This window comes from Bacillus cereus group sp. BfR-BA-01309 (assembly GCF_022664315.1).
In the GTDB taxonomy this organism is placed as follows: domain Bacteria; phylum Bacillota; class Bacilli; order Bacillales; family Bacillaceae_G; genus Bacillus_A; species Bacillus_A mobilis.
Genome location: NZ_JAKUHE010000005.1, coordinates 115343 through 230685, shown reverse-complemented (window position 1 = coordinate 230685; position 115343 = coordinate 115343). Strand labels below are relative to the sequence as shown.

Genomic DNA, 115343 nt, shown 5'->3' with positions numbered 1-115343 from the left:
ACCCGAAGAGCTACCGGAAGAAACGTATTGCAACGAAATATCCCCATATTACTTCTAACTATTTTCATGATAAAGGAGAGGATGTAGAAATTATTAAAATAGAAGGTTCTGTAGAAATCGCTCCTATTCTTGGATTGGCAGATGCAATTGTTGATATTGTTGAAACAGGAACAACATTACAAGAAAATGGACTCATTGTATTTGAGGAAATGTGTTCTATATCTGCGCGAATGATTGTAAATAAGGCTGCATTAAAAACTAAAAAAGACGAAATATTCAGTATTGTAAATATGATGGAGCAAGAAATTTTGTCAGGAAAATAGGGGGACTTGAAATGGAGATCGTTTGTGAAGATTTTCAAAAGGCATTATCGAAAATAAAATTGCTACGAGAAAACGCTAATATAATAGAAGAAACTGTTCAAAGAAGTGTAAGAGAGATCGTTCAAAATGTAAGGGAGAATAGGGATGAGGCCCTATCTTTTTATACAAACAAGTTTGATGGTGTAAAGATGAAAGAGTTTCGTGTAAGTGAAGAAGAAATAGAACGAGCGAGTATGTTCGTAGAAAATTCATTTTTAGAAGCGTTACAAAAGGCGAAGAAAAACATTATATCGTATCACGAAAAGCAAAAAAGGCAATCTATATTCGATTGCGAGAGTAAAGGCATCATTAGGGGACAAATCATTCGGCCATTAGAAAATGTAGGAGTATACGTGCCAGGCGGAACTGCTTCGTATCCTTCGTCAGTATTAATGAATGTATTACCAGCGAAACTCGCAGGTGTGAAAAAAATTGTAATGGTAACACCGCCGAGAGAAGGAGGAATTGATCCACATATTTTAGTTGCTGCAAGTCTTGCAGGGGTAGATGAAATTTATATGATAGGTGGTGCGCAAGCAATTGCTGCCTTAGCATACGGGACGGAATCGATTCCGAAAGTGGATAAAATAGTTGGACCAGGAAATTTGTACGTCGCTCTAGCGAAACGAGAAGTATATGGAATAGTAAATATCGATATGATTGCTGGACCGTCAGAAATTGTAGTTATCGCTGATGAAACCGGCAATGCAAAATATATTGCTGCTGATTTACTATCACAGGCAGAACATGATGAGAGAGCGACAGCAATTTGTATTACAACGAATATAGAGTTAGCAAAAGAAGTAGAAAAAGAGATAGAAAGACAGTTAGAAACATTACCAAGAAGCGAAATTGCACGTGAATCGATAAATAGAAATGGAGCCATTTGTATCGTTCCCTCTTTAGATGAGGCACTCCAATTATCGAATGAAATCGCCCCGGAACATTTAGAGTTACATATAAAAGAACCGATGAATGCACTAGCTTACGTGAAACATGCAGGATCTATCTTTCTTGGACCATATGCGCCGGAACCACTTGGCGATTATGTAGCAGGACCGAATCACGTGTTACCGACAAGTGGAACGGCAAGGTTTTTCTCACCGTTATCAGTTGATGATTTCGTGAAAAAATCAAGCTTTCTGTCTTATACAGAGGAAGCGTTAAGAGATGTACAACATCACATTGTAGAACTTGCGAATAAAGAAGGGTTACATGCGCATGCGAGAGCAATTCAAATAAGATTTGAGGAGGCGGAAGAATAATGCGTGAGTCTAGTCAAATACGTGAGACGACAGAAACAAAAATAAAATTAAGTTTGCAGCTTGATGAAGGAAAGGATGTTTCTGTACAAACGGGAGTTGGATTTTTTGATCATATGCTAACTTTATTTGCAAGGCATGGAAGATTCGGTTTGCAAGTGGAGGCGGAAGGCGATGTATTCGTTGATGCACATCATACAGTTGAAGATGTTGGAATTGTGCTCGGAAATTGTTTGAAAGAAGCATTGCAAAATAAAGAGGGGATTAACCGTTATGGCTCTGCTTATGTACCGATGGATGAATCTTTAGGTTTTGTCGCAATTGATATAAGCGGACGCTCGTATATTGTATTTCAAGGAGAATTAACAAATCCGAAGCTAGGGGATTTTGATACAGAACTAACAGAAGAATTCTTTAGAGCAGTTGCTCATGCTGCAAATATTACATTACATGCTCGCGTTTTATATGGAAGTAATACACATCACAAAGTTGAAGCATTATTTAAAGCATTTGGTCGAGCGCTTAGGGAAGCAGTTGATAAAAATACCAACATTACTGGTGTAAATTCAACGAAAGGGATGTTGTAATTGATTGCTATTATAGATTATGGAATGGGAAATATTCGTAGTGTAGAACAAGCATTAAAATATATTGGAGCAGAGTACATCGTAACGAGTGATAAAGAAGAAATTTTTAAAAGTGATGGAGTGATTTTACCAGGAGTAGGTGCATTTCCAAAAGCGATGGATGTATTGAAAGAAAAAGATTTAGTGTGTGTATTAAAAGAAGTCGGGCGTTCAGGAAAACCGCTTCTAGGCATTTGCTTAGGAATGCAGCTTTTATTTGAAAAAAGTGAAGAACTACAAGACTGTAACGGATTAAGTTTATTACCAGGTGTTATTCGAAAGCTAAAAGTCCCTTATAAAATTCCACATATGGGATGGAATGAGCTAAAGAAAGAGGGAGAAATAGCACTTTGGAATGGAGTAGAGGACGGTTCTTTCGTATATTATGTTCACTCTTATTATGCAGATTGTCCAAATGAAATTGTATATGGAATAAGTGAATATGGATTGAAAGTACCTGGTTTTGTAGCGAAAGGAAATATATACGGCGCACAGTTTCATCCTGAAAAAAGTGGTGACATTGGGATGAAAATGTTGAAAAATTTCAAAGGGGTGGTAGAAGCATGGAAATCTTCCCAGCTATCGATTTAAAAGAGGGACGATGCGTTAGACTGTATCAAGGAGAGTTTAGTAAAGAAACAGTAATGAATGAAGACCCGGTTGCGCAAGCGATTATATTCGAAAAATCAGGAGCGAAAACACTGCACATTGTTGATTTAGATGGTGCAATTGCTGGGGAGTCAGTAAATTTGCTCGTTATTGAAAGGATTTGCAAGGCAGTACGTATTCCAGTGCAAGTTGGAGGCGGAATTCGTTCACTTGTAGCGGTAGAAAAGTTATTGTCAGTAGGTGTAGATAAAGTGATTTTAGGAACAACCGCTCTTTATGATAAGGCGTTTTTAGAGGAAGCAGTTCGTCTATATAAAGAAAAAATCATTGTTGGAATCGATGCGAAAAATGGTTTCGTAGCAACGAGGGGCTGGCTTGATGTGTCTGAAATTTCTTACATTGATTTAGCGAAGCAAATGGAGAATGTAGGTGTTCAAACGATTGTGTTTACAGACATTTCGAAAGACGGAACACTTGCAGGGCCAAATGTAGAGCAATTGGAGTTACTACAAAAAAGTGTTGCTATTCGTCTTATTGCTTCTGGAGGAGTGGCATCTATTCAAGATGTGAAAAAATTAAATGATATGAATATATATGGCGTCATAATTGGTAAGGCTCTTTACGAGAAAACGATTAATTTAGAAGAAGTGTTAGAGGTAACAAAGTTATGTTAGCGAAACGTATTATTCCATGTCTAGATGTGAAAGAAGGGCGAGTCGTAAAAGGTGTAAATTTTATAGGATTACAAGACGTCGGTGACCCGGTTGAAATAGCTGCTTTATATAATGATGCGGGAGCAGATGAAATTGTATTTTTAGATATTACGGCAACGCATGAAGGACGAAAAACAATTATCGATGTTGTAGAACAAACAGCTTCGAAAGTATTTATTCCTCTTACAGTTGGCGGGGGGATTTCAAGTGTTAAAGATATGTACAATTTACTAAGAGCGGGAGCAGATAAAGTTTCAATTAACTCAGCGGCAGTGCGAAATCCAAAGCTAATCAAAGAAGGGGCAGAACACTTTGGTTCACAATGTATTGTCGTCGCAATTGATGCTAGAAAAATAGCGGAAGATAAGTGGAATGTATATGTGAACGGCGGAAGAGTTGATACGGGAATGGATGCAATCGGGTGGGCAAAGCGCGTTACCGAGCTAGGGGCAGGCGAAATTTTGTTAACGAGTATGGATGCAGATGGAACGAAAAATGGATATGACCTTCGTTTAACAGAAGAAATTTCAAAAAGCGTTTCCGTACCAGTCATCGCGTCAGGCGGGTGCGGTCATGTTGATCACATTATAGAAGTTTTTCAAAAGACAACAGTTGATGCAGCGTTAGCGGCATCCATCTTTCATTACGGTGAGGCGACAATGCAAGATGTAAAGAGAAAATTAAGAAATGCAAACGTTGAGGTGCGGTTATGAAACCAAACTTTGCAAAAGGATTACTACCAGCAGTTGTAATGGAAGAGGGTACAAACGAGGTTTTAATGCTAGCTTATATGAATGAAGAAGCATATGAAAAAACGCTAGAAACGAAAAGAACATGGTTTTATTCTCGTTCAAGAAGGTCGTTATGGAATAAAGGAGAAACATCAGGAAATGTCCAATATGTGCAATCTCTGTATCTAGATTGTGATCAAGATTCAATCGTTGTTGTCGTAAAGCAAGTGGGACCTGCTTGTCATACGGGAGAGAAAACGTGTTTTCATTACAAAATTATATAGGGGGATACATATGGGAAACGCCTTTACATTACTATTTGAAACAATTGAAGAACGAAAGAGAAATTCACTTCCTGAATCGTATACAAATTACTTGTTTTCAAAAGGAGAAGATAAAATTTTAAAGAAAATTGGTGAAGAATGCACGGAAGTAATTATCGCATCTAAAAATAATGATAAAGAAGAATTGGTGAAGGAAATGGTGGATGTATTGTATCACTGCTTCGTTTTATTAGCCGAAAAAAATATATCATTAGAAGATGTTATGGAGGAAGTGACAGAAAGAAATGGGAAGCTTTCGCGAGTAGGGGACAGAAGAGACATAGATACATTATAAGGGGGAATATAGATGAAGGTGGATTATCACATTCATTTAGAAGAAGGGCCATATTCAATAGGGTGGCTAGCTAAAATAAACGAATCATTGCAACAGTATGAACCGCTTAAAGAAGAAAAACATTCCATGGAATGGCTTGTGAAAACACAAGAACGCCTGCAAAAACGTGTGAAAGAAGGGCCATTTACAACGAAATGGATTGATTTATATTTAGAAGAAGCTTTGCGAAAAGGTATAAAGGAAGTTGGTATTGTCGATCATTTATACCGTTTTTATGAAGCGGAAGAATACTATGAAAGATATGTCGATATTAGCGATTCTAAGCTTGGTCATTTACAGAAGGAATGGCTAGACCAAGTAAGGGTAGTGTCACTACATGATTTTACAAAGGCAATAGAAGAAGCGAAAGAACGATGGAGTAAACGAGGCGTGATGCTTAAAGTTGGAATTGAAGCGGATTATTTTATTGGTGGTGAACAAGAATTACAATCTTTACTAGCATTAGGAGACTTTGATTATGTAATTGGTTCTGTCCATTTTTTAAATGGCTGGGGATTTGATAATCCAGATACGAAAGAATATTTTAAGGAGCATGACTTATATGCTTTATATGATACGTTTTTCAAAACGGTTGAGTGTGCAGTTCGCTCTCAGTTATTTGATATAATAGCTCATCTTGATAACATTAAGGTATTTAATTATCGGTTAGATGAGAATGAACAACTTTCGTATTATAAGGACATTGCGCGTGCATTAGTAGAAACAAATACGGCAACGGAAATAAATGCAGGATTGTACTATCGATATCCTGTGCGCGAAATGTGTCCGAGTCCGCTATATTTACAAGTACTAGCTAAGCATGGGGTTCCGATTACTCTCTCCTCAGATGCTCATTATCCGCATGACTTAGGAAAATATGTGGAAGAGAATATAAAGACGTTACGCAGTCATGATATTTCACACTTAGCTACCTTTACGAAACGAGTAAGAACGATGAGATTACTGGAAGAAGAAGTATCCATTTCAAAATAATCATGATTTTTTGATGAAAACCCTCCTTTTTGTTCAAAATAAGAAAGAATAAAAAGGAGGGTAAGAAATGGCGAAACAACAAAATAAACAAAATGTACAAAGTGCACAGCAACAAGCGTATACTTCTGAAACGAATGATACATCTCAATCCGTTATCGAGGAACAAATTAGTGATACAGTTGCAGAAGGAACGATCGATGTGAAGCTTGGAAAAGAATCGCAAGAAAAAGCGTAAGAAGAGGGGAGACGTGCATCTCCTCTTTTTTTATGGAAAAGTGTCGATTTTCAAAACTATAATCAAATTCCTTGGTTTTTATATGTGGATTTCTTACAATGAAAGATAAGAGGTATCTTATTTTCTATAGAAGAGGTGTTAGTAGTGGCGAAAATATTAGTAGCAGGAAAAATTCCAGCAATCGGATTAGAACTATTAAAGGATCATGATGTAGAAATGTACGATAAAGAGGCTTTAATTTCTTTAGATGAATTAACAGAGCGTGCAAAAGATAAAGATGCATTGTTAAGCCTACTTTCTACAAAGGTGACAAAAGAAGTGATCGATGCAGCACCTAATTTGAAAATTATTGCAAACTACGGTGCTGGTTACGATAATATTGATTACTCGTATGCCGGAGAAAAAGGGATTGCGGTAACGAATACACCGAAAGTATCAACTGAAGCGACAGCAGAATTAACATTTGCACTTCTTTTAGCAGCTGCACGTAGAATTCCGGAAGGTGATACGCTATGTCGTACAACTGGATTTAACGGATGGGCACCATTATTTTTCTTAGGCCGTGAAGTACATGGGAAAACAATTGGAATTATTGGCCTTGGAGAAATCGGAAAGGCAGTTGCAAAGCGTGCGAAAGCGTTTGGAATGAATGTTTTATATACAGGGCCAAATCGAAAACCTGAAGCTGAAAGTGAACCGGAAGCAACATATGTACCATTGGAAGAATTATTACAAACAGCAGACTTTATTACAATTAACTGTGCGTATAATCCGAAATTGCATCATATGATTGATGAAGAACAGTTTAAAATGATGAAGAAAACAGCGTATATTGTAAATGCTTCACGTGGACCAATTATGCATGAAGCGGCACTTGCTCATGCATTAAAAACGAATGAAATTGAAGGGGCGGCTCTTGACGTATTTGAATTTGAACCGAAAATTACTGAAGAGCTAAAAGGATTAAAGAATGTAGTACTTGCTCCTCACGTAGGAAATGCAACATTCGAAACGCGTGATGCGATGGCTGAAATGGCAGTAAGAAATATTTTAGCCGTATTAAAAGGTGAAGAGCCTGTAACACCTGTAAATCAAAAAGCAGTAGTTACAAAATAAAAAGAAACCTTCCGAAATCGGAAGGTTTCTTATTTTTCTTTATTTGCTCTTTTAGATGGTCTTTGTCTAAGAAATTGAGATAGCATATACAAAATATATAGTGGAATAGCAATGAATAAGAAAACAGAAAAGTTACCGATCCCTGTTTGGTACATTGTGATAATGCTTCCAACTAAAAATAGTGTAATAATGATGCTATATCGTGGAAGTGGTACATCTTTTAAACTTGGGATACGAATGCGGCTCACCATTAAAAATGCGAACGTTACAAAGACTGTAATAAGAACGATTTTTGGAATGATATGTGAAAATAATGTTAAGAAAGCAACAAGCCCTCCCGCTGCTGTAATCGGTACCCCAGTGAAATATTTCATTGAAGTAGAAGATGGTGTTACATTAAATCGTGCTAAACGATATGCTCCGAAAAGAGGGAATAGTCCCGCTATGTATAGTCCGATGATTCCGTAATTGGAGAAAGATGTGTAATACATAAGAACAGCAGGTGCTGCACCAAATGTCACGACATCCGCAAGTGAGTCAAGCTCTTTTCCCATTTGTGAATCAACGCGTAATAAACGAGCAACACGCCCATCAAGACTATCTAACATCATCCCGATAAGTACTAAAATAGCAGCTGATTTATAATATCCTAAAGATGCATAGCCGATTGACAAGAATCCACTATATAAATTTCCGAGCGTAAATAAGTTTGGAATAGCTGCTCTATACAAAATCTGATCCCTTGCTTTCTGTAATAAATTCTTAATTAGTGTATGAAATTTTACTTATTTTATCATACCATAAATTTCTTCCTCATACGAAAGAAATTCCCAATTTGTGAAAGATTTCATAGAAGAATGATTTGAAAAATAAGTAAAAAAAGAAGCAACTTTTATAAAGTTGCTTCTAGTACTACTCAAATTTCGTTGTCATTGTTCCAGTTTTATAACGATTGTTAGGATCGAAACGTAATAAATCTCCATAAATGAGTTTATCGGAGAGTTTCAATTCAGTTTTTGCTTTTTCAATATTTGGTTGGCATAATGAAATGTCAGCTTCTTCACCTGTATTTCGTTTATAGCACATGTTTTTTGTATACACATACTCTTCCGAAACGAAGCTACCATCACGCATTACCATAAGTGGATCTTTTTCTTTAATAAATAAGTCAGTTCCAAATTCAACGGATTGATTTGTTTTAATACCAAGTAAATGAAGTAGCGTTGGTTTAATATCAATTTGACCAGATACTTTAGAAATGACTTTTCCTTCTTGACCAGGTACATGAATAATGAGAGGGACGCGTTGTAATTGCATAGAATCAAACGGTGTAATAGCGTCTTTCCCAAGGAATTGGGCCATAGCTGCATTATGGTTTTCTGAAATGCCATAATGATCTCCATAAATGACAATAACAGAATTATCATACAGTCCTTCTTCTTTTAACTGTTTAATAAATAATTTAAGAGCTTCATCCGTGTAACGAACGGTTGGGAAGTAGCGGTTTACAACACCACTTTCCGAATTAAACTCATCAACATATTGATCTTCTGGATTTAGAAGAAATGGAAAATGGTTTGTTAAAGTAATAAATTTTGTATAGAACGGTTGTGGTAAAGATTTTAGCTTTGGAATCGATTGTTCAAAGAACTCTTTATCTTTTAATCCCCAGCCGACAGACATTTGTTCTGTGCCTGCGTAATCATTTAAATTAAAGTAACGATCATATCCAAGTGCAGGATACATTACATCACGATTCCAAAACGTTTTATCGTTTGAATGGAAGACAGCAGAAGAATATCCGTATTTCTTTAATTGCTCTGGTGTAGCTGTATATTCATTTGTTGCGTGAGTAAAGAATACAGAACCGCGGTCTAACGGATAAAGTGAATTTTCAACGATAAATTCAGCATCAGAAGTTTTACCTTGTCCCGTTTGATGATAGAAGTTATCGAAATAAAAACTATCTTTAATAAATTCATTTAAAAATGGAGTAATTTCTTTTCCATTTATTTTTTTATTAATAACAAAACTTTGTGTAGATTCCATGGAAATCAAAATAACATTTTTACCTTTTGCAGCTCCAAATAAGTTTTTATCAACTTGCTTATCTTTTGAGTCTGTATAGTTTTTAATTTCAGAGAACCCATCTCCACTTGCAAATACACGTTCAGCTGAAGATTTAGATTGAAGTGTAATATCAAATAGATGATATGTGTATAAACCTAAATTTTTCACGACTGTTTGACGATCAAATGAGCGTGAGAACATTTGTGGTTTATAAATAACGGAAACAACAATTTGTAGTGCTAATAAAGCTGTTACACCGCTAAAGAAAGTTCGCTTCTCAGAGCGTGAAAGCGGCGTCTTGTCACAAAATGCCGGGAATTTACGTGAAAGAAACATTAAAATAATCGCATCTGCAAATAAAAGTAATGTTTTGTACGTAAAGAGTTCTTTTATACTCGTCCCTAAATCAGCCATATTATTTGTTTGGAATAAAACTGGGAATGTAACGAAATCGTTATAAAACCCATAAAACATTGCATTTCCAAATAAAATAAAGGACAGTATAAAACTGATTCCAACTATAATGCGGTTTCGGTGTTTAGATGCAAATAAAGCAAAACCGAAAAATAAAAGTAATGCAGCTAGTGGATTAATAAAAAGCATAAATTCTTCAAAGAAATTATCGATTTTAATATCAAATGCTAGCTTGTACACAATATATGTTTTTATCCATAATAAAACGACTGCAACGAGTGCAAATCGCAGTTTTGGAAACAGACGTTGTAGCATAATATACTCCTCTCCTAAAAAGCATGACCGTTCTTGTGAGCTGGTTTGATTAGCACCTCATTTTATATATACGAACAGTCCTTTATTATTATGTTTATTATACTATGAGTATCATTATACGAAAATAAAAGAGAGTTGTGGGCTTTTTTATAATAATTGAGTAGAAAAAGGGCAGTAGGAGACAATAAAACGGAGTTTCTATGTATGATTATTATCGTGTGCAGAAAGAATCGTGTAACAATACGGAGGTTATCATGCGAAAATTATTATATTTTATAGTATGCAGTAGTGTTATACTTTTTGCTTCACCAAGTGTGTCGGTAGCCCAATATGATGCACCTCTTATGGAAGATGCCCTTTATTCTGTTTTGTTTCCGAAAATAAATAAAGCAATTGAAAAACAATATGGGAGCTTAAAGCCATATCAATGTCCTAAAATTATTAGTTTAAAAAAAGTGTATAGCGGTACATATTTATTTCAAGCGGTTATTGAAGTGACGAAATATGAACAGGTTGGTGGGAAAATTGTCCCGCCATTTGAAAAAGTAACAATTACTTTTAATAACGAAGAAGGCGAATGGGAAGTGACAAAGATTTTAGTAAAGCGCTTACCAAATGATACGAAATTAAACTGTAAAAAAACAATATAAAAAATTGTTTGACAAATAAAATGGTCCTTTGGTATTGTTAATAGCAACAATTAGATGTTTGAAAATTAAATAGACTTACCTCATCTACTCTCAAAGGTAGAGGCCGCAATAGGAAAGAGTAAGCTATGGGAGATTTAATGGAATCTGTGATCATAGGTTGAAAGGGACTATTGCCGAAATATAAGAATAACCATCTTATTCATATATTGGGACTACATTGAATAAATGTAGTACTGTCATAAGATTTCTTTTATGGAGAGCTATTTGGAGATGTTGATGCGGTTTCTTATTTTGAGAAGATAACAACTCGTTTATTTTTTCAATATATATTTTTCCTAATAAGAAACGCGTGTGAACATTGTTCCGCGCGTTTTTTGTCTATCTAAAAGCGTGCTGCAATGAATAGAAGATTGGGGTTATGAGTTTTAGAGGAAATAAGGGAGGAATTCAAATGTATTTACACGGCACAAGCCGAATCAATGGGCAAGGACACTTAGAAATTGGAGGGTGCGATACGACGCAGCTAGCAAAACAATACGGAACACCACTTTATGTATACGATGAAGAGTCTATTCGAGGAAAGTGCCGCGCGTTTCATCGTGCTTTTAAAGAAAGTGGGTTCTCTTATCAAGTAGCATATGCAAGCAAGGCGTTCTTGTGCATGGAGATGTGCCGAGTAGCTCGTGAAGAGAATATGTCATTAGATGTTGTTTCTGGGGGGGAATTATATACTGCGCTTCAAGCGGGATTCCCAGCATCGCGTATTCATTTTCACGGCAATAATAAAACAGAAGAAGAGATTGTGATGGCACTTCAGGCGAATATTGGTTGTTTTGTTGTCGATAATTTCTTAGAGTTAGAAATTTTGCATGATTTAGCAGTGCGACATGGGAAATTTGTGAACATATTAATCCGTGTAACGCCTGGAGTAGAGGCGCACACACATGAATATATTACAACAGGTCAAGATGATTCGAAATTTGGGTTTGGAGTTTCAAATGGTCAAGCGATGCAAGCAATTGAGCTTGCTTTACAAAAATCAAATTATGATGTGTTAGGAATTCATTCACATATCGGATCGCAAATATTTGAAACGGCTGGATTTGTTCGAGCGATTGAAGTTCTTCATCAATTTTTAGAAGAAGTGAGAGAGAGCGCGAACTATGTAGTAAAAGTATTAAATGTGGGCGGAGGATTCGGAATACGCTACACAGAGTCAGATACACCATTAACTCTTGAGACATATGTGCGAGCTGTAACAAGTGCAGTGAGGGAACAGTTTACAGTATGTAATTATCCCTTGCCGGAAATATGGGTTGAACCAGGCCGTAGTATTGTAGGTGATGCTGGAACGACAATTTATACAGTTGGATCTGTGAAAGATATTCCTGGTATTCGGAAATATGTATCAGTGGATGGTGGAATGACTGATAATTTAAGACCTGCTTTATATAACGCTCGTTATGAAGCGATGTTAGCGAATCGAGGAAATGATGAGAATGAGGAAGTCGTTTCGATTGCTGGGAAGTGTTGTGAGAGTGGAGATATGTTAATTTGGGATATTACTCTACCGAAAGTTGCTTCTGCCGATTTATTAGCAATTTCTTGTACAGGGGCATACGGGTACTCGATGGCGAATAATTATAATCGGATTCGTAGACCAGCTGTCGTCTTCGCGAAAGGCGGTACATCACAAATTGTTGTAGAGCGCGAAACATATGAAAATATTATTGGGAACGATCGCATACGTATTAAAGAACTTGTGTAAATGGGGAAAAGGAGTTGTTCGGATGGGCAATTCCTTTTTTATAAAAATAAAATAAATAAAATATATCGGAAAACTAGGATTGAAAAAAATCAGAATTGTGATAAAATACAAATACAAAGCTTATCAAGAGAAGCGGAGGGAACTGGCCCGAAGAAGCTCGGCAACCTGCTTATAGAAAGCAAGGTGCTAAATCCAGCAAAATGGAATCCATTTTGAAAGATAAGGTAAAATATATTACCGAACAGTCTTTTCGAAATGGGAAAGATTTTTTTTATGAATAAAAAGGGGGGCTGTTCGCGTGAGCGTACGGGAACATTTTGAGGAAGTGTCTGAGAAAATTGAAGCGATGCTTGCTGATATGAAATATGGTTCAATTACAATTGTTGTGCAAGATGGAAAAGTCATTCAATTAGAGAAAAGTGAAAAGGTACGTTTAAAGTAAAAAGCGCTGACTAGAAAAACTAGAGGCGGTTTTAACCTATTTTGATTAGGTTAAAACCGTCTTTTTGCTTTTACAGGGGGAAAAAACATGTTGACGTATGAAACGTGGGAAGAAAATAATGTTTCATTTTCAGAAGAAGATGAAACAAAAGGCGCGCTATCTGTTTTAAGTTGGGCTTATAAAGAATATGAAAGTGAAATTGTATACGCATGTAGCTTTGGAGTAGAAGGGATGGTATTACTGCATCTTATAAACCAAGTAAATCCATCTGCTAAAGTTGTATTTTTAGATACAAATGTTCATTTTCGAGAAACGTATGAATTAATTCAAAAAGTGCGGGAACGATTTCCTTTATTAAATATTATAGAAAAACAACCGGAACTTACACTTGATGAACAAGCGAAGTTGCATGGTGAGAAATTATGGGAAAGTAATCCGAACCTTTGTTGTAAGATTAGGAAAATTTTACCGTTAGAAAAATCGTTAGCAGCGGAAAAAGCGTGGATATCGGGCTTAAGGAGGGAACAATCAGAAACACGTAAGCATACAAAGTTTATAAATCAAGATCATCGTTTTCAATCGATTAAAGTTTGTCCACTCATTCATTGGACGTGGAAAGAAGTATGGCGATATGTATACAAACATAGCTTGCCGTATAACCCGCTGCATGATATTGGGTATCCAAGTATTGGGTGTGAGAAGTGTACGTTACCTGTAGGTGAGGGTGGCGACTCGAGAGATGGTAGATGGTCTGGGAAAGTGAAAACAGAATGTGGTCTTCATTACCAATAAGATGAATTCGAAAATAAAGCTAAGAGAGGGTATAGAAAATGAGTACAAGAAACGAATTAATAAATCGTATAGACGAGACTTACGACGTATCACAAATCGAAAAAGAAATTCAACTAGACAACATTGCGTTAAGTGATTTAGAGCTATTAGCGACAGGGGGATATAGCCCACTTACTGGTTTTTTAGGAAAGAAAGACTATGATGCGGTCGTAGAAACGCTTCGCTTAGCAAACGGAAGCGTATGGAGTATACCAATTACATTACCGGTAACGGAAGAAGTGGCAGAAAGTCTAAAGGCTGGAGAAGAAGTAAAGCTTGTTAATAGCGGAAATGTATATGGTGTCATTCAAATAGAAGATATTTTTGTACCTGATAAAGAGAAAGAAGCATTACTTGTATATAAAACGACGGATGAGGCTCATCCAGGAGTGAAAAAATTATATGAACGACCGAACGTTTATGTCGGTGGAGCGATTATTCTTACGAAACGATTTGAAAATAATCAGTTTCCTTCTTATCATTTAGATCCAATTGAAACGAGAGAAGAATTTAAAAAACGTGGTTGGAAAACAGTAGTCGGATTTCAAACGAGAAACCCAGTACATCGTGCTCATGAGTATATTCAAAAATCTGCTCTTGAAATTGTAGACGGTCTCTTTTTGAATCCGCTCGTTGGGGAAACGAAGTCGGACGATATTCCTGCTGATGTAAGGATGGAAAGCTATGAAGTATTACTTCAAAACTATTATCCGAAAAATCGTGTCTTTTTAGGTGTATTTCCTGCAGCAATGCGTTACGCAGGACCGAGGGAAGCGATATTCCATGCATTAGTTAGAAAGAATTTTGGATGTACCCACTTTATCGTAGGGCGCGACCACGCTGGGGTAGGAGATTATTACGGGACTTATGAAGCACAAGAAATTTTTACAAACTTTACAGTGGAAGAGTTAGGAATTACACCGCTATTTTTTGAACATAGTTTTTACTGTACGAAATGTGAAGCGATGGCATCGACGAAAACATGTCCGCACGGAAAAGAGGATCATGTCATTTTATCAGGTACAAAAGTAAGAGAACTATTAAGAAACGGTGAGGTTCCGCCGAGTACATTTAGTCGTAAAGAAGTAGTGGAAGTGCTAATTAAAGGTTTGAAAAAAGAAGTAGTAACAGAATAGGGAGAGAATGAGATGGATACAAATATTACTTGGCATACAGCATCTGTTTCAAAAGATGAGAGAAGAGTAAAAAATGGGCATCATAGTTTTGTAATTTGGTTTACTGGTCTATCAGCTTCAGGTAAATCTACGGTGGCGAACGCGGTTGCTCGTAAACTATTTGAAAAGAATATTGGAAACTATGTACTAGATGGTGATAATATACGCCACGGTTTAAATAAAGACTTAGGTTTTTCTGAAAGTGATCGTATGGAAAATATAAGAAGGATTGGCGAAGTGGCGAAGCTATTTGTAGATCAAGGTACGGTTGTTCTTACAGCGTTTATTTCACCATTTCGAGTAGACCGAAAACAAGTGAGGGATTTATTAGCTGCAGATGAGTTTATAGAAGTGTTTGTAAAGTGCCCAATTGAAGAGTGTGAGAAGCGTGATCCGAAAGGGCTTTATAAAAAAGCAAGACAAGGTGATATTAAAGAGTTTACTGGTGTTGATTCACCGTATGAGGAACCAGAGCAAGCAGAATTAATTGTAGAAACACACAAGTATTCTATTGAAGAATGTGCAGAGCAAATTGTGAAGTACTTACAAGAGCGTAGTTTTATATAGGGGGATTAAAAAATGAGTTATGAAAAAGTATGGGCTAACAATGAAAAATTAAATCAGACTGAGAAAAATAAATTAAAAAAAGATGGATTGGAAATCTTTAATGATATTCCTTACTATGCAGAGAATGGCTTCGAATCTATTCCGAAAGAAGAGTGGGACGCATTCAAATGGGCAGGGTTGTATTTACAAAGACCGAAAGAAGCTGGTTATTTTATGATGCGTGTAAATATTCCTTCAGGGATTATTACGAATGCACAGGCAGAAGTGCTTGCTTCTATCGCTGAGGATTATGGGCGTGACGTAATAGATATTACGACAAGACAGGCGATTCAGTTTCATTGGCTAGAAATCCATCAAATGCCAGATATTTTTAAAAGATTAGCAAGAGTTGGGTTATCTTCAGCTGGGGCTTGTGGTGATATAACGCGTAATATTACAGGGAATCCACTTGCTGGCATTGATGCAAATGAGCTGTTTGATACAACTGGTATTGTGAAAGAGGTATATGACTATTTCCAACATAATGAGGAGTTTTCTAACTTACCACGTAAATTTAAAATGTCTATTAGTTCTAATATTTATAATTCAGCGAACGCAGAGATTAACTGTGTTGCATTTACACCTGCTACGAAAGAAATAGATGGTGAGAAAAAAGTTGGTTTTCATATAAAAGTAGGCGGTGGATTATCAGCTCGTCCATATTTAGCTGATGAATTAGATGTATTTGTTTTACCAGAAGAAGTGAAGGCGGTAGCAATTACGATTGCTACGATATTCCGTGATTTTGGATACCGTGAAAAACGTCATTTAGCTCGTTTGAAATTTCTTGTTGCAGACTGGGGAGCAGAGAAATTTAAAGAGAAACTAATAGAGTATACAGGACCATTGCAAAGTAAAGGGGAAAGTGCTCTAAAAGGCTGGAATGCGGGATACTTTTATGGAGTTCAAGATCAAAAACAAGATGGCCTTAAATATGTAGGTTTTAATGTACCGGTAGGACGTCTACATGCAGAAGAAATGTTTGAGATTGCGAGAATTGCTAAGCAGTATGGAAATGGACAAATTCGCACATGTAACTCGCAAAACTTTATTATTCCGAATGTTCCGCCAGAAAATGTAACGGGTTTATTAAATGAACCATTGTTTGAAGCAATATCAGCAAGTCCGAAATCGTTTATTGGTCATGCGGTTTCTTGTACTGGTATTGAATATTGCAATCTTGCATTAGTAGAAACGAAAGAAAGATTACGCAAAATCGCCGAATACTTAGATACACAAATTGCACTCGATGTTCCGGTTCGTATTCATATGGTAGGATGCCCGAATTCATGTGGTCAACGTCAAATTGCTGACATTGGATTACAAGGGGTGAAAATGAAAACGAAGGAAAAAGGGATTGTTGAAGCATTTGAAATATACGTAGGTGGAACGTTGTTAGATGGCGGTGCTTACAATCAAAAGTTAAAAGGGAAAATAGATGGCGAGGATCTACCTGATGTACTTGCATCATTTATAAGTTATTTCAAAGAGAATAAATTACCAGCTGAAACGTTTTATGATTTTGTTGGTCGTATCGGTGTAGACACACTACAAATAGCGCTAAATACCGTGTTAGAAGAAGTACTAGCGTCTTAGGAGGGACAATATGGATTTATATCGATTTGAAGCCGTGTTAGTGAATAGTATTGTTCCGATTGTTGTTGTTGCTCAAAGTGAAGAACAGGCATTTAAGCTCGCGGAGATGGAGCTTGAAAAGCATTTTTTACCGCTGCCAGAAGTAAAGGAAATTTCTCTATTTGAAAAAAAGAAGATTCGAAAAGGTGCGGCATTTGTTATTCATGAGTAGGGAACAGGTAATAGGAAATGATGAAAACTTCCATTCGTATATAAGGATGGAAGTTTCACTTTAATAGTAGAAATGAGGAGAGATGATGGGAAAGGTTTATATCGTTGGAGCAGGTCCTGGTGATCCAGATTTAATTACTGTGAAAGGATTGAAATGTATTGAGAAAGCAGACGTTATTTTATACGACCGTCTCGTAAATAAAGAGTTGCTTTCATACGCAAAGCCTGAAGCGGATTTAATTTATTGCGGAAAACTGCCAAATTATCACACGATGAAGCAAGAGACAATTAACACGTTTCTTATTAAATACGCGAAAAAAGGAAAAGTTGTAACGAGGCTAAAGGGCGGGGATCCATTTGTATTTGGTAGAGGGGGAGAAGAAGCTGAAGCATTAGCGAAGCAAGGTGTACCGTTTGAAATTGTTCCTGGTATTTCAGCTGGAATAGCTGCTCCTGCTTATGCTGGTATTCCAGTGACGCATCGTGATGCGAGTGCAAGTTTTGCTATTGTGACGGGGCATAGGAAAGAAGATGCTGAAGAGGAAGTGAAGTGGGAACATTTAGCGAAAGGTGTAGAGACGTTAGCTGTATATATGGGGGTTAGTAATTTACCCTACATATGTGAACAACTGATGAAGCATGGAAAAGATACAAGTACGCCTGCTGCTATTATTGAGCGGGGAACAACATCTATGCAGCGCACAGTTGTCGGGACGTTAGGGACAATTGTAGATGTTGCGAAAAAAGAACAAATTCAAAATCCGAGCATGATTGTAATTGGAGAAGTGGTCCGTTTTAGAGAAAAGATCCATTGGTTTGAGAAACAGACTGAAAGTACGTATCAAGTAAGCGGAGTGTTATAAAATGAAAGCCATCTTATATATATGTCATGGAAGTCGTTTGAAAGCAGCTAAAGAAGAAGCGGTTGCATTTATTACGTCATGTATGAACCGTGTAGAGGCAAGTATTCAAGAAGTTTGTTTTTTAGAGTTAGCGAGTCCAACTATTGATGAAGGGTTCCGTACATGTGTGAACCGTGGTGCTACAGAGATTATTGTTATTCCGGTTTTTCTATTAGCGGCAGGTCACGTGAAAAAAGATATCCCGTTTGAATTAGAAAAGTTAAATAATCAATTTTCAAGTGTTAAAGTGACCTACGGTAATCCGTTTGGTGTATCAGAAACACTCGTTAAATCAGTGTATAACGGAAGTGGTATCGAACAGGAAGAGACGAATGAAGTGACGTTACTTCTCGTTGCAAGAGGGAGTAGCGATCCTGAAGTATTAAAGGATATAAACTGGATCGCTTCTTTATTTCAAACGGAAGAGAAAATTAAAAAAGTAGAGGTTTGCTATTTAGCAGCTGCCGAGCCGAAATTTGAGGAGAAGTTAAAGGAAGTTGTAGAACGAAAAGAAAAGAACATTATTGTGCTGCCTTACTTGTTATTTACCGGTTTACTTATGAAACATATTGAAAAAGAAGTGCGCCAATATGAGTCGGATGAGATAAAAATAAGTCCGTATTTAGGAAAGAATGAAGCGTTTCAATATATGTTAATTCAGAAAACGAAGAAATTATTGAAGGGAGATCAATATGTATCCACTTACAGTGCGAGTTGAGAAGAAACGTGTTGTTGTCATTGGAGGAGGAAAAGTCGCGGGATTCAAAATTATTCCTTTACTAAAACAAGGTGCGGATATAATTGTGATAAGTCCTGAATTGGATGCGAATTTAGTGAAACTTGTGGAAGAAAAGCAAATTCGTTGGTATCAAAGGAAGTATGAAAAAAGTGATATTCAAGGTGCTTTTTTAGTTGTTGCAGCGAGTGGTGATGCTGTATTAAATGAACAAGTTGCTGAAGATAGTGCAGAGAATCAATTAGTAAATGTTATTACGAACCCGGAAAGTGGGAATGTTCATTTTCCGGCGGCGATTCATCGTGGATTACTGAATGTGGCTGTTTCTACTGGAGGAGCGAGTCCGAAACTTGCAAAAAAAATTCGTGATGATATCGCAAATAAATATGATGAGGCGTATGAATCATATCTTGATTTTTTATACGAAGTTAGAATTAAAGTGAAAGAATTACAAATAGAGAAACAGCAGAGAAATATATTGTTGCAAGAAGTATTAAAGTCGGTATATGTTCAAAATGAACAAAAAAGAGAATTGTTTTTACAAGAATTAGAGAGAAGAGTTCATATAGGATAATGAATAAATTGTACTTTACAACTATAAAAATATAATTTATAATCACAAGTAACTTCAATAGATGAAATCGATGAGCAAGAAGAGTACGTATATTTGATACGGTCAGAGAGCTGGGGTAAGGTGTGAGCCCGGTACGATAAAATATACAGAATGGGCTTGCGAGAGGTATGTTGAACATTGTAGTAGGCAACCCGGGTTCCGCCGTTAAAAGGATAGAGTATCGGAATGTTTCCTGTACTTGAACAAGTGGGATTTATCAATCCAATTGAGGTGGTACCACGGTATTTACATTACATATATCGTCCTCTACATGCATATTTGCGTGTAGGGGACTTTTTTATTTTCTAAAGGAGGTGTGCGAGTATGAAATGAAAGTGTATAATTGATAAAAGTTTAAATATTCAGAAAAGGAGAAATTATGATGAAAGAAACACAGCAATGGACGTCGAAAATAGGCTTTGTACTCGCAGCAGCCGGAGCCGCAGTAGGTCTTGGTGCCATATGGAAATTTCCATATGTTGCAGGTAATGGTGGGGGAGGCGCATTCTTCCTTGTATTTTTACTATTAACTTTATTTATAGGTATGCCGCTTCTTTTAGCTGAATTTGTTATTGGACGTAGTACGCAAAAAGAGGCAGTTACAGCATATAAAGTATTGGTGCCAAATAGTAAGTTATATCCTTGGATTGGTCGTATGGGAGTTGTTACTTGTTTTAGTGTACTATCTTTTTATAGTGTTGTAGGTGGATGGATTTTACTGTACTTATATTATAGTGTTACAGGAAGCTTCTGGAATGGTGTTGTTGATTACGGGAAATTATTTGGTGAAACGATTTCAAATCCAGTAAGCGCGATTGGAGCGCAATTTATCTTTATGCTTTGCACTATTTTTGTTGTAAGTAAAGGTGTAGAGAAAGGGATAGAAAAAGCAAGTAAGTATATGATGCCGCTATTATTTATTTTGTTTATTGCGATTATAGTTCGTGCTTTAACACTTGATGGTGCTTTTGCTGGGGTAGAGTTCTTCTTAAAACCAGATTTTTCAAAGCTGACAGCAGATACGATTTTATACGCGATGGGACAATCGTTCTTCTCGCTAACAGTAGGTGCTTCAGTAATGGTCACGTATAGTTCATATTTGAAGAAAGAAGAACATTTAGCTAAATCGGCAACATCTATTGTAAGTTTAACTGTTTTTATTACAGTGCTTGCAGGATTAGCAATTTTCCCGGCGATTTTCGCATTAGGCGTTAAGCCGACTGAAGGACCAGGACTACTGTTTATCGTCCTTCCAGCAGTATTTGCGAAAATACCATTTGGACAATTTTTCTTTGTTATGTTTTTAATTTTATTCTTCTTTGCAACGTTAACATCAGCAATTTCAATGCTTGAAATTGTAGTAGCATCTGTTGCGAAAGGTAATGAGAAGAAGCGTCCGTCAGCATCATTATTAATTGGTATTCTTATTTTTGCAGTTGGAATCCCGTCAGCATTATCGTTTGGAATTATGAGTGATGTGAAAATATTTGGTAAGACATTCTTTGATTTCGTCGATTTTTCGGTAAGTAATGTATTACTGCCGCTTGGTGTGCTAGCCATCTCGCTATTCGTACCAAATAAAATGAGTAAAGAAATGTTAATGAAAGAATTAGAAGTTACGGAAACGAAAGGGAAAACATTATTTAATATTTGGTTCTTCTTGCTTCGTTATGTTATTCCGGTAACTGTAATTATTGTATTTTTAAATGCGATAGGCGTATTTAAAATGTTTGCATAAAAAAAGACGGAGAATTCTCCGTCTTTTTATTATGTTGGAGGTGTATTTAATAAACGATGGTATGCTTTATAGGCTGTGACGACTGCGATGAATGATCCGATTAAAAATAATGCGGAGCCGCCAAATGTAAATATCCGGCCGATATACGTCTCTCTAGCTTCTTCTATTTCTTGTAGTAATTGTGTATTCATAGTTGATCACCCCGTAAACTATAGGCATTTAGTTATAGTCTATGTGGAAAGCCTATATTGTGTGAAGTATAAATAAAAAACTCGGTATGCACCGAGTTTTTTTCTATAATCCGATATAAGGAGATGGATCAACTGCATTTGTTTTGCCGACATTCCATTCTCCAAGGTGAAGCTCGAAGTGTAAATGTTGTCCGTATGATTGGCCAGTGTTCCCCATAAATCCGAGTTGAGTACCTTGTTTTACAGTTTGTCCATTTGATACAGAACGGCTACTCATATGAGCATATACTGTTGTGTATGTTTTTCCGTTTATACGGTGAGATAAGTACACAACATTTCCATAACTAGATGATAATTCTGAGCGAATAACAACGCCATCAGCAGCGGCAATAATTGGAACAGTTCCTGAAGCTGCGATATCGATTCCTTTATGGTTATCTATAGAGCGCACGCCAAATCCAGAAGTTTTTGATCCAGCTGCGGGCTTAATAAAGCCGCCGATGTTTGTATCGTGCGGTACCGGAGCTGCTTGAGCTGTTTGAGCAGCTGTAGTAGCTTTTTTGCGAGATTCCTCTGCCTTACGTGCCTCTTCAGCCTTACGAGCTTCTTCCGCACGTTTTTCTTCTTCAATTGCTTTTTGAACGGCTTGACGCTGATTTTCTAAAATACCTTTAGATTCTTCTAATCCTTCAATCTCTGAATCTACTTTTGCTACTTTCGTATGTAGATCGCTAATAAATGTTTGCTGTTGTTGTTGATTCGTTTGCAACTCTTGTTGTTTTTGAACTAATTTCTGTTCAGCTTCTTTTAGTTGCTGCTCTTTTTTCTCAACAGCCTCTTTTTCTTTCGTCACAGCATTTTGATCAGTTGTTTGTTTTTTCACAATATCAGTATCGTTGTTTAAAATTAAGCTTACAGAGTACATATTATCAACAAGATCAGCGATGTTTGTAGAAGTTGTTATTACCTCTGTAATAATATTTGTACGAGGTTTTTCTTGCATAGATTGTAAACGTTGCTTAATAACTTCCTGACGCGTATCTATGTTTGTTTGTAATTGCTCTATATGTTTCTTTTTTTCAGCAATTACTTGTTGCGTTTTACTAATTTCTTTTTTTGTATCGTTTAATTCAGCTTCGTTTTTATTAATAGAAGTAGTTAAATCGTCAATTTTCTTTTGTAATTCTTGAATTTCTTTTTCTATTTGGTCTTTCTCAGCTGATTTATTTTGTAAGTCATTTTGTTTTCCTTCTAATTCAGATTGAATATTAGATAATTTATCTTGATTCGTTTCAGCGTATACGGGTGAAAGTAGCGGAGAAACAAAAATCGTTCCTGCTGCTAAAACACTAAACGCTGCAAATTTCTTTTTCATGGTTGTCTGGCTCCTTTCCCTATGAATGTTATATATCATAAGAAGAAGAGTGTCTATCGTTGTAATCATAATGTAAAGAAAATTTTATAAAATTGCTAAGTTTTGTCGGAATTTATCATTTTTTAATGATAATTGTCATGTTGGATGCGTTTTTTTATTCGTGCAATAAGGATGTAATTCCTGGATTTATTTGTAAAATGAAGGAAAAATATTTGTTTTATATAGTAAAATAGTAGATAGGAATCCAATAAAACACTGATAAGGAATCGTTCTCATGTGAGGTTTTCTGACATGGGTTTTATTTTTGTCAAGAAAATTATTTGCGTTCGGGCAAACTTATTTTGTTGTCAGATTTTAAATTTTGATTTATGATTTTTAACAGGGACAAAATGTAGTGAATTGTCGAATAATATGTAATACTCTTAATTTCAAGTTTTATAGAGATAGAATGAGAGATAGAGTGACACATCGAAGAGGGGGTTACAACAAATATGAAAAGAATAGGACTTGCATGGCAAATATTAATAGGACTTGCGCTAGGTATTGCAGTTGGGGCGATTTTCTTTGGCAATCCGGCAGTAGTGAGTTACTTACAACCAATTGGTGATATTTTCATCCGATTAATTAAAATGATCGTTGTACCGATTGTTGTAGCAAGTATTGTTGTTGGGGTTGCTGGTGTTGGCGATGTTAAAAAATTAGGCCGACTAGGCGGAAAAACAATTATTTACTTTGAAATTATTACAACAATTGCAATTATTGTCGGTCTATTGATTGCGAATATTTTCCAACCAGGAAAAGGCGTAAATATGGAGCAGTTAACAAAGACAGATATTTCAAAATATACACATACGACAGAGCAAGTACAAAGTCATTCATTTGCAGATACATTTGTAAATATTGTTCCAACGAACATTATGAAGTCATTAGCTGACGGAGATATGCTTGCTATTATCTTCTTCTCTGTATTATTTGGTTTAGGTGTAGCAGCAATTGGTGAAAGAGGAAGACCGGTTCTTCAATTTTTCCAAGGTGTAGCTGATGCAATGTTTTACGTAACAAACCAAGTTATGAAATTTGCACCATTTGGTGTGTTTGCACTAATTGGAGTTACAGTTTCTACATTTGGTCTTTCTTCATTAATTCCATTAGGGAAATTATTAATTGTAGTATACGGAGCAATGATTTTCTTCGTTGTAGTCGTATTAGGACTTACAGCGAAAATATTTGGAATTAACATTTTCCAATTCTTTAAGATTTTAAAAGACGAATTGATCTTAGCATACTCTACAGCAAGTTCAGAAACAGTTTTACCGAAAATCATGGAGAAAATGGAGAAGTTCGGTTGTCCGAAGGCAATTACATCTTTCGTTATTCCGACAGGTTATTCATTTAACTTAGATGGATCAACTTTATATCAAGCAATTGCAGCTATTTTCTTAGCGCAAATGTACGGTATTGATTTATCCATTACACAACAAATTACATTATTACTTGTATTAATGCTTACATCAAAAGGTATCGCAGGTGTACCGGGCGTATCGTTCGTTGTATTATTAGCGACACTTGGTACAGTAGGTATTCCAGCTGAAGGTTTAGCCTTCATCGCTGGTATTGACCGTATTTTAGATATGGCTCGTACAGCAGTTAACGTTGTAGGTAACTCTTTAGCAGCTGTAGTTATGTCTAAGTGGGAAGGTCAGTATGACGCGGAAAAAGGACAGGCCTATTTGAAAGAAATTTCTAATAAGCAAGCAGCTTAATTATAATTTGAAAAAGCTCTCACATAATATGTGGGAGCTTTTCTATATAGAAGGGAAGCGAACGTAATGAAACGTAAATATGGTGACGGTTCTTCGTGGAAGCGACTAATAGAGAAAGATTATACGGTTAAGCACATAGAAGAGGGAATGCTAGGAATACTGGAAATAAAAAAGGTGAAAGAACCTAGTTGTAAAGAATATGATGGTAAAGAACTTTGTATTGCAGGGAATCAGTTTACGTGGATTCAATATTTCATAGACGGGAAAAACTTTGCGATTACAGCTATGTTAGATGATCAGAAAAAATTAGTGCAATATTATATTGACGTGGCGAAAGAATATGACATAGACGATCGTGGTTTACCTTATTTTGATGATTTATATTTAGATGTAGTGTTATTACCAAACGGTAAAATGTATATATTGGATGAAGATGAGCTAGAGGATGCTTATAAAAGTGGCGATGTTACAAAAGAAGAGTATGAGTTAGCGTGGTACACTACGAAATGGATCATAGATGCAATAAAAAATAGTGAATTTTATTGGATCTCAATATTGGAAGAGGAAATCAAAAAGTTAAAATGATTATTGTATTCAAATTTTTGCATAATTACCAAAAAAATCTATACAAAAAATAATTGACTTTTGTTTTGTAAGCGAGTAAAGTTAGGGAAGAAATTATTATTAAAAAATAAATATGAAACCTTCTTATAAAGAGAGGCGGAGGGACTGGCCCTACGATGCCTCGGCAGCGGACTCGATTTCAGAGTGCTGTGCCAAATCCAGCAAGCGTGTGCTTGAAAGATGAGAAGAGCGTTTCTTATAGATGTATAAGACCTCTTCTCATTGGAAGAGGTCTTTTGTTATTCATTAGAAAAAGGTTGAAACTAGGGAGAGATGGTACTTTGAAAGAAACGAGAGGAAATGGTTTGGCTTTATTACCACTTGGGATATTTTTGGCGCTATTTATTGGTTCTGGAATTATTACAGGTGATTTCTATAAATTGCCGATACTTGTAGCAATTTCAATTGCTGTAGGGGTCGCTTTAGCAATGAATCGTAAAGAAAGCTTTAATGTAAAAGTAGAACGATTTGCTAAAGGTGCAGGGAACCCAGATATAATGATTATGGTTCTAATTTTTGTGCTTGCAGGAGCATTTTCTGAAACAGCAAAAGGGATGGGTGGCGTTGATTCTACAGTTAACTTGGCGTTATCCGTTTTACCGCAAGGATTTATCGTAGCTGGAATTTTTGTTATAGGGGCATTTATTTCATTAGCGATGGGAACTTCAATGGGAACAATAGCTGCATTAGCACCAATTGCTGTAGGTATTAGTGGGCAAACTGATATCTCCATTGCACTTACGATGGCTACTGTTGTTGGTGGAGCGATGTTTGGTGATAATTTATCATTTATTTCAGATACAACAATCGCAGCTGTACGTTCGCAAGGAACAGAAATGAAAGATAAGTTTAAAACGAACTTTTTAATTGTATTACCAGCGGCTATTATTACAATTGTACTTTTAGTAATCGTTACTTTAGGAAGCGATACGCAGATTAAAGCGCATAGCTTTGACTGGATAAAGATTTTACCGTATGCAGGAGTACTTATTACAGCGCTACTTGGTTGGAATGTACTTATTGTGTTAACAGGTGGAACTGTACTATCCGGCGTTATTGGTCTTTTAGATGGAAGTTACACGTTAGAGAGTTTCTTTAAAAGTGTAACAACTGGAATGGGCGGTATGATGGAATTAGTATTACTTGCTATTTTAATTGGCGGTATGGTCGAACTGATTCAATATAATGGTGGCATTCAATATTTAATGAATATTTTAACGCGTAACATTCGTTCGAAAAAAGGAGCGGAGTTCGGTATCGCTGGCTTAGTGGGTATGACGAATATGTGTACAGCGAATAATACGATTTCTATTATCTTTACAGGCCCGCTTGCGAAAAACATTGCAGATCAATATGAAATTGATCCTCGTAAATCAGCGAGTGTATTAGATCTTTTCTCATGTTGTGTGCAAGGATTAATTCCGTATGGTGCCCAAATGTTAACAGCAGCAGGATTTGCGGCGTTATCTCCGGTTGAGTTGTTACCATATGCGTTTTATCCAATTTTAGTTGGAGTATGTGGAATCATTTCTATATTAATTGGTTTCCCGAGGTTTTCTAAAGTGACGGGAAAGAAAGAGTATCATAAAACAGCATAATGAAAAATGAAGTTTATGCATAGTAACGAAAGCCGTACAGAGAGTATTCTCTGTACGGCTTTTTATGTGCGATAAAAAAGTGAATCAGCTTATCCAATCGTAGTTTTTACAAAAGGCTGAACGCGACTCGGTCTTAAGTCTGAGTTAAAAACGGTTCTTAAGCTCGTTATGGAAAGATGAAAAAATAGTTAAGATAAGAGTATCAAATCGAAGGGAGGCAAGCACAAGATGAAACAATTTCTAGCGTTTATCGCGGCTGGTATTTTAGCTTTAATTGCTCTTGGCAGTCTTGCTGGTATTATAGGGTTCGCAATTGGAGCAGGAGTTGTGTACTGGAGCTATAAATCATTTGTGCGAGCACAATCATTTTTTGGAAAGTTAGCTTGGGGTATTGTTGGTTTGATCGGCTTGTCCATCGCCCTTTCTCATTCCCCAGCACTAATCGGTATCGCAGCATTAGTAGTTTTATACTACGGATACCGCGAGTGGAAAAAAGAAAAAAATGTAGTTGTTGATTCTGCACCAGAAAGTTCTAAACCATATAGCAACTTTGAAGATGAGTGGAACAAGTTAATGAAAAACTAATAAAAAATTAATAAAAATCAAATCAAATTTATAAAGTAGAAGAGAGGAAGATTATAATGAAACAATCTTTATTCGGACGTGTACGCGATGCAATTTTAGCAGATTTTCATAATGTGTTAGATGAGAAAGAAAGAAAAAATCCAATCGCTATGTTAAACCAATATTTACGCGATAGTGAGCGTGAAACAACAAAAATTGAGAAGTTAATTCAGCGTCATAAAACATTAAAATCTAATTTCGCTCGTGAGCTTGAGCAAGCACGTTATTTCGTTAATAAAAGATCAAAACAGGCTATCATCGCTCAAGAAGCAGGCGAATTACAGTTACACGAACGTGCATTAGAAGAAGTAGCTTATTATGAAGGGCAAGTAACTCGATTAGAAGAAATGTATGCAGGTGTTGTAGAGCAAATCGATGAATTAGAGCGTCGTCTTTCTGAAATGAAAAACAAATTAAAAGAAATGCACGCAAAGCGCATGGAACTAATGGCACGTGAAAATATGGCACATGCAAATCGTCGTATGAATACAGCGATGCATAAAATGGATGAAAACAATCCGTTCTTACGCTTTGAAGAAATTGAAGATCATATTCGTGACTTAGAAACTCGTATGAATGAGGAGCATGAACGTGACACATTTGATATGAAGATTGCAAAGCTTGAGCGTGAAATGAAAGAAAAGAATGATGTATCGTTAACGAAAGAGTTAACAAAATAATAGTAGTATATTATAAAACAGGCTTATGATATAGTGATAGGAGAAAAGGTGTTGGAAAGCAATGCCTTTTCTTCTATGTATATGTGAAAAGAAGGGGGGAGCTGAAATGAAGAAGCATTTTTCAAAAACACAATTAATGGGGATGCTCCTCATCATATTTGGATTCGGTCTTTTTCTTGATATGATACTTGGACATTTTGAACCAGGTGGTCTCATTTTTGCATTTATTATGCTTATGTTTGGAAGGCATTATCGTAAAAAGAATCGTTACGTACGGGGAAATGTATTTTTATTTGTTGGTGGTATCGTATTTTTATTCTTCTTATTTTCTTCAGCAGCATTTGTTCTTGTCGTATTTGCATGTTTAGCTTTAATTGGTTATCAACTGATTCAACAGGGACATCAGCAAAAAGCAATGAAGGTTGAAATTAAAGAAAAAGGGATTATAGACGAAGAGAAGCAAATATATCGTACAGAACCGTATTTAAAAAATATGTTTGTAGGGAATATACGAATGATGGATCATATTTATGAACTTGAGGATATTAATGTTCAATATGGTGCTTGTGATGTGGAAATAGATTTAACAACTGCTATGATTCCAGAAGGGGAGACGGTAATTGTTATTCGCGGTGTCGTTGGTAATATCCGTTTATATGTGCCATATGATATTGAACTGTCTTTAAATCATTCTGTTATTGTCGGACGAGTGCTTCTGCCAGGTCATGAAGAAACAGGATTTAACCGCAATGTTACATTTAGAACAGAGCAGTATAAAGAGGCTCCTCGTCGTATTAAAATTATTTCTTCGCTTGTCGTAGGCGATACGGAAGTGAGGAAAGTATAATGAAAAAACAAAAAAATATTTCGTGGATGTATATTCGTTATTCTATGTTGTCCTCTGTGAGTATCGCACTTATTTGTACAATTGTATATGTATGGAAAAGCGAGCAACAAGTGTATGATTTATTATGGAAGGAATCCATCGCTTCTGTTCCAATTGGCTTGTTTATTATGACTACAAGTTTACTTATTGGGGGAATTGTAGGATATGCAATCGGTTACTATATAGAGCAGCGTATACAAGGATTAAATACGTTTCTATTTGAAGTAGAGCGAGGGAATTTTCCGAGCGATGTTTCGTTTACGGCAGATGATGAATTTCATGAAGTGGAACGAAAAGTAATCGTTTTGGCTCGTCGATTAGAGGAGCAAGCTGGACTCTTTCAAAAAGTAACGAATGAACGAGCTCATTGGAATGAAGAGATGAGACAAGAAGCGATTTCCCAGGAAAGGCATCGATTAGCGAGGGAGCTGCATGATTCTGTAAGTCAGCAGCTTTTTGCAATGTCAATGATGATGTCGGCTATTAATGAACAAGTAGCTGAAATTCCAGAAATGACGAAAAAACAGTTGCAGCTTGTTGAAAATATGGTTGTAAATGCACAGTCAGAAATGAGAGCATTGCTTCTTCATCTACGCCCAGTGCAGTTAGAAGGCAAGAAACTAACAGAGGGTATAGAAGAATTATTAACAGAACTGTCTAGAAAGCAACATATGAAAATTGAATGGTTAATTGAACCAATTCAATTAAAAAAGGGTGTAGAAGATCATTTATTCCGTATTGTACAAGAGGCGCTGTCTAATACTTTAAGGCATGCGAAAGCAAAGAAAACGGAAGTACGTCTACGCAAAATTGAGCAATATGCAATATTGAAAATTATTGATGATGGTGTCGGTTTTAAAGTAGGGGTTAATAAAGCTGGTTCGTATGGTTTAAGATCAATGCAAGAGCGAGTTCATGAAATTGGTGGTACATTAAAAGTACTTAGTTTTCCAAATAAAGGTACACAAATAGAAGTGAAAGTACCGATTATGATTGAGAGAGGGGGAGAGTCATGATAAAAGTATTATTAGTTGATGATCATGAAATGGTTCGAATGGGTGTATCAGCATATTTATCAACGCAACCAGATATTGAAGTAGTTGGAGAAGCTGAAAATGGAAGAAAAGGTTCAGAGCTAGCTTTGCAATTAAGACCAGATATTATTTTGATGGACCTTGTCATGGACGAGATGGATGGGGTTGAAGCAACACGTGCTATTATTCAGGAATGGCCAGAAGCGAAAATTGTAGTTGTAACGAGCTTTTTAGATGATGAGAAATTGTATCCTGTTATTGAGGCGGGAGCGACTAGTTATTTATTAAAAACATCAAGAGCGAGTGATATAGCAGACGCTGTACGAGCTACTTATGATGGAGAAACGGTATTAGAGCCAAAAGTTACTGGTAAAATGATGTCTCGTATGCGTCAGAAGAAAGAACAACCTTTGCATGAGGAGTTAACAGAAAGAGAGTCTGAAATTTTGTTATTAATTGCAGAGGGGAAAAGTAATCAAGAGATTGCGGATGAGCTATTTATTGCACTTAAAACGGTAAAGACACATGTAAGTAATATATTAAATAAATTAAATGTAAGTGATCGTACGCAGGCGGTTATTTATGCGTTTAGACATCAATTGACGAAATGATAAAGTGAAACTTTAGGCAGTGGGGGTTATCCCCACTGCTTATTAGTTTGCGCCAAATCTTTTTATTGACGTTAATTAATGTAAGCGTTATCATTAAGTTGTTAACAGTACATACAAAGGGGAGAATGTATATGTTAGTTCAAACTATATTTGGCATGGATAAGTCTAAAAAATTAGGGGATTATGTGAACGCATTGCAAGCGCTTTGTGAAAAATATAATGTGGAAACAGATAAAATTGCAATTGTTGAGGCGACAGAAGAGTACTATTTATTTTTAGTGAAACAAGAAGAATGCTACGATGTTGTCAAAGTAGAAACAGTGGATACAAATATCGACTATTATACGAAAGCTTATAAAATAAGCAGTTTTAACCATACTGCTTTTCAAATGTAAAAAAACTCCCGAAAGGGAGTTTTTTAGGATGCTTTTATTTCATGAGATTCGTTTAGTAAGGGCACTTTTTTCGCACCGCTTAACTTAGCGATTATAAGGCCGATAAGAGTTCCGGCTACTGCTGGTATGAGCCAGCCGATCCCTTCATTATATAAAGGGATAAACTCAAAATATGGAGTGATAAATGAAACTGAAATACCACCTTGTTTTAATCCATCAAATACGCTTACGAATGCTGCTCCAATTAAAGCACCTACATAAACAGAGCGATATCCACCGAAATATTTATGAAGTAATGATAGTAGAACAAGAACAATTGCAATTGGATATACAACAAGTAGAATTGGAACAGAGATGGCGATAATTTTTGTTAATCCTAAGTTGGCAACTAATAATCCTAAAACACAAATGATGCTCGCGAACATTTTGTATGAAAATGTAGTTAGTAAGGTTGAGAAATACTGACTACATGCAGATACAAGTCCAACACATGTCGTTAAGCAAGCGAGTGTAACGATAAGAGATAATAGCAGTAAACCGTATGGACCGAATAATTGTTGTACGATAACAGTAAGTAATTGTCCTCCGTTTTTTGCATATCCGAGAGAGACGCTAGTTGCACCGAGCCAGCCAAGTGCACCATATACAAGTACGAGACCAGTAGCGGCAATAAGTCCTGCTTTCGCTGTTGCGATGGCAATGGATTTACGATCTTTTACACCTTTAGAGCGAATGGCATTTACAACGATAATTCCAAATGCAAGTGCAGAAATGGTATCCATCGTTAAGTAACCTTCCATAAAGCCTTTGAAGATTGGAGAAGTTTGATACTCTTGCATTGCAGGTCCGGATTGCCCGAGTGGTGTAAATACACTTTTAACAAATAATAAGAAAATAGAAAGTAATAAAATAGGTGTTAATATATTTCCGATGCGATCGACAAGTTTGGATGGATTTAAACTAAGCCAAAATACGATAGCGAAGAAGACGACCGTGTATAAAAATAGTGCTAGGTTACTAGAGCGAATTGTTTCTGGTAAGAAGGAACTAACGCCCATTTCATAAGCGACATTCGCAACACGTGGAATTCCCATAGAAGGACCGATTGCGATGTATACAACTACAGTAAAGAAAATTCCGAATAATGGGTGAACATGACTTGCGAGTTGTTGCATACCGTTTCCTGATAAAGAAATTGCAATAACAGTTAATAAGGGTAAACCAACTCCTGTTAGTAAAAATCCAATCATTGCCGGCCAAAAATTTTCACCTGCATTTTGTCCAAGCATGGGAGGGAAAATTAAATTACCTGCTCCAAAAAATAAAGAAAATAGCATAAGACCCGTGAAAAAAATGTGTTTTTTTGATACAGTGTTCATTGTTTTTCCTCCTTTTTTAAATTCATTTGTAAGAACACAAAAAACTCGTCCCTAAAGAAAGGGACGAGTTATATTTACCCGCGATACCACCCTAATTTATACATGTAGAAATGAGTCTATATGTATACGGCTTTACAACGTACAACATGATACGTGTTCCTTGTAACGGGGGACAGCCGGTAAGAACTTACTGTAACATTCGGTTCTACTTCTCGGAGATGATTTTCGGCTACGCACTGAACGTTGGCTTTCAGCAATTCGCCAACTCTCTGGGGGACAGTCCTATAACGTACTCGTTCTCGTCAATGAATTTTTATTCAAGTATTCTGACAGTATTGTTGCATGTTTTTTTTTGAAAGTCAATATATTTTTTGAAAGGCATATTTACATAAGGAAATATTCAATGTGATATTCGTTGATGTGAAGGGAATGTTGGATTGTAAAACGGGAGTAAAAATTTGTAGAGAATTGTAAAAATTGTAGAGAAAGTTGATATTTATAGGAGTAAAGAAGGTATTGTTTAAATTTACAGAGAATAATACAACAATCCACTTGCTGGAAAGAACAAACCAAAAGAGGTGACTGAAATGCTTGCGATGGGAGTATTATTTGGCATTATTGCTATAATTGGTTTTATGTGGTTATATTATTCGCGTTCGTTTAAACAAGCAGAAGTTTTACTCTTTCAAAAAGGTAGTTTGTTGACAAATCAGTCTAGATATTTAGTATGTCCGAAGTGTGGAAGTGCACAGGCCAGAAGTGGAGGATATCAAGAGTGTTGCAAAATTAGATTATGAAGGAAGGAAGCCTCACATTATTTTGTGAGGCTTCCTTCCTTACAATTTCATGGCACTCCAAATTGTCCACCGATCTCTTTCAATGATAGGAGAGGTGTTTTGTAAGGCGGTCTGGATCTGTTGTAGAAGTTGAGAAAGTTCATGATCTGTTAATTCGTATAGAATGGATCGACCTGTTCGAGGTGATAAATCTTGTAACAATGCTTCTACAGAATCATGTATTTTGCGTACTTCCCATTGTGTTTGAGTAGGGAACACGTGAAGGAAATATTTTTGTAATTCTTGTTGTATCGTGGTGGTTTTTGGTCTCCTTTTTGCTTCTATTTCAATAAGTTTTGGAAAGATGGAGAAAAAATACCCACGAATGTGTTCGGGGCTTCCTGGAATTGTACAATCTTCAATGGTGCGGTCTTGTACAATGAGTACACCGTTTTTCTTTAATATACGAGAAGCTTCACGTAGAAATGTAGGAATGTCTTGTAAATGATGAATCACTGCGCGCGAAATTACAATGTCGAATGTTTCATTAGGATATGGGACGCTATGTGCATCACCGTGAATGAAAGAAATGTTCGGGAAACCGCTACAATTTTCTTTTGCTGCCTGTAATATTTCTTTTGAAAAATCAAGCCCAACAATACTTGTTGCTCCCATAAGGGCGAGTTCTTTCGTATAAATACCGCCACCACAGCCGATATCGATTATTTGCTTGTTTTGTATATTTGTAATACTTTTGATCATTTCACCCCAAGAAATATGGGCGTTTCGCTGTGCGTATGTGTATTTATTATTTGCATCGTGAAAATTAATGGACATGAAAAAGACCTCCTTTCAATGTTTAGTATAGCGTATTTTATAGTGTGTCACGTTTTTGTTTTTTGTATGAAGAGTATAAGGATTTCTTATTGTAAAGGGAGGATTAAGTTGAAAAGGAAATATGTATTATTATTGTTGTTTGCTATGTTACTAGCATCTTGTAGTCAAGTTGAGCAAAAAAAAGAAACAAAAAAAGTAGAAGAGACGGTGAATGAAGTGAAAGAAACAATAGGGGTAACCGTTATACAAAAAAAACATAAAGAGAAAAAGTTACAGGAATCAGAAGCTAAGTTAGTAATAGACATTATAGATAAAGCGGAAAAACAAGACGTAACAGGTAGTTTTGGTGAGCCGGAATATGAAATACAAATTAGTAGAGATGGAAAAAAAGAAACCTATTATGCGTGGCTAAGAGGAGAAGATAGACGAGGGTGGTTACAATATAAGAACGCTATGTACATGCTAGATAAAAAAGATACGGAAAAGCTGTTAGCTATATTTCCAAATGTTTCAGAACAAAAAGAAGATGAGATGCAGGCCGGTCCTTTAACGGAAGTAACAAAAAAAGATTTGCAGATTACCGCGTTTCATATTAAAGCAGGTGATCAAAAAGTGAATTATACGGTACGGTATACGATTTCACAATCACTATACAACAAGTTAGAGAAGGAACAAGAATATTATTTGCAAGTCATTTTCCCAGAAAAAGTTCAAAAATTAATTGGAGCAAAAGAGAGTGAAAAAATTTTAGGAGAAAAGGTAAAGGAAGGGTATAAACAGTATGAATTGCATGCTACTGTGCAGGTAAAAGATGATTCAGAATCACAATTAAAGGCATTAGAAACATATTATGAAAATTACGATTTGAAAATATTAAATAGTAAAAAAGAGAAAATAGGTGTTTTTCAAAATATCATTCAAATTGTTAAAGAGTATGGTGAAAAAATGAATTTACAAAGATAAAGTGAAAGTTTAATTACGGGATGAATGTAAAGTCTATATGGCCTTTCCTAGGAAATGATAATAGAGAGGGGGAGTCCCCTCTCTATTACTTTGCTTTTGCAGATGGCTCATTCATTGATTTTCGTGTAATAAGAAAAGAAATCATAAGAGCGGAGAGGATGATTAAAGCAATAAATACGTGATTTGGCAACAAATCTAATAATAATACGTAGCTAACGGTATAAAAAATAAGAGTTGAAGCTAAAAACGATAGAGCGCCTATTATGAGAGATTGTAAATTCATTCGTATACACCTCCTTTTATTTATATTTTTGGCTAAAAATGGATTAAATAAACATTATTTCTAACGATAGAAAAAAATATGTCATAATAGAGAAAGAACCAGCTTTAATGAATAAATATGATTCATTAATGAGAGATAAAGGAGAGGAATATGAAAAATAATAAAAAAGGATTATGGGGAATTATTGTTGCCATAGGTTTATTTTTACTTTCTAAGTTAAAGTGGGTATTTGCAATTTTTAAATTAGCAAAGTTTTCAACAGTATTTAGTATGTTTCTATCACTTGGTGCATACGCAGTTATATATGGTTGGAAATTTGGAGTAGCGCTCATTTATTTGTTGTTTATCCATGAAATGGGCCATTTATGGGCTGCGAAAAGAAAAGGTATACCAACATCACCAGCAATATTTATTCCATTTATGGGTGCTCTTATTGGGATGAAAGAGATGCCGAAAAATGCGAAAGATGAAGCTTACATCGCCTATATGGGGCCCCTTTTCGGATTGTTGTCATTTTTACCTGCAATTCCACTTTATATAATAACGAAAGAGCCATTTTGGGCATTAATTATTTTGCTTGGAAGTATGATTAACTTTTTTAACTTGATCCCAGTTTCTCCATTAGATGGTGGACGAATTATCTCAGTTGTAAGTACAAAGATTTGGGGAGCAGGTCTTATTGTATTGCTCGGTTATTCCATTTACTTTAAAAGTATTTTGGGAGGATTTATTGTTATTATCGGCTGTATGGAATTATATAGAGTAATAAAGCGAGATGAGCCGATTAAGGAATTAGGATATAGAATTGATGGAATGAAAGAATATGTTGCAAGGCTTGAAGAGGAGTTAAAAGAAACGGGTGCAGTGCATCGGAATATATATATGATGCAACATGAAATAAATGTATTAAGACAAAAAGAAAGAGAGAAAGAATTAAAAACAGGAGAACTTCAAAAAATTGAAGTGTTAGAGTACCTTTTACCAAAGTTTGAGCCACTTGATTATGTTCCATATGAAGAGGAAAAAGAAACACATACAATTCGTATAAGAGAAGCATTTGAAATGTCAGAAAGAAAATTACAGGAATGGAATACAGAAAAGAGTCAACAGGAAAACTATTATAAAGTGGATATGAAAACGAAATGGACGGTATTTGCTTGTTATATCGGATTAATGGCTATACTCGGTTACGCAGCTTATGAAGGGTATATGGTTTTACAAGAACATTTGCCAACGAGGAATGTCTAGAAAAATATTGTCGAAATGATAGGAAGAATTTATACAGGAATTATATTTCTACGAGAGAATGCTACAAGTATAGTACTACATTGTAATATCTCTAGTAGAGAAGGGGTTCTGTATATGAAAAAATTGTTAAGTATTTTGGGGATTATTATCGTGATGATCATTGCGAGTTATAGTCTTATGAAAGTTCTGTTACATTATGCGAATAAGCCTGCTGAGGTAAAGACGATAGCTCAAATAGAAGATGTACAAGAAGAGACAAAAGTACTGGATTTTATTCGTATGACACATGAAAGTTATAATAATTTCTTAAATTATGGTAAAGCAGAGAATTATACAGAAGGGGACTGGAACCAATTTAAACAATGGTTTCAACAACAAGAACCATCTTTAAAAAATATACATACGGAAATAAAGAATGGAAAATTAAAACGCGATGTAAATAGAAGTTATGAAATTGTAAAAAAAGGTGTGGAACTTCAAAATATTGAGTATGTAGTTTATGCACATCGTGTATACCATGACTTAGATATTATCGTAAATAAATATAGAGGTGAAACGAATATCTGGGGGTATACAGAATTTGGAGATGGGAAAGATATAAGGGTAATTGAACAAGCTATTCAGTCTAAATAATAAGCTAGCTAGCATTCTAGTTGGCTTATTTTCTTTTGTAAGTGCAATGTTCATATATTTTTCACAAAAACACCGTGTTAATAGTGATTAAAATCACAATCTGCATTTTACAATTCAGTTAAACTAAAAACAGTTAAGGAAATAGAGGAGTGGAATACAATGTTAAGTGAAAAAACAATTGAAATCGTAAAGTCAACAGTACCATTATTACAAGAAAAAGGCGTTGAAATTACAACGAGATTTTATGAAATTTTATTTTCGGAACATCCGGAGTTATTGAATATTTTCAATCATACAAATCAGAAAAAAGGAAGACAACAACAAGCGCTAGCAAATGCTGTTTATGCAGCTGCAACGTACATTGATAATTTAGAAGTTATTATTCCAGTTGTAAAACAAATTGGTCATAAGCATAGAAGTTTAGGTATTAAAGCGGAGCATTACCCGATTGTAGGTACATGTTTACTACGTGCAATTAAAGAGGTCGCAGGCGCACCTGATGAAGTGTTAAACGCATGGGGAGAAGCTTATGGTGTCATTGCTGATGCATTCATTAGCATTGAAGCAGAGATGTATGAAGAAGCGGCACATAAAGAAGGTGGATGGAAAGATTTCCGTAACTTTGTAGTTGTTAAAAAAGTAAAGGAAAGCGATGTTATTACGTCATTTTATTTAAAACCTGAAGATGGCGGGAAAGTTTCTGAATTCATCCCAGGACAATATGTAACGATTCAAATAAATATCGAAGGTGAAACATATACACATAATCGTCAATATAGCTTATCAGATGCTCCTGGAAAAGAATATTATCGTATTAGTGTAAAGAAAGAAAAAGGTGTAGATACACCGGACGGTAAAGTATCTAACTACTTACATGATCATGTAAAAGAAGGCGATATGTTACCGGTAAGTGCACCAGCAGGAGATTTCGTATTAAATATGGATTCAACTTTACCAGTTGTACTAATTAGTGGTGGAGTAGGTATTACTCCGATGATGAGTATGCTAAATACGTTAATTGAACAAGACTCAACACGTAATGTATGTTTTGTTCATGCAGCGATAAATAGTAATACACATGCAATGAAAGAACACGTTGAGGCAGTAGATAATGAATATGAACAAGTTAAAGCATACAATTGCTATTCTGCACCAACTGAAAAAGATTTGGAAATGAAGAACTTTGATAAAGAAGGCTTCATTGAAGCTGAATGGTTAAAAACTATTATCCCGACAACGGAAGCAGAATTTTATTTCTGTGGTCCCGTACCATTTATGAAACATATAAATGCTGCACTAACTGATTTAGGTGTGAAACAAGAGCATATTCATTATGAATTTTTCGGTCCAGCAGCAAGCTTACAATAAGGTGGATTTGAATAAGCGAAAAACGAGGTATTATTTTACCTCGTTTTTTATTTGTTCTCGTAATAGTCGATTTACCGTTTCACGGCGTATACCAATCAGTTGGCCGATTTCAGTTTGCGTTAAGATTTCATATATAGGAATGTCACCTAAATATAGTGTGAACCATTCTTGTAAACGATGAAGACGTTCTTTCGGAGAGACGGTTGTCAATTGATCGATACGCTGCTGCATCATTCTTAATTTTGATTGTAATTGCATAGCAATATTTGCGTATGATGCGGGATTTGCCTGAAGTTGATCGTACCATTCACTACTAATGATAGGTTCAACTTCTGTTTTCATTAAAGCGATTGCTGTACCGTGATACTCCTTCGGTGAAATTAAAGAATGGTGAGGTATCGTTTCACCTGGAACAATAATGTTGAATAAAAATGGTGTTCCATCTTCTTCGATCCTTACTACTTTTAATAAGCCTGTTTTTATAAAATATAAAGGACCGTCCTCGCCTTGACGGAATAGTACATCTCCTTTGTGTAGAATCAATGTTAGCCCCCCATTTAAACATTTCTATTTCTTTTATTGTAGCGTATATGTATAAAGACAATATGCTATTTAAACAGCAATTTCATTGACGAAATGTATGCTATTACAGTAGTATACTATTTAGTGTGTAATAGTACTAGCAATGAATACGCTGTAGGGGGTTTAGTATATTGTTAGATGCGATAAAAATGACGGATATGAGAATTCCGGCGAATGCTACCATTCATGTAGAAGAGATGAAAGGTGGAGTCGTATTATCCGTTGAAGTAGATGGCCAAATTATTTATACGATGGCTTATGATGAAGAAACAGATAGTTATGCTGAATTATATGATCGAAACGATAAGAGGGCGTGCCAAGTACATGAGGATTTTATGGGATGGTCACTTCTTCATTAAAAAAGATGTCAATATGACATCTTTTTTTATTAAACCGATAGAATATACAAAGAAATGAAATATAAGGATAAAATTTGTAATAAATGATTTTGCATTGTTAGCACTTTGTAACTGCAAGTAAACTATTTTTTCGCTATCATAAAGATAACAGTCGCAGTTATAGGAGTGGTCAACTTGAAGAAAGTACATATTTCAAATTATATGCTATTATGTGTTTGTTTAATTTTATTTGTTCTCTTAGGAGGATTTTTATATTCATGTGTATAAAAAAAAACGTATTCTAAAAAGAACACGTTATAAAAAAGAAGTAATAATTAATCTAGTCCCGAGAATAATTAATGTGATACGTAATAAATTAATTACGGCTTTACCACTTAATTTTGTATTGATATAAGCCCCGATTTTTCCGCCAATCCATGCACCAGGAATAAGAATTAATGCATAAATCCAGCTGACATTTCCAAGGGAGATGTGAGTTGCAGAACTTACAATGGCTGATAGAAATACGATAAACATCGAAGTTGCTACAGCGATATGTGCTGGGAATGCAAAAAGCAGCATCATTGCTGGAACAAGTAAGGCACCGCCACCAATTCCAAATAACCCAGATATAAAACCAACTATAAAGGCGATAAAGATAGCGAGAAGCGGTGGAAATTGATAGTGTACAGTGTTTCCTTCGTTATCGGTAAAAGAACGTTTAATTACCGTCATATTTGATAAAGAAAGAGGGTTTAATTTGTCTCGTAACATAAGAAGAATGGAGACAAAGATAAGGAAAATCCCAAAATATAAAGAAAATGTATCTTGGTTTAAAAATTTGTTTGCCCACGAGCCGATGATACCACCAGGGCCACTCCCGATAAATAAAATAAGTCCACTTTTGTAATCTACTCGTTTATGCTTCATATAAGTAAGGGTGGAAGATAGTCCTGTGAAAACGACTGTTACCATTGAAGTTCCTACTGCAAGTTGTGGTGATAGACTGTGTAATCCGATTAATAACGGAACAATAATAATTCCGCCACCAAGCCCGACTAGACTCCCGACTGTCCCGGCGATTAGCCCGATGAAAAGTAACATGATGTATTCCAAAATTGCCAACTCCTCTATATAACTTATCCACCAATTATTATACACGCTTTTTCATAAGAAAAAGGTTTGTTCACAAAAAAGTCGTCTTCCTAGAAAAATAAGGAAGACGACTTTTGATTAAAAGATCAAGTGTAATAAAGAGTAGAATAAAGCAGCTAAAGAAGCTGAAATAGGAAGTGTGATAACCCAAGTAATTAACATGCGTTTTGCAGTTCCCCATTTTACACCTTTTACACGATGAGAAGCACCAACCCCTAAAATAGAAGAAGAGATAACGTGCGTCGTACTAACTGGTAAGTGAATGAATGTTGCACCGAAAATAACAAGTGATGATGATAAATCGGCAGCTACACCATTTACCGGACGAATTTTCATAATTTGTCCACCGACAGTTTTAATAATTTTCCATCCACCGACAGAAGTACCAAGACCCATTGCAATCGCACAAGATAATTGTACCCAGAACGGGATGTCGCTAGAAGTATGATAGCTATTAGCCATAAGAGCCATCGTAATGATTCCCATTGCTTTTTGCGCATCATTTGTACCATGTGTATAAGCTTGTAATGCAGCAGTGAAAATCTGGAATATACGGAAGTTTTTGTTCGTCTTCGTTAAATTAAAGTTTTTAAAGACTACTTTAAATATACTGTATACGATATAACCAATAACAAAAGCGATAATTGGCGAAATGATTAAAGCTTCAAGAATTTTTATGAATCCTTTAAGATTTAATGAGCTAATACCGGCCGCAGCGATAGCTGCACCTGCGATTGAGCCAATGATTGCATGCGAAGAACTACTTGGAATACCGTAGTACCAAGTGATCAAATTCCATGCTATTGCCGCAAGTAAAGCAGCTAAAATTACAAGAGAACCATTTTGCAAGGCAAATGGATCAACGATATCTTTTGTAATCGTTTTTGCTACACCTGTAAATGTCATCGCACCTAAAAAATTCATAATAGCTGCCATAATAATTGCATGTCTAGGCTTTAGAGCTTTCGTTGAAACAGCCGTTGCAATAGCATTTGCTGTATCGTGAAATCCATTAATAAAGTCAAAAGCTAAAGCGCAAATGACTACTAAAACGGTCAGTAACAAGAGTGTATCCATGATCAAACTCCTTACGCGTTCTTCATAATAATTGTTTCTAATACGTTTGCAACGCTTTGGCAGCTATCCGCTACTTCTTCAAGCTCTTCGTAAATCTCTTTGTATTGAATAATTTTAATCGGATCTTTCTCACGAGAGAATAAGTGCTTAATCGCATGACGGCGAATATCATCACATTGTGATTCGTAATCCTTAATCTTAATCGCGTTCGTACGAATGTCGACTAACTTCTTTTTAGACAGTAGTTCAACAGAGTTTGCAATCTCAATCGCACATTGATTAATTGCTTCAACGAATTTAATCATGTATTCATCAGCTTCTGTAATAGAATACATTTCGAATAGACCAGCACTATGATCTAATCCGTCTAATACATCATCCATACTCATTGCAAGTTGTAGGATGTCCTCACGTTCAATTGGAGTAATAAACGCTTTGTTTAGCTCCATAATGATTTCGTGAATAAATGAGTCACCTTTTGACTCATACTCTTTCATGCGCATAGAAAACTCTTTTAAATCGCTAGCATTTTTAATTTTATACTCCACGAAAAACTGCGCGCCTTCTTTTAAATTTTCTGAAACATTCATTAACATTTCAGAAAATTTATCTTTTTTTGATTTAAATACCATTATTAGTTACCCCCACAAAAGTAATATATGTAAAATATATTGGCTAGTCAATTCTAACAAAAAACTGTCGTTTTTTAAAACATTTTATCGAAAAGTTTACAAAAACTTAACATAACTCTCATTGTTGTATTAATAATATTAATAATCAATATTGAATATCTTACTTGTAGAATGTCCTTTTCTTGCAAAAAGTATGAATGTGAAAGAAAAGCTTTACACTACAGGAAAGACTACGTTATTATAATAAATTTAAAAGGAGGTATATTCTTCCTTTTGAAAAGAAGAGTGTAAACAAACGAAGGAAGTGAACGAATGAAATTGAAGAACACTCACTTAAAAAAAATGCAGGAGTGGTTCAATAAGAGGAAGAAACTTCGTAATTCATTAATTGTATTAGGAAGTTTACTTGCTACTCTATTTATTGCTATAAATATAATAATTTCCATTCAAGACATATCTGAATTAAAACAAGCTGTTCCGCAACCGACCTTAATTTATGATGCAAATAATGAAGTTGCGACTAAATTAGCTTCATCTAAAACAGAAGGTGTTAAAAGGAAAGATATTCCTGACATTATGGTTCAGGCAATTGTTGCAGTAGAAGATAAGGAATTTTTTAACCATCACGGTATTTACTATAGTGGAATTATAAGTGCAGTTTTTAAAAATATTACAGCAGGAGAAGTTGTAGCAGGGGGCAGTACGATTACACAACAACTTGCGAAAAACGTATTTCTGACACAAGACCGCACATACTCTCGAAAAATAAAGGAATATTTTTTAACAAAAAAAATAGAGCGTACGTATACGAAAGATGAAATTATTGAAATGTATATGAATCAAATTTATTTTGGTGAAGGAGCTTGGGGGATAAAAAGGGCAGCTAAATCTTATTTTGATAAAGATGTAAAAGATTTAACAGCTTCAGAAGCTGCAACGATTGCTGGATTGATTAAAGCACCGTCTGCCTATTCGCCTTATAAAAACTTTAACAAGTCAATCGAACGACGTAATGTTGTATTAAGTTTAATGAAAGAGCAAGGGTATATTTCTGACGAACAGTATAATAAAGAAAAAGAGAGCGGTCTTGTGTTAAAACGTGGTGTGGATGATAAATACAAGGGGAAATACTCTCAATATGTAGATTATATTGTTAGAGAAGCGATGGACAAGTACGAATTAACACAAAATGAAATTTTAGCGGGTGGTTATCGTATTTATACAGAGCTTGATCCGAAAAAACAACAGGCTGTGGAAGATGTTGTGAATAATGATAGTTATTTCAAAGATAGTGGCTCAGATCAGCTTATGCAAACGGGTGTAGTTCTTATGAATCCAAAAACAGGTGGTGTACCAGCTTTAGTTGGAGGCAGAGGGCCGTATCAGTTTTTACAGTTTAACCATGCAACCCAATTGAAAAGACAACCGGGCTCAACGCTAAAGCCTTTGGCTGTATATGTACCAGCGTTAGAGCAAGGGTATGAAGTATACGATATATTAAAAGATGAACCATTTAATATTAAAGAATATAAACCACAAAATAGCGATCATACTTTTCACGGTGATGTGACGATGTATGAAGCTGTGGCAAAGTCGTACAATGTTTCCGCTGTTTGGTTATTAGAGCAAATTGGATTGGATAAAGGTTTGAAATCTTTAGAGCGTTTTGGTATTCCATTAGTGCCAGAAGATCGTACATATCCGATTGCTTTGGGCGGGATGCATGTTGGGACCTCGCCATTTGTAATGGCCCAAGCGTATAGTACATTTGCAAATGACGGTGTTCAAGTGGAAGCTCATGCGATTAGGGAGATACAAAATGCTGAAGGTGAAACGATTGGAAAGTGGTATAAGAAAGAGACACGGGTGACGAGCGAGAAAATTGCTCAAAAGATGACATATTTATTAAAAGGTGTTGTCGAAAAGGGCACGGGCGAAAAGGCGAAAGTTAATAATGTTGATACGGCAGGTAAGACAGGAACGACTCAAATTGTAAATGGACCAAGCACCGGTGCAAAGGATTCATGGTTTGTTGGATACACACCAGATTTAGTAGGTGCGATTTGGGTAGGGTATGATAAAACAGATAGTGATCATTATGTTCCGGGGGGAAGTCAAATTACGACGACAATGTTCCGGGATATTATGAAAAAAGCGAATACCAATCCAGCTCAAAAAGCATTCCAGTTATCACTCATATCTGAGGCTGATTATAAAAAACAATTGACTACAATAGAAGAGGAAAAACGAAGGAAAGAAGAAGAGAAGAGAAGGAAAGAAGAGGAACAACAAAGAAAAAAAGAGCAACAAGAGTGGATTGATAAAGTGAAAGAATGGATCCCTTCATTTTGGTAAAAGAAAGAGGCGAATAACGAAATTCGCCTCTTTTTCGTATGAAAAACAAAATGAAACTTTAAACGGTTGAAATTCTTCTTTCTCCTTACTAGTTACTATTCGTTAAGTATAATGTTCGTACTGCCAAAGGATTCGGAATCGTATGTGACGGTTATTTTTCCTTTACTAATAGGTTCGTAAGGTAATTCTTCTTCGTAATTACCATTATTTTCATTGTGGATAGAAAGTGTAATTTCATCGATTTTTTTATTTGTATATTGATCTTTAATCGTTTCAGCAATTTGAAGTAATGCTTCGGAACTAGAAGCTTTCGTAATAAGCATTCCTGTTATAACTTTTTTTTCATTATGTGTTGCATTGGAATAAGGGATGTTGCTTTGTTTTGTATACAAAAGTTTGTATGGAACGGTTTTTCTCTCTGCTTTTGATATAGTGGAATATTTTAGAGTTAAAAAAAATCCTACACATAAAATAATGCATACCATAAGAGCAAACCAAATGCGTATTAGTGACATAACTCTCATTTTCATCCCTCTTTCATATCTTTGACTTCACTATTTATCATACAAAATGAGGATTAAGGTAGAGTAAATTTGAGGTAAAGAAACGTAAAGAAGGAGCACTTATCCTCCCAAATAAGTGCTCCTTTTTATTAAAAGAGAGATTTAATAGACAGTCAAAAACCTATTACTTATAAATGTGCTTGGTCATTCCAAAATATTATTGAAAATTGTGGTTAGTAAATTCGGAAGACCGAAAGTATAGCAGTTGTTTCGCCTGTGTTAGGAATAGAAATAGTATTTGCTGTAGGTTGTACAGAAATTGTTGTACCAGCTTGTAAAGTAATGATTGTAGAGAAAGAAACTGCACTACCGATAACGTTAGTTGAAAAATTACGACTAGGTGGTTGGCCGTTAAATGAAAGACCAAAGCCAAATGGTGAAGAACCTGGGAAAGTTGTAGATGCAGAGAAACTAATATCATATACACCAGTTTCTAAAACCGTTAGAGTATCAGAACCATTAAAGGAGATGTTTGTTAATTCAAATGTTTCATTGAATTGTACATTGCTTCCCGGTGAGACTGTTTGTGCAATTGTGTTTCCTAATACAGCTGTAGTTACAGGAACTGGAGTACCCGATGCACCTGTCGCGCCAGTAGCACCCTGAGCACCAGTAGCACCAGTAGCACCCGCTGGTCCTTGAGCACCAGTAGCACCTTGAGCGCCAGCCGGTCCTTGAGCACCAGTAGCACCTGTTGCGCCAGCTGATCCTTGAGCACCAGTAGCACCTGTTGCGCCAGCTGGTCCTTGAGCACCAGTAGCACCTTGAGCGCCAGCCGGTCCTTGAGCACCAGTAGCACCTTGAGGGCCAGCTGGTCCTTGAATACCTTGAGGTCCTTGAGCACCAGTAGCACCTTGAGCACCCGCTGGCCCTTGAATACCTTGAGGTCCTTGAGCACCAGTAGCACCTTGAGCGCCGGCTGGTCCTTGAGCACCAGTAGCACCTTGAGCGCCAGCCGGTCCTTGAGCACCAGTAGCACCTTGAGCGCCAGCCGGTCCTTGAGCACCAGTAGCACCTTGAGCGCCAGCTGGTCCTTGAGCACCAGTAGCACCTTGAGCGCCCGCTGGTCCTTGAGCACCAGTAGCACCTTGAGCACCCGCTGGTCCTTGAATACCTTGAGGTCCTTGAGGTCCAGTAGCACCTTGAGGCCCGGTAGCTCCCGTAGCTCCCGTAGCACCTGTTGCTCCTCCACCACCAAGGCAACCTGATCCGTATTGAACTAGGATAGCTTGGATTTCTGTAATGAGTTTAACAAGTTTGTCGATCGTACAGCAATCTACTTTGAATAATTTAGTGATATACAATAAATAATTAAGCAGGCTTTGTAACTCAACATACAATGCTCCGCATGAAAAAGGTTTTGTCGTTAAAATAGTTAATAGATTAGCGATAATAGAATTTCCAATTTGTTTTTGTGCGGGAGATAAATCTAAGCAATTGAGGAATTTTTGTAGGTTATTTAGGGCAACAATCAAGTTATCGATATTATGTTGCGAAGGGTTTTGAAAGACAGCTTGAATAGCTTGGCCAAGAGCTTGAAGAAGTCTAACGAATTCTGTAAGTTCGGACTTAGAGATGTTAATATAACTACAAGCTCTGATTTCGCAACAATCATTACCATAAAATACTTTTCCTTTATTTTTATTGTTCATCTTTTCATTCCTTTCTTTCATAGAATCAATAGTCGTTACTATATATTAAAATGAAATTTACACTAAATTCGTGATGGACAAACTACTATTTCTAAAAAAATAAGAAGTTTGCCTACTAAGCGAAAACAATTAAGTTATAGAGAAAGATTTATAGAACTTAAAAAAGATTAGTTCAACATAAAAAAGCATGCCAATTGCTAGGAGTATATAACAATTGGCATGCTTTTTGTGGAGGAGTACCTCATTTGTATTCATTTAATCTTTCAAGGGTCGTTTTAGGTAGAATTGGAATTGAAATAGTGAAAGTTGTACCATCTTGATTACTGGTCATTTTTAATGTACCGTTATGATTTTGAATAATTTTCTTCGTTACTGACAAGCCTAGTCCTGTGCCTGAATCTTTTGTTGAGAAGAATGGATCAAAGATATATTCTTGAATGGCTGGTGGAATACCAATTCCATTATCAGTGAAAGTAATACGAACAAAATTATCTAGGCGATAACTAGTAATTTGGATAGAAAGTTTTTCTTCGCCTTGAGCATCGACAGCATTCTGAAATAGGTTTAAAAAAACTTGCACAAGTTCATGACGATCAATATTGACTAATACATCATCCAACTCGGTAGAAAAATTATAATCAATTGAAATGTTATGTAAAAAGACTTCACTAGCTAGTAACTGTTGAATATATTCACGTAAAAATGTGTTAATAGGAAACGGTTCTCTTGTAAATTCGCGTGTTTTTGAAATAGCTAAAAATTTTGTAATAATACTATTTGCGCGGTCTAATTCAGGAATGAGTAAGTTTTCAAATAATTCTTTATTAGATGGAGAAACACTTTCTTGTAAAAATTGTAAGTAACCCCGTACGGTTGTAAGAGGATTACGTACTTCATGTGCAATCCCAGCTGCAATTCGCCCTGCTAACGAAAATTTCTCTGCATCACGTTCTGTGTTTAAATAATGAAAGACACTAATAACTCTAAATATTTCTCCGTTATAATCACGAATAATTCGGTTATTTAATATGCCATAGTTTTTGTCTAAAACTTCTTCATTATATAATTCTGTTCCCGTTCTTAATGTTTCAAGAGCTTTAATTTTTTCTTCTGGCAATTTTAATAATTGTTGAATTGGTTTTCCGATTATATCATTTCGTACTACACCAAAATCATCTGCTGCAGCTTGATTACATAAAGTTATATTTCCTTTACTATCAACAAAGGTGACATGATGTGAAAAAGCATCGAAAATATGAACAAAGTATGTTTCAAGTTGCTCAAATAAAAATAATGAATCGCAGGTAAGCTGAAACTCAGCTTCTTTATTCTCTTTTTGTATGTTTTGTATAGAATGAGTCGTTCTCGTTTTCTTTATTTGTAAACCAATATGTGGATTTTTGTATGTGAAATGATGTGGTAATTGATTCACAAGTTCTTCATAAAAACGTACTTTATTTTCTAATTTTTCTATTCGTTTTTCATGAGATACAATATCATCGTTTGGAAGCATAAATAAATAACCCCTCAATTTAAAAATTCTTCCATCTAGTATATCATATTTTTATACGGATACTCTTAAAGAAAGAGCTACTTAATGAAATTGATTAGTCGAGGTGTTCGGGAATTGAGTAAAATGGATAGAAGGTGAAGTTAAAAAGGGAGGGATATATTTGCTTTTTATTGGAGTGACAGGGTGGGGAGATCATGATTCTTTATATATAGATCCCTATGAAAATAGAAATAAATTACGAACATATAGTGAGCATTTTCCTATTGTGGAAGTGGATAGTTCATTTTATGCGATGCAACCTGCGCGAAACTATACAAAATGGGCAACGGAGACACCGAAAGATTTTTCTTTTGTCGTAAAAGCATATCAAGGGATGACGGGACATATGAAAGGTGAAATTCCGTTTTCTACGTTCGACGAGATGTTTGATGTGTATAAACAATCTATTCTTCCTTTAATAGAAGCTAATAAATTAAAAACGATTTTATTTCAATATCCACCATGGTTTGATTGTAAAAAGAAAAATGTAGATTTTCTTCGATATACGAAAGAGAAAATGGAAGGTTTGCCGTGTGCCATAGAATTTCGAAATCAAACATGGTTTTATCCAGAAATGAGAGATAAGACTTTACGGTTTTTGGAACAGGAGAAATGGATTCATACAATTTGTGACGAGCCACAGGCGGGGATAGGTTCGGTACCGCTCGTTTTAGAAGTAACGAATGCAGAGATGGTGTTAATACGTTTTCATGGTCGAAATGTTCATGGCTGGCTGGATAAAGGGGAAAATTGGAGAGCGGTTCGTTGCTTATATCGTTACAACAATAAAGAATTAGAAGAATGGGTAGAAAGACTAGAGCAATTGAAAAAGAAGGCAAAGGGCATATATGTACTATTTAACAATAATTCGGGCGGAGATGCAGCGGATAATGCGAAACAGCTTATGAAAATGATGAACATTACATATGGTGAGCCGAAGCCCGAGCAATTAAATTTGTTTGAATGATAATAAACAAGAAAGGCACTGTACAAACAGGGGGAATGTACAGTGCCTTTCTATATGAAAAAGAGGGGTAACAATGTTACTGAGCGTTTGGTTGATTCATCAATTGTTGGCTTCGTAATAAATGATAATGGTTATCATTATCATTGTCAATAGTTTTCCGAAAAATAAATAAAAAACTTTTATGAGACAGTAACGGGTAGGAAGATTCCTGATAAAAAGTTAGGCTGAGGCAAAGAAGTTTTTGGGGGTAGAATGCTAGCAAACTCCTGATAAAGTATCAAAAAAAGAACAGCAATTAATGCTGTTCTTTTCCAGTAACGAATTGTTGTAAATCAAAAGGAGTTATCGCTTGGATAAACTCTTTTGAGATAAGTGTTTGAACAAGGGTACTCTCAGAAATGGAAGCACCTGTTTTCTTTTCATAAGCTTGTTTTAATAAATCAAGTTTTTCAGCCGTTTCTTTCGGTAATTCAATTGTTAATGTGTTCATAATTTCTCCCCCTTATTATTAGAGTACCACTACAATATAGGAGAGACAAGAAAAGAGAGTGTGAAACATAAAAAAGGTTACCATTTATAAAATGGTAACCTTTTTTATGTATAAGAGTTATTAAGCAATACCGATATACTTTAAAGTTTTTGATGGAGTACTATGATCAAAGAAGTGTTGTAAAAATGCGATATCAACACCTGATTTGTATGCACAATATCCCCAAGTTTTTCGAAGTGTATGTGAGCTAATCCCTTCTAATCCAACTTCTTTTGCAGCTTTGTTTAAAATGTACCATGCATGTTGTCTCGTAATAGATTTTGTTCCTTTTTGAGACTTTAATAATGGTTCATTACGTTTCCAAGTTTTACGTTCTTTCATGTAGTCTTCGATCGCGTGCTGTAAGTCTTCATTTACAGCAAACCATTTATGTTTCTTTACTTTTTCATTGTAAAATAAAATGGAATGGCGAACATTTTCATTTTCATCGATTACATCACTAACTTTTAATTGTAAGATTTCACTTACTTTTAAGCCAGAATTTACAGCTAATACGAATAATAAGCCATCACGTTTCGAAGATTGTAAAAGTATATTTTTGATAGTTTCTAATTGTTTTTCATTTTGAATAGGTTGTCCTGCTTGTTTCATTTCACGCACTCTCCTCTTTTATGTGTGTAAAGGAAAGGATTAACTTGTTTCTTACTATAAAGGGAGAGTGTGAATTTCATGTGAACTCCTAGTGAAATTAAGACAAATTATTTGACTTCTTTTACTTTTTGTAAATTAAAGTAGAATACAACACTATTAGTCGTGTTATATACACCGTATTCGGCATGGTGGAGGTCTAAAATGTTTTTTACAATAGATAATCCGAGACCAGTACCACCAGTATGACGGCTACGAGATGCATCTAAACGGTAGAAACGATCCCAAATTTTTTCAAGACTGTCTTCTGGGATAGGGTTTCCTGTGTTTTCGATTTCGACTTTTACTGTATCTTCCATTGCTATAACAGAGACTTGTATTTTTTCTCCATCTGGCGTATAGCGAATTGCGTTGCTAAGTAAGTTCACGACCACTTGCTCAATACGACTACGATTCGCTTTCACAAATATAGAAGAATCTACATCTATGTTCACTTGTAAATGCTTTTCTTCCATGCTAAATAATAACTTTGTATAGACTTGTTGAATTAATTCACCGATTGAGAATGTCGTCATATCTAGTTTGTACGTACCTGATTCTAATTTTGCTAATTCTAACATTTCAACAATAAGTCTGTTCATGTTTTCTGTTTCTTCTAAAATAACATCTGTGTAATACGTCGTATCTTTACTAACGCCATCTTTAATTCCTTCCGCGAAACTTCTAATTACACTGAGTGGTGTTTTTAATTCGTGTGATACACCAGAAATGAATTCTTTTCGCGTTTTCTCTAATTGACGTTCACGTTCAATATCTTGTTGTAATTTTGTATTGGCAACATTTAATCGATCGATTCGGTCTTTTAAGTTTACAGATAACGTATTAATACTGCCGGAAAGCCCACCAATTTCATCGTCTGCTGTCACAGGTAATTTCTCGCTAAAATCAAAATTGGCCATTTTTTTTGTAACACGATTCATTTTAATTAATGGTTTCACAATGATTTTTGAGTAGTAGAAGGATAACAAAATAATTACGAGAAATACGATGATTAAGGCATAGACATAATAATCCTTTAAAACAAGCATTGCTTCATTAACAGGTTGCAATGATGCTACGGCAAAAGCGTATTCTGTAATCTTTCCATTTTCCATAATAGGTTTTACAAAGATACTATTCTTTATATTTTCTCCGCTATCTAGTAGGAAATGGCTCAATTGCTGTGGGTTAGTAGTGCCATCTCTAATAATTTCTGCAAAATATTGAACGGCTTGTAATGTTTCAAGATCATTTGCAAGACGAACATCAGCTTTGGATGGAAGCTGTAACTTAGATACAATACCAGTAAACTCAATTTGAGTTACAGTTTTGGATCGACTTGTAAGTCTATTTTTAGCAGGGTTGCCATTAATGGATTGAAAATCTGAGTTGATATATTCGTTTTGCCATCGATTATAGTTTGTCGTCAATTCTATTGGTGTTATGGCGGAATCTTGTACAAAACCGACGACGTTTATCACCCCATCTTTTTTCAGTCCTAAGTTTTCGAATTTATTATATTCTTCAGGCGTTAAAAGGTTATTGAGTGGAATGGAATATGCTTTATTATTTTTAGGGTTAATTACATCAATGTAAAAATTATTGTCGCTTTTAATAATACCGTTCGTATTTAAAAACTGCATTTCGGCATTTGTTTTATCATGAAATTCTTGTTTTAGTTTTCGAATTTCTTCATAACTTTTACCACTTTTTTCGTAATTATCTACGAACTTCTCGAAAGAATTTTGAACGGTTTTTACCTTTTTATTAATATAAAATTTCTCTAAAAATAGAGATTGTCCTAGGAAAAAAAGGAGGAATATGATTGTAAATAATGTTGATGTTAATAAAAATAGTTTAAAGACGATACTTCTGTTTTTCACTGCGTCACCTCTTGTGAGAAATACTGTAAATGATTTCTTTATTATAACAAACGTTGCCAAAAAGTAGAGGGGAAAATCTGTCTCTTCCGAAAGTAGTTTTTTATAAAAGGTCACATAAAAAGAACTCGACAGACGTATGACGAGTTCTTTAATGTATTATTGTTGAATTGCTGCATCTAAAGCGATTTCAATCATTTCGTTAAATGTAGTTTGACGCTCTTCAGATGTTGTTTCTTCACCAGTGAAGATGTGGTCACTTACTGTTAATACAGATAACGCATTTACACCGTATTTCGCTGCTAATGTGTAAAGAGCAGTTGTTTCCATTTCTACTGCTAGTACACCGTAATCTCCAAGTTTTTTAACCATGTCCATGCTTTCGCGGTAAAATACATCTGCTGTTAAAACGTTACCAACACGAACGTGTAAGCCTTTTTCAGTTCCAGCATCGTAAGCTTTCTTTAAAAGGTCAAAGTTTGCAGCCGGTGCAAAATCAAAACCTGGGAATGTTAAACGGTTCATATTAGAATCCGTACAAGCTGTCATTGCAATAATAACGTCACGTACTTTTACGTCTTTTTGAATCGCACCGCAAGTTCCAACGCGAATTAAATTTTTAACTCCGTAGCTTTGGATTAATTCGTTTACATAAATAGAAATAGAAGGAACACCCATACCTGTACCTTGAACAGATACGCGTTTTCCTTTATAAGTTCCAGTGAAACCTAACATACCACGCACGTTATTATAGCAAGTAACGTCCTCTAGAAATGTTTCAGCGATATATTTTGCACGTAATGGATCACCAGGTAATAGAATAGATTCAGCAATTTCGCCTTGTTTTGCTTCAATATGTACACTCATGAAAAGTCCTCCTTATAATGTATTGATAGAAATCAATATCATTTGCATTATACACTATCAATCCTTTCAATTAAAATCTTTTAATTATTTGTAATATGTGTAAAGCAGGAGGATTTCATAAATCATAATCTAGAATATATATGTAAGAAGTTTTGTGTGAACAGAGACAATAAAAATGGTAGGTGATGTTTTGAAAAATCTTGTCATTGGACTTGTTGCTTTGCTTTTTATTGTAGTAGGAGGATTTTACATAAAGAAGTATCAGGAAACTACAGAGACTGTAGGTGATGTTCAGGAAGTAAAATGGGATGTGTCAAATGGAAAAGGAAATGAGAAAGTAGATATTTCGTTTCAATTACTAAATAATAAAAATAACGAAGTTCGTGGTGTGAATGATCAAATTCGGGCAGTTATTGTAGACGGACAATTAAAACATGTACAACAAATGAAACCTACATTTGCAGGGAATGGATCATATAAGGTTTCTTCCAAAATAGTGAAAGATGAAGGATATACAATATTTTTATATGAAGACAAAAATAAGTCTGTGGAATCATTTGCGAAGAAAGATTTTGGGAGAGAAATAGAGGAGAAAAATAAGAAAAAAGTAAAATTTTCAATCGATAGTGTGCTTACAAAAAAAATAGGGGAGTATGAAGTTTCTTTATTATTTGGTGCCTTGCATCCGAATGAACCAGCGACGTTAACATTTCAATTCCAAGCGAAAAAGGGTGAGAAATTGAAATTACATTCCGAGAGAGGAGAAGTAGAGGCACTCTATATCGTGGACGAAACGAGAGAAAACTTTTTATATGCAATACCTGTTGATACAGATGAGCAATTACAATATCGTATTACATTCCCTGTAGAAGGAACGTATAAAATATGGGGAGATTTCTATATAAATGGTAAGAAATATGAAAAAGAATTTATTGTACAAGTTCAAAAACGAAAAAACAGCTAAATATTTAGCTGTTTTTTCGTTTTCCTATTAATTTTGTAACAGAGAGCATTGTAATTGGTAAAGAATGATTCTTTCTAAATGCTAAATATTTACCGCTCCATGCTGGTTTATATTTTTCTTTAAAATGACGTAGTCCGCTGAAACTATACGTATAACGAACATTATTAAAGATGGCGGCAGCAACTCGTTCAGACCAGAAAGATTGTGTCGATAAACCTACATTTGAAAGTGGTGCCATACCAATATTAAAGGAATGGTATTCATTTTCTTTGGCCCACTGGAATAGGTGAATGAAAATTGCATCCATAATACCGCTAGGTGCATCTGGATAATAGCGCATTAAATCAACAGACAATGATCCGTCTTGATATACCGGCATAAAGGTTGTAAATGCGATGATTTTTCCATCCGCATCAGATAATGTAGCGATAGGTGCTCGGCTAATATATTCACGATCAAAGTATCCGAGTGAAAAGCCTTTCTCTTTTTTACCGCCGAGCCATGCCTCTGAAACTTTTTTTAACTCTTCATAAAGTTCATCTGAGAATGGTGGCTGGTGAATAGAGAATGTATAGCCTTCTCTTTCAAAACGGTTGAAAGTCGCGCGCATACCGGCGCGTTTTTTTCCTGTTATTGTAAATGTATTTAAATCAACGACAGCTTCTTCACCAAGCTTAAAGAAGTTATAACCAAAATCATGATATAAACTCATCCATTTACTTTCAATTTGGTAGAATACACAAATGTATCCAAATCGATCAGCCTCAGCTAAAAACTCTTGTAACACAGTACGATAGGAGGAAGGATCCCCAATTGGATCACCTAGCACAACAAGGCGCTTTCCCGTTATAGAGAAGAGAAGGAGCGCTTTCCCATCACTACTGAAGAAGAATTGTTTATCTCCTAAAAATCCTAAATGACTAAGTACATTTCCATTATGTTCATCTAAGAAGTTTTTCAATCTTTTATCATTCGCTGGTTGCCCGGGAAATTCATTTCGATAACGGTTGGCAATGAGTGAGCCAATCAGTAAAAAAGTAGGAACGAAAAAGGCAGCTGCTAATGCACTTCGTTTCACTTGCGTAATATTACGAACGACAAAATCAGGTTTAAAGGCTTCTTTTGCACCTGCAAATAAAATACCTAAGTTTTTATATAAATATAAAGTTATAAGTAGGAATATAAAAACTTTTACCATATCAGAAAGTGAGACTTCCATTTTCTCGCGTACAAATCTTTTACGAAGCATATATAATACAGCGAGTACGATTAATAAAATAAACGTTTCTTCAATATCAATTCCTTTTAGCGTATTAAAGATTGCTGCTCCGATTAAAGAAATAATCGTCATATAGTAAGAACGTTTTGTTCCATAATATATGCCTCGTGAAAGGATTAGCAGGAGAATACCAAATGTTAGTGATAAGCTAAAAGAAAATTGAATAAGAGGTTTTGGAGCTAGAATATGTAAGGCGTGTGCTCTGTTTATACTTGTTGGTAGAATGGTCGATAAAATAACCATTAGTCCAGCAAATACTGTTAAGGCAGCAGATGCCCATGAACCTAATTTTCCTAGAAAATCACGCTGCAAAGTCCATATAACACCAGTTGTTTCTAATGCAGGCGCAATAAAAGGTTTATCTTCAAACTTTTTAATGGCCACGCCTGTCATTTCAAAAGCTGCAAAAATAAGACCAAGGCAGAAAGGTAAAATGTAATAGACGAGGCGATACAATAACATAGCAGGTAGTAATACGCCTGTATCAATGCCATACTGTCCGAGTCCAGTTAAAAAGACAAGATCAAATGAACCAAGGCCACCAGGCACAAGACTCACAACGCCAGCTAAAGCAGCAATGACATACACACCTAAGAACTTTTGAAATTCGATATCGATGCCAAATAATATTAATATGACGTACATAACAATACCAGCAGATACCCACTCGACTAATGAAACTAATGAGTATAAAACAGTTGGATTTTTCTCTTCTGCTTCTTCTTGTCCTTCGGTTTGGCTTGTTTTTCTATTTTTAAGTTTAGAAAAGCCAATATATATAGGGACGAAAAGAGCGAAAAAGATAAGAACAGGCCATAGCCACGGTTTTTCATGCAAAATAAAACTTGTGTCTAATATTCCAATAAGACCGAGGAATGAAAGAATGGCTAATCCGTTAATAAAAGCAGTTGTCATCCAGGCAATGCTTTTAATAAGTTTGCCATTTTCTTTTATGTACGGACGATAAAGCATTGTGCGTACACCAGCTCCAACGAGACCACCAAATCCAATAAATCCATTTAAAGTATTAGCAATCCATGAGATACGGAAAATCTTTTGGACTGGTATATCAGCTTTTAAATAACGAAGCATAACATAGTCATAAAAGAACATTGTTGATACAGCAAATGCACCAAGTGTAATTGCTAAAAAGACTCCGCCGGTTGGAATGTTTTTAATTGAATTGATTGCTTCTAAAAAAGAAATGCCTGCTAATTCTTTTTTTGCTTGAAAGAATACAATTGTTAATACAACAAATGGGAAGATAAATTTCCCGATTTGTAAGAAACGTTTCCATGAAAACGACATAAATACAACTCTCCTTGTATAAGAAAACTGAGACAATAATATTATTATGACAAACTTCAAGAAAAATAAAAAGGTAAATTCCTGTATAGGGAAGCTATTTTTTATAAGGGTTATATTTAAAAGAGTATTTCGTTTGTCAGAAAATTAAGTTAAAATAAATTGAAAGAAGGAAGAGAGGGGAAGTAGATGATTATAATAGGTTATGCGGGATATGAGTTAGAGAAAGCAAAACCAAATACATCGGAAGATTTCTTTAATAGATCTGAAGTGACATATATATTAAATAATAAAGAGAGAACTTTTTCCGTTTTATACGTTCGATATTTTGAAGAAGTTTTACAAGAAATTACTCCTTTTGAAGGAAATCCAGTATGTAAAGTAGAAGAACAAGAAATATATTTACGGGATATTGTAGCGATATGTTGTTTACTGAAAGAGAAGGAGCTTCGTATGCAAAAACGTTTATATTTAAATAATATAGAAGAATTTCAACAATATTTTGATGAGGGAACAGTGGTGAAAGTACAAGAAATATTGGCTGAATTACATAAAAATAAAAGAGTAGAAATAGCGTGAAATGGCAAAGGAGAGGGAAAAATGTCTAATCTGATGGTTGAAAATCAAACAGAACAAGTTTCTATGTTTTTAGAAGATGTTACTACACTGATAACCAATTATGTAAATTATCATACGTTACCTTCTTTATTAGAAGAAACACCAGCAGGGAACGAACAATATTACAAGGGGTTATTAGCGTCAATGAGACGTCTTCTCGTTTTTTGTGAAGAAGGACATGATGCATGTTTTGTTTTGTTAAATAGCCAGCCATTTCGAAAAACAGCAGCTGAAAAAATTTTATATAAAATTTATCATCAAGTAATTGCAGAGTTTTTCTCACCAAAGAGTGATCATTGGTATGAAAATAGTCGGTCTGCCTATACAGGGAAAAACTCCATCGTTTTTCAACAAACGCCACCAGCGTCTGTAGAGCAAGTGATGAAGAGTTTAGAAGGTAAATTTCAATTGATGCGTGAAGAACTAGAATATTATGAGACGGATTACCAAACAAAGATGTTACACAAATATTAATTGCGAAAAAGAAGCTAAGGGGACTTAGCTTCTTTTCCTTTTGTAAAGTTATATAAGGGATTTCCTTTGAATATATTTATGGGGATAGCATTAAGGAGGTGTAACATGAGTCAGCAAGGTGTATTTACAGATTACTTTCATGAAGTAGAGAGCTGGTGTGAAAGTGTTCTTCACGTATTAGATAGCCGTGCAATGGAAGTGTATGATGTCCATATGCTTGCTTATAAAATTCAAACGTTATTAGATCGTATGAAAGAGCATGAGTATGATACAGATGCAGAGTTTATGTATGAGATAAGTGATGATGTAGAACATATTCAGCATCATTTGCAGGAAGTATTCGTGCAAGGAGAAGAGGAATATGAACTATATGAAAGAGGGGATAGTGAACGAGCTGTTCCAATTGGAGGGCATACACTTCCACCATTACCTTATCCGTATAATGCGTTAGAACCTTATATTTCTAGAGAAATTATGATGTTACACCATGATAAACATCATCGCAGTTACGTGGAAGGATTAAATAAGGCAGAGAAGATGATGGAAGAAGCGAGAAAAACAAATCAATTTGATTTAATTAAGCATTGGGAAAGAGAAGCGGCTTTTCATGGATCAGGTCATTACTTACACACGATATTTTGGAATAACATGAAAAAAGATGGTGGCGGAAGTCCAAGGGGGGCTCTTTCACAACAGATTGAACAAGATTTTGGAAGTTTTTTACGTTTTCAAAAACATTTCACAGAAGCAGCTTCTAAAGTGGAAGGATCAGGATGGGCGATTCTCGTCTGGGTGCCACGATCTGGAAGATTAGAAATTTTGCAGAGTACACTTCATCAATTATTTACACAATGGGATACCATACCGCTCCTCGTACTAGACGTGTGGGAACATGCGTATTATTTACAATACCAAAATCGAAAAGATGAATATATTAAAAACTGGTGGAATGTTGTAAATTGGCCTGATGTCGAAAAAAGATTTGAAAGTGCGAAACAAATTGAATGGACACCTTATTAGACGCAGGTTTTCTGCGTCTTTTTTATTGGAAGGGGCCAGAGATTTCGTTCATATTTTAAAAGGCCAAGCATACACTTGTACAAAAAGTGCCAAAAGGACGTGGGGGGAAATATGAGACGAATTTGTGTAATAATCACGCTTTTTATTATGTACGCAAGCGTTATGCCAATTCCTACATATGCAAAGATGAACAGTAATGTCAGTGCTCGAAATGCTGTATTAATGGAACAACAGTCAGGTCGTGTATTATATGGGAAAGCAGAACACGAGTCACAAAAAATTGCTAGTATAACAAAAATTATGACAGCGTTGTTAGCTGCTGAATCAGGAAAAATGAAAGAAATGGTACCAGTTAGTAATGAAGCGGTGAGAGTAGAAGGCTCAGCAATTTATTTAAAACCTGGACAGAAAGTGAAGTTAGAGGATTTAGTATACGGACTCATGCTTAGATCTGGTAATGATGCAGCACAAGTAATTGCTGAAAATGTAGGAGGGAGTATAGAAGGGTTCGTATATTTAATGAATGAAAAGGCGAAACAAATTGGAATGAAAGATACTCACTTTTCAAACCCACATGGTTTGGATGGAGATGGCTCCCATTATTCGTCAGCCTATGATATGGCACTTTTAACGAAGTATGCAATGGGGAATGAAACCTTTAAGAAGATTTTTGGGACAAAAACGTATAAATCAGATTCGTGGGATTATCCATGGAAAAACAAACATAAACTCGTGACATCTTATTATGAATTTGCGACAGGAGGAAAAACCGGTTTTACGAAGAAAGCAGGACGGACACTTGTTACAACAGCATCAAAAGATGGACTAGATCTAATTGTCGTAACTTTGAGCGCTTCTAGCGATTGGGATGATCATATGAATTTATTTGATAAAGGTTTTGAACGTTTCAAGCAAACGAACGTTGTAGGACAAGGAGCTCTTGCTGAAATAACTGAAAAGAAATATGCCAATCATGTTTATACGAAAAATAGTTTTGCGGTGCCATTAACAGAGCAAGAAAGAAAGGATGTCGTATTAAAAGTTGAACTCGATAAAAGTGCAAAACTTAAGGATGGCGTAAAGGTTGGGAAGACAGAAATTTATGTTGGCAATGAGAAAGTTGGAGAACGGAATTTATTTTATAGTAAACGAAAGTTAGTAGCTACAACGGGAATGTACTGGAATAATGTGAAAGAAATTTTTTCTCATATGATAGGTGTTGGGAGCGATGGTTAATCTCGTATGGGTAGCGATGGCAGTCATAGGGATTGTATATGCCATGATAAATGGAACGATGGAAGCGATAAATAAAGCTGTATTTGACGGAGCAAAAGACGCAGTAACAATTTGTATAGGACTCATTAGTGTTTTAGTATTTTGGCTTGGTTTAATGAAAATTGCAGAGGAAGCAGGGTTGTTAAAAAAGTTAGTGTCACTTTTTATGCCGATCGTAAAAAGATTATTTCCAGAAATACCGAAAGATCATCCGTCAATGGGATTTATTTTATCGAATATGATGGCAAACTTTTTTGGATTAGGGAATGCAGCGACCCCTCTTGGTATTAAAGCGATGGAACAATTGAAAGAATTAAATGGAGGGAAGGATTCGGCGAGCCGTTCTATGGTAACGTTTCTCGCGTTAAATACATCAGCGATTACTTTAATTCCTACTACTGTCATTTCGATTCGAATGACGTATGAATCAGCGAATCCTACTGAAATTGTAGGGGTAACATTCATTGCACAAGTACTCTCTATGATCGGAGCGATTTGGATTGACCGCTATTTTTACCGAAGAAGGAGTAGGAAGGGGCGGAAGAAATGAGTATTGTCAATACGATATCATTATGGGTAATCCCTTGTGTAATTGGTTTTATCCTTTTATATGGCACGATAAAGAAAGTGCCAACCTATGAATCGTTCGTTGAGGGAGGAAAAGAAGGAATTCAAATTGCAATCTCCATTTTACCATTTATGGTTGGGATGCTTGTATCTATTTCAATATTTCGAGCTTCAGGTGCATTAGATGCAATGATATCAGTAATGAAGCCGATGTTAGATTTAATTCATGTCCCAGCAGAAATTGTTCCACTAGCACTTATACGCCCTATTTCAGGCTCTGCTGGTTTAAGTATTACGACCGATTTAATTGCCACATATGGGCCAGACTCATTTATTGGAAGATTGGCTTCTACGATGCAAGGGAGTACAGATACGACTTTTTATATTTTAACAGTATACTTCGGAGCTGTTGGAATTAGAAAAATGGGCGATGCATTAAAAGTAGGACTTTTTGCCGATTTGATCGGAATTATTTGTTCAATTGTGTTTGTTTCTTTAATGTTTAAGTAAGGCTATTCATTTTTTATGCTATTTCGCTTATAATACGTATACGACCACTATTAAGGTGTTGCTTAATAGTGGTTTTTTTATGCGGTATTTTTGACAAAATGATGAACTTTTATTGTGAGCAATATGAAGAATATGGACAATAATAAAAGGTAAAAACATGATTTGCCCTTTATATGTTTATTATCATCGCTATGTTGTTTAAGTAAGATGAAGCGAAAAGCCGTCAAGTGTATGCGGTTGCCAAGTCTTTCTAATGTAAGGTAAGATAAATTCGAGGTGAAAAAAAGAAATGGAACGATTACAAAAAGTGATTGCGCAAGCAGGTATTGCATCGAGAAGAAAGGCTGAGGAATTAATTCAGCAAGGAAAAGTGAAAGTTAACGGAAAAATAGTGAAGGAGTTAGGAACGAAAGTCACTCCTCAAGATAAAGTAGAAGTAAATAACATCCCTCTTGAAAAAGAAGAACCTGTTTATTTTTTACTATATAAACCAACTGGCGTAATTTCAAGTGTATCAGATGATAAAGGAAGAAGTGTTGTAACAGACTTTTTCCCTGAAATTAGACAACGTTTATTCCCAATCGGCCGCTTAGATTATGATACGTCTGGCGTATTATTAATGACAAATGATGGGGAATTTGCAAATGTATTAATGCATCCGAGATATAAAGTTGAAAAAACGTATGTTGCAAAAATTAAAGGGCCATTAACAGGTGAGAAAATTCGCATGTTAGAACGAGGTGTTGCATTAGAAGATGGAAAAACAGCACCAGCACAAGTGAAAATTATTTCTTGGGACAAGCGTAAAGAGACTGCGATTGTACAATTAACGATTCATGAAGGACGTAATCGTCAAGTACGCCGCATGTTTGAAGCGTTAGATTGTAAAGTAGTGAAACTAAAGCGTGAACGCTACGCCTTTTTAGAAGTGGGTAGCTTGCGCCCTGGTGATGCTAGAGAATTGTCACCACATGAGGTGAAACAATTACGTGCATTGGCTTCTACAAAGCCGCGCTAATCGATAGTGTGAAACTTTCACCAGTGGAATGCTCCGCTGGTGATTTATTAAAAAATACATATATTCATCACTCGTCGAAGAGAGGGGAGACAATATGAAAAAAAATCGCTTATTATTTCGTGTTATTATTCTACTCATTTTATGCGGTGCTGTAGGATTTACACTTTATCAAGGGTATTTCACTAAAGAAGAGAAAATGCAAATCGGAAAAGAAGCACCTAATTTTGTTGTGACAGATTTAGAAGGAAAGAAAATTGAATTAAAAGATTTAAAGGGAAAAGGTGTATTTTTAAACTTTTGGGGCACTTGGTGTAAACCGTGTGAGAAAGAAATGCCTTATATGAACGAATTATATCCAAAGTATAAAGAAAAAGGCGTTGAAATTATTGCGTTAGATGCAGATGAAACGGATATTGCTGTTAAGAATTTTGTGAAACAATACGATCTTAAGTTCCCAGTCGCAATTGATAAAGGTGGAGAAATTATAAAAACGTATGGAGTAATACCGTTACCAACAAGCTTCTTGATTGATAAGGATGGTAAGGTGATTCAAGAGATTAAAGGTGAACAAACGATAGAGCAATTGGAAGAGTATTTAAAGAAAATTACTCCGTAATAAAGAAAGCCTTTACATACGAGGCGCTTACCTATAGCGCCTTCGGTTTAAAAATTCTGAGTATTGCGGTAACTTGAGGTTAGAATATACAATAGTACATATAGATACAGGGGCGGTGAGAGTGTTGAAAGAAATTAAGTGTGAATGTGGACATGTTAATCCAATAGGAACTGTTTTTTGTGAGGCTTGTGGGAAACCATTTGAAAGCAATGAAAATATAAAACTATTGGATATGCGCTATGAGGGGAGTGCTCGGAGATCTCTCACGCAAACAAAAACGATAGTCGATAAAATTTGGAGCTTTTTCTCTTCTGTAAAAGTGGGTGTATGGCTCATTGTAATCACTTTAGCTGCATCGGCGATAGGAACTATTTTTCCACAAGAAATGTACATAACTCCAGGGATTGCACCAGCTGAATATTATAAACAAGAATACGGATTTTTAGGGCAATTATACTACCAATTAGGATTTAATAATTTATACGGTTCATGGTGGTATATGATTTTAATTGCTTCAATTGGTATTTCACTTGTGATATGTAGCTTAGACCGCGTTATTCCGCTTTATAAAGCCTTAAAGAAGCAAGGGGTGAAAAGACACCCTAGTTTTTTAAAGAGACAAAGATTATACGGTACTGGTACACCGCAAGATGGTGATTTGGAAAAAATTCAAATGAATTTAAAGAAAACGAACTATAATGTGAAAGTGGAAGACGGAAACATTTTAGCTGAAAAGGGACGGTTTTCACGCTGGGGTCCATATGTGAATCATATTGGTCTTATTATCTTTTTATTCGGTGCAATGCTCCGTTTTTTACCGAGTATGTACGTAGATGAAGCACTTTGGTTACGTGATGGTGAAACGAAAGAAATACCTGGAACGGACGGGCAATACTATTTAAAAAACGAGAAGTTTATAAAGGAAGTTTATGATAAAAGTAAGGACAAGGAAGTTTTTGATGAGGCGATTGATCGTGTAGGCGATAAGATGATTGCGAAAAACTTCCAAACGAATGCTGTATTGTATAAAGTGGTCGGCGAAAATATAGCTGGACAAAAACCAAAATTAGAAAAAGTAAAAGAAGCAGAAATTCGAGTAAATGAGCCAATGAAATTTGATCAATTTGCTGTTTATCAAGTGGATTACAAAGAAAGTGAATTTAAAAGCATGTCCTTCCATTTGCAAAACAAAGAAAATAATCAAAAGTGGGGACCGATTAAAGTTGATTTAACGAATCCTACAGAGAAATATGATTTAGGAAACGGTTATTCTTTAGAACTATTAAGCTATTTCCCTGATTTTTATTTTGATGAGAGTGGAAGACCAAATACAAAAACGAAATTACCAAATAACCCTGCATTTGTGTTTAAAATGTTTACGCCTGAAACACCAGATGGTGAAGTGAGTTTTGTTGGTATTCAGCAAAATATAGAACCAGATGGGAATAATAAATATAAAATGTCGTTTGCAGGTGTGGAAATGCAAAATGCAACAGCACTTACTGTAAGGAAAGATTTAACGCTTTGGATTCTCGGTATTGGAGGATTTATATTTATGGTTGGTGTCATTCAAGGGATGTATTGGAATCATCGCCGTATTTGGATACAACGCGTTAATGATGAATGGTGGGTTGCAGGACATACGAATAAAAATTGGTTCGGTTTAAAGAAAGATATTGAAAGAGTACTAGAAGGTACAGCAATTCCGCAGCCAAGCGATAAAGTAGTAGATAAAAAAATTAGTTAAGGTGGGGAAACGATATGGTGCAAATAAGTAGTAACTTTCTCTTTACCGCATTTATTTTATATTTAATTGCAACTTTATTTTTCGGGGGAGCAATTAAAGAAAAAGGTCATAAATGGGCAAATATAGGAATAACGATTACGATTTTAGGGTTTATTGCACAAACAGTATATTTTGTTACGAGATGGATTGCATCAGGACATGCACCGGTTAGTAACTTTTTTGAATTCGGTACGTTTTTCGGCATGATGCTTGTCGGAGCATTTATTGTCATGTATTTTATGTATCGCGTAAGTATAATCGGACTCTTTGCATTACCAGTTGCACTTTTATTAATTGCCTATGCAAGTATGTTTCCGAGGGAAATATCTCCGCTTATTCCTTCTTTAAAAAGTAATTGGTTACATATTCACGTGACGACTGCAGCAGCAGGACAAGCAATCTTAGCGATTAGTTTTATTACAGGCGTAATGTATTTATTGAAAAATGTAGATCAATCAAAAAGAACGAAACGTACATTTTGGTTAGAAGCGGTCGTGTTCACACTTGTTTGTACAGTTGGATTTATTGGAGTAACAACGGTATTTTCTAGTATGAAATATGAAGCGAAATTTCAATGGATTGATAAAAATGAACAACAAGTGGAGATGAAGTACAACCTTCCTGCTTTAGTTGGACCGCATGAAGGAAAGTTATTGACAGAAAATAAATTCGAGCCGACAGTTGAAGTTCCAGCGATTGTAAATGCGAAAAAATTAAATACTGTAATTTGGTCTGTGTTAGTCGGAACGTTACTTTATATCGTATTAAGACTTGTTTTACGGAAACGAGTATCAGCGGCGCTTCAGCCGTTAGTAAAGAATACGAATAGTGATTTACTAGATGAAATCGGATATCGATCTATTGCAATTGGATTCCCAGTTTTCACATTAGGTGCATTAATTTTTGCGATGATTTGGGCACAAATAGCGTGGACACGCTTTTGGGGCTGGGATCCAAAAGAAGTTTGGGCGCTTATTACTTGGCTCTTTTATGCGGCGGTATTACATTTACGTTTATCAAAAGGGTGGCATGGAGAGAAGTCAGCGTGGTTAGCGGTAATTGGTTTTGCGATCATTATGTTTAACTTTATTGTAGTAAACTTAATTATCGCGGGTTTACATTCATACGCATAGAGAAATAAAATAGGAGAGTGAATGTCACTTTCCTATTTTATTTTTGTCAACTTTTCTTCTTTTTTGAGAAAAACATGACAAAGTAGCGGTTGATTTTGTAAAATGATGTCGAGGACATTATATACTGTTCAAAAAAAATACATAGTTTTGGAAAAAAATTGAACAAACTTTATTATTCTTGTGAAGCATAATATGGGAAGTGAAACATTTAGAAGATTGCTTAAATAAACGAGAATAGCGCAACATACTAGTGAAGAAGGGTAGGTGTAAACCGTTGTGGTAAAATACGCAACGGGTAGAAATGGAAAATGAATCAAGAATTTTAATCGTAGACGATGAGGATCGTATTCGTCGTTTGTTGAAAATGTATTTAGAAAGAGAACAATACACAATTGAAGAAGCAGACAATGGCGATACAGCTTTAGAAATGGCGTTACAAAATGATTACGATTTGATCCTGTTAGATCTTATGATGCCTGGTAAAGATGGTATTGAAGTGTGTAAAGGGGTTCGTGAGAAGAAAGCGACGCCAATTATTATGTTGACAGCAAAGGGTGAAGAGGTAAATCGAGTACAAGGGTTTGAGGTAGGAACTGATGATTATATTGTGAAACCATTTAGCCCACGTGAAGTAGTGCTTCGTGTGAAAGCGGTCTTACGACGTTCTGTACCAACAACATTCTTTACACAAGATACAACGACAAAAGATGTTACTGTGTTCCCTCATTTAACAATTGATAATGATGCACACCGTGTTACAGCAGATGGTAATGAAGTGAACTTAACACCGAAAGAGTATGAATTACTATTATTCTTAGCGAAAGCGCCTGATAAGGTATTTGATCGTGAGCAATTGCTAAAAGAAGTATGGCAATATGAATTCTTCGGAGATTTACGTACAGTTGATACGCATGTAAAGCGTTTACGTGAGAAGTTAAGCAAAAAATCACCAGATGCTGCGAAGATGATTGTTACTGTTTGGGGCGTAGGTTACAAGTTTGAGGTTGTGAACGACTGATGCTTTGGAGAAGTGTAGTAGGGAAGTTATGGATGACCATATTACTTCTCGTTTCGTTTGTGCTTGGATTTGTTGCGATTTTACTTTCACAGTTTTTTAGAACATATTATGTTGATATGAGTGAAGCTAGGCTTCAAAAGGTTGCAACAAGTGTTTCAGAGTTAATTGAAGAAGGCGCCGATGTAAAAACGATTGAGAATATCGCGTACAAATTCTCTGATCCTCTTTCAAGGATTATTATTGTAGAAGATGGTAAAGAAATCTCTTCTTCGCCGAAACAAGAAGGGTTAGTTACTCTTACAATGGATGATTTGAAAGAAGATAAAGAATTAGCGGCTGTTTTTACAGACAAAAAAGAAATTAAGAATAACATTAGAAAAGCCTCTAATAGTAGAAAGAATAAAAACACTGAAAATGATATTATGATTGTCGGAAAACCAGTGCAGTCGAAAAATCAAAGTGCAGTGTTCGTATACGAATCTTTAAAAGTTCCGATACAAGGTATGGAGAGAACGACTGATTTTATATTCTTATCAGCAGGGATTGCGATTATATTAACAACTTTCTTTGCATTCTTCTTATCTACTCGAATTACAGCACCACTCCGTAAAATGCGTGAGGTTGCTTTTGAGGTGGCGCGCGGGAAGTTTGATGCGAAAGCTCCTATGGTATCTCAGGACGAGATTGGTGAGCTTGCAACAGCCTTAAATCAAATGGGAAAACAGCTGAAGTTTAATATGAATGCTCTGCAGCAAGAAAAAGAACAGTTAGCTAGTATTTTAAGTAGTATGGCAGATGGGGTTATTACGTTAAATCAAGAAGGTGAAGTCGTTGTAATCAATCCACCGGCTGAACATTTCTTACAAGTTTGGCAAGAAGAAAAAGAAATAGAGCTAAGTAAAAAGCTACCTTCTGAACTTGTTGAACTATTCCATCTCGTTGTAGAAAGTGAACAACAACAAGTAGTTGAAATTAACTTACAAAAAGGGAACTATGTAGTTCTTATGACGCCGCTTTACAACCAGACGAAAATTCGCGGGGCGGTAGCTGTATTGCGTGATATGACGGAAGAACGTCGTCTTGAGAAAATGCGTCAAGACTTTATTGCGAACGTATCACATGAACTCCGTACACCGATGGTAATGCTTCAAGGATATAGTGAAGCAATTTTAGATGATATTGTGCAAACGAAAGAAGAAATTAATGAGTTTGTTCAAATCATTTATGATGAATCCGTTCGTTTAGGTAAACTTGTAAATGAATTATTAGATTTAGCGCGTATGGAAAGTGGTAATGTAGAGTTACATATAGGTGAAGTTGATATTCATCCTTTCGTTGAAAAAATAGGTCGTAAATTCCAAGGAATTGCCAAGGATAAAGAAGTCGCATTAACGGTTGATTTCCAAAATCCAATTGAGCAATACCCGTTTGATGCAGATCGTATGGAACAAGTATTGACGAATTTAATTGATAACGCAATTCGTCATACGAATGCAGGTGGACATGTAACGCTTGTAATTGATATGAAAAATAATGGTCTTATTTTTGAAGTACAAGATTCGGGTGCTGGCATTCCAGAAGAAGATATTCCATTTTTATTCGATCGTTTCTACAAAGCTGATAAAGCAAGAACACGTGGGAAAAAAGTTGGAACCGGACTCGGGCTTGCGATTGCAAAAAATATTGTACAAGGCCATGATGGTAAAATTGCTGTTTCAAGTGTTGTTGGAGAGGGAACTACATTCTCTGTATATTTACCGAATCGTATAATTTAGATATACGTTTTTAAAGTTGATAATGAATAAAGTTCTACTGTTTTTTATTTTTTTGTAAAATCAATTAAATAAATAATAGTAGAACTTTTTTCTATCTTAGTCGAATGAAGAATAATAAGAGGGGTGTCGTGAAGTGATGAAATTATATACGAAAACAGGAGATAAAGGGACAACAAGTGTAATAGGCGGCAGAGTGGATAAAGATAATATCAGAGTTGAAGCATATGGCACGATAGATGAGGCGAATTCTCATATTGGATATGCAATGACGAAACTACAAGGCGGGTCTTTCGGAGAAATTTACAATGAACTTGAAAACATTCAACATGAACTATTTGATTGTGGGGGAGATTTGGCGGTAGTAGAGAGGAAAATTCCTTATAAAGTAACGATTGAAATGGTCGAAAGCTTAGAAAGAAGGATTGATTTGTATATAGAAGAAGCACCGCCGTTAGAGCGTTTTATTTTACCAGGTGGAAGCGAAGCGGCAGCTGCTATTCATATGGCACGTACAGTTGTAAGGCGAGCAGAACGATGTGTAGTGTCCTTGCAAAAAGAAGGGGAAACAAATGAAGTTGTTCTAAAGTATGTAAATAGACTATCTGATTATTTGTTTGCGGTAGCTAGAGTAATAAATGCTCGATTACAAGTCAAAGACGTGGAGTATAATCGCAGTGCAATCGTTTTTCGTGATAAAAAAGAGAAGGGAGTGGAGTGATTCACTTTCTTTTTTTGTATACTTTTTTCTGTAATATACCAAAATAGAGAAGGTATGGTGTTGATTAGAAAACGGAGGATGTATATGAAAGTGTTAAAATGTGGCGTCATGTTATTGACAGTACTGTTTTTATCTCAATTACATGTGTACGCAGAGGGAAACCAATGGACATGGCCTGTTGAAGGGCAGATAAGTGATTATTTTGGGACAAGGCACGGAAAACACTACGGTATAGATATAGCGGCACCGATTGGCGCGCCTGTGGCAGCTATTCAAGATGGTAAGGTAACAAAGTCTTATTATTCAAGTAGTTATGGAAACGTTGTATTTATTAAACATGGAGAATATGAGGCTGTATATGCACATTTAAATAAGAGATATGTAGTTCAAGGGGATTATATTTCAAAAGGAGAAATAATTGGAGAAGTAGGAAATACAGGAGAATCGAGAGGTGCACACTTACATTTAGAAGTTCATCAAGGAAGATGGACGATGGCGAAAAAGAATGCGATGAATCCATTGCTTGTTTTACATGAACAGAGAAATGAAGTCGCTTCCTCATCCTTATATGTCGTTCAAAAAGGGGACACTTTAGTTAGTATTGCACGGAAATTTAGTATGTCAGTTAAGGAAGTTAAAGAAAAAAATGGACTGCAGCAAGATCGGATTTATCCAAATCAACAATTATACGTAAAGTAAAGAAGAGCTAGTTTAACTAGCTCTTCTTTTACCAAAAAATAAAGACACATATAAATCCAGAAATAGCTAAGTAGCTATATAAGTAAAATACTTTTGTTCTTGTTTTTTCGTTTGTCCGAAACAGTACAATTGTCGGTTCAATTAAACCGATTGTCAAACAAAGTAGACCAAGAAGCATACAACCGATTGAAATGGAGTACAGGGCAATTTGTGGTGCTTGAAATGGAATCATCCATTTTAATAAAAATGCAATAAGTGCAGTGTAGCAAATGCTGCCGATGTATTTATTCAACGGTGCATTAGAACGGAACCCTGGAAGTTTTTTCAAGAAAGAGCGGGAAACAACTTCAGTTTGTAAAGATGTATGCTCTTCAATTATTTTTTGAGCTTCTTTTCCTTTTTGGAAAAGGGATAATATCCAGTTTCGCTCCCCTTGAAAAATAAATTGTGAAGTTGTCAAGTAGTGATCAATCTTCACTTTATTCCAACTCTTCCACGGATGACGCTCACACAATTTTAATTTACTCTCTGTTTTTTTATCATACTGATAAATACTGATGCCATCTTCATCGAAAGCAGCATAGTATGTCTCGCTTGAGAATGTGCCTAAATCAATTGGACAGTGGAAAAGTAATTCTTTTTTTAAGTAAAAGTATTCTTTTCTTAAGTTTTTTTTCATTGCTTCTCGAATAGAGTGTCTCTTTTCTTTCTTCATGACATTTCCTCCATAATCCAGAAAATGTTCTTATCTTAACAATTCAACATCTTATCACTTTTAACTATATATGACTAGTGGATTCATAGGAGAAATGCCTAATACTAAAAAATATGGGGTGTATTGTAAAGTATAGTGATTGGTTTCGGTTATATAAAATTAATAACTTATTTTTAATAAGTTACACTTTTTTTGTTCACAACACGATCATGTTGTTGTATAATGAAGTGGAAAATAGAATATCGGTCTATCTTCGGGGCAGGGTGAAAATCCCGACCGGCGGTGATGAACTATATGTGATTTTGTTCTAAGCCCGCGAGCCGTTAAGGCAGGATTTGGTGTGATTCCAAAGCCGACAGTATAGTCTGGATGGGAGAAGATGGAGGTTCAAGCGTTCAAAAAAGATATGGATTTGAACGTCTGTTTGATGTGCCTTAAATTCTCCCTTTGTGTAAAACACAAAGGGTTTTTTCGTTCTATGAAAAAGTAGGCATAGCAGAACCTTTCCACTTTCCATGAGAAGATCGATGGAAAAGGAGAGAGAAAGATGAAACAAAAAAACAGTGTAGTGCAGATGGTGAGTGTAGCGATGCTAAGTAGTATTGCATATTTACTGATGATGTTGGATTTCCCGTTTCCAGGGCTTCCGCCATTTTTAAAAATTGATTTTAGTGATGTACCAGCTTTAATTGCTGCGATTATTTTTGGACCAGTTGCAGGGATAATTGTAGAGGCGATAAAGAATATTTTACATTACGGGATTCAAGGGAGTTTAACGGGAGTACCAGTTGGAGAAATTGCCAACTTTATTGCAGGATGTTTATTTATTGGACCGGCAGCTTTCTTATTTAGAAAGTATCGTACTGTTAAGAGTTTAACGACAGGATTAATGCTAGGGACAATTACAATGGCGCTCATCATGAGTGTATTAAATTACATCATTATATTCCCAGCTTACACTTGGTTTTTAAATTCACCAGCTATGTCTAGCGAGGCTATAAGAACAACGGTTGTAACGGCAATCTTACCATTTAATTTGATTAAAGGAATTGTTGTGACAATTGTATTTGTAGCGTTATTCTCACGCCTGAAAGTATGGGTGTTTGCAAAAATGAAAAATGCATAAAATATAAAATAAAACCATTAGTAGTATGGAACTACTAATGGTTTTTTATTAAGTAGAATGAAAATAGAAAACAAAAAATATCCCTCATATTAATGAGGGATATTTTTTGAAGTTAATAAAAAACTATTCGAATTTTAAAGAGTCGCCGTCGAATGATTCGTCAGCAACTTTAATTGAGTCAGTTGGACAACCTTCGAATGCATCCATCATATCTTCAATTAATACATCTGGAATTTCAACGATACCTTGGTTATCGTCTAACGTTACAAATGCAATACCTTCATCATCATAATCATAAATGTCTGGTGCAGCAGCGCCGCAAGCGCCACATGCGATACAAGTATCTTTATCAACGATTGTATATTTTGCCATCTTTTTTCCCTCCTGATAATATGTATGTGAAAAGCTCGCCATAAAAATTATAACCTTATTGTAAAACGGTTTTTAAAACTTTTCAACATAAAATTATAATGATAATCCTTATCAATTAGAGTGTCAACTAATTTTTGCATTATGTCACAAGATTTTCAAAATACGTAAATGTTATTTCGTTTGGTACAATATACTATATACAAGTACATAGTGCCGATATGATAAGTTTAATCGTGCAATCATATTAAAAAGTAACTAAGTTAGATTGAAAGGTGGAAGCGGTAATGCAACTACAATATACTGTATTGTATTGTTTAAAACAATTGAATGGTGAAAGGACCGTTTCTTCTATTTATTATTTATTAAAAGGAAAACGATCTTCACAAACGTTACAAGATGGAAATATGTTCCGAATTTCTTTTTTGTTTGGAATGTATAAATCGTTAAATAGAACAGATTATGATTGTGAAGTTGCAAAGTTGTTGCAAGCAGATTTAATTCAAGAAATACATGGAAATACATATTTGTTAACATCTAAAGGTAAAATGCAGTTGCAAACATGGGAGGAAGTGTATGCTTTTCCCGCGCATTTACATGGTTTGCACTATGGAGAATTAGGTGAAACATTTTGGAAAAGAGTATCATTAATTATTCAAACTATATCTAATTTACAACAGAATAATACGAAATTTATTCCCATTCAACAAGATACAGAAATAACGGTGTGGGTGAAACGTTTTTTAACAGGTATACCGTATAGGAGAAGTGAATTGGCGAAAAGATTATGGAAAGAAATACATAATCTTTTAGGAAAAGGTGATGTGGTAGAAGCGACAATTGTAACATATCGATTAACAGGATATGAACGTATCGGTTGTACATTGCAGCAATTAGCGGAAATTACGAAACAAGATATATTTCGGGTGTATTTTTTATTTTGGGGTACAATTCACTTCTTTATACAAGAAGTTCGCGATAAAGAAAATAAATTTCCGCTATTAGCGGAAATTATATCTTACCCAAATGAGAGAGCTGAATTATTTAGTTTATCAACGAAAAAAACATATAATTTTTGGAGACAAGGACGTTCTTTAGAAGAAATAGCGACAATTAGAAATTTAAAGGTTGCAACGATAGAAGACCATTTTGTTGAAATTGCTTTACGAGAAAAAGAGTTTTCAATCGAGATGTTTATGGAAAAAGATAAAATAGATAAAGTAACAAAAGTAATTGAAGCATTACAAACACGTAAGTTGCGTGAGTTGAAACAAGCGGTTGGAGAGGGGATTTCTTATTTTGAGGTCCGTCTTGTATTGGCGCGGATGGAGGGTATAAATGAAGCTTGAGGAATATTTATATAGATGGTTTGGATATTCTGAATTTCGACCAGGGCAAAAAGGGGTAATTACAGATTTATTAGAAGGAAAAGATGTTATAGCAATGCTCCCGACTGGAAGAGGGAAGTCTATGTGCTATCAACTTCCAGGGCTAATGCAAGAAGGAACAGTACTTGTTGTATCACCATTATTATCTTTGATGGAAGATCAGGTGACACAATTAAAATATGTTGTGAAAAACCGAGTAATAGCATTTAATAGTTTTCGGACATTACATGAAAAAAGAGAAGCGATGAAAAAATTAGCTTCATATAAATTTATTTTTGTTTCACCAGAGATGTTGCAGTCGGAAGTGTTAATAAGAGAATTGAAGAAAGTTCATATTTCATTATTTGTTGTGGATGAGGCTCATTGTATTTCACAATGGGGTTATGATTTTAGACCGGACTATAAAAAACTAAATGTGGTCATTGAAAATATCGGGTCTCCTACAGTGCTAGCATTAACGGCAACAGCGACGAAAGATGTGCTACGAGATATAGTGGAGAGTTTAGATTTGAAGAAAGTGACGCAGCATGTATACTCTATTGATCGTCCAAATATTGCAATGGAAGTACAATTTGTGGAGACGATAGAGGAGAAGAAAGAAGCGCTTTTGGACCAGGTGATGTATTTACAAGGGCCAGGAATTGTATATTGTTCAAGTAGAGCGTGGACAGAACGTTTAACGGAATATTTAAGAGGAAAAGGCGTGACTGGTGTCGCTTTTTATCATGGTGGTATGGAACATGAAGAGCGTATGTTAATTCAACAACAGTTTATGAATGACCAGTTGCAGCTTGTAATATGTACAAGTGCTTTTGGTATGGGGGTAAATAAGTCGAATACGAGCTATATTATTCATTTCCATTATCCGACTAATATAGCTTCTTATTTACAAGAAATCGGAAGAGCTGGAAGAGATGGTGAACCGAGTATAGCTATCTTACTATGTAGTCCGTTAGATCACGATTTGCCAATTTCAATAATTGAAGATGAATTGCCAAGTCAGTCGCAAATACAATTTTTATTTTCTTTACTACAAGAAAGAATGTTTCAAACGAAAGAATTACCAATAGAAGAGGTAGAAGAAATTTGTTATAATGCAGCAAGATTTAATGAACAATATTGGCGTTTCATCCGCTATCATCTTGAGAAGCTTGGAATCATACAACAGCGAAAATTAAAATTAGAGAGCTTGTCAGATGAAATTATGAACAGATTAATAGCTGAAGTAGAAATAAGGCTGCGTAATAAATATAGTGAGCTAGAAAACATGAAATCATGGATACAAGTGAAAGGATGTAGACGTGAATATTTGCTGCAACAGTTCGGTTATAGAAAAGAGAACGAGTTAAAAAATTGCTGTGACTATTGTGGTATTACAAAAACAGATTATAAAAAAAGACAAGCGCAACAATCGGATTTCGACTATAATTGGGAAACAGAGTTACAAAAGCTTTTCGGTCTAGAAAAGATGGGGGAATGATGAACATTCAAAGGCATAATATTGAAGATATGAGTCCGAAAGAAATAAGGCTGAACCTGTATATCACACAGTTCATTATTATCGGTATCGGTTGTTTACTAGCATATATATTATTCCGAGATATAAAATCGGTGTATAGTCTATGGAAATGGGAACCGGTGTCTATACTTATAATAGGTGGCTTATTAGCAATTGGTATTGTGTTATTAGATTATGTTGCAATGCGAGTATTTCCAGAGTCTTGGTTTGATGATGGTGGTATTAACGATAGAATGTTTCAAGGAATGTCAGTTATGCATCTACTTGTTATTACGTTCATTATCGGTTTTGCAGAAGAATTTCTATTTAGAGGTGTAGTGCAGACGCACTTTGGAATTGTAATAGCGAGTTTAGTATTTGCAGTATTACATATTCGGTATATAAAAAAGCCATTTTTGTTTTGTTTCGTCTGTTTCATTAGTTTTGTCTTTGGTTATGTATTTCAATGGACAGGAAATTTGTTTATAACAATCTTTGCACACTTTCTTGTTGATTTTATAATGGGACTCCAATTAAGAAAATAAATGGAAGGTGGTGGTGAACAACATGAGAAAACGAATTCCTGATTTTGAAGAGGAATTAGAAGTTGAGCGAGTGGAAGAAAAAGAAAGTTTACCGCCGCGTAGTGAAATTCATAGAAATAAAGAGAAAAAAGAAAAGTTTAAAATGAATCATATTTTCGTCCGAGTTTTAACATTTCTATTCATATTACTACCAATTAGTATCTTATGGTATACAGATAAATATATTCAGGTGAAAAGTGATGGTAATAACGCTGGGAAAAGTGCGTTTGAGGTCATTTTCTTTGATTCAGCTAAATCTGAATCCGGGGCACCATCTGAGAAAGTAGTAACGCATACGGTGAAAGAGGGAGAAACTTTAGAAAGTATAGCGAAGCAATATTTTTCAGATGAAACTGGGATCGAAGTGATTAAAAAGTATAATGATTTAAAAGAAGATGAAGTGAATATAGGTCAAGAATTAAAAATTCCGATAAAAGGTAATTCCGCAAAGCAGGATAGCTAGTAACATATCTACTATAAAAACTGAGGATTATCTTTATGAGGAGGGGAGTAAAAAATATATGATATGGATTATCTTATTAAGTACTCTCATATGTATTGGTATTATATTTCTTCTTGTAATGTATACAGAAGCGATGCGTAATACTGTGTTAGAACATACTTTAATATTTGAAGAATTTCCGAAAAGTTTTCAAGAAGTAAAGGTGTTTTTTATTTCTGATATTCATAGAAGGGTCATTTCAAGTTCGTTAATTGAACAAGTAAAAGGAAAGGTAGACCTTGTAATTATTGGCGGTGATTTAGCGGAAAGAGGTGTCCCTTTATCGAAAATCTCTGCGAATATACAAAAGTTAAGAGCGATAGCTCCTGTATATTTTGTATGGGGAAATAATGATTATGAGATTGAATATCATGAATTAGATGCTTTGTTATTAGAAAATAATGTGAAAGTTTTAGATAATACAAGAGTTGTATTGGAGTCTGAACGAGGAGAAAAAATTTGTTTACTTGGTGTAGATGATGTTGGTTTGAAACGTGATCGTTTAGATTTGGCGTTGGCTGATTGCAAAGAAGATGGTTTTCGCATATTAATTAGCCATAACCCTGATATCATAAGTAAAATGTCTGGAGGAGAACAAATTTCACTTGTTTTAAGTGGACATACACATGGGGGACAGATTCGATTATTCCCATCTAAAAAACATTTAAAAGGTGGCGTATATAAGCATTCAAATATGACTCTTTTTGTTAGTAATGGGTATGGAACAACGTTGATTCCACTTCGCTTCCGAGCACCTGCTCAAACACATATTATTACGTTATGCGGAGGGAAATGATGCCAACTCTAAACGGGAAATATAACATAAAAGCTGTTTCGAATATAATTGGAATCCAGCCGAGTACGCTTCGTGCATGGGAGAGACGATATCAAATTATTGCCCCAAAGCGGAATCATGCGGGACATCGATTATATACAGAAGAGCATATTGAAATTTTGAAATGGTTAATGGACAAGGTTTCTTCCGGCATGATGATTGGACAAGCAGTTCAATTATTAGAGGGGAATCGTTTGCAGCGTAGTGTTCAAAAAGAAATACATTCCGATAGAGAAGTTGTTTTAGTGGACGACTTACTACAAGCTTTGTTAAAATTTGATGAAATTACAACTTCTGCATTGTTAAACGAGGCTTTTAGTATTTATGCAACAGAAAAAGTTATAGCAAGTATTGTTCTTCAAGTGTCAAATAAATTGTTAACGTTAAAAAATAATAATGAAGTTACATGGGTGCAATTCCAATATGTCGTATCATTTTTACAAACTCGACTAGGAATGGTGTATCATAATGCATCAGCATTTTCTTCTATACACAAAGTTGTCGTGTTAGAAAATAATATGTTGAAAGGGTTTGTTTTCTCAACGTATTTACGTTTAAAGGGATATGAGGTGATATATATTAGGTCAAGCTTAGCGGAAGATGGTATTTTGTTAGCTGTTGAGCAAATACAACCTACATATGTAGTAGTCTCTTTTGATGACGGACGAGAACTTAAGAACGTGATGGACGACATGAATTTGTTGCAAGAAAAAAATGAGAACCTTTCGGTTGGGTTTATAGGAGAAATGGGTGCTCGAGATCTGTTGAACATTCAAACATGCCTAATTGGTGATACGAAAGAAGAATGGGATGATTGGTTAAAAATGTTAGAATAGTTGTTCGAAAAGAACCATCTATTTTCTATTTCATATAATAAAAATTATATTCATTGGTTACGTAGGGAGGGTATGAGATGAGGCTGGAACGATTAAATTACAATAAGATAAAAATTTTCTTAACATTTGATGATTTATCTGAACGAGGATTAACGAAAGAAGATTTGTGGAGAAATGCACCGAAAGTACAGCAATTATTTCGTGATATGATGCAGGAAGCAAATAAGGAACTAGGATTTGAAGCGGATGGTCCGATTGCAGTTGAAGTATTTTCTCTACAAGCGCAAGGAATGGTCGTAATTGTAACGAAAGAACATCAAGATGTGGATACAGATGATGAGTTCCGTGACGAGTTTATTGAAATGCAAGTGACTCTAGATGAAAGCGAGCATATACTTTATGAGTTTGCTACACTAGATGATGTAATTAACCTGTCGAATCGTTTATATAACCTTGATGTAACTGGCGGAAAACTATATACGTGGGATGGTCGTTTCTATCTTTGGATGGAAGAAGAGGAGCAAGTTCAATTACTGAAGGCAGATTTTATAGCTATTTTAGCGGAATATGGTAATCCGTCTACAGCAACTATTTATCGTCTAATGGAGTATGGTAAAGAATTAATGGCTTCTCAAGCAATTGAACAAATACACAATTACTTTGTGAAAAAACAAAACCTTAGCTAATATAACAAAGCTAAGGTTTTGTTTTTTATTTGGAAAAATCTAAAATATTGGTCTGAAAATGTCAAAACGATCAATGGTAAAGTGGGAATCATAAATACTGGGGCATTTTTGCTTAAAAGTATCTTCTTAAGGTGTTGTATATAAGTAAAATAAAAAATATTTAAATATTTAAGTATTTTACTTTTCTAAAAGTGATAAAAGGACTATAATGATAGTGAAAACGCTTGCAACAGAAAATAGTTTGTATATATTTGTTAGCGTTTTCTATTGCATTCCAAATTTAACGGTGTATACTAGGCAATGAAGGTTTACTAAACAAGTGAAATTACAGGGGGTTTACTTACTATGGTAGCCGAAAAGGGAACTCAAACAAAAACACAACAACAAAGGGAACAACATTTTGAATTATTGAATTCGACACAAATTGTTATTAGTGAAGCATTAGAAAAATTGGGTTATCCAAACGAAGTATATGAATTATTAAAAGAACCAATTCGTATGATGACAGTGAAAATACCAGTTCGTATGGATGACGGGACTGTTAAAATATTTACAGGATATCGTGCACAACATAATGATGCTGTTGGTCCAACGAAAGGTGGAATTCGCTTCCATCCGAATGTAACAGAAAATGAAGTGAAAGCACTTTCAATCTGGATGAGTTTAAAGTGTGGTATTGTTGATTTACCATACGGTGGAGGTAAAGGTGGAATTATTTGTGACCCACGTGAAATGTCATTCCGTGAGTTAGAAAGATTAAGCCGCGGTTATGTACGAGCAATTAGCCAAATCGTAGGACCGACAAAAGACATTCCAGCTCCAGATGTATTCACAAACTCTCAGATTATGGCATGGATGATGGATGAGTATAGCCGTATCGATGAATTTAATTCACCAGGATTTATTACAGGTAAGCCACTTGTATTAGGTGGATCACATGGACGTGAAACAGCAACAGCGAAAGGTGTAACAATTTGTATTCGCGAAGCTGCAAAAAAACGCGACATTGATATTAAAGGTGCACGCGTTGTTGTTCAAGGATTCGGTAATGCTGGAAGCTTCTTAGCTAAATTTATGCATGATGCAGGAGCGAAAGTTATTGCAATCTCGGATGCTTACGGTGCATTGCATGATCCAAACGGATTAGATATTGATTATTTATTAGACCGTCGTGATAGCTTCGGTACAGTAACAAAACTATTTAATAATACAATTTCAAACAAAGAATTGTTAGAACTTGATTGCGACATTTTAGTTCCAGCTGCAATTGAGAACCAAATTACAGAAGAAAATGCTAACAATATTAAAGCGAAAATCGTTGTTGAAGCTGCAAATGGTCCAACAACATTAGAAGCAACTAAAATTTTAACAGATCGTGGCATTTTACTTGTTCCAGACGTATTAGCAAGTGCTGGTGGTGTAACAGTATCTTACTTTGAGTGGGTACAAAATAACCAAGGTTACTACTGGACTGAAGAAGAAGTAGAACAACGTTTAGAAAAAGTAATGGTAAGATCATTTGATTCTATTTATGAAACAGCACAAGTTCGTAAAGTGAACATGCGCTTAGCGGCGTATATGGTTGGTGTTCGTAAAATGGCTGAAGCAAGTCGCTTCAGAGGTTGGGTATAATATTATATTATGAGAAAACGTGATTCCTTTCGAGGGAATCACGTTTTTTTGTTGAAGTATAAGAATGAGGTGGTGTATATGGAAAATGAAATGATGGAACGAGTAGAACAATTAGAAGAAAAAGTTAAGAGGTTAGAGGGAGAACTCGCGAGAAAGACGAAATCCGAAAAAACAAGTATCGTTCGGGTGTTCGGGGAAGGACTCCTGTTTTTAATATTTGGTGCGGTTATAGTAGGGCCAATTATCGCTGTTATATTGGTAATTATTAATTGGTTTGTTGAAAAATAAAATAAAAATAAAAAAGAACGCTTGTTCTGCACGAACAGACGTGCTATACTTTCTTTAGATAAACAAAACGGAAATGATTTTAAGGAGAGATAAATGATGAAAATGACAGTAGACCAAAGATTTATGATGCCAGCAGATGTTGTAGAACGAGTGGAAGTATTAAGAAACAAACAAAGTAAGCGTGGCACATTATTACAATCAGTAAATAAATTTTTCGGTTTAGATACGAAAGAAGATTGTGTTTGGTTTTACGGTTTTTATGGAGTTGCTGTAAGTATTTTATTATTTATGGTATTCACATCAAATATTTTCGATTTTCTCTTCGCGTAAGAAATATGCGATAAGGACATTGCTACCGAATACATATATAAAGAAGTAAGGTAATCTTCTGAAGTGGGAGTTGGTAGTAATGGCGATGTTTCCTATAGAGCGTAACTATATTGGGTATGGAAGTTCACGACCGGGAATTCCTCTTTCTAAAGTAAGATTTATTGTAAGTCATGATACGGGGAACCCTGGTAGCAATGCGATAGGGAATCGGGATTACTTTAATGAAATACAACCGAAAGCTTCGGCACATACATTTATAGATGATAAAACAATATTGGAAATTGTTCCTATAAATGAAGTTGCCTATCATGTTCGATATGGTGTGCCGACAGATAATGACTTATATGGTTATGATGCCAATAAGGCTGCCATTGGAGTGGAACTTTGTTATGGCGGTGATGTTAACTTTTGGGAAGCGTATACCCGTTTTACGTGGTATCATGCGTATTTATGTCAAAACTTCGGCTTGAATCCGAAAAAAGATATCGTATCACATAAAACACTTGACCCAGCTAGAAAGATTGATCCTGAAAATGTATTAGGGAAACAAGGTATTAAATTTCAGCAGTTTTTAGCAGATGTCTATCGGATGTACGTTTCGTTTAGATGACAAATATATGAAAAATGAATACAATAAAGATAGGTGCCTACTGCTGTAAGTAGGTTTTTTCTTGTTTTTATAAATAGCGTATTGGTAGAAGACTAGGAGTGAGTTGAGTATGCAGAAAGAAACAGCTATCATAATTGGAGGCGGTCCGTGCGGATTAGCAGCAGCAATTTCGTTGCAAAAGGTAGGGATAAATCCGTTAGTAATTGAAAAAGGAAACATTGTAAATGCGATTTATAATTATCCAACTCATCAAACATTTTTCTCTTCTAGTGAAAAATTAGAAATTGGTGATGTAGCTTTTATTACAGAAAATCGTAAGCCTGTTCGAAATCAAGCGCTTGCGTATTATCGTGAAGTAGTAAAGCGTAAATCTGTACGTGTAAATGCTTTTGAACGAGTGGAGAAAGTTCAAAAAGATGGAGAGGTTTTTCAAGTTGAAACGACAAAGCGTGACGGAAGTAAAGAAATATATATAGCGAAATATATTGTTGTAGCAACTGGATATTATGACAATCCAAATTATATGAATGTTCCAGGTGAGGAATTGAAGAAAGTAGCTCACTATTTTAAAGAGGGACATCCTTATTTTGATCGAGATGTAGTAGTTATAGGTGGGAAAAACTCGAGTGTAGATGCCGCGTTAGAACTTGTTAAAGCCGGTGCACGTGTAACAGTTTTATATCGCGGAAGTGAGTACTCTCCGAGCATTAAGCCGTGGATTTTGCCGGAGTTTGAGGCATTAGTACGAAGCGGAACAATTCAAATGCATTTCGGGGCTCACGTGAAAGAAGTTACTGAACATACATTAACGTTTACAGTTGATGATGAGGCATATACAATCCAAAATGATTTTGTATTTGCGATGACTGGTTACCATCCTGATCATAGTTTCTTAACGAAGATGGGTGTTCGGATTGATGAGGAAACAGGACGCCCGATTTATACAGAGGATACAATGGAAACGAACGCTGAAAATATTTTCATTGCAGGTGTAATTGCTGCTGGAAATAATGCAAATGAAATATTTATTGAGAACGGTCGATTTCATGGGGATGCGATTGCGCAAACCATTGCAACGAGAGAAATGTAAGAAGAAGCTGTCGAAATAAATTTCGACAGCTTCTTTTTTAATCGTGCATAAACATATTTTGGATTGATTCATGAGAAGTTGTATTCTCTAATGCAACTAATAATTTAATGCGTGCTTTTTGAGCATTTAAACCGTATGTGAATACAATACCCATATCTTTTAATTGCTTGCCGCCACCTTCATATGAATATACATCTTGAACGATGCCGTTGAAACAACGAGAAACTAATACGACAGGAATTCCTTTGTTTATTAATCGTTCTAGACTAGGAAGTGTTCTTGGAGGTAAATTACCTTGTCCAAGTGCTTCAATAACAATCCCGTCTACTGGAAGGTTTTCAATTGCTGCTAACAATGTATCGTCCATACCAGCATATGCTTTTAGAACAACTACGTTTTTAGAAACTTTATTTACTGAATATGTTTCGTGATGTACTAAAGCGTGATGGAATACAACGCCGCGCTTTGTTACCATACCAATTGGTCCATACTGTGGACTCTGGAATGTTGCCACGTTACTTGTATGTGTTTTCGTTACATTTGTAGCGCAATGAATTTCGTCGTTTAATACGACTAGAACACCTTTTTCAGCTGCTTCACTACAGCTAGCGACTTTTACAGCCGATAAGAAGTTATATAGACCATCAGCGCCTAATTCATTACTAGAACGCATTGCGCCTGTTACAACGATTGGAATAGTTGCCTGCACTGTTAAATCTAAGAAATAGGCTGTTTCTTCTAATGTATCCGTACCATGCGTAATGACTACGCCATGAATGTTGTCTTGTTTTACTCTTTCATCGATGATGACTTGTAATTGTAACATTTCGCTCGGTGTCATATGAGGAGATGGTAGATGGAACACGTCTTCAACGATTAAATCAACATCGCCTTCTAAATCAGGAATAAATTTTAAAAGAGGATTTTTTTCACCTGGTTGTACGACCCCAGTTTCTTTATCTTCCTCCATTGCAATTGTTCCACCTGTGTGTAAAACTAGGATTCTTTTCAATGCTTATACCCCTTTCAAGTAAAAAAATACATTTAGAACATAACATGTTTTGAGTAAATTCGACAATGGAAATGTATAAAAGTATGCCTCGAAAATGACAATAAAGTTAGCTGCTATACGTACGATGTGTAAAACCACGAAACGGAAAGTGTAAATATAGGATAGGAGGGAGCAATTACGTTGAAAAAGGTGGAGAAAATTATTATTCGTATATTAGTAATACAATTCATTTGTCTTTCTGTTGTGCAATTGTTATTTATACATAAATCATCAGTGAAATATTTATCTAAAATTGTTTATTATGAAGGCGTCATGGTAAAAAACAAAGTAGAAACCTTACAGGTGAATAGGTAGTTTTCATTTTCTTCTATGAAGGATTATGCTACAATAATTGAGGATTTAATGACGTGAAGCAAATGAGAAGAAGCAGGAGAATACCTGCTTTTCGTTTTGTTTTATAAGTGAAAAAATGAGGTGTTACAATGGATAAACGAATTTCAATTGCTATAGATGGTCCAGCAGCTGCTGGAAAAAGTACAGTTGCGAAAGTAGTAGCGAAGAAACTTTCTTACGTTTATATTGATACAGGCGCAATGTATCGTGCGATTACATATGCAGCCCTTGAGCAAAAAGTGGACATTGAAAATGAAGAGCAGTTAATGGAAGTTGTAAAAAATGTGAATATTGAGTTTCAGCAAGGAGAAAATACACAACTTGTATTTTTAAATGGACAAGATGTTTCTGAAGTAATTCGTACACCTGATGTGACGAATCGAGTATCTATTGTGGCGAAACATCGCCTTGTTCGTGAAGAAATGGTACGTCGTCAACAAGAGTTAGCGGAAAAAGGCGGCGTTGTAATGGATGGCCGTGATATTGGTACACATGTGTTACCAGATGCTGAAGTGAAGATCTTTATGCTTGCTTCTGTTGAAGAAAGAGCAGAAAGAAGACATTTAGAAAATATGAATAAAGGTTTCGATTCTAATTTAGAGCAGTTAAAAGAAGAAATTTCTCAGCGTGATAAATTAGATTCAGAACGCGAAGTTTCTCCTCTAAAAAAAGCTGATGATGCATTGGAATTAGATACAACTTCTTTATCAATTGAAGAAGTTGTCCAAAAAATTATGAGTATTGTTTCAGGAGTGTTTGCGAAATAAAGAAAGGGGATAGCCTCTTTCTTTTTTTTGTTTGTATAGAAATGTAAAGGATACGTGAATTGTGAACCTCTTTCCTTGACAAATGATCGGATTTGTAAGAAGTTAGTAAAAGAGGGATAAAACTTTCAGAATATATTCGCTATTATATTTCAAAACATACTTTCTTCAAGATGATTTTGCTGTATACTATTTATATAGGTTTAATATATTTTCTAGTGAAATGTATGAAAACTGAGTATGTGATGATAAATTCTTAAACATGCAAATGAAAACCTTTGTTTTCATTTCGTATATACATAAAAAATGCTTTGTCAATTCTGTAGGGAGGTATTTCCATGGTAGAGAAAATGAATGAAGAAGTTATGGATTCAAAAGAATTACAAGTTGGTGACGTTGTTACAGGTTCTGTAACGAAGGTTGAAGAGAAACAAGTGCTTGTAAATGTTGGATACAAAACAGATGGCGTAATTCCAATTAGTGAATTAGCTAACGTTCATATTGAAAAAGCAAGCGATGTAGTAGAATTAGATCAAACACTAGAATTAAAGGTTATTAAGTTAGAAGAGAATGATCTTGTCTTATCTAAACGTGCTGTTGATGCAGAAAAAGCGTGGGTAGAATTACAAGAGAAATTTACTTCTGGTCATGTATTTGATGTGAATGTAAAAGATATCGTGAATGGTGGATTAGTTGTGGACCTTGGTGTTCGTGGTTTTATTCCAGCTTCACTTGTAGAAGTACATTATGTAGAAGATTTTACTGACTATAAAGGCAAAACATTAGCCGTGAAAATTGTTGAATTAGACCGCGAAAAAAATCGTGTAATCCTTTCGCATAAAGCAGTGGTAGAATTAGAACTAGATTCTAAGAAAAAAGAAGCAATCTCTTCATTAAAAGAAGGAGACGTTGTTGAAGGAACAGTACAACGATTAACTGATTTTGGTGCTTTCGTAAATGTTGGTGGTGTGGACGGTTTAGTTCATATTTCACAAATTTCACACGAACGTGTAGAGCAACCTTCTGAAGTATTAGAGCAAGGGCAAAAGGTAAAGGTAAAGGTGTTATCTGTTGATGCGGATACACAACGTATTTCTTTATCAATTAAAGCAGCTCAACCAGGACCTTGGGAAAATGTGGCTGGCGAACTAAAAGCTGGAGATATTCGTGAGGGCGTAGTAAAACGTCTTGTTACATTCGGTGCATTCGTTGAGGTTTTACCTGGCGTTGAAGGTCTTGTGCACGTATCTCAAATTGCAAATCGTCACGTGAAAAATCCAAGTGAAGTATTGGAAATGGGACAAGAAGTAAAAGTGAAAGTGCTTGAAGTCCATGTAGCAGAGAAACGTATTTCTTTAAGTATAAAAGAAGCGCTTGAGGAAAATAATGTAATTGAAGATTACAGTCAGTATGAGCCAAATGCTGATTCTGCTACTTTCCAATTAAGTGATATTATTGGTGAACAACTGAAAAAATTAAAGAAATAAAGAGGGGTACAAGTGGTAAGGGCAAAACGTAAATTAGATCATATTGAATACGCTCTTTCTACTGGTCAGTCTCGTACGCATGGCTTTCATGATATTGATTTTGTGCATCAAGGTTTGCCAAATTCAAGTTATGACACAATAACATGTGAAACAAAAATCGGCGAACTTTCACTAAGTTCGCCGATTTTTATCAATGCGATGACTGGTGGTGGAGGAGAGAAAACGTTACATATTAATGAGCAATTAGCATATGTAGCGAAACATCATAACCTTGCTATGGCTGTAGGTTCGCAAATGGCGGCGTTAAAAGATGAAAGTGAGGCTGCTTCTTATAAGATTATTAGAAAAGTAAACCCAAATGGTATTTTCTTTGCTAATTTAGGTAGTGAGGCAACTATCGAACAGGCAGAGCGTGCAGTTGATATGATTGAAGCGAATGCATTGCAAATTCATTTAAATGTCATACAAGAGTTAACAATGCCAGAAGGAGACCGTGACTTTACTGGTGTACTTCAGCGCATTGAGAAAATTGTTTTAAATAGTAAAGTTCCTGTCATTGTAAAAGAAGTTGGATTTGGGATGAGTAAGGAAACGGTACAACAGTTAGCGAGCGTAGGTGTAACGGCAATTGATATTGGCGGACAAGGTGGTACGAATTTTGCTGCTGTTGAAAATGAAAGAAGACAGCGAATGCTTTCTTATTTTAATAACTGGGGCATACAAACAGCAACCTCGATTATTGAAGCAACCTCTACAAATAATAACCTCTCTTTTATTGCATCTGGGGGTATACAAACAGCGCTTGACGTAGCGAAAGCAATCGCATTAGGGGCGAATACAACTGCGTTTGCTGGTTACTTTTTACGTATTTTAATGCAAGATGGTATTGAGAAGTTAGTGGATGAAATTGATCTTTTACATACAGATTTGAAATTTATTATGACAGCTCTTGGTGCGAAGACGATAGAAGAGTTACAGGCTGTACCTCTTGTTGTAAAGGGTGAAACATATCATTGGTTAACGCAGCGTGGTATTGATACGACGCATTATAGTAGAAGATAAAAAATCAACCGTTTGGTTGATTTTTTTGTTTTCTGCTCTTTTTTAGTAATATAAAGTGAGGAATGAATTAATATTCTATCAAAATAAAAAATAAAATTATTATTATTATGTATATAAACATTGGTTTGTGAAAATTGCGACTGAAATAGAGGTTGGAAAATGTAGGTATTGTACGTCTGAATGATGGGGGATGGTTTGATTTTGTCAAAGGAAATAGATGGAGGTAAAAATAAATCCTAGAAAGGTTTATATATAAAATATTATTTCGATATAAGTAAAATGTAAAAGACGGTTTCGTACAATATCGAAACCGTCTTTTTGTATTCATTAGTGCTGATTCTGCTTGCGAGCTTGCTCTGGTGTATCTAGTCCAGTTGCACCTGGATATTGTAGTGATTGGTCACGATCAGATTCAACGCGGCGTGATTCTCTTAGTTTTCGTTCTTGACGATCTTTACCCATAATGAATAGCACCTCCTTATTAAAAGTGTTGCTGTTATATGAAAAAACTATGCGCGAAGAAAGTGGATTAACTTTCATAAAAAGTTCCCATAATGGAAAACATAGGAGGTGAAATGATGGAAGGGAGTACTTTTTATTTTATAGCTTGGATAGGGTGGATTGTCGTAACTTTTTTTATGAAAAAGGATTCTATTCGGTGGAAGCTAAGCGCCTGTATATTGATTTTTATTATTTGCTCTCCGTTACATGTAACGATTGCTTCATTCACAGTATCAGTAAATGCACTTTTGCTTTGTATTGTTGCTTTTATAGGAATCACGCTCTATTCTATTTGGAAAAAATTATATACCTTACTTTCGGCACTTATTATTGCAATGTTATATACAAGTTTTCATTTGTTAGAAGTATATGATCCAATTTGGATTGTAGTGGATAGGCTGTTTTTGTTAAGTAGTGCTCTTGTGTATGCATCGGTTTTATTACACGAAGATCGCATATTACGATTATGTTCTCTTTATGTAGGAATGTTACAGGGAGAATTGTTTGTGACACTTATTTTTCGGAAACTACACTTCCCTTACGATTACGGTAGCTTAGCGTTTTTTGATATCGTCGCCGTTTCTACATTGTTTATGGCAATTTTGTTTTGGATTGCAAAAGCATCAGTATATATGGAACAGTTCAAAGGGAAAACACGTAAAAGAAAGGCGAGGGTAATACATGACTGAATATACACCGGCCATTTTATGCGGAGTAATAGCAGGGACAGTAACGAGAGTGCTAATGCTTCGGACAGATACGCGTCAATATCCGACGAGACTCCACGGGAAAATTATTCACGTTGCGATGGGGTTAATTGCAGCGGCTTTAGGAGCAATTGCGATTCCGTCAATTTTGAAAAAAGATTTTTCTGCTATTACGTTTCTTACATTGGCAGCAACACAGTTTCGTGATGTGCGTAATATGGAAAGAAATACACTTCAACAATTAGATGGATATGAGCTCGTACCGCGTGGAAATACATATATTGAAGGGATTGCATTAGTTTTTGAAAGTCGGAACTATTTGGCGATGTTAACGTCGTTTGCAACGACGTTTGCATATATAGGGTTCCGTTCATGGATTGCTGGAGTAATTATGGCTATCATCGCATTTATTATCGCGAAAAAATTAATGTCGGGCAAAAGGTTACATGATCTTGTTGATATCGAGCATGTTCCACTTCGTTTTGAAGGAGCGGGGCTGTATATTGATAATATTTACATTATGAATATTGGATTGCCAGCAAGGCAAGAGGAAATTATGAAATATGGAATGGGCTTTATTTTAAGGCCGAAATCAATTGATGCGATGGTGACAATCTCAAACTTAGGACAACGACAGGCTATTTTACATGATGTTTCTGTCGCTTTAGGGATTTATAGAGATTCTGGCACGCCGGCGCTTGTGCCGTTAGCAAAGCGTGATTTAGAAGATGGTAGGGTTGGGATTTTTGTCTTGCCACAAGATCAAGATGCAGAGAAAGCGATAGGTGTCATAGGGAATGTGCCGACGTTAGAAAGTGCTGTTCATATGTCATCGGAAGCCCCAAAAGGAAGGGGAGATAAGGGATGATGTTAGAAAGTGTAATTTTAGCGGTTATTACAACAGCGCCGGAGAAATTTGCTGGTGGTGCCCCTTTGTTTACTTGTGAATCGACAGAGGAATTAGAATTTGTTGCAAATAATTTAGAGGCAATTTTAGATGGTATTGCGCATCGCTTACAAGAGAATGTATATATTATTGTGAAACATTAGCAACGTGTGGTATAATGTGAGGTGTTTTGATACGCTGAGAAATATTCTGGAATGCAAATCCCTTCTTGCACAAAGAAGGGTTTTTTACATAATAAACAGAAGCAAGTTGAAAGGATGAAAGTATATGCCGAAACCAGTAATAGCAATAGTAGGCCGCCCGAACGTAGGAAAATCTACTATTTTCAATAGAATTGTTGGAGAAAGAGTTTCAATCGTAGAAGATATACCAGGTATAACGCGAGACCGTATTTATAGTGCGGGAGAATGGTTAAATCATGAGTTTAACATCATTGACACAGGTGGAATTGATATTGGAGACGAGCCGTTCTTGACACAAATTCGTCAACAAGCGGAAGTAGCGATTGATGAAGCAGATGTTATCATTTTTATGACGAATGGTCGCGATGGTGTAACTGCAGCAGATGAAGAAGTTGCTAAAATTTTATATCGTTCTAAAAAACCAATTGTACTTGCGGTAAATAAGGTTGATAATCCAGAAATGCGTAGCGATATTTATGATTTTTATGCATTAGGATTTGGCGAGCCATTCCCGATTTCAGGTACACACGGCTTAGGACTTGGTGATTTGTTAGATGAAGCTGCAAATCATTTTCCGAAGATTGAAGAAGAAGCATACGATGATGAAACAATCCGTTTCTCTTTAATTGGACGTCCAAATGTAGGGAAATCATCACTTGTAAATGCACTTCTTGGTCAAGAACGTGTAATTGTAAGTAATATAGCGGGAACGACACGTGATGCTGTTGATACGCCATATAGTAAAGATGGTCAAGATTATGTAATCATTGATACAGCTGGTATGCGTAAAAAAGGGAAAGTATACGAAAGCACAGAAAAGTATAGTGTACTTCGTGCACTTAGAGCGATTGAACGTTCTGACGTTGTTTTAGTCGTTTTAGACGGAGAAGAAGGAATTATTGAACAGGATAAAAAAATTGCTGGATATGCTCATGATTCAGGACGTGCTGTTATTATCGTCGTAAACAAATGGGATGCAGTGAAAAAAGATGAAAAAACAATGAAAGCATTTGAAGAAAACATCCGTGCTCATTTCCAATTTTTAGAGTACGCACCAATTGTATTCTTATCTGCGAAAACGAAAAAACGTACACAAACATTATTACCAGTTATTAATGAAGTAAATGAAAGCCATAGCATTCGTATTCAAACGAACGTATTAAATGATGTAATTATGGATGCGGTAGCGATGAATCCAACGCCAACTCATAATGGAAGCCGTCTGAAAATCTTCTATGCGACACAGGTTGCGGTAAAACCACCAACATTTGTTATATTTGTAAACGATACAGAGTTAATGCACTTCTCATATGAGCGCTTCTTAAAGAATCGTTTACGTGAAGCATTCGGTTTTGTAGGAACGCCGATTCACATTATCGCTAGAGCAAGAGACTAATGGAGAGGATGTGATTTTATGACAAAAATCACAGTAGTAGGAGCAGGTAGCTGGGGAACAGCGTTAGCGATGGTATTGGCTGACAATGGGCATGATGTACGAATTTGGGGAAATCGATCTGAACTTATGGATGAGATTAATACGAAACATGAGAATAGTCGATACCTTCCAGGAATTACATTGCCAAGCACAATCGTAGCCTACTCTTCTTTAGAAGAAGCATTAGTAGATGTAAATGTAGTACTTCTTGTAGTGCCAACGAAAGCGTATAGAGAAGTATTGCAAGATATGAAGAAATATGTAGTGGGTCCGATTACTTGGGTTCATGCAAGTAAAGGAATTGAACCTGGTACGTCGAAACGTATTTCGGAAGTGATTGAGGAAGAAATTCCAGAGAACTTGATTAAAGACGTTGTTGTGCTGTCTGGACCGAGTCATGCTGAAGAAGTCGGTTTACGTCAAGAGACGACGGTTACGTCTGCAGCAAAGCGTATGGAAGCGGCTGAGGAAGTACAAGACTTGTTTATGAATAGCTACTTCCGTGTATACACAAATCCAGATATCGTTGGAGTTGAGCTTGGTGGTGCGTTAAAAAATATTATCGCATTAGCTGCTGGAATAACTGATGGTCTTGGATTAGGTGATAATGCGAAAGCAGCATTAATGACACGTGGTTTAACAGAGATTGCTCGTTTAGGTAGAAAAATGGGCGGAAATCCGTTAACGTTTGCTGGTCTAACTGGAATGGGAGACTTAATCGTAACTTGTACAAGCGTTCATAGCCGAAATTGGCGCGCTGGAAATATGCTTGGAAAAGGGCACTCTTTAGAAGAAGTGTTAGAAAGTATGGGTATGGTTGTAGAAGGTGTGAGAACAACGAAGGCTGCTCACGAATTAGCTGAGAAAATGGAAGTTGAAATGCCGATTACAGCTGCTTTATATGATGTGCTATTCAATGGGAATAATGTGAAAGATGCAGTAGGCTCATTGATGGGGCGTGTTCGAAAACATGAAGTGGAAGCTATACCAGACTTACTTTAAAGAAAAGCGACAGAAGTACATTTGTACTTCTGTCGCTTTTTATTTTTTTGGGTATTTTCACCATTTTTTTATTTTTGCATAGGATGAAGAGTAACTTGAGGAGAGGGTGAAAAGAATGGATAATAACATTTTTAATAACATTGAAAAAGAAGCGAAAGTGAATAAAGAAGATATTTTTAAATTAGCATCATCTGTGCAAAACGCGAATTTACGTGATGAGACTGTGCTTCGTCAATTGATTCATCAAGTGGCTCTTATGGCAGGACGTGAAGTGCCGAAAGAACAAGAGGATCAAATTGTAAAAGCGATCATTAACAATAATATGCCCGCTGATTTTGGTTCGTTAAGCAAAATGTTTAAAAAATAAAATATATGAGAAACAAAGAGTTTGTAGATTGCATATGATAGCCATGAAAGTATGGGAATGGAGCTGTTTTGGGCATATTTGGTCAACCGAAGCGAGAGATACACTCGCTTCGGTTTTATTTTTATCTAGATTAGTGGAAGATGCGAAAAAAACTGTTGATTAAAGTTATATATTCGTAATTTGTAGTAAAATATTCTTTTTGTATTTGTTTAAAGATTTTAATTTGTTAAAATAGTATAAAAATAGATTAATAAAAAGGGGTGTGTATATGTCAGAAGGGCTTTTAAAAATGTGGTTTGCTTTAGGGGCAATTGGATTTATGTTTTTTGCAGTAAGTTTTATTTTATTAAGTAGATACAAAATAAAGAATAAAATTTTGAAAGGGATTACAGCATTAGTAGCGTACACCCTTATGATTGTGTCAGGAATTGTTATTTTTCTTGTTGTATTTAGTGGACCTGTACAGCAGTAAAGGGGATGGTCTCGAAAATGCTACATACGGAGCAAGTTATTTTAGTATGAAAAGGTGATTGCTAGTGAAAAAAGTCCATATTATTTTAATATTTTGTTGTATGAGCCTTTTAACAGGGTGTTTGTATCCGAAAGAAAATATGAGACAAAATGCTGTTCCTTATGAAGATCAGCTACAGGTTGTTCAAAAAGCTATAGCGACATTTAAGGAGCAAAATGATGGGATATTACCAATTAAGACTCGGGATATGAATACGCCTATTTATCAAAAGTATCCAATCGATTTTCAAAAGATTGCTCCGCGTTACATACAAGAAGCGCCAGGAAATGCGTATGAAAGCGGAGGAGTGTACCAATACGTATTAATAGACGTTGAAACAAACCCGACAGTAAAGTTAATTGATGTTAGGATGGCTGAACAAATCCAGCAATTATCATTAAAGCTTAGGATGTATCGGGATGAACATCAATATCCACCTTTTAAAAAGGTAATTTCAGATGGTGTGTATGAATTAGATTTCAAAAAACTAGGATATAAAGATGTGCCTCAAGTGACAAGTCCGTATTCTGGTAAAGGGCTTCCTTTTGTAATCAATGAAAAGGGAGAAATTTATGTTGATTATCGAATCGACTTATATGAAGCGTTGAAAAAAAATGAAGGTCAATTTAAGGAGGGGGAAGATATTCGGAATATACTTTCGAACGATTCTCCATTTGTACCTGCGTATTCTTTACCGTATACGGTAAAGAATGGAGAACCAATTTTTTTAAAATCATAAGTCATGAACCTTTCTTTTAGTGAATAAGTTCTAGAAGAAAGGTTTTTTATGTTACACAACTTGCGATGCAAACAAAAGGTATTTTTTAATAGTCATATGAAATTGGACAAAATTATATGATATATTGTCCGAACTTCTAGAATACCATTATATTATATCAGATATTATAGGCAACGTTAGAGAAGGTATTAGTTGACTATAAATGTGGAATTATTCCCAAAAATATTGAGGGAGGGAATCACTTGGAAAAGGTAGATATTTTTAAAGATATTGCGGAACGCACAGGCGGTGATATTTATTTTGGAGTTGTAGGAGCTGTTCGAACAGGGAAATCAACATTCATTAAAAAATTTATGGAACTTGTAGTTATTCCTAATATTGAGAATGAGTCTGACCGTCAAAGGGCGCAAGATGAACTGCCCCAAAGTGCTGCTGGTCGTACAATCATGACGACGGAACCGAAGTTTGTTCCAAACCAAGCGGTTTCTATCGAAGTAGATGAAGGTCTTGAAGTGAATATTCGATTAGTAGATTGCGTTGGATATACGGTTCCAGGAGCAAAAGGCTATGAAGATGAGAATGGCCCACGCATGATTAATACTCCTTGGTATGAAGAACCTATTCCATTCCATGAAGCTGCAGAAATCGGAACACGTAAAGTAATTCAAGAGCATTCAACGATTGGTGTTGTAATTACAACAGATGGAACGATTGGTGAAATTCCAAGAAGAGATTATATAGAGGCAGAAGAACGCGTAGTAAATGAGTTAAAAGAAGTCGGAAAACCTTTCATTATGATCATCAACACTGTACAGCCGTATCATCCGGATACAGAGCAATTGCGCCAAAGTTTATCTGAAGAATATGATATCCCAGTCATTGCGATGAGTGTAGAGAGTTTAAGGGAAACAGATGTGTATAATGTGCTTCGAGAAGCGTTATTTGAGTTCCCAGTTTTAGAAGTGAATGTTAACCTTCCGAGCTGGGTGATGGTGCTAAATGAAGGGCATTGGTTACGCCAAAGCTATCAAGAAGCTGTTCAAGAGACTGTAAAGGATATAAAACGTCTTCGTGATGTGGACCGCGTCGTTTGGCAGTTTAGTCAGTATGAATTTATTGATCGAGCGAGCCTCGCTGGCATTGATATGGGGCAAGGCGTAGCAGAGATTGATTTATATGCACCGGATGAATTATATGATCAAATTTTAAAAGAAGTAGTAGGAGTGGAAATTAGAGGGAAAGATCATTTATTGAAGCTTATGCTCGATTTATCTCATGCGAAAGTAGAATACGATCAAGTAGCGGATGCCCTGCGTATGGTAAAGCAAACAGGATATGGTGTAGCAGCGCCTGCGTTAGCTGACATGAGCTTAGATGAGCCAGAAATTATTCGTCACGGTTCAAGGTTTGGTGTGAAATTAAAAGCTGTAGCGCCATCTATTCATATGATTAAAGTAGATGTGGAGTCAACGTTTGAGCCAATCATTGGTACTGAAAAGCAAAGTGAAGAATTAGTTCGTTATTTAATGCAGGATTTTGAAGATGACCCATTATCAATTTGGAATTCTGATATATTCGGACGTTCGCTTAGCTCTATTGTTCGAGAAGGCATTCAAGCGAAACTATCTTTAATGCCAGAAAATGCGAGATATAAATTAAAAGAAACGCTAGAAAGAATTATTAATGAAGGATCTGGCGGATTAATTGCGATTATATTATAAGAAAAAATCCCTCTCATCGTAGAGGGATTTTTTTGATTTTCACGTATAGAAATAGAAAAATAAACAGTCATTATCTAATATATTGTTGTAAATTGTCAAGTTTCATCAGATTTTCACATTTTAAGAGTAACAATTTCCTTAAAAATATTGAATTATAAAGGAGAATCGTATAATATAGGCGTTGATAATGATTTATCTACATCTTTGTAGTATAGAATTTGCAAAAATTGCCTACAAATGAAAGTAAGACTCATTTTATGATCATTATACAGTCTTATCTTTGGGAGGAGGTGAATGGCATGAACAAGACAGATTTAATCAATGCTGTTGCAGAAGCAAGTTCCCTTTCTAAAAAGGACGCAACAAAAGCAGTAGACGCTGTTTTTGATTCTATCTTAGAAGCTTTAAAACAAGGTGATAAAGTACAACTGATCGGATTCGGTAACTTCGAAGTTCGTGAGCGTGCGGCTCGTAAAGGTCGTAACCCACAAACAGGTGAGGAGATTGAAATCGCTGCAAGTAAAGTACCTGCATTCAAACCTGGTAAAGCGTTAAAAGATGCGGTTAAATAATCCTTACATATTAACAGGGAAGAAGAGTTTCCTTTTTGGGAACTCTTCTTTTTGCTTTTAAAAACATAAATATGCTAGAATGTGTTCGTATCACTTTTAGGTTTTCGGGAGGGCTAGCGGATGGCAAAAGTTAATTTAGAACAAATTGAACATGCAGTACGCCTTATTTTAGAGGCAATCGGAGATGACCCAAATCGTGAGGGAGTGCTTGATACACCAAAGCGTGTTGCAAAAATGTACGCAGAAGTGTTCGCAGGAATGCATGAAGATCCGAAAGAACATTTGCATAAAGTGTTCGGAGAAGATCACGAGGAGCTTGTACTAGTAAAAGATATACCGTTTTATTCGATGTGTGAGCACCATTTAGTTCCATTCTATGGAGTTGCTCACGTTGCATATATTCCGCAAGGCGGAAAAGTGACAGGGTTAAGTAAATTAGCTCGTACTGTAGATACAATTGCACGTCGTCCACAACTGCAAGAACGTATTACATCAACAGTAGCGAATTCTATTATGGAAGTACTAGAGCCGCATGGTGTAATGGTAGTAGTAGAAGCGGAACATATGTGCATGACGATGCGCGGTGTGAAAAAGCCAGGCGCGAAAACAGTAACAACAGCAGTACGTGGTGTGCTAGAAAATGATGCTGCAGCGCGTAGTGAAATTTTATCTTTTATTAAATCGAAGTAAAGAAAAGTAGGAAACTGCTTTTCTTTTTTTTTTATGCAAATAAATGATATAGTTTTAGCAAGGCAGAGTGAGAATAGAAAGACTACTAAAAAGAATGGAAGATGTTATTTCGTTCGGTGGAAGTTTGGAAAGAGTAGCCAAGTTTTGGTTATAGAAAATAGTATGTATGTGTTATAATAAGTTTTATGAATTAGAAAACAAGGGTGATTTTTGTGTGTGACATCTACGGAGGGTATGCGGGTATAAGAGAGAAATTGATGGAGAAATTACGCCATCCTTATTTTATAAACTATATTGAAGAACCATTTATTGATGAAGAGAAAATAGCATTGTTATATGGTGCTTTAAAAAGTGCAAATTTACATATAGAACAAATTGAGCATTATGTAGTAACGATTATGCTTGTGCAAATTGCGCTTGATACACATGAAAGAGTATCAAATAAAGCAGGGGAAGAAGCAAATGAATCGCATAAACGTCGTCAGCTAACAGTACTTGCTGGTGATTACTATAGCGGGTTATATTATTACTTATTGTCTATGAATCGTGATATTGTTTTAATTCGTGCGCTTGCTGAAGGAATTAAAGAAATTAATGAACACAAAATAATGTTATATCAAAAAGCGCATGAAACGATGGATGACATAATGGAAAGTGTAGTTACGATTGAGTCTGCACTTTTGCAAAGAACATGTGATCATTTTCATTTATCGCATTGGAAGCCATTTATAACGTATGTACTAGGAAAAAACCGTCTTCAAAAAGAATGTGAACTGCATGCTGAAAAACAACATTCACCTGTTTTTCAAGCTGTTCAAGGGATTATGAAGGATCAAGCAGAGATAGAAACAGTTATTAATGGATGGATGATGGAACTCAGAAAGAAAGAAAATCAATTTTTGGAAAACCACACAGATATAAGCGAAATAAACTCTGTGTTAAGAGATAAATCGAAGACATAAGCAATTTTACATTGGAAGAAGGTACGAGCATGCAACAATCAAAAGAAGAAAGAGTACATGATGTATTTGAGAAAATCTCTGATAAATACGATGTGATGAATTCTGTAATTAGTTTTCAAAGACATAAAGCGTGGCGTAAAGAGACGATGCGCATTATGGATGTAAAACCAGGTAGTAAAGCACTTGATGTTTGCTGCGGGACAGCGGACTGGACAATTGCGCTAGCTGGAGCAGTAGGTGAACAGGGCAAGGTTGTTGGTCTAGACTTCAGTGAAAATATGTTATCTGTCGGTAAACAAAAGGTAGAGGCGTTACAATTAAAACAAGTAGAGCTTCTACACGGGAATGCAATGGAACTTCCATTTGAAGATAACACATTTGATTATGTAACGATTGGATTTGGTTTGCGTAACGTACCGGATTATTTGCACGTATTACAAGAAATGACGCGTGTAGTAAAACCAGGTGGAAAAGTAATTTGTTTAGAAACATCTCAACCAACAATGATTGGTTTTCGACAAGGATATATTTTATACTTTAAATATATCATGCCGTTATTTGGAAAGTTATTTGCGAAAAGTTATAAAGAATATTCATGGCTGCAAGAATCTGCTAGTACATTCCCAGGTATGAAAGAGTTGGCTAATATGTTTGAAAAAGCTGGACTTGAACGTGTACAAGTGAAGCCGTTTACTTTTGGGGTAGCAGCGATGCATTTAGGTATGAAACCAGAATCAAAATAGAAAAAAGAAGTTTTAGGTTAAGGTGAACAATATGAAGTTACAACTTATGTACTCTTTTTTACGATCGGATATTAATGTAATAGAAAAAGAATTAAAAAAGACAGTTGCTTCTGAACAGCCATTAGTAGAAGAGGCGGCATTACAACTTATTGAAGCTGGTGGGAAGCGAATTCGTCCTGTATTTGTGTTGCTTGCGGGAAAGTTCGGAGATTATAAGTTAGATGCAATTAAGCATGTAGCTGTTGCATTAGAACTTATTCATATGGCTTCTCTTGTTCATGATGATGTTATTGATGCTGCTTTTTTACGACGTGGTAGTGCGACTGTGAATGCGAAATGGGGAGATCGTATTGCAATGTATACAGGGGACTATTTATTCGCTAAGTCTCTTGAATGTATAACAAATATCGAAATTCCAGAGGCCCATCAGGCGCTATCGCATACCATTTTAGAAGTGTGTAAAGGCGAAATAGAACAAATTAAAGATAAATACAATTATGACCAAAACTTACGAACGTATTTAAGAAGAATAAAGCGAAAAACAGCATTATTAATTGCTGCAAGTTGCCAACTAGGAGCAATTGCTGCTGGCGCTAATCGTGATACGGTAAATCGACTATTTTGGTATGGGTATTTTGTAGGCATGTCGTATCAAATTATTGATGACATTTTAGATTTCGTTTCCACAGAAGAGAAACTGGGCAAACCTGCTGGTGGTGATTTGTTACAAGGAAATATTACGCTTCCTGCTCTATACGCTATGGAAGATCCGATACTTCGCAAAAAAATCACATCTGTACATGAAAATACAACAGCGGATGAAATGAAAGAAATTATTGAGGCTGTAAAGAATAGTGCCGCTATTGATAAAGCATTTGCATTTAGTGAACGTTATTTACATAAAGCATTAGAAATTATAAAACCACTTCCACGTGGACAAGCGAAGTATGCATTACAAAATGTAGCAAAGTATATTGGAAAACGAAAATTTTAGTGTTTTTTCTAAAAAATAAAATAATCTCTCTATTTCAAAACTATTGCACAATTGTGATAAGGGTGTTAATATGTGTGTGGGGATATACAATTACATACATAATTCAGAAGTGGAGAGATTTTTTATGGAAAAAACATTTCTAATGGTAAAACCAGACGGTGTACAACGTGCCTTCATTGGGGAAATCGTAGCTCGTTTTGAGAAGAAGGGCTTTCAATTAGTTGGTGCAAAATTAATGCAAGTAACTCCGGAAATTGCTGGACAACACTATGCTGAGCACACAGAAAAACCTTTCTTTGGTGAATTAGTAGACTTTATTACATCTGGACCTGTGTTCGCAATGGTATGGCAAGGTGAAGGTGTAGTAGATACAGCTCGTAACATGATGGGTAAAACAAGACCACATGAAGCAGCTCCTGGAACAATTCGTGGAGATTTCGGTGTAACTGTTGCGAAAAACATTATCCATGGTTCTGATTCGTTAGAAAGTGCAGAGCGCGAGATTGCTATTTTCTTTAAAGAAGAAGAATTAGTTGACTACTCAAAATTAATGAATGAATGGATTTACTAATTATTTTGAAATAATTTGTAAACGCTTTAATTACTGTGATAATAGTAGAAAGTGCAAGGAGAATAGGGGTATTCTTCTTGCACTTTTTTTATTTCATTTAGTTACGAAGTTAGAGCGGTTATGATATATTGATATGTAAAGTAAAAGGCCTATCGGAGAATAAACGAATGGCTGATGTATTATATAATTTCTTTCATATTTTTAGAGTAATGAAGGATAATATTATTGCTTAATATAGCGAGATAAATACATATACGAAAAGAGGAATAACGTATGCGATATATTACAGCTGGTGAATCTCATGGTCCACAACTTACAACGATTATAGAAGGTGTACCAGCAGGTCTACCTTTAGTAGCAGATGATATAAATGAAGAACTAGCTAGAAGGCAAAAGGGTTATGGGCGTGGTAGACGCATGCAAATTGAAACAGATCAAGTGCAAATTGTAAGTGGTGTTAGACATGGAGAGACATTAGGTTCTCCAATTGCACTGGTTGTTGAAAATCGTGATTTTGCACATTGGACAAAAATTATGGGCGCAGAGCCTTTAACGGAACAAGAAGAAAAAGAAATGAAAAGAAAAGTAACAAAGCCAAGACCTGGACATGCTGATTTAAATGGTGCGATTAAATATGGACATAGAGACATGAGAAATGTACTAGAACGTTCTTCAGCACGCGAAACGACAGTGCGTGTTGCTGCTGGTGCGGTTGCTAAAAAAGTGTTAGCAGAACTTGGTATTACAGTGGCTGGTCATGTAATTGAAATTGGCGGTGTACAGGCTAAGGAAATTACGTATCGGTCAATTGAAGAATTAAAAAGTATTACAGAAGCATCACCTGTACGTTGCTTAGATGAAGATGCAGGTAACAAAATGATGAAAGCAATTGATGATGCGAAAGCAAATGGTGATTCAATCGGTGGAATCGTTGAAGTGATTGTGGAGGGAATGCCAATTGGGGTTGGTAGCTATGTGCATTATGACCGAAAACTGGATGCAAAATTAGCAGCCGCAATTATGAGCATTAATGCCTTCAAAGGTGTTGAGATTGGAATTGGTTTTGAAGCAGCGCATAGACCGGGAAGTGAAGTTCATGATGAAATTCTGTGGAATGAGGAGCATGGATATACACGAAGAACAAATAATGCAGGTGGATTAGAAGGCGGTATGACGACTGGAATGCCAATTGTTGTGCGCGGTGTGATGAAACCGATACCTACACTATATAAACCTCTTCAAAGTGTAGATATTGATACGAAAGAGCCTTTTACAGCGAGCATTGAGCGTTCTGATAGTTGCGCTGTTCCAGCAGCTAGTGTCGTTGCAGAAGCGGTTGTAGCTTGGGAATTAGCGACAGCTTTAATAGAACAATTCGGATTAGATCGTATGGACCTTATTCGTGAAAATATTGAGAAACATAATGAATATGCGAGGGGATTTTAATGGGAAACATACATATTCAAACGAAATCAAAAGAATATGATGTACACGTAGGAAAAGAATCATTGTCACATTTGAAAACAATCGTTCAAAATATGCAGCCATCTGTATCAAACGTTATGATCATTTCAGATGAAGTTGTTGCATCTTTCCATTTACAGAAAGTTATAGATGCATTGCAAATAGAGCAAAATGTATTTTCATTCGTTGTACCAAGTGGCGAGAAAGAGAAGTCTTTTGAAAACTTCTATGCGGCTCATACGTCAGCTCTTGAAAATAAATTAGATAGAAATTCTTTAATTATTGCACTTGGAGGCGGGATGATTGGAGATTTAGCTGGTTTTGTTGCCGCGTCGTTTATGCGTGGAATTCGCTTTATTCAAGTTCCAACCACTTTATTAGCTCACGATAGTGCAGTAGGTGGGAAAGTAGCGATCAATCATCCGTTAGGTAAAAATATGATCGGTGCATTCCATCAACCAGAAGCAGTTGTATATCATACGCCGTTTTTACAGTCTCTTCCTGAAAAAGAGTGGCGTTCAGGTTATGCAGAAGTGATAAAACATGCCCTTATTGGTGATGTAAAGCTGTATCATTGGTTAAAAGAAGAAGTGCAAACATTAGCGGATCTTCGTGATGAGAAGTTAATCCATATATTAACGAAGGCAATTCCTGTAAAAGCAAATATTGTATCACAAGATGAAACAGAAAAAGGTGTACGCGCTCATTTGAACTTTGGACATACGTTAGGTCATGCTCTTGAAAAAGAACTAGGATATGGAAATATTACTCACGGTGACGGAGTAGCGGTTGGTATGTTATTTGCCTTGTTTTTAAGTGAACAAGTGTACAAGGTTGATCTTTCTTATGAAGAGATGAAACAGTGGTTCTTGAAGTACGGCTATCCAAAAATGCCAAGTGATTTGAATGTAGAGCGCCTTGTTCAATTGATGAAGCAGGATAAGAAAGCGAATGCTGGAGCAATTCATATGGTGCTAATGCAGGAATATGGGGTAGTGAATGTCGTATCTATTTCAGATGAGACTGTTCATATTGCGTTAGAGGCATTTCAAAAGGATATGGCTTAAGAAGTGTGAAGTGCTTGTTTAGAGGTGTTTTCGTAATAGTGGCGGTTAAGATAAACGATTACAGTGCGGGAATACAACCGTATTGTAATCGAATTGAATAAAATGACTGGGGGAAGAAAAATGAGAGTGAAAGAGCAATTGTTAACTTTGAGAGCATATGTACCTGGGAAAAACATTGAAGAAGTAAAAAGGGAATATGGATTATCAAAAATTGTGAAATTAGCATCGAACGAAAATCCATTCGGTTGCTCAGCACGCGTAACAGAAGCGTTAACTTCTTTAGCGAGTCAATATGCTCTTTATCCAGATGGATATGCATTTGAACTTCGGACAAAAGTAGCAGAGCAGTTAGGTGTCAAAGCAGAACAACTGTTATTTGGTAGTGGATTAGATGAAGTCATTCAAATGATTAGCCGTGCATTACTACAAGAAGGAACAAATGTTGTAATGGCCAACCCAACATTCTCGCAATACCATCACCATGCTGTTATTGAAGGAGCAGAAGTTCGTGAAGTACCACTAAAAGATGGCGTTCATGATTTAGATGCGATGTTACAGCAAGTAGATGATAAAACAAAGATTGTATGGATTTGTAACCCGAATAATCCGACAGGTACATATGTAGAGAAACAAAACTTACTTTCATTTCTAGAATCAGTTCCTAAGTCAGCGCTCGTTATTATGGACGAAGCATACTATGAATATGCGGGAGCAGAAGACTATCCGCAAACATTACCACTTCTTGAAAAATATGAAAATCTTATGGTTTTACGTACGTTTTCAAAAGCATATGGTTTAGCTGCTTTTCGTATCGGGTATGCGGTTGGTAATGCGAAGTTAATCGGGCAGCTAGAAGTAGCAAGGTTACCATTTAATACATCGACTGTAGCGCAGGCTGTAGCACTCGCTGCATTAGAAGATCAAGCGTTTTTACAAGAATGCGTGAAAAAGAATGAAGAAGGATTAAATCAATATTACGCATTTTGTAAGGAATATAATGTATTCTATTATCCATCTCAAACAAATTTCATTTTCTTAAAGCTCGGTATTCCTGGTAATGAGGCTTTCGAACGATTAATGAAGAAAGGCTACATTGTTCGTTCTGGTGCTGCATTTGGTATACATGATGGTATTCGTATTACTGTCGGTTTGAAAGAAGAAAATGATGAAATTATAGAATTATTGACAGAGCTTGTAAAAGAGCAAGTAAAGAAAGAAGAAACATACTCTTAAGAGTGTGTGAAGGCTCCTATTATAGGAGTCTTTTTTATTTAAATGACTCGATCCGTGCGTGTTAATAATTAATAAGGGAAGTTATTTGCACGGTAATGAAAGAAAACGGTACAATAGAAAGTAGTAATGCGGTATCGGTGTCATATTCGAATCGTTATCAGTGAAAGTACAAGAAGAAGTATGCTCATTCTAAAGGTTGCGTTCTTACACCTAGTTGCTTATGATAAAGTGAAACTTTAATCAGTGGGATGTTCATCTCCACTGATTATTAGCCCGCATAAATCGGGGGAAATGACCAGAAAATAATATTTGTTAGAATTAAAGGAGACATTTATGCAAAATTTTGAACAAGCTGTTTCATATATTGAAAATGGTGAAGCGGAAAAAGGATTACAATTATTAAAAGAACAATTAAAAATTGCGAATGATGAAGAGAAGTATGATATCGCTCGCTATTATCATACACTTGGATTTATGGATGAAGCGTTAGCAATTACAGAAGATTTGCGTTTATTGTACCCGGAAGAAAGTGAATTCACTGTATTTTTAGCAGAATTATATATTGATCTAGACAAAGAGGATGAAGCAATTGAAGTGCTTCATGATATTCCAGAAAATGATGATTTATATGTTCAATCGTTATTACTTGTTGCGGATTTATTCCAAATGCAAGGTTTCGATGATGTAGCAGAACAAAAACTATTAAAGGCGAAAGAAATGATGCCTGACGAGCCTGTTATTACGTTTGGATTAGCAGAGTTATATAGTAGTAAAGGGGAAGAACAAAAGGCAATCACTTATTATGAGGCGCTATTAGCGGAACATAAAGTAATGGGTGGTGTTGTCATTGCACTTCGCCTCGCAGAAACGTTAAGTGCGATTGGAAATTGGGAAGAAGCGATTTCTTATTATGAAGCAGGTTTAGAGGAACAAAAAGATATCCACTCATTATTTGGATATGCCTTCACATTATATCAAGGTGAAGAATACCAAAGAGCCATTGGTGCTTGGCAAGAATTAAAAGAATTAGATCCGGAGTATGCATCGCTTTACATGTATTTAGCGAAAAGCTATGAAAAAGAAGGAATGCTTCAAGAAAGCTATGAAACACTTCAAGAAGGAATCAAAGTAGATGAGCTTTCTGTACCATTTTATGTAGAATTAGCGAACATTGCGGCGAAATTAGGGAAAATAGCGGAAGCAGAGGAAGTGCTTCAAAAAGCACTTGAGTTAGATCCAGGACATTTAGGTGCAATATTAAAATATGCTTATATCTTAAAGGAACAAGAAAAGTATGAAGAGTTAATTGCAGTTGTAGAGCGTGCGATTGATAGCGGAGAACCAGATACACAACTACTTTGGGATCTTGCGTTTGCAAAAAAACAATTAGAAATGTATTCGGATGCATTAAAACACTATGAAAGTGCATATACTTCTTTTAAGAATCATCCAGACTTCTTGGAAGAGTACGGTTATTTCTTATTGGAAGAAGGTATGCGAAAAGAGGCGAAAGAAGTATTTACTCAGTTAATACAACTAGACCCGACACAAATTCATATTGAAGAATTGTTATATAATTTAGAGGATTTTTCATAAGTTGGAAGGAAACTGAATGCCGCTTCTTGAATCTAAAAAGAAAAGAGAAAGACAGAGGAGGGACTTAATTGCTATGAATACCCCTGTTTCTGTAAACGAGAAGAAGGATTTTGTAAAATGGTTTTTGAATAATTATCAACTGAAACAGCGTGAATGTGTATGGATTTTGAATTATTTAATGAGTCACGACCAATTGATGCATAAAGTCCACTTCGTAGAGCATGCAAAATATTGTCCGCGTGGCTTAGTGATGTCCGCGAATTGTGTAAAAGATACACCGTTTCACTTTTTTAAACAAAATGTCATGACAACGGATGCTGAAAAATCGTTTCATGATATTCGTTTAAATCGAGATGAGGATATTTATATTCAACTCAATTTTAAATCATCATTTCAAAATGCCAATTATGTAGCTGTATTAGAAGAAAACCCGTATTTACCAAAGCATATTGAAGTAAATGAAAAAGATCGTTTACTTGCAGAAAGATTTTTAGAAGAAAGTGTATTTTCTTTTAGAAGAGAACGTCTTTTGAAACAAATTGATGAAGCGCTAGATAAGCAAGATCAGGAAGCGTTTCATAGGTTAACAGCTGAGTTAAAGATGCTATAGAATTCATTTGGATTCATAAAATTTTACAAATTTCAGACTTTTTAAGAAAAACTACCTTAATATAGGTAGTTTTTCTTTTTTTACCTCTTTTAGTATGGTTTAATATATATAAAGTGAAAGTTCTGTCATTTGTAGGTGAGGGGAGGGAAGAAATTTGAAATGGGTTGTAAAAGATGTGGAACAGTTTGAGCAAGCAAGGGAGTATGTAGATACAGGTGTTATACCACTTTTATCAATTTCGGCAGCGAAAGAAATGAAAATGGTAGTAGAACAAGGTGAATTTATCGAATTGTTGAGTATGGAGCTGGAAAGAGAATATAAAGGAAGAGTGCTTTTACTACCTGCATTTACGTATTTAGTAGAAAGCCAAAAAAATGAAAAAGGTCGTTTGCAAGAATGGACAAATCATTTACAAGAGCAAGGTTTTAAGCATATTGCTTATGTTACAAGTGATTTTTCATGGAAAGAAGATATGCAAGAATTACAAGGAGATTTATTTTGGTTCCCTTCATTAGCGTTAGAACAATTTAGTGATCAAGCGAAAAGAGAAGTTATTCATGCGCATATAAAAAATATAATGGTAATGCTAGAAGAAAAATGGGGAAAGTAATAATAAACAGAAAGTTCTTATTATTATGAGTAGTATGATATTGACCTGTGCATGAGCGTATTATATCATGATAGTGTCCTAGTTTTTATTTTTTATATAATTTATCACGAGGGGACAATTTCTGATAGAGGGGGGAAATTTTCGTGAGCGAGAAAGAACATCGTGTGTCAAGAAGACAGTTTTTAAATTACACCCTTACAGGGGTAGGAGGCTTTATGGCAGCGGGTATTTTAATGCCGATGACGCGATTTGCGCTTGATCCGGTGTTAAGAAAAGAAGCGGGAACGGATATGGTTGCTGTTGCACAAGTAAAGGATATTACAACAGAGCCGAAACGTTTCGACTTTAAGGTGAAGCAGGTTGATGGTTGGTACAAGTCCGAAGAGCCAAAATCAGCTTGGGTTCATAAAGATGAAAGCGGAGACATTGTGGCGTTCTCTCCAGTATGTAAACATTTAGGATGTACAGTGAACTGGAATTCGGACAAAGCACATCCGAATCAATTCTTTTGTCCATGTCACGGGGGCCGTTACACAAAAGACGGGATGAACATTAAAGGCACGCCGCCCCTTGCTCCACTTGATGTGTACGAATCTAAAGTGAAAGATGGAACGCTGTATTTAGGAAAAGCGAAGCCAAGAGGGGGTGCAAAGTAGATGCTAAATAAAATTTATGATTGGGTAGATGAAAGGTTAGATATTACACCAATATGGCGTGATATTGCTGATCATGAAGTACCTGAACATGTAAACCCAGCACATCACTTTTCTGCATTCGTTTATTGCTTTGGAGGACTGACCTTTTTCGTTACTGTAATTCAAATTTTATCTGGAATGTTTTTGACGATGTATTATGTGCCTGATATTAAAAATGCTTGGGAATCGGTTTATTATTTACAAAATGAAGTTGCATATGGGCAAATTGTTCGTGGTATGCACCACTGGGGTGCTAGTCTCGTCATTGTAATGATGTTTTTACATACACTTAGAGTTTTCTTCCAGGGTGCGTATAAAAAGCCTCGTGAGCTAAACTGGATTGTTGGTGTTCTTATTTTCTTTGTTATGCTAGGTCTTGGATTTACTGGATATTTATTACCGTGGGATATGAAAGCTTTATTTGCTACGAAAGTAGGGATTCAAATTGCAGAGCAAACGCCGCTCATTGGTCCTTATATTAAAACATTACTCGCTGGTCATTCCGAAATTGTTGGCGCTCAAACATTAACTCGCTTCTTTGCTATTCACGTCTTCTTCTTACCAGCAGCACTTCTAGGTTTAATGGCCTTCCACTTCATCATGATTCGCAAACAAGGTATTTCAGGTCCACTATAAGAGATTGCTAAATTAAAGGGGAAAGAACTAAAGGAGGGAGATTATGCATCGCGGCAAAGGGATGAAGTTTGTAGGAGATTCTCGGGTACCGGTAGCTCGGAAACCAAATATTCCAAAAGACTATTCTGAATACCCAGGAAAAACAGAAGCATTTTGGCCGAACTTCTTGTTAAAAGAATGGATGGTTGGTGCAGTTTTTTTAATCGGTTATTTATGTTTAACAGTGGCGCATCCGTCACCACTTGAGAGAATGGCGGATCCAACTGATGCCGGATATATACCACTTCCAGATTGGTATTTCTTATTCTTGTATCAGTTATTAAAGTATTCTTATGCTTCTGGTTCATTCACTGTAATTGGAGCGTTTATTATGCCAGGGATTGCGTTTGGTGCATTACTGTTAGCTCCATTTCTTGATCGAGGACCAGAAAGACGCCCGTTAAAGCGTCCTGTAGCAACTGGATTTATGCTTTTAGCAATTGCATCGATTATCTTTTTAACTTGGGAATCTGTAGCGCACCACGACTGGGAAGCTGCAAAAAAACAAGGAGCAATTGTAAAAACAGCACCAGTTGATAAAAATGATGACGGCTATAAATTAATGCAAAAAAATACTTGTTTAACATGTCATGGTGACAATTTACAGGGCGGGGCAGCAGCGCCTGCACTGCAAAACTTAACTTTAAAGCCAGAAGAAATTGCTAAAATTGCGAAAGAAGGAAAAGGTTCAATGCCTAAAGGTGTATTTAAAGGTACAGATGAGGAACTGAAGAAACTTTCGGAATTCGTTGCAAAGTATAATAAAAAATAATAAAAAGCTGACTACAAAAAATTGTAGTCAGCTTTTTATTTTGATGAAAGAAAGTTTACTATATAATAGAGTAGAGTTTGAGGAAAGAATGACTTTGTTTGAAAGGTGTTGGACATACAGCTTGGTTTACTTGTATGCAATGTTAAGACAACGCTCTGTATTATTATTTTTATTAGTTGTTAACATATTAGGTACAATATACGGATTTATATGGTATGGAAATCAATTAAAAGAAACTTCACCTATATTTTGGCCGTTTGTACCTGATAGCCCGATGGCGAGTCTCTTTTTTGTCTTTGTTTTATTTGCTTTTTTAATAAAGAGAAATTGGGGATTAATAGAGGCACTAGCAATTGTTACTTTAATAAAATATGGTATATGGGCTGTTGTTGTAAATGCAATTATGATCTATGTAAAAGGTCCTATTGGTGTTATGGGGTATATGTTAATGCTTTCGCATTTTGCGATGGCAGTACAAGGATTGTTATATGCACCGTTTTACCGTATAAAAAAATGGCATTTTGCGGTAGCAGCTATATGGACATTACATAATGATGCAATTGATTATTTATTTTGGCAAATGCCGAGATATGGAATTATGCATTTGTTTGTAGAAGAAATTGGTTATTTTACGTTCTGGCTGAGCATCGCTACACTATGTATTACATATTATTCTTGCTTGCGTGAGAACCGAAAACAGTTTTCTTTATGATAGTTAGAATACGTAGGGGGAGAAAATGAAGAAAAATAAGAGTGGTACAAAAATATGGGATCGATTGGTTACGATAGCTGTTTCATACAGCATAGCATTTTCTATATTTGCACTCGCGACAACGGCGGTTGTATACGGAAAATGGCTGTATTATTTTGAGATTGATTTTTTAAACATTCCAGATTTAGCGGATATGACGAAGGATGATATTAAAAGAAATTATGATGTGCTTATCACCTATTTATCACCGTTTTATGACGGGGCATTGCAGTTGCCAACATTAGATATGTCTACAAATGGCCGTATTCATTTTGTAGATGTTAAAAATATTTTAGTAAAGATTCAATATGTGATGTATGCGACAATTATGATTGTTATAATAGGCGGGATTTATTTATTAAAAAAGAAAAATGAAAAGTTTTTACTGCACGGATCGATTTTAACAATTATCTTTCCGATTGCGCTGATGTTACCGATTGCTATTAATTTTGAAAAAAGTTTTGTGTTATTCCATAAGCTTTTATTCAGTAATGATTATTGGATGTTTGATATTGAAACAGATCCGATTATATTAATGCTACCAGAAGAATTCTTTATGCATGCAGCGTGTGCTATTTTATTATTTATTTTATGTGGTAGCATACTTTGTTATAGCTTGTATAGATATTTCGTAAAAAAGAAAAGAGTTTCAAAGGAAAAATTCTCTGCTTAAAGAGAATTTTTTTGTTTGTAAAACGATAATATATTTTTCGGTTCAGTTCTGTTCTATTCTTGTCCAAATTAACATATTTTGTACTAGTAGTTATAGGGGGGACCGTGATGAAGAGAACATTAATTGGATTGATAGCATTTCTAATTATAATGTTTCCGTTACGTATATATGCTGAAGAGTGGAGTGAACTAACAGGGTTGTTAGACGACTCATTACAATTAGTGAAGCGTAATGAAGATGAAAAAGCAGTACAAGTATTACAACATTTCTCGGAGCAGTTTGTCATAAAGGGAAATGAAAAGAAGCAAGAAGTAACGCCAGATCAAGTTAGAGTTATTTCTTTAGCTTACGACAGGGCGAAACAATCGCTCGCGGAAACCGATTTAAGTAAACAAGTTAAAATTGATAATGTGTTAGCCCTGCAGCTCGCTGTTGATGCGCAAGTGTCGAAATATCAACCACTTTGGATGGAAAGAGAAACAAAAGTAATGGGTGCCTTTTCACAAATGGAAAAAGCGATGAAAAAAGAAGATACGGGACAGTTTCAACAAACGTTAAACACATTTTTACATGAATTTAATATTATTTATCCAAGCTTAATGATTGCTTTGCCAGAAAACGAAGTGCAGCGTGTAAATGCCCATTTATCTTATTTAGATGAATTTCGTAACGTTATGTTAAAAACGAAAGGTGGGCAAATGCAATTAGGAATCATTAAAGGGGATTTGCAAAAAATATTTCACACAGTAAAAAAAGATGAAATTGCACCCTCGCTCATTTGGTTTATGACAATTACTGGAGGTCTTATTTTATTCACATTAACTTATGTTGGGTGGAGAAAGTATAAAGGAGAGAGAGAAAAAAGAAAAAGTAATGTACACTCTAAAAATAGATAATACAATAAATAAAGATACGGATTGTAAGGTTTATTCATTGACAATGATGGCAGAAGAAAATAGAATGAGAAGTACTATAATTAAAACTTCAATGGAGGTTCATGATGTTTTATTTAATTTACTTCGCGATCATAATGATCATACCGTTGTATGCACAGTCAAGAGTACGTAGTGCTTATAGCAAGTATTCACAAGTTTATTCAACATCAGGTATGACAGGAGCGGAAGTGGCTCGAAAAATTTTAGATGAAAATGGATTATACAACGTAGCTGTAGAAGAAACACCAGGTCATTTATCAGACCATTATGATCCAACTGCCAAAACAGTTCGATTATCAACAGATAACTATTACGGTCATTCAGTTGCTGGTACAGCAGTTGCAGCACACGAAGTAGGACACGCAATTCAAGATGCAAAAGATTATAACTTTATGCGTATTCGTCATTCGTTAGTGCCTGTGGCGAATTTTGGATCGAATATATCATGGGTATTTATTATGATTGGTATATTTGCGACAATGTCAAAACTATTGTTATTAGGAATTATTTTAATGGCAGCAGGTGTTGTGTTCCAACTCGTTACATTACCAGTTGAGTTTGATGCATCAAAGCGTGCAATGCAACAAATTGAAGCGTTAGGTATCGTATCAACAGATGAATATGGCCAAGCTCGTAAAGTATTAAATGCGGCAGCATTAACATATGTAGCAGCTGCAGCTGTAGCGGTATTTGAATTATTACGTCTCGTATTAATGTATACTGGTATGCAGCGTAGCGACGACTAAAGACTATCATTTGATAGTCTTTTTTGTTTTGTGGATTGAATTATATAATGGATTGTAAATAGAAATAATAGAAGTAATGCGGAAAGGTGGTGAGGGAAATGAAATATCCAAGCCATTTAGTAAAACAAGTGAAAGAAAGTAGTGCTTCTTATCAGTTAGAAGGCTTTTTAAGTGGACAAGGTCCTGAAAATCCAAAATTTATGTTGCTAGGAGAAGCGCCTGGTGAAACAGAAATTCATAATGGGATTCCATTTAGCGGAAGAGCGGGAAAACAGTTAATGGAGTTTTTAGAACGGATTCACGTTACAAGGGAGGAAGTTTATATTACGAGCACAGTTCGGAGTAGACCTTATAAGTGGCGAGAGAAAAAAGAACGAAATGGTGAAATCATACAGAAAAAGTATAATAGAACACCAAATCAAGGAGAAATACTTGCCCATGCCCCTTTGTTAGATTATGAATTAGAGAACATAAACCCGAAGCTTATCGTTACGCTTGGAAATATCGGCCTTCAACGTTTAACAGGAAAAAATACAAAAATCACAGATGTGCACGGGCAATTATTAAAACAGCCTATTCAAAAATTAAAGGACATGCAAAGTGCAGAGTTTACATGGTCAGAGGAAGAATATCATATTTTCCCGACTTTTCATCCTGCCTCCATTTTTTATAATCGGAGTTTATTGGAGCTTATTTATGAGGATTTAGAGAAACTTAAAAAATATGTAATAAAAAACTAGAAAAGCTAGAGAGCTTTTCTAGTTGCATTTATGTATGTAACGGATTTTTATTTTCATCTAATGTAAAACCTTCACCAACTACATCATGTACATCACTTACAGCAACAAAGGCATGAGGATCTACAGAAGTAATAATATTTTTTAATTTCACGATTTCATTTTTAGCAACAACGCAATATAATACGTTCCGTTCCACTTTTGTATACGATCCAACAGCTTTTAAAAAAGTAGCTCCGCGTTCCATATCAGATAAAATTTTGGCAGCAATTTCATCATTTTTATCTGAGATAATAGTTGCTCCTTTTGCCGCATAGGCTCCTTCTTGCATAAAATCAATGACTTTCGCCCCGATAAAAACAGCAACTAACGTATACATGCCTTCGCGGTATGATAAATAGGTAAGAATCGAGACGATAATGACGATAGCATCAAACATAAACATCGTTTTCCCCATACTCCAGCCAACGTATTTATGAGCGAGTCTCGCGATAATATCTACACCGCCGGTAGTCCCGCCGTATTTAAATATTATCCCAAGACCGATACCGATAAATGCCCCGGCGAATAAAGCCGCGAGTGTCATATCATTTTGTAAGTTTAAATGTAAGTTGAGAACGTCGTAACGTTGAAAAATCCATAGAAATAAAGATACGCTAAAGGTGCCGATTAGTGTATAGATAAATGTTGTTTTTCCGAGTAACTTCCAACCGATGAAAAATATAGGGATATTTAAAATTAAGTTTGAGTAAGAAGGATCAAACTTAAATAGAAAATACAATAATAGTGTAATACCGGTAAATCCACCTTCTGCTAGGTGATTTTCAATATTGATATTCACAATACCGAAAGAAAAAATAGCGGAACCGATTAAAATAAAAATGATATTTCGAATCTTCAAATTTGATGTCATATAGAAATCCCCCTAATTATGTAGATTGCATTGCTCCGCTGATACGGTAAAACATAATGATAAGTAATTTCTAGTTGTTAGTAAAAATAGTGCAGGCTATAAAAAAACGATTGGTTCGGGCTAATCTTTTGCAAAAACCGCAAAAGAAAGTTTCACTTCATTATAGTCTATCCAAAAAAGGGTCGCAAATAGGTGTTTAACAGGGAATAATATTTGTCAAATCGCGATGAATTGGCTAACATGAAAGAGGAAGGATTAGAGGTGAATTGTATGGAAGCGAAAACGATGAAGGATATGCAGAAAGAAGTAGATGCATATATTGGTCAGTTTAAAGAAGGTTATTTCAGTCCACTTGCAATGATGGCTCGTTTAACGGAAGAAATGGGGGAGCTTGCAAGAGAGGTTAATCATTATTATGGTGAGAAACCGAAGAAAACAACTGAAAAAGAACGTAGTATTGAAGAAGAGCTTGGAGATGTATTATTTGTTATGATTTGTATGGCAAATAGTTTAAATATTGATTTAGAAACAGCACATAACATTGTAATGAATAAATTTAATACTCGCGATAAAGATCGCTGGACACGTATTGATGAGGGAGAGAAAGAATAATGAAAGAAATTAAAGTAATTATCGCTGGACCAAGAGGACGTATGGGACATGAAGCAGTCCTTCTTATGGAAAGAACTGAACATTTTAATTTAGTAGCAGCAGTAGATTATAAGCATGGCGGAGAGAAAATTTCTGATTTACCAGGCATGCCAGCGCTAAATGCACCTATTTACGCAGATTTACATACTTGTTTAGAAGAAGTAGAAGCTGATGTGTTGTTAGATTTAACAACGCCAGAAGTTGGGAAACAACACGTTACACTAGCAGTTGAGCGTGGACTTCGATCTGTTATTGGTACAACTGGATTTACAGAAGAAGAACTAAAGCAATTAACAGAGACTGCAAAAGAAAAAGCAGTAGGAACAATTATCGCTCCAAACTTTGCAATTGGTGCAGTTCTAATGATGAAATTCTCACAAATGGCAGCGAAGTATTTCCAAGATGTTGAAGTAATTGAATTGCATCATGATCAAAAGTTAGATGCGCCATCTGGTACAGCGGTAAAAACAGTAGAATTAATTCGTCAAAACCGTGAATCAAAGCAGCAAGGTCATCCAAATGAAGTAGAGCAACTAGAAGGAGCTCGTGGTGCAAATGTAGACGGCATTCACATTCATAGTGTACGTTTACCAGGACTTATTGCACACCAAGAAGTAATGTTTGGTGGAGATGGACAAATGTTAACGGTTCGCCATGATTCATTCAATCGTGCATCATTTATGTCGGGTGTAAAACTATCAATTGATACAGTAATGAATCTAGATCATCTTGTGTACGGTTTAGAAAATATTATCGACTAAAGGGGAGACAACGGATGAAAATTGCCTTAATCGCACATGACAAAAAGAAAAATGACATGGTTTCGTTTGCATACGCATATAAACCAATTTTTGAACAACATGAATTATTTGCAACAGGAACGACAGGACTTCGTATTATGGAAGCGACCGGTTTAGTTGTAACAAGGTTTCAATCGGGTCCTCTTGGTGGCGATCAAGAAATTGGTGCAATGATTGCAAAAAATGATATGGATATGGTGATTTTTTTCCGGGATCCACTAACTGCTCAGCCGCATGAACCAGATGTAAATGCATTGCTTCGTCTATGTGATGTATATGCGATTCCACTTGCAACGAATATGGCAAGTGCTGAAATGTTAATGCACGCATTAGAGCGAGGAGATTTAGATTACCGCAAGTTAAGAAAATGAGGGGAACAATTATGAGTGGATTA

130 protein-coding genes, 4 riboswitches and 2 other annotated features (2 of these 136 running past the window's edge) are annotated in these 115343 nt (G+C 35.7%); of the genes, 106 read left to right on the top strand and 24 right to left on the bottom strand.

Features of this window, described 5'->3' with window-relative positions; all coding sequences use genetic code 11:
- The 11 genes from hisG to MR115_RS12140 form a co-directional block, all read left to right on the top strand.
- Positions 1–323, top strand: the 3' portion of a protein-coding gene (gene hisG, locus MR115_RS12190) for an ATP phosphoribosyltransferase (RefSeq protein WP_001244477.1). 313 nt of this gene lie to the left of the window's left edge; 323 of the gene's 636 nt are visible here — the last part of the coding sequence; its start codon lies beyond the left edge, outside the window; the stop codon is at positions 321–323.
- Positions 324–334: 11 nt separating this feature from the next.
- Positions 335–1627 (top strand): histidinol dehydrogenase, encoded by a 1293-nt coding sequence (gene hisD, locus MR115_RS12185; protein ID WP_242241450.1) that lies wholly within the window; start codon positions 335–337, stop codon positions 1625–1627.
- Positions 1627–2211 (top strand): imidazoleglycerol-phosphate dehydratase HisB, encoded by a 585-nt coding sequence (gene hisB / locus MR115_RS12180; protein WP_063261941.1) that lies wholly within the window; start codon positions 1627–1629, stop codon positions 2209–2211. The genes hisD and hisB overlap by 1 nt, the downstream gene beginning before the upstream one ends.
- Positions 2212–2841, top strand: a complete 630-nt coding sequence (hisH, locus tag MR115_RS12175; RefSeq protein WP_242241448.1) for an imidazole glycerol phosphate synthase subunit HisH — start codon at positions 2212–2214, stop codon at positions 2839–2841.
- The gene (hisA, locus tag MR115_RS12170) at positions 2814–3533 is read left to right on the top strand and encodes a 1-(5-phosphoribosyl)-5-[(5-phosphoribosylamino)methylideneamino]imidazole-4-carboxamide isomerase (RefSeq protein ID WP_242241446.1); all 720 of its coding nucleotides are present in this window, start codon (positions 2814–2816) and stop codon (positions 3531–3533) included. Before hisH ends, hisA begins: the two co-directional genes overlap by 28 nt.
- Positions 3527–4285 carry an imidazoleglycerol phosphate synthase cyclase subunit gene (hisF, locus tag MR115_RS12165; protein WP_242241445.1) on the top strand — a complete coding sequence of 253 codons (759 nt, stop codon included), beginning with the start codon at positions 3527–3529 and terminating at the stop codon, positions 4283–4285. Before hisA ends, hisF begins: the two co-directional genes overlap by 7 nt.
- The gene (gene hisI, locus MR115_RS12160; RefSeq protein ID WP_000803954.1) at positions 4282–4587 is read left to right on the top strand and encodes a phosphoribosyl-AMP cyclohydrolase; all 306 of its coding nucleotides are present in this window, start codon (positions 4282–4284) and stop codon (positions 4585–4587) included. The genes hisF and hisI overlap by 4 nt, the downstream gene beginning before the upstream one ends.
- Before the next feature lie 10 nt (positions 4588–4597).
- A complete protein-coding gene (gene hisE, locus MR115_RS12155; RefSeq protein ID WP_242241441.1) occupies positions 4598–4921 on the top strand; it encodes a phosphoribosyl-ATP diphosphatase in 324 nt (107 codons plus the stop codon).
- 12 nt (positions 4922–4933) lie between these two features.
- Positions 4934–5953, top strand: a complete 1020-nt coding sequence (locus MR115_RS12150; RefSeq protein ID WP_242241439.1) for a histidinol phosphate phosphatase domain-containing protein — start codon at positions 4934–4936, stop codon at positions 5951–5953.
- A gap of 67 nt (positions 5954–6020) precedes the next feature.
- Entirely contained in the window at positions 6021–6188 is a 168-nt protein-coding gene (locus tag MR115_RS12145; RefSeq protein ID WP_242241437.1) for a DUF4025 domain-containing protein, read from the top strand.
- A 144-nt stretch (positions 6189–6332) separates the two neighbouring features.
- On the top strand, positions 6333–7304 hold the full coding sequence (locus MR115_RS12140) for an NAD(P)-dependent oxidoreductase (protein WP_242241436.1): 972 nt from the start codon (positions 6333–6335) through the stop codon (positions 7302–7304).
- Between the two features lie 29 nt (positions 7305–7333).
- On the opposite strand, the gene pssA is transcribed toward MR115_RS12140, so the two are convergent.
- Together pssA and MR115_RS12130 are read right to left on the bottom strand one after the other, a co-directional pair.
- The gene (gene pssA, locus MR115_RS12135; protein ID WP_000285414.1) at positions 7334–8035 is read right to left on the bottom strand and encodes a CDP-diacylglycerol--serine O-phosphatidyltransferase; all 702 of its coding nucleotides are present in this window, start codon (positions 8033–8035) and stop codon (positions 7334–7336) included.
- 181 nt (positions 8036–8216) lie between these two features.
- The gene (locus MR115_RS12130; RefSeq protein WP_242241434.1) at positions 8217–10103 is read right to left on the bottom strand and encodes an LTA synthase family protein; all 1887 of its coding nucleotides are present in this window, start codon (positions 10101–10103) and stop codon (positions 8217–8219) included.
- A gap of 254 nt (positions 10104–10357) precedes the next feature.
- Between MR115_RS12130 and MR115_RS12125 the strand changes: the two genes are divergently transcribed.
- The 12 genes from MR115_RS12125 (at position 10358) to MR115_RS12070 (ending at position 21370) form a co-directional block, all read left to right on the top strand.
- On the top strand, positions 10358–10753 hold the full coding sequence (locus MR115_RS12125; RefSeq protein WP_001228835.1) for a DUF3888 domain-containing protein: 396 nt from the start codon (positions 10358–10360) through the stop codon (positions 10751–10753).
- 89 nt (positions 10754–10842) lie between these two features.
- Positions 10843–11024: riboswitch (Lysine riboswitch) on the top strand.
- A gap of 180 nt (positions 11025–11204) precedes the next feature.
- Complete coding sequence (gene lysA / locus MR115_RS12120) at positions 11205–12521, top strand: diaminopimelate decarboxylase (RefSeq protein ID WP_242241432.1); 1317 nt, start codon at positions 11205–11207, stop codon at positions 12519–12521.
- A 117-nt stretch (positions 12522–12638) separates the two neighbouring features.
- Positions 12639–12747: riboswitch (SAM riboswitch) on the top strand.
- Positions 12748–12819: 72 nt separating this feature from the next.
- Complete coding sequence (locus MR115_RS12115) at positions 12820–12963, top strand: YezD family protein (protein ID WP_000116161.1); 144 nt, start codon at positions 12820–12822, stop codon at positions 12961–12963.
- A gap of 87 nt (positions 12964–13050) precedes the next feature.
- Entirely contained in the window at positions 13051–13755 is a 705-nt protein-coding gene (locus MR115_RS12110) for a phosphoadenylyl-sulfate reductase (protein ID WP_061678643.1), read from the top strand.
- Positions 13756–13793: 38 nt separating this feature from the next.
- A complete protein-coding gene (sat, locus tag MR115_RS12105) occupies positions 13794–14930 on the top strand; it encodes a sulfate adenylyltransferase (RefSeq protein ID WP_242241428.1) in 1137 nt (378 codons plus the stop codon).
- Positions 14931–14942: 12 nt separating this feature from the next.
- Positions 14943–15536, top strand: a complete 594-nt coding sequence (cysC, locus tag MR115_RS12100; protein WP_061678641.1) for an adenylyl-sulfate kinase — start codon at positions 14943–14945, stop codon at positions 15534–15536.
- Between the two features lie 12 nt (positions 15537–15548).
- Entirely contained in the window at positions 15549–17171 is a 1623-nt protein-coding gene (locus tag MR115_RS12095; RefSeq protein ID WP_242241426.1) for a nitrite/sulfite reductase, read from the top strand.
- 10 nt (positions 17172–17181) lie between these two features.
- Positions 17182–17382, top strand: coding sequence for a DUF3906 family protein (locus tag MR115_RS12090; RefSeq protein WP_000366917.1), 201 nt, complete (start codon positions 17182–17184; stop codon positions 17380–17382).
- Positions 17383–17467: 85 nt separating this feature from the next.
- Positions 17468–18244: a uroporphyrinogen-III C-methyltransferase gene (gene cobA / locus MR115_RS12085; protein ID WP_242241424.1), complete on the top strand. Its 777-nt coding sequence runs from the start codon at positions 17468–17470 to the stop codon at positions 18242–18244.
- A 1-nt stretch (position 18245) separates the two neighbouring features.
- The gene (locus tag MR115_RS12080; RefSeq protein ID WP_242241422.1) at positions 18246–19001 is read left to right on the top strand and encodes a sirohydrochlorin chelatase; all 756 of its coding nucleotides are present in this window, start codon (positions 18246–18248) and stop codon (positions 18999–19001) included.
- Entirely contained in the window at positions 18976–19593 is a 618-nt protein-coding gene (locus MR115_RS12075) for an NAD(P)-binding protein (protein WP_242241420.1), read from the top strand. Before MR115_RS12080 ends, MR115_RS12075 begins: the two co-directional genes overlap by 26 nt.
- Positions 19594–19654: 61 nt before the next feature.
- Positions 19655–19903 (top strand) — a binding site (T-box leader).
- A 111-nt stretch (positions 19904–20014) separates the two neighbouring features.
- The gene (locus tag MR115_RS12070) at positions 20015–21370 is read left to right on the top strand and encodes a sodium-dependent transporter (protein ID WP_242241552.1); all 1356 of its coding nucleotides are present in this window, start codon (positions 20015–20017) and stop codon (positions 21368–21370) included.
- 29 nt (positions 21371–21399) lie between these two features.
- Here the strand turns inward: MR115_RS12070 and MR115_RS12065 are convergent, their stop codons facing one another.
- Entirely contained in the window at positions 21400–21561 is a 162-nt protein-coding gene (locus tag MR115_RS12065) for a hypothetical protein (RefSeq protein ID WP_242241419.1), read from the bottom strand.
- 103 nt (positions 21562–21664) lie between these two features.
- Positions 21665–22936, bottom strand: a complete 1272-nt coding sequence (locus MR115_RS12060; RefSeq protein WP_242241417.1) for a murein hydrolase activator EnvC family protein — start codon at positions 22934–22936, stop codon at positions 21665–21667.
- Positions 22937–23427: 491 nt separating this feature from the next.
- On the opposite strand from MR115_RS12060, the gene gltP reads away from it, so the two are divergent.
- The 9 genes from gltP (at position 23428) to MR115_RS12015 (ending at position 31151) form a co-directional block, all read left to right on the top strand.
- Positions 23428–24699 (top strand): glutamate/aspartate:proton symporter GltP, encoded by a 1272-nt coding sequence (gene gltP, locus MR115_RS12055; protein ID WP_242241415.1) that lies wholly within the window; start codon positions 23428–23430, stop codon positions 24697–24699.
- A 66-nt stretch (positions 24700–24765) separates the two neighbouring features.
- Complete coding sequence (locus tag MR115_RS12050; RefSeq protein ID WP_242241412.1) at positions 24766–25284, top strand: ribonuclease FAU-1 family protein; 519 nt, start codon at positions 24766–24768, stop codon at positions 25282–25284.
- Between the two features lie 120 nt (positions 25285–25404).
- Positions 25405–25510: riboswitch (SAM riboswitch) on the top strand.
- A 94-nt stretch (positions 25511–25604) separates the two neighbouring features.
- Positions 25605–26921, top strand: coding sequence for a Na+/H+ antiporter NhaC family protein (locus tag MR115_RS12045; protein ID WP_242241410.1), 1317 nt, complete (start codon positions 25605–25607; stop codon positions 26919–26921).
- Between the two features lie 228 nt (positions 26922–27149).
- Positions 27150–27506 (top strand): lmo0954 family membrane protein, encoded by a 357-nt coding sequence (locus tag MR115_RS12040; protein ID WP_000808634.1) that lies wholly within the window; start codon positions 27150–27152, stop codon positions 27504–27506.
- Positions 27507–27562: 56 nt separating this feature from the next.
- A complete protein-coding gene (locus tag MR115_RS12035) occupies positions 27563–28225 on the top strand; it encodes a PspA/IM30 family protein (protein ID WP_001980961.1) in 663 nt (220 codons plus the stop codon).
- Between the two features lie 106 nt (positions 28226–28331).
- The gene (gene liaF, locus MR115_RS12030) at positions 28332–29072 is read left to right on the top strand and encodes a cell wall-active antibiotics response protein LiaF (RefSeq protein ID WP_001980963.1); all 741 of its coding nucleotides are present in this window, start codon (positions 28332–28334) and stop codon (positions 29070–29072) included.
- Positions 29072–30127: a sensor histidine kinase gene (locus MR115_RS12025; protein WP_000744332.1), complete on the top strand. Its 1056-nt coding sequence runs from the start codon at positions 29072–29074 to the stop codon at positions 30125–30127. Before liaF ends, MR115_RS12025 begins: the two co-directional genes overlap by 1 nt.
- Entirely contained in the window at positions 30124–30756 is a 633-nt protein-coding gene (locus MR115_RS12020) for a response regulator (RefSeq protein WP_000598709.1), read from the top strand. The genes MR115_RS12025 and MR115_RS12020 overlap by 4 nt, the downstream gene beginning before the upstream one ends.
- Before the next feature lie 56 nt (positions 30757–30812).
- Entirely contained in the window at positions 30813–31151 is a 339-nt protein-coding gene (locus tag MR115_RS12015; RefSeq protein WP_242241551.1) for a DUF3922 domain-containing protein, read from the top strand.
- Positions 31152–31174: 23 nt separating this feature from the next.
- Here the strand turns inward: MR115_RS12015 and brnQ3 are convergent, their stop codons facing one another.
- Positions 31175–32530: a branched-chain amino acid transport system II carrier protein BrnQ3 gene (gene brnQ3 / locus MR115_RS12010; protein WP_242241408.1), complete on the bottom strand. Its 1356-nt coding sequence runs from the start codon at positions 32528–32530 to the stop codon at positions 31175–31177.
- 56 nt (positions 32531–32586) lie between these two features.
- Positions 32587–32845 (bottom strand) — a binding site (T-box leader).
- Between the two features lie 272 nt (positions 32846–33117).
- On the opposite strand from brnQ3, the gene MR115_RS12005 reads away from it, so the two are divergent.
- Entirely contained in the window at positions 33118–33327 is a 210-nt protein-coding gene (locus MR115_RS12005) for a hypothetical protein (protein WP_000880630.1), read from the top strand.
- Between the two features lie 39 nt (positions 33328–33366).
- Here the strand turns inward: MR115_RS12005 and MR115_RS12000 are convergent, their stop codons facing one another.
- Complete coding sequence (locus MR115_RS12000; protein ID WP_242241405.1) at positions 33367–34143, bottom strand: class I SAM-dependent methyltransferase; 777 nt, start codon at positions 34141–34143, stop codon at positions 33367–33369.
- Positions 34144–34251: 108 nt separating this feature from the next.
- On the opposite strand from MR115_RS12000, the gene MR115_RS11995 reads away from it, so the two are divergent.
- Positions 34252–35106, top strand: coding sequence for a YhfM domain-containing protein (locus MR115_RS11995; protein WP_242241404.1), 855 nt, complete (start codon positions 34252–34254; stop codon positions 35104–35106).
- Positions 35107–35191: 85 nt separating this feature from the next.
- On the opposite strand, the gene MR115_RS11990 is transcribed toward MR115_RS11995, so the two are convergent.
- On the bottom strand, positions 35192–35389 hold the full coding sequence (locus MR115_RS11990; protein ID WP_001053353.1) for a hypothetical protein: 198 nt from the start codon (positions 35387–35389) through the stop codon (positions 35192–35194).
- A 150-nt stretch (positions 35390–35539) separates the two neighbouring features.
- Between MR115_RS11990 and MR115_RS11985 the strand changes: the two genes are divergently transcribed.
- The 3 genes from MR115_RS11985 (at position 35540) to hmpA (ending at position 38638) form a co-directional block, all read left to right on the top strand.
- The gene (locus MR115_RS11985) at positions 35540–36637 is read left to right on the top strand and encodes a site-2 protease family protein (protein WP_242241402.1); all 1098 of its coding nucleotides are present in this window, start codon (positions 35540–35542) and stop codon (positions 36635–36637) included.
- 114 nt (positions 36638–36751) lie between these two features.
- Positions 36752–37270, top strand: coding sequence for a hypothetical protein (locus tag MR115_RS11980; RefSeq protein ID WP_242241400.1), 519 nt, complete (start codon positions 36752–36754; stop codon positions 37268–37270).
- A 159-nt stretch (positions 37271–37429) separates the two neighbouring features.
- Positions 37430–38638 carry an NO-inducible flavohemoprotein gene (hmpA, locus tag MR115_RS11975; protein WP_242241399.1) on the top strand — a complete coding sequence of 403 codons (1209 nt, stop codon included), beginning with the start codon at positions 37430–37432 and terminating at the stop codon, positions 38636–38638.
- Between the two features lie 30 nt (positions 38639–38668).
- Here hmpA and MR115_RS11970 read toward each other — a convergent pair whose 3' ends face one another.
- Entirely contained in the window at positions 38669–39181 is a 513-nt protein-coding gene (locus MR115_RS11970; protein WP_000600576.1) for a Crp/Fnr family transcriptional regulator, read from the bottom strand.
- 170 nt (positions 39182–39351) lie between these two features.
- Here MR115_RS11970 and MR115_RS11965 point away from each other — a divergent pair, with 170 nt between their 5' ends.
- Positions 39352–39579 (top strand): hypothetical protein, encoded by a 228-nt coding sequence (locus MR115_RS11965; RefSeq protein WP_061680307.1) that lies wholly within the window; start codon positions 39352–39354, stop codon positions 39577–39579.
- 294 nt (positions 39580–39873) lie between these two features.
- Here the strand turns inward: MR115_RS11965 and MR115_RS11960 are convergent, their stop codons facing one another.
- The 3 genes from MR115_RS11960 to MR115_RS11950 all read right to left on the bottom strand — a co-directional run bounded on the left by MR115_RS11960 (position 39874) and on the right by MR115_RS11950 (position 42422).
- On the bottom strand, positions 39874–40674 hold the full coding sequence (locus MR115_RS11960) for a sulfite exporter TauE/SafE family protein (protein WP_000455763.1): 801 nt from the start codon (positions 40672–40674) through the stop codon (positions 39874–39876).
- 117 nt (positions 40675–40791) lie between these two features.
- Positions 40792–41790, bottom strand: a complete 999-nt coding sequence (locus tag MR115_RS11955; RefSeq protein WP_061680306.1) for an inorganic phosphate transporter — start codon at positions 41788–41790, stop codon at positions 40792–40794.
- An 11-nt stretch (positions 41791–41801) separates the two neighbouring features.
- Positions 41802–42422: a DUF47 domain-containing protein gene (locus tag MR115_RS11950; protein WP_000231446.1), complete on the bottom strand. Its 621-nt coding sequence runs from the start codon at positions 42420–42422 to the stop codon at positions 41802–41804.
- A 312-nt stretch (positions 42423–42734) separates the two neighbouring features.
- Here MR115_RS11950 and MR115_RS11945 point away from each other — a divergent pair, with 312 nt between their 5' ends.
- Positions 42735–44777: a transglycosylase domain-containing protein gene (locus MR115_RS11945; RefSeq protein ID WP_071722390.1), complete on the top strand. Its 2043-nt coding sequence runs from the start codon at positions 42735–42737 to the stop codon at positions 44775–44777.
- A 95-nt stretch (positions 44778–44872) separates the two neighbouring features.
- Here MR115_RS11945 and MR115_RS11940 read toward each other — a convergent pair whose 3' ends face one another.
- The 3 genes from MR115_RS11940 to MR115_RS11930 form a co-directional block, all read right to left on the bottom strand.
- Positions 44873–45301 (bottom strand): hypothetical protein, encoded by a 429-nt coding sequence (locus MR115_RS11940; protein WP_071722392.1) that lies wholly within the window; start codon positions 45299–45301, stop codon positions 44873–44875.
- 212 nt (positions 45302–45513) lie between these two features.
- Positions 45514–46992 carry a Gly-Xaa-Xaa repeat protein gene (locus tag MR115_RS11935; RefSeq protein WP_242241397.1) on the bottom strand — a complete coding sequence of 493 codons (1479 nt, stop codon included), beginning with the start codon at positions 46990–46992 and terminating at the stop codon, positions 45514–45516.
- Between the two features lie 241 nt (positions 46993–47233).
- Positions 47234–48505 carry an ATP-binding protein gene (locus MR115_RS11930; protein ID WP_242241394.1) on the bottom strand — a complete coding sequence of 424 codons (1272 nt, stop codon included), beginning with the start codon at positions 48503–48505 and terminating at the stop codon, positions 47234–47236.
- A gap of 160 nt (positions 48506–48665) precedes the next feature.
- On the opposite strand from MR115_RS11930, the gene MR115_RS11925 reads away from it, so the two are divergent.
- Positions 48666–49511, top strand: coding sequence for a DUF72 domain-containing protein (locus MR115_RS11925; protein WP_063261778.1), 846 nt, complete (start codon positions 48666–48668; stop codon positions 49509–49511).
- Between the two features lie 295 nt (positions 49512–49806).
- On the opposite strand, the gene MR115_RS11920 is transcribed toward MR115_RS11925, so the two are convergent.
- From MR115_RS11920 to deoD, 4 genes are all read right to left on the bottom strand, one after another.
- A complete protein-coding gene (locus MR115_RS11920; RefSeq protein WP_001094861.1) occupies positions 49807–50001 on the bottom strand; it encodes a DUF3924 domain-containing protein in 195 nt (64 codons plus the stop codon).
- A 120-nt stretch (positions 50002–50121) separates the two neighbouring features.
- Complete coding sequence (locus MR115_RS11915) at positions 50122–50652, bottom strand: tyrosine-type recombinase/integrase (RefSeq protein WP_000806236.1); 531 nt, start codon at positions 50650–50652, stop codon at positions 50122–50124.
- A gap of 107 nt (positions 50653–50759) precedes the next feature.
- Positions 50760–52571: a sensor histidine kinase gene (locus tag MR115_RS11910; protein WP_242241392.1), complete on the bottom strand. Its 1812-nt coding sequence runs from the start codon at positions 52569–52571 to the stop codon at positions 50760–50762.
- Between the two features lie 156 nt (positions 52572–52727).
- On the bottom strand, positions 52728–53435 hold the full coding sequence (gene deoD / locus MR115_RS11905) for a purine-nucleoside phosphorylase (protein WP_000110707.1): 708 nt from the start codon (positions 53433–53435) through the stop codon (positions 52728–52730).
- A 175-nt stretch (positions 53436–53610) separates the two neighbouring features.
- Here deoD and MR115_RS11900 point away from each other — a divergent pair, with 175 nt between their 5' ends.
- Positions 53611–54399, top strand: a complete 789-nt coding sequence (locus tag MR115_RS11900) for a hypothetical protein (RefSeq protein ID WP_242241390.1) — start codon at positions 53611–53613, stop codon at positions 54397–54399.
- Between the two features lie 4 nt (positions 54400–54403).
- Here the strand turns inward: MR115_RS11900 and mprF are convergent, their stop codons facing one another.
- On the bottom strand, positions 54404–56986 hold the full coding sequence (gene mprF / locus MR115_RS11895) for a bifunctional lysylphosphatidylglycerol flippase/synthetase MprF (protein WP_097818770.1): 2583 nt from the start codon (positions 56984–56986) through the stop codon (positions 54404–54406).
- Positions 56987–57172: 186 nt separating this feature from the next.
- On the opposite strand from mprF, the gene MR115_RS11890 reads away from it, so the two are divergent.
- The 14 genes from MR115_RS11890 to MR115_RS11825 all read left to right on the top strand — a co-directional run bounded on the left by MR115_RS11890 (position 57173) and on the right by MR115_RS11825 (position 70210).
- A complete protein-coding gene (locus MR115_RS11890; RefSeq protein WP_242241389.1) occupies positions 57173–57562 on the top strand; it encodes a hypothetical protein in 390 nt (129 codons plus the stop codon).
- Between the two features lie 21 nt (positions 57563–57583).
- Positions 57584–58075, top strand: a complete 492-nt coding sequence (locus tag MR115_RS11885; RefSeq protein ID WP_242241387.1) for a YpuI family protein — start codon at positions 57584–57586, stop codon at positions 58073–58075.
- Positions 58076–58180: 105 nt separating this feature from the next.
- Positions 58181–59095 carry a superoxide dismutase gene (locus MR115_RS11880; protein WP_000082672.1) on the top strand — a complete coding sequence of 305 codons (915 nt, stop codon included), beginning with the start codon at positions 58181–58183 and terminating at the stop codon, positions 59093–59095.
- A gap of 111 nt (positions 59096–59206) precedes the next feature.
- Entirely contained in the window at positions 59207–60331 is a 1125-nt protein-coding gene (dacB, locus tag MR115_RS11875) for a D-alanyl-D-alanine carboxypeptidase DacB (protein WP_061677827.1), read from the top strand.
- The gene (gene spmA / locus MR115_RS11870) at positions 60324–60920 is read left to right on the top strand and encodes a spore maturation protein SpmA (protein ID WP_000247806.1); all 597 of its coding nucleotides are present in this window, start codon (positions 60324–60326) and stop codon (positions 60918–60920) included. Before dacB ends, spmA begins: the two co-directional genes overlap by 8 nt.
- Positions 60917–61447 carry a spore maturation protein SpmB gene (gene spmB, locus MR115_RS11865; RefSeq protein ID WP_000029511.1) on the top strand — a complete coding sequence of 177 codons (531 nt, stop codon included), beginning with the start codon at positions 60917–60919 and terminating at the stop codon, positions 61445–61447. The genes spmA and spmB overlap by 4 nt, the downstream gene beginning before the upstream one ends.
- Positions 61448–61736: 289 nt before the next feature.
- On the top strand, positions 61737–62465 hold the full coding sequence (gene rluB, locus MR115_RS11860; protein ID WP_000440552.1) for a 23S rRNA pseudouridine(2605) synthase RluB: 729 nt from the start codon (positions 61737–61739) through the stop codon (positions 62463–62465).
- A 94-nt stretch (positions 62466–62559) separates the two neighbouring features.
- Positions 62560–63081, top strand: coding sequence for a thiol-disulfide oxidoreductase ResA (gene resA, locus MR115_RS11855; protein WP_000742201.1), 522 nt, complete (start codon positions 62560–62562; stop codon positions 63079–63081).
- A gap of 121 nt (positions 63082–63202) precedes the next feature.
- Entirely contained in the window at positions 63203–64828 is a 1626-nt protein-coding gene (gene resB / locus MR115_RS11850; RefSeq protein ID WP_242241386.1) for a cytochrome c biogenesis protein ResB, read from the top strand.
- A 14-nt stretch (positions 64829–64842) separates the two neighbouring features.
- The gene (resC, locus tag MR115_RS11845) at positions 64843–66000 is read left to right on the top strand and encodes a cytochrome c biogenesis protein ResC (RefSeq protein WP_242241383.1); all 1158 of its coding nucleotides are present in this window, start codon (positions 64843–64845) and stop codon (positions 65998–66000) included.
- Positions 66001–66301: 301 nt separating this feature from the next.
- Complete coding sequence (gene resD, locus MR115_RS11840; RefSeq protein ID WP_000426862.1) at positions 66302–67018, top strand: DNA-binding response regulator ResD; 717 nt, start codon at positions 66302–66304, stop codon at positions 67016–67018.
- Positions 67018–68793, top strand: a complete 1776-nt coding sequence (gene resE / locus MR115_RS11835; protein WP_080467683.1) for a sensor histidine kinase ResE — start codon at positions 67018–67020, stop codon at positions 68791–68793. The genes resD and resE overlap by 1 nt, the downstream gene beginning before the upstream one ends.
- Positions 68794–68929: 136 nt before the next feature.
- Positions 68930–69511 (top strand): cob(I)yrinic acid a,c-diamide adenosyltransferase, encoded by a 582-nt coding sequence (locus MR115_RS11830; RefSeq protein ID WP_242241550.1) that lies wholly within the window; start codon positions 68930–68932, stop codon positions 69509–69511.
- 84 nt (positions 69512–69595) lie between these two features.
- Positions 69596–70210 (top strand): peptidoglycan DD-metalloendopeptidase family protein, encoded by a 615-nt coding sequence (locus MR115_RS11825; RefSeq protein WP_242241382.1) that lies wholly within the window; start codon positions 69596–69598, stop codon positions 70208–70210.
- A 28-nt stretch (positions 70211–70238) separates the two neighbouring features.
- Here MR115_RS11825 and MR115_RS11820 read toward each other — a convergent pair whose 3' ends face one another.
- Positions 70239–70925, bottom strand: coding sequence for a hypothetical protein (locus MR115_RS11820; RefSeq protein WP_061677822.1), 687 nt, complete (start codon positions 70923–70925; stop codon positions 70239–70241).
- 245 nt (positions 70926–71170) lie between these two features.
- Positions 71171–71310, top strand: a riboswitch (FMN riboswitch).
- A gap of 162 nt (positions 71311–71472) precedes the next feature.
- On the opposite strand from MR115_RS11820, the gene MR115_RS11815 reads away from it, so the two are divergent.
- Positions 71473–72051, top strand: a complete 579-nt coding sequence (locus MR115_RS11815; protein ID WP_000810851.1) for an ECF transporter S component — start codon at positions 71473–71475, stop codon at positions 72049–72051.
- 123 nt (positions 72052–72174) lie between these two features.
- On the opposite strand, the gene MR115_RS11810 is transcribed toward MR115_RS11815, so the two are convergent.
- Positions 72175–72423 (bottom strand): ferredoxin, encoded by a 249-nt coding sequence (locus tag MR115_RS11810; protein ID WP_001151994.1) that lies wholly within the window; start codon positions 72421–72423, stop codon positions 72175–72177.
- Between the two features lie 284 nt (positions 72424–72707).
- Here MR115_RS11810 and MR115_RS11805 point away from each other — a divergent pair, with 284 nt between their 5' ends.
- The 12 genes from MR115_RS11805 (at position 72708) to MR115_RS11750 (ending at position 82699) form a co-directional block, all read left to right on the top strand.
- A complete protein-coding gene (locus tag MR115_RS11805; RefSeq protein WP_242241381.1) occupies positions 72708–73769 on the top strand; it encodes a YpbB family protein in 1062 nt (353 codons plus the stop codon).
- Positions 73759–75288, top strand: coding sequence for a RecQ family ATP-dependent DNA helicase (locus MR115_RS11800; protein ID WP_242241379.1), 1530 nt, complete (start codon positions 73759–73761; stop codon positions 75286–75288). The genes MR115_RS11805 and MR115_RS11800 overlap by 11 nt, the downstream gene beginning before the upstream one ends.
- Positions 75288–75851, top strand: a complete 564-nt coding sequence (locus tag MR115_RS11795) for a CPBP family intramembrane glutamic endopeptidase (protein ID WP_073517756.1) — start codon at positions 75288–75290, stop codon at positions 75849–75851. The genes MR115_RS11800 and MR115_RS11795 overlap by 1 nt, the downstream gene beginning before the upstream one ends.
- 22 nt (positions 75852–75873) lie before the next feature.
- Complete coding sequence (locus tag MR115_RS11790) at positions 75874–76353, top strand: LysM peptidoglycan-binding domain-containing protein (protein ID WP_242241378.1); 480 nt, start codon at positions 75874–75876, stop codon at positions 76351–76353.
- A gap of 58 nt (positions 76354–76411) precedes the next feature.
- The gene (locus MR115_RS11785; protein WP_242241376.1) at positions 76412–77188 is read left to right on the top strand and encodes a metallophosphoesterase; all 777 of its coding nucleotides are present in this window, start codon (positions 76412–76414) and stop codon (positions 77186–77188) included.
- The gene (locus MR115_RS11780) at positions 77188–78063 is read left to right on the top strand and encodes a MerR family transcriptional regulator (protein WP_242241374.1); all 876 of its coding nucleotides are present in this window, start codon (positions 77188–77190) and stop codon (positions 78061–78063) included. The genes MR115_RS11785 and MR115_RS11780 overlap by 1 nt, the downstream gene beginning before the upstream one ends.
- A 77-nt stretch (positions 78064–78140) precedes the next feature.
- A complete protein-coding gene (locus MR115_RS11775) occupies positions 78141–78749 on the top strand; it encodes a genetic competence negative regulator (RefSeq protein ID WP_001235391.1) in 609 nt (202 codons plus the stop codon).
- Positions 78750–79094: 345 nt separating this feature from the next.
- A complete protein-coding gene (gene gudB, locus MR115_RS11770) occupies positions 79095–80381 on the top strand; it encodes an NAD-specific glutamate dehydrogenase (RefSeq protein WP_000225171.1) in 1287 nt (428 codons plus the stop codon).
- 78 nt (positions 80382–80459) lie between these two features.
- Positions 80460–80669, top strand: a complete 210-nt coding sequence (locus tag MR115_RS11765; RefSeq protein ID WP_242241372.1) for a hypothetical protein — start codon at positions 80460–80462, stop codon at positions 80667–80669.
- Between the two features lie 93 nt (positions 80670–80762).
- On the top strand, positions 80763–80999 hold the full coding sequence (locus tag MR115_RS11760) for a DUF3961 domain-containing protein (RefSeq protein WP_001983018.1): 237 nt from the start codon (positions 80763–80765) through the stop codon (positions 80997–80999).
- A 79-nt stretch (positions 81000–81078) separates the two neighbouring features.
- Positions 81079–81609, top strand: a complete 531-nt coding sequence (locus MR115_RS11755; RefSeq protein ID WP_001240648.1) for a peptidoglycan recognition protein family protein — start codon at positions 81079–81081, stop codon at positions 81607–81609.
- Between the two features lie 109 nt (positions 81610–81718).
- Positions 81719–82699: a YpdA family putative bacillithiol disulfide reductase gene (locus tag MR115_RS11750; protein ID WP_242241370.1), complete on the top strand. Its 981-nt coding sequence runs from the start codon at positions 81719–81721 to the stop codon at positions 82697–82699.
- A gap of 37 nt (positions 82700–82736) precedes the next feature.
- Here the strand turns inward: MR115_RS11750 and ansA are convergent, their stop codons facing one another.
- Positions 82737–83711: an asparaginase gene (gene ansA / locus MR115_RS11745; protein WP_071721983.1), complete on the bottom strand. Its 975-nt coding sequence runs from the start codon at positions 83709–83711 to the stop codon at positions 82737–82739.
- Between the two features lie 180 nt (positions 83712–83891).
- Between ansA and MR115_RS11740 the strand changes: the two genes are divergently transcribed.
- The 4 genes from MR115_RS11740 (at position 83892) to MR115_RS11725 (ending at position 87417) form a co-directional block, all read left to right on the top strand.
- Positions 83892–84065, top strand: a complete 174-nt coding sequence (locus MR115_RS11740) for a YpfB family protein (protein WP_080492753.1) — start codon at positions 83892–83894, stop codon at positions 84063–84065.
- 128 nt (positions 84066–84193) lie between these two features.
- A complete protein-coding gene (cmk, locus tag MR115_RS11735) occupies positions 84194–84871 on the top strand; it encodes a (d)CMP kinase (RefSeq protein WP_242241368.1) in 678 nt (225 codons plus the stop codon).
- 335 nt (positions 84872–85206) lie between these two features.
- The gene (gene rpsA, locus MR115_RS11730; protein WP_242241365.1) at positions 85207–86355 is read left to right on the top strand and encodes a 30S ribosomal protein S1; all 1149 of its coding nucleotides are present in this window, start codon (positions 85207–85209) and stop codon (positions 86353–86355) included.
- Positions 86356–86367: 12 nt separating this feature from the next.
- Entirely contained in the window at positions 86368–87417 is a 1050-nt protein-coding gene (locus tag MR115_RS11725) for a type 2 isopentenyl-diphosphate Delta-isomerase (RefSeq protein ID WP_063261763.1), read from the top strand.
- 327 nt (positions 87418–87744) lie between these two features.
- Here MR115_RS11725 and MR115_RS11720 read toward each other — a convergent pair whose 3' ends face one another.
- Positions 87745–87879: a YpzI family protein gene (locus MR115_RS11720; protein ID WP_000513900.1), complete on the bottom strand. Its 135-nt coding sequence runs from the start codon at positions 87877–87879 to the stop codon at positions 87745–87747.
- Between the two features lie 116 nt (positions 87880–87995).
- Between MR115_RS11720 and MR115_RS11715 the strand changes: the two genes are divergently transcribed.
- From MR115_RS11715 to MR115_RS11575, 30 genes are all read left to right on the top strand, one after another.
- Entirely contained in the window at positions 87996–88607 is a 612-nt protein-coding gene (locus MR115_RS11715) for a YphA family membrane protein (RefSeq protein ID WP_063261762.1), read from the top strand.
- Positions 88600–89493 (top strand): YIEGIA family protein, encoded by an 894-nt coding sequence (locus MR115_RS11710; protein WP_061677810.1) that lies wholly within the window; start codon positions 88600–88602, stop codon positions 89491–89493. Before MR115_RS11715 ends, MR115_RS11710 begins: the two co-directional genes overlap by 8 nt.
- Positions 89490–89675, top strand: coding sequence for a capping complex subunit for YIEGIA (locus MR115_RS11705; protein ID WP_061677809.1), 186 nt, complete (start codon positions 89490–89492; stop codon positions 89673–89675). The genes MR115_RS11710 and MR115_RS11705 overlap by 4 nt, the downstream gene beginning before the upstream one ends.
- Positions 89676–89799: 124 nt before the next feature.
- The gene (gene der / locus MR115_RS11700; RefSeq protein WP_001125888.1) at positions 89800–91110 is read left to right on the top strand and encodes a ribosome biogenesis GTPase Der; all 1311 of its coding nucleotides are present in this window, start codon (positions 89800–89802) and stop codon (positions 91108–91110) included.
- An 18-nt stretch (positions 91111–91128) separates the two neighbouring features.
- Positions 91129–92151: an NAD(P)H-dependent glycerol-3-phosphate dehydrogenase gene (locus MR115_RS11695; protein ID WP_242241363.1), complete on the top strand. Its 1023-nt coding sequence runs from the start codon at positions 91129–91131 to the stop codon at positions 92149–92151.
- A 115-nt stretch (positions 92152–92266) separates the two neighbouring features.
- On the top strand, positions 92267–92518 hold the full coding sequence (locus MR115_RS11690) for a stage VI sporulation protein F (protein WP_000369753.1): 252 nt from the start codon (positions 92267–92269) through the stop codon (positions 92516–92518).
- A gap of 28 nt (positions 92519–92546) precedes the next feature.
- Positions 92547–92681, top strand: coding sequence for a hypothetical protein (locus MR115_RS29825; RefSeq protein WP_255863963.1), 135 nt, complete (start codon positions 92547–92549; stop codon positions 92679–92681).
- 105 nt (positions 92682–92786) lie between these two features.
- Complete coding sequence (locus MR115_RS11685) at positions 92787–92990, top strand: DUF2768 domain-containing protein (protein WP_061677808.1); 204 nt, start codon at positions 92787–92789, stop codon at positions 92988–92990.
- 64 nt (positions 92991–93054) lie between these two features.
- Entirely contained in the window at positions 93055–93768 is a 714-nt protein-coding gene (locus MR115_RS11680; protein WP_242241361.1) for a hypothetical protein, read from the top strand.
- Positions 93769–94010: 242 nt separating this feature from the next.
- On the top strand, positions 94011–95489 hold the full coding sequence (gene spoIVA / locus MR115_RS11675; RefSeq protein ID WP_000416522.1) for a stage IV sporulation protein A: 1479 nt from the start codon (positions 94011–94013) through the stop codon (positions 95487–95489).
- Between the two features lie 299 nt (positions 95490–95788).
- Positions 95789–96061, top strand: coding sequence for an HU family DNA-binding protein (locus MR115_RS11670; RefSeq protein ID WP_001043860.1), 273 nt, complete (start codon positions 95789–95791; stop codon positions 96059–96061).
- A gap of 120 nt (positions 96062–96181) precedes the next feature.
- Entirely contained in the window at positions 96182–96751 is a 570-nt protein-coding gene (folE, locus tag MR115_RS11665; RefSeq protein ID WP_001151477.1) for a GTP cyclohydrolase I FolE, read from the top strand.
- Positions 96752–96963: 212 nt separating this feature from the next.
- Positions 96964–97713 carry a heptaprenyl diphosphate synthase component 1 gene (locus MR115_RS11660; protein WP_242241359.1) on the top strand — a complete coding sequence of 250 codons (750 nt, stop codon included), beginning with the start codon at positions 96964–96966 and terminating at the stop codon, positions 97711–97713.
- Positions 97714–97742: 29 nt separating this feature from the next.
- Positions 97743–98456, top strand: coding sequence for a 2-heptaprenyl-1,4-naphthoquinone methyltransferase (gene menG / locus MR115_RS11655; protein ID WP_242241356.1), 714 nt, complete (start codon positions 97743–97745; stop codon positions 98454–98456).
- 31 nt (positions 98457–98487) lie between these two features.
- Entirely contained in the window at positions 98488–99450 is a 963-nt protein-coding gene (gene hepT / locus MR115_RS11650) for a heptaprenyl diphosphate synthase component II (protein WP_242241354.1), read from the top strand.
- A gap of 124 nt (positions 99451–99574) precedes the next feature.
- Complete coding sequence (ndk, locus tag MR115_RS11645; RefSeq protein ID WP_000415885.1) at positions 99575–100021, top strand: nucleoside-diphosphate kinase; 447 nt, start codon at positions 99575–99577, stop codon at positions 100019–100021.
- Between the two features lie 273 nt (positions 100022–100294).
- Entirely contained in the window at positions 100295–101467 is a 1173-nt protein-coding gene (gene aroC, locus MR115_RS11640) for a chorismate synthase (RefSeq protein WP_061677802.1), read from the top strand.
- On the top strand, positions 101467–102552 hold the full coding sequence (aroB, locus tag MR115_RS11635) for a 3-dehydroquinate synthase (RefSeq protein ID WP_242241352.1): 1086 nt from the start codon (positions 101467–101469) through the stop codon (positions 102550–102552). The genes aroC and aroB overlap by 1 nt, the downstream gene beginning before the upstream one ends.
- 120 nt (positions 102553–102672) lie before the next feature.
- A complete protein-coding gene (hisC, locus tag MR115_RS11630; protein WP_242241350.1) occupies positions 102673–103785 on the top strand; it encodes a histidinol-phosphate transaminase in 1113 nt (370 codons plus the stop codon).
- Positions 103786–104118: 333 nt separating this feature from the next.
- Complete coding sequence (locus tag MR115_RS11625) at positions 104119–105381, top strand: tetratricopeptide repeat protein (RefSeq protein ID WP_061677798.1); 1263 nt, start codon at positions 104119–104121, stop codon at positions 105379–105381.
- Between the two features lie 73 nt (positions 105382–105454).
- Positions 105455–105991, top strand: a complete 537-nt coding sequence (locus MR115_RS11620; protein WP_001095929.1) for a ReoY family proteolytic degradation factor — start codon at positions 105455–105457, stop codon at positions 105989–105991.
- 154 nt (positions 105992–106145) lie between these two features.
- Positions 106146–106601 (top strand): YpiF family protein, encoded by a 456-nt coding sequence (locus MR115_RS11615; protein ID WP_242241349.1) that lies wholly within the window; start codon positions 106146–106148, stop codon positions 106599–106601.
- A 143-nt stretch (positions 106602–106744) separates the two neighbouring features.
- Positions 106745–107257 carry a menaquinol-cytochrome c reductase iron-sulfur subunit gene (gene qcrA / locus MR115_RS11610; protein ID WP_001290420.1) on the top strand — a complete coding sequence of 171 codons (513 nt, stop codon included), beginning with the start codon at positions 106745–106747 and terminating at the stop codon, positions 107255–107257.
- Positions 107258–107932 carry a menaquinol-cytochrome c reductase cytochrome b subunit gene (gene qcrB, locus MR115_RS11605; RefSeq protein ID WP_000932700.1) on the top strand — a complete coding sequence of 225 codons (675 nt, stop codon included), beginning with the start codon at positions 107258–107260 and terminating at the stop codon, positions 107930–107932.
- Between the two features lie 43 nt (positions 107933–107975).
- Positions 107976–108743, top strand: coding sequence for a menaquinol-cytochrome c reductase cytochrome b/c subunit (qcrC, locus tag MR115_RS11600; RefSeq protein ID WP_000554603.1), 768 nt, complete (start codon positions 107976–107978; stop codon positions 108741–108743).
- Positions 108744–108864: 121 nt separating this feature from the next.
- Positions 108865–109455, top strand: a complete 591-nt coding sequence (gene lhaT, locus MR115_RS11595; protein ID WP_116758367.1) for a lipoprotein heptaprenylglyceryl N-acetyltransferase LhaT — start codon at positions 108865–108867, stop codon at positions 109453–109455.
- A 25-nt stretch (positions 109456–109480) separates the two neighbouring features.
- Positions 109481–110167: a lipoprotein intramolecular transacylase Lit gene (gene lit, locus MR115_RS11590; protein ID WP_242241348.1), complete on the top strand. Its 687-nt coding sequence runs from the start codon at positions 109481–109483 to the stop codon at positions 110165–110167.
- Between the two features lie 107 nt (positions 110168–110274).
- On the top strand, positions 110275–111063 hold the full coding sequence (gene ypjB, locus MR115_RS11585; RefSeq protein WP_242241346.1) for a sporulation protein YpjB: 789 nt from the start codon (positions 110275–110277) through the stop codon (positions 111061–111063).
- A gap of 101 nt (positions 111064–111164) precedes the next feature.
- On the top strand, positions 111165–111848 hold the full coding sequence (locus MR115_RS11580) for a zinc metallopeptidase (RefSeq protein WP_073517780.1): 684 nt from the start codon (positions 111165–111167) through the stop codon (positions 111846–111848).
- 98 nt (positions 111849–111946) lie between these two features.
- On the top strand, positions 111947–112588 hold the full coding sequence (locus MR115_RS11575) for a uracil-DNA glycosylase (protein WP_242241344.1): 642 nt from the start codon (positions 111947–111949) through the stop codon (positions 112586–112588).
- A 28-nt stretch (positions 112589–112616) separates the two neighbouring features.
- Here the strand turns inward: MR115_RS11575 and MR115_RS11570 are convergent, their stop codons facing one another.
- The gene (locus MR115_RS11570; protein WP_242241340.1) at positions 112617–113498 is read right to left on the bottom strand and encodes a YitT family protein; all 882 of its coding nucleotides are present in this window, start codon (positions 113496–113498) and stop codon (positions 112617–112619) included.
- 270 nt (positions 113499–113768) lie between these two features.
- Between MR115_RS11570 and MR115_RS11565 the strand changes: the two genes are divergently transcribed.
- The 4 genes in view from MR115_RS11565 to bshB1 are tightly spaced (at most 14 nt apart) and all read left to right on the top strand, a layout consistent with a single transcriptional unit that may run on beyond the window.
- Positions 113769–114110 carry a nucleotide pyrophosphohydrolase gene (locus MR115_RS11565; RefSeq protein ID WP_002108639.1) on the top strand — a complete coding sequence of 114 codons (342 nt, stop codon included), beginning with the start codon at positions 113769–113771 and terminating at the stop codon, positions 114108–114110.
- Positions 114110–114910, top strand: a complete 801-nt coding sequence (dapB, locus tag MR115_RS11560) for a dihydrodipicolinate reductase (protein ID WP_242241337.1) — start codon at positions 114110–114112, stop codon at positions 114908–114910. Before MR115_RS11565 ends, dapB begins: the two co-directional genes overlap by 1 nt.
- 14 nt (positions 114911–114924) lie before the next feature.
- Positions 114925–115320: a methylglyoxal synthase gene (locus MR115_RS11555; RefSeq protein ID WP_000684763.1), complete on the top strand. Its 396-nt coding sequence runs from the start codon at positions 114925–114927 to the stop codon at positions 115318–115320.
- 11 nt (positions 115321–115331) lie between these two features.
- On the top strand, positions 115332–115343 hold the start of the coding sequence (gene bshB1 / locus MR115_RS11550; RefSeq protein WP_242241335.1) for a bacillithiol biosynthesis deacetylase BshB1. It continues 693 nt past the right edge of the window; only the first 12 of its 705 coding nucleotides appear in the window; it begins with the start codon at positions 115332–115334; its stop codon lies off the right edge, out of view.

Coding starts and splice junctions, on each gene's coding strand:
- hisD (WP_242241450.1), top strand. CDS start 335: ATGGAGATCGTTTGTGAAGATTTTCAAAAGGCATTATCGAAAATAAAA.
- hisB (WP_063261941.1), top strand. CDS start 1,627: ATGCGTGAGTCTAGTCAAATACGTGAGACGACAGAAACAAAAATAAAA.
- hisA (WP_242241446.1), top strand. CDS start 2,814: ATGGAAATCTTCCCAGCTATCGATTTAAAAGAGGGACGATGCGTTAGA.
- hisF (WP_242241445.1), top strand. CDS start 3,527: ATGTTAGCGAAACGTATTATTCCATGTCTAGATGTGAAAGAAGGGCGA.
- hisI (WP_000803954.1), top strand. CDS start 4,282: ATGAAACCAAACTTTGCAAAAGGATTACTACCAGCAGTTGTAATGGAA.
- hisE (WP_242241441.1), top strand. CDS start 4,598: ATGGGAAACGCCTTTACATTACTATTTGAAACAATTGAAGAACGAAAG.
- MR115_RS12150 (WP_242241439.1), top strand. CDS start 4,934: ATGAAGGTGGATTATCACATTCATTTAGAAGAAGGGCCATATTCAATA.
- MR115_RS12145 (WP_242241437.1), top strand. CDS start 6,021: ATGGCGAAACAACAAAATAAACAAAATGTACAAAGTGCACAGCAACAA.
- MR115_RS12130 (WP_242241434.1), bottom strand. CDS start 10,103: ATGCTACAACGTCTGTTTCCAAAACTGCGATTTGCACTCGTTGCAGTC.
- MR115_RS12125 (WP_001228835.1), top strand. CDS start 10,358: ATGCGAAAATTATTATATTTTATAGTATGCAGTAGTGTTATACTTTTT.
- lysA (WP_242241432.1), top strand. CDS start 11,205: ATGTATTTACACGGCACAAGCCGAATCAATGGGCAAGGACACTTAGAA.
- MR115_RS12110 (WP_061678643.1), top strand. CDS start 13,051: ATGTTGACGTATGAAACGTGGGAAGAAAATAATGTTTCATTTTCAGAA.
- sat (WP_242241428.1), top strand. CDS start 13,794: ATGAGTACAAGAAACGAATTAATAAATCGTATAGACGAGACTTACGAC.
- cysC (WP_061678641.1), top strand. CDS start 14,943: ATGGATACAAATATTACTTGGCATACAGCATCTGTTTCAAAAGATGAG.
- MR115_RS12095 (WP_242241426.1), top strand. CDS start 15,549: ATGAGTTATGAAAAAGTATGGGCTAACAATGAAAAATTAAATCAGACT.
- MR115_RS12090 (WP_000366917.1), top strand. CDS start 17,182: ATGGATTTATATCGATTTGAAGCCGTGTTAGTGAATAGTATTGTTCCG.
- cobA (WP_242241424.1), top strand. CDS start 17,468: ATGGGAAAGGTTTATATCGTTGGAGCAGGTCCTGGTGATCCAGATTTA.
- MR115_RS12080 (WP_242241422.1), top strand. CDS start 18,246: ATGAAAGCCATCTTATATATATGTCATGGAAGTCGTTTGAAAGCAGCT.
- MR115_RS12075 (WP_242241420.1), top strand. CDS start 18,976: ATGTATCCACTTACAGTGCGAGTTGAGAAGAAACGTGTTGTTGTCATT.
- MR115_RS12070 (WP_242241552.1), top strand. CDS start 20,015: ATGAAAGAAACACAGCAATGGACGTCGAAAATAGGCTTTGTACTCGCA.
- MR115_RS12065 (WP_242241419.1), bottom strand. CDS start 21,561: ATGAATACACAATTACTACAAGAAATAGAAGAAGCTAGAGAGACGTAT.
- MR115_RS12060 (WP_242241417.1), bottom strand. CDS start 22,936: ATGAAAAAGAAATTTGCAGCGTTTAGTGTTTTAGCAGCAGGAACGATT.
- gltP (WP_242241415.1), top strand. CDS start 23,428: ATGAAAAGAATAGGACTTGCATGGCAAATATTAATAGGACTTGCGCTA.
- MR115_RS12050 (WP_242241412.1), top strand. CDS start 24,766: ATGAAACGTAAATATGGTGACGGTTCTTCGTGGAAGCGACTAATAGAG.
- MR115_RS12040 (WP_000808634.1), top strand. CDS start 27,150: ATGAAACAATTTCTAGCGTTTATCGCGGCTGGTATTTTAGCTTTAATT.
- MR115_RS12035 (WP_001980961.1), top strand. CDS start 27,563: ATGAAACAATCTTTATTCGGACGTGTACGCGATGCAATTTTAGCAGAT.
- liaF (WP_001980963.1), top strand. CDS start 28,332: ATGAAGAAGCATTTTTCAAAAACACAATTAATGGGGATGCTCCTCATC.
- MR115_RS12025 (WP_000744332.1), top strand. CDS start 29,072: ATGAAAAAACAAAAAAATATTTCGTGGATGTATATTCGTTATTCTATG.
- MR115_RS12020 (WP_000598709.1), top strand. CDS start 30,124: ATGATAAAAGTATTATTAGTTGATGATCATGAAATGGTTCGAATGGGT.
- brnQ3 (WP_242241408.1), bottom strand. CDS start 32,530: ATGAACACTGTATCAAAAAAACACATTTTTTTCACGGGTCTTATGCTA.
- MR115_RS12005 (WP_000880630.1), top strand. CDS start 33,118: ATGCTTGCGATGGGAGTATTATTTGGCATTATTGCTATAATTGGTTTT.
- MR115_RS12000 (WP_242241405.1), bottom strand. CDS start 34,143: ATGTCCATTAATTTTCACGATGCAAATAATAAATACACATACGCACAG.
- MR115_RS11990 (WP_001053353.1), bottom strand. CDS start 35,389: ATGAATTTACAATCTCTCATAATAGGCGCTCTATCGTTTTTAGCTTCA.
- MR115_RS11985 (WP_242241402.1), top strand. CDS start 35,540: ATGAAAAATAATAAAAAAGGATTATGGGGAATTATTGTTGCCATAGGT.
- MR115_RS11980 (WP_242241400.1), top strand. CDS start 36,752: ATGAAAAAATTGTTAAGTATTTTGGGGATTATTATCGTGATGATCATT.
- hmpA (WP_242241399.1), top strand. CDS start 37,430: ATGTTAAGTGAAAAAACAATTGAAATCGTAAAGTCAACAGTACCATTA.
- MR115_RS11955 (WP_061680306.1), bottom strand. CDS start 41,790: ATGGATACACTCTTGTTACTGACCGTTTTAGTAGTCATTTGCGCTTTA.
- MR115_RS11950 (WP_000231446.1), bottom strand. CDS start 42,422: ATGGTATTTAAATCAAAAAAAGATAAATTTTCTGAAATGTTAATGAAT.
- MR115_RS11945 (WP_071722390.1), top strand. CDS start 42,735: ATGAAATTGAAGAACACTCACTTAAAAAAAATGCAGGAGTGGTTCAAT.
- MR115_RS11940 (WP_071722392.1), bottom strand. CDS start 45,301: ATGAGAGTTATGTCACTAATACGCATTTGGTTTGCTCTTATGGTATGC.
- MR115_RS11935 (WP_242241397.1), bottom strand. CDS start 46,992: ATGAACAATAAAAATAAAGGAAAAGTATTTTATGGTAATGATTGTTGC.
- MR115_RS11930 (WP_242241394.1), bottom strand. CDS start 48,505: ATGCTTCCAAACGATGATATTGTATCTCATGAAAAACGAATAGAAAAA.
- MR115_RS11920 (WP_001094861.1), bottom strand. CDS start 50,001: ATGAACACATTAACAATTGAATTACCGAAAGAAACGGCTGAAAAACTT.
- MR115_RS11915 (WP_000806236.1), bottom strand. CDS start 50,652: ATGAAACAAGCAGGACAACCTATTCAAAATGAAAAACAATTAGAAACT.
- deoD (WP_000110707.1), bottom strand. CDS start 53,435: ATGAGTGTACATATTGAAGCAAAACAAGGCGAAATTGCTGAATCTATT.
- MR115_RS11900 (WP_242241390.1), top strand. CDS start 53,611: ATGGTAGGTGATGTTTTGAAAAATCTTGTCATTGGACTTGTTGCTTTG.
- mprF (WP_097818770.1), bottom strand. CDS start 56,986: ATGTCGTTTTCATGGAAACGTTTCTTACAAATCGGGAAATTTATCTTC.
- MR115_RS11890 (WP_242241389.1), top strand. CDS start 57,173: ATGATTATAATAGGTTATGCGGGATATGAGTTAGAGAAAGCAAAACCA.
- MR115_RS11885 (WP_242241387.1), top strand. CDS start 57,584: ATGTCTAATCTGATGGTTGAAAATCAAACAGAACAAGTTTCTATGTTT.
- MR115_RS11880 (WP_000082672.1), top strand. CDS start 58,181: ATGAGTCAGCAAGGTGTATTTACAGATTACTTTCATGAAGTAGAGAGC.
- dacB (WP_061677827.1), top strand. CDS start 59,207: ATGAGACGAATTTGTGTAATAATCACGCTTTTTATTATGTACGCAAGC.
- spmA (WP_000247806.1), top strand. CDS start 60,324: ATGGTTAATCTCGTATGGGTAGCGATGGCAGTCATAGGGATTGTATAT.
- spmB (WP_000029511.1), top strand. CDS start 60,917: ATGAGTATTGTCAATACGATATCATTATGGGTAATCCCTTGTGTAATT.
- rluB (WP_000440552.1), top strand. CDS start 61,737: ATGGAACGATTACAAAAAGTGATTGCGCAAGCAGGTATTGCATCGAGA.
- resA (WP_000742201.1), top strand. CDS start 62,560: ATGAAAAAAAATCGCTTATTATTTCGTGTTATTATTCTACTCATTTTA.
- resC (WP_242241383.1), top strand. CDS start 64,843: ATGGTGCAAATAAGTAGTAACTTTCTCTTTACCGCATTTATTTTATAT.
- resD (WP_000426862.1), top strand. CDS start 66,302: ATGGAAAATGAATCAAGAATTTTAATCGTAGACGATGAGGATCGTATT.
- resE (WP_080467683.1), top strand. CDS start 67,018: ATGCTTTGGAGAAGTGTAGTAGGGAAGTTATGGATGACCATATTACTT.
- MR115_RS11830 (WP_242241550.1), top strand. CDS start 68,930: ATGAAATTATATACGAAAACAGGAGATAAAGGGACAACAAGTGTAATA.
- MR115_RS11825 (WP_242241382.1), top strand. CDS start 69,596: ATGAAAGTGTTAAAATGTGGCGTCATGTTATTGACAGTACTGTTTTTA.
- MR115_RS11820 (WP_061677822.1), bottom strand. CDS start 70,925: ATGAAGAAAGAAAAGAGACACTCTATTCGAGAAGCAATGAAAAAAAAC.
- MR115_RS11815 (WP_000810851.1), top strand. CDS start 71,473: ATGAAACAAAAAAACAGTGTAGTGCAGATGGTGAGTGTAGCGATGCTA.
- MR115_RS11810 (WP_001151994.1), bottom strand. CDS start 72,423: ATGGCAAAATATACAATCGTTGATAAAGATACTTGTATCGCATGTGGC.
- MR115_RS11805 (WP_242241381.1), top strand. CDS start 72,708: ATGCAACTACAATATACTGTATTGTATTGTTTAAAACAATTGAATGGT.
- MR115_RS11800 (WP_242241379.1), top strand. CDS start 73,759: ATGAAGCTTGAGGAATATTTATATAGATGGTTTGGATATTCTGAATTT.
- MR115_RS11795 (WP_073517756.1), top strand. CDS start 75,288: ATGAACATTCAAAGGCATAATATTGAAGATATGAGTCCGAAAGAAATA.
- MR115_RS11790 (WP_242241378.1), top strand. CDS start 75,874: ATGAGAAAACGAATTCCTGATTTTGAAGAGGAATTAGAAGTTGAGCGA.
- MR115_RS11785 (WP_242241376.1), top strand. CDS start 76,412: ATGATATGGATTATCTTATTAAGTACTCTCATATGTATTGGTATTATA.
- MR115_RS11780 (WP_242241374.1), top strand. CDS start 77,188: ATGCCAACTCTAAACGGGAAATATAACATAAAAGCTGTTTCGAATATA.
- MR115_RS11775 (WP_001235391.1), top strand. CDS start 78,141: ATGAGGCTGGAACGATTAAATTACAATAAGATAAAAATTTTCTTAACA.
- gudB (WP_000225171.1), top strand. CDS start 79,095: ATGGTAGCCGAAAAGGGAACTCAAACAAAAACACAACAACAAAGGGAA.
- MR115_RS11765 (WP_242241372.1), top strand. CDS start 80,460: ATGGAAAATGAAATGATGGAACGAGTAGAACAATTAGAAGAAAAAGTT.
- MR115_RS11760 (WP_001983018.1), top strand. CDS start 80,763: ATGATGAAAATGACAGTAGACCAAAGATTTATGATGCCAGCAGATGTT.
- MR115_RS11755 (WP_001240648.1), top strand. CDS start 81,079: ATGGCGATGTTTCCTATAGAGCGTAACTATATTGGGTATGGAAGTTCA.
- MR115_RS11750 (WP_242241370.1), top strand. CDS start 81,719: ATGCAGAAAGAAACAGCTATCATAATTGGAGGCGGTCCGTGCGGATTA.
- cmk (WP_242241368.1), top strand. CDS start 84,194: ATGGATAAACGAATTTCAATTGCTATAGATGGTCCAGCAGCTGCTGGA.
- rpsA (WP_242241365.1), top strand. CDS start 85,207: ATGGTAGAGAAAATGAATGAAGAAGTTATGGATTCAAAAGAATTACAA.
- MR115_RS11720 (WP_000513900.1), bottom strand. CDS start 87,879: ATGGGTAAAGATCGTCAAGAACGAAAACTAAGAGAATCACGCCGCGTT.
- MR115_RS11715 (WP_063261762.1), top strand. CDS start 87,996: ATGGAAGGGAGTACTTTTTATTTTATAGCTTGGATAGGGTGGATTGTC.
- MR115_RS11710 (WP_061677810.1), top strand. CDS start 88,600: ATGACTGAATATACACCGGCCATTTTATGCGGAGTAATAGCAGGGACA.
- MR115_RS11705 (WP_061677809.1), top strand. CDS start 89,490: ATGATGTTAGAAAGTGTAATTTTAGCGGTTATTACAACAGCGCCGGAG.
- der (WP_001125888.1), top strand. CDS start 89,800: ATGCCGAAACCAGTAATAGCAATAGTAGGCCGCCCGAACGTAGGAAAA.
- MR115_RS11695 (WP_242241363.1), top strand. CDS start 91,129: ATGACAAAAATCACAGTAGTAGGAGCAGGTAGCTGGGGAACAGCGTTA.
- MR115_RS11690 (WP_000369753.1), top strand. CDS start 92,267: ATGGATAATAACATTTTTAATAACATTGAAAAAGAAGCGAAAGTGAAT.
- MR115_RS11685 (WP_061677808.1), top strand. CDS start 92,787: ATGTCAGAAGGGCTTTTAAAAATGTGGTTTGCTTTAGGGGCAATTGGA.
- MR115_RS11670 (WP_001043860.1), top strand. CDS start 95,789: ATGAACAAGACAGATTTAATCAATGCTGTTGCAGAAGCAAGTTCCCTT.
- folE (WP_001151477.1), top strand. CDS start 96,182: ATGGCAAAAGTTAATTTAGAACAAATTGAACATGCAGTACGCCTTATT.
- menG (WP_242241356.1), top strand. CDS start 97,743: ATGCAACAATCAAAAGAAGAAAGAGTACATGATGTATTTGAGAAAATC.
- hepT (WP_242241354.1), top strand. CDS start 98,488: ATGAAGTTACAACTTATGTACTCTTTTTTACGATCGGATATTAATGTA.
- ndk (WP_000415885.1), top strand. CDS start 99,575: ATGGAAAAAACATTTCTAATGGTAAAACCAGACGGTGTACAACGTGCC.
- aroC (WP_061677802.1), top strand. CDS start 100,295: ATGCGATATATTACAGCTGGTGAATCTCATGGTCCACAACTTACAACG.
- aroB (WP_242241352.1), top strand. CDS start 101,467: ATGGGAAACATACATATTCAAACGAAATCAAAAGAATATGATGTACAC.
- hisC (WP_242241350.1), top strand. CDS start 102,673: ATGAGAGTGAAAGAGCAATTGTTAACTTTGAGAGCATATGTACCTGGG.
- MR115_RS11625 (WP_061677798.1), top strand. CDS start 104,119: ATGCAAAATTTTGAACAAGCTGTTTCATATATTGAAAATGGTGAAGCG.
- MR115_RS11620 (WP_001095929.1), top strand. CDS start 105,455: ATGAATACCCCTGTTTCTGTAAACGAGAAGAAGGATTTTGTAAAATGG.
- qcrB (WP_000932700.1), top strand. CDS start 107,258: ATGCTAAATAAAATTTATGATTGGGTAGATGAAAGGTTAGATATTACA.
- qcrC (WP_000554603.1), top strand. CDS start 107,976: ATGCATCGCGGCAAAGGGATGAAGTTTGTAGGAGATTCTCGGGTACCG.
- lit (WP_242241348.1), top strand. CDS start 109,481: ATGAAGAAAAATAAGAGTGGTACAAAAATATGGGATCGATTGGTTACG.
- ypjB (WP_242241346.1), top strand. CDS start 110,275: ATGAAGAGAACATTAATTGGATTGATAGCATTTCTAATTATAATGTTT.
- MR115_RS11580 (WP_073517780.1), top strand. CDS start 111,165: ATGATGTTTTATTTAATTTACTTCGCGATCATAATGATCATACCGTTG.
- MR115_RS11575 (WP_242241344.1), top strand. CDS start 111,947: ATGAAATATCCAAGCCATTTAGTAAAACAAGTGAAAGAAAGTAGTGCT.
- MR115_RS11570 (WP_242241340.1), bottom strand. CDS start 113,498: ATGACATCAAATTTGAAGATTCGAAATATCATTTTTATTTTAATCGGT.
- MR115_RS11565 (WP_002108639.1), top strand. CDS start 113,769: ATGGAAGCGAAAACGATGAAGGATATGCAGAAAGAAGTAGATGCATAT.
- dapB (WP_242241337.1), top strand. CDS start 114,110: ATGAAAGAAATTAAAGTAATTATCGCTGGACCAAGAGGACGTATGGGA.
- MR115_RS11555 (WP_000684763.1), top strand. CDS start 114,925: ATGAAAATTGCCTTAATCGCACATGACAAAAAGAAAAATGACATGGTT.